This is a genomic window from Rhodococcus cerastii, assembly GCF_033042195.1.
Classification (GTDB): Bacteria; Actinomycetota; Actinomycetes; order Mycobacteriales; family Mycobacteriaceae; genus Rhodococcoides.
Window position 1 is genome coordinate 111628 of sequence record NZ_JAWLKF010000008.1, and the last position, 85920, is coordinate 197547.

Here is an 85920-nt window from a genome sequence, read left to right on the forward strand (position 1 = left end):
CGACGGGCTTGCGGGCTTGTACGAACGAGCGGACGAACTCCACGGCGTCCGCGTCGACGCGAAGTTGATCGGGATTGGTGGTTCCGCCGGGCAGGATCAATGCGTCGAAGTCGTCGGCCGAGACGTCGGCGACGACGCTGTCGACGGTGAAGGTGTCTGCGGCATTGACGTCACCCTCCATGGCTTGGATGTTGCCGTGGTCGAGCGAGACCAATGTGACTGAGGCCCCGGCCTTTTCGACTGCTTCGCGGGGCTGCACCAGCTCGACCTGCTCGACGCCGTCGGTGGCGAGAATCGCGATGCGGCGTCCGGTCAATGTTTCGGTAGTCATACCTTCTCGGATGTCCGACCGGGCCTGATCTCAAACTGACGAGCGATGGTACGAATGGAGACATGAGCGACTCACCCATCGAAACCCCGACCGAGGATCGCGTCGAACAGAATCTGCCGATCGCGGACGAGCCCGACGAGCCGAACGCAGATGATCTGCCCATCGAGGCCGACGCCCGCGACGTGCTGGATCAACGAGCAGAAGTGCCCGTGGACGACGACGGGTACGACGAGCGCTAAGGCGTGTTCGGCTCCTCGTCGACCAACGGATGCGGCTGTGACTTGAATTTTGCGGGGGAGCCGTCGGCCATCGCGACCCCGTGGATTCCGCCCCACATCATCATGCAGAGGTAATCGATCAGATCGTCCGCGGACATCGACTTGTTGGAGATCCACCAGTGCGTGGCCAACTGGACCGCGCCGACGATGGCGAAGGCCCACGGCACCGAACCACCGGAATCCATTTCGCGTTGCCGTAGGCGTTCGCCCAGCACCGTGGAGAGCAACTCGGCGATCATCCGCTCGGACTCGGCGACGACATCGCGGTTGTTGCCGGCGTTGTTCGCCATGACGTAGAGGTAGACCTCCGGATCGGTGGCCACCGTCTCGACGTAGGCGGTCACGACGATGCGGGTGAGCTCGTACTCGTCGAGTTCGTGTGCGATCGCCGAGTAGATGCGCGGGGCAAGCGTGGTCTCGACGTACCGAGACATGGTGGCGCTCGTCAGATCGTTCTTGTCGGTGAAGTAGCGGTAGAGCACCGTCTTGGAGATACCGATCTCCGACGCGATCTCGTCCATTCCGATCTCGCGGCCGCGCAACCGGATCGCGGCCAACGTGCCGTCGACGAGCTCTTCGCGGCGGGCGATCTTGTGCTCACGCCAACGACGTTTTCGGCCGTCCGGCTTCTCGACCTTCGGCTTGTCCTCGCTCGGCTCGGACTCGTCCAGCTTTGCCTCCGTCGTATTTCTCGCCACAACCCCACCCTATGCGCCTTGTCCGACACCATTGCAGGCTGCGTCCGGTTGGTCTGCCGAGATTCTGGGCACAATGTCGGTTGTGCAGCTCATGAACTTCGACGACGAGACCAAACGTCGCGACCTCCGCAAGATGAAAACAGTGGCGACGGGCTTTCTCGTCTTCGCATCGATCGTCTACCTCTTCTGCCGGTGGCAGGAGTCGACGGGTGCCGGTGCATGGGTCGGATACGTGCGTGCGGCGTCGGAGGCGGGCATGGTCGGCGCGCTCGCGGACTGGTTCGCGGTGACGGCGTTGTTCAAGCATCCGCTCGGTATTCCGATCCCGCACACGGCTCTGATCAAGAAGAAGAAAGATCAGCTCGGTGCCAGCCTGAGCTCGTTCGTCGGCAGCAACTTCCTCGCGCCCGAGGTGGTGTCCGAGAAGGTCGCGTCGGCGCAGGTTCCGTTGCGGCTGGGTACCTGGCTCGCTCAGCCCGACAACGCCGAACGCGTCGCGGCCGAGGCGGCGACCGTGTTGCACGGCGTCGTCGACGTGCTCAACGACGAGGACATCACCGCCGTCATCGACAGCACCATCGTGCGGCGTCTCGCCGATCCTCAGTGGGGCCCGCCCATCGGCCGGATCCTCGACGAGTTGCTCCGCGAGAACCGTCAGCTGCCGTTGATCGACATGCTCGCCGAGCGCGCCCACCAATGGGCTCTCGGCAGCCAGGAGATGATCGATCGCGTCGTGGCGCGAGATTCCCCGAACTGGTCGCCGAAGTTCGTCGACACTCTGCTGGGGGAGAAGGTCTACAAGGAACTCGTCGAGTTCACCTGGAAGATCAGGTCCAACCCCGAGCACGACGTGCGTCTGGCCGCCAACAAATTCTTGGTCGACTACGCCAACGATCTGCAGCACGACCCGACGACCATCGAGAAGGCGGAGAAGCTCAAGGCGCAGATCATGGGGCGCGAGGAGATCACCGGGCTCGCGGCAGCGACGTGGAAGGTGGCCAAGCGGCTGATCACCGAGTCGGTCGACGATCCGACGAGCACGCTGCGCACCAAGATCAAGGAGAACACCGTCAACCTCGGCGTGCGGCTCCGCGACGACGAGGAACTGCGCGGAAAAGTGGACGGTTGGCTGCTCGGTGGGGCGAGCTACATCGCCGCGAACTACGCCGACGAGATCACCACGATCATCGGTGACACCGTCGCTCGGTGGGACGCCGAGGAAGCGAGCAAGAAGATCGAACTGCAGGTCGGACGCGATCTTCAGTTCATTCGAATCAACGGAACCGTCGTCGGTTCCATCGCCGGACTGGCCATCTACACGATCTCGGATCTGATCTTCGGGCACTAGTGCTAGCAGAGTGCTTGCAATAGTTAGCACCCTTCGGTACCGTCCAGTAGGACACCGAAAACAGGAGGCCGAGATGGCCGATGACGAGGGGGATCTGGTCGCCAAGGCGACCGAGGCGACGCAGGTCGTCGCCGAGGCGGGGGATCTTGTCGCCGCAGTCGTGACGACTGCAGCTCAGGACATCGGAAGCTACATCCGGTCGCAACGGGAAGCCGCGCAGGTATCGATGCGGCAACTCGCCAGCCGAGCCGGAGTGAGCAACCCCTACCTGAGCCAGATCGAACGCGGACTGCGCAACCCGTCCGCAGAAGTGCTAGCGCAGATAGCCAAGGGTCTGCGCGTCTCCTCGGAGGTGCTGTACGTCCGGGCCGGGATCTTGGAAGCGCGTCCCCACGGTCCGGTGCGCGAAGCTCTGCTCGGCGATGAGCACATCACCGAACGGCAGAAGCAAGTGCTGATCGAGATCTACGACTCGTTCTGTCGTGAGAACGAGTCGACGCAGGAGCCCGAACCCGACGAACAGGAGACACCCGATGTCTGATTCCAAGAACTTCGAGAACGTCAAGACCCCCATCTTCGCCGCCGTCGGCGCAGGCGACGCCGTCGTCCAGGCAGTAGCGGACGTCGTCGCTCAGGTGCGTTCGCGCGCCGAGAGCCGCACCAGCGAGGTCAACGCCCGCATCGCCGACCTCTCCGAGGACGTCACCGAAGGCGTCGAGAGCCTGCGCGAGCGGCTCGCGAACCTGCCCGCAGAGCTTCCCGACGAGATCGCCGAACTGCGCGAGCGCTTCACCCCCGAAGAGCTCCGCAAGGTTGCCGAGGCATACCTCAAGGTCGCCTCCGACCTCTACACCTCGCTCGCCGAGCGCGGCGAAGAGACCGTCGAGCGCATCCGCCGCACCCCGGCCGTCGAAGAGGGCCTCGAGCGCGCCAACACCGCAGCCAACGACGTCGTCGACCTCACCGAGCAGGCCCTCGGAACCGTCGCCTCGCAGACCCGCGCAGTCGGCGAGCGCGCCGCTGCTCTGGCCGGCATTGCGTCGGACAAGGTTCGTGAAGGTGCCGAGGAGATCTCCGAGGCCGCCGACGAGCTCGCCGAGAACATCGACGAAGCAGGCGACGAGGCCAAGGACAAGGCCGTCGAGGCTTCCGACAAGGTGAGCGGCGTGGCAGGCAAGGTCGAGGCCAAGACCCGCAGCAGCGCGAACTCGCCGATCAAGAAGACCCCGGCTCCGGCCAAGAAGACGGCTCCGGCACCGGCTGCCAAGAAGACCGCCCCGGCTCCGGCCAAGAAGGCTCCGGCGAAGAAGACCACTCGCTAAAGCATTCGTAAAGAAAACGACCCCTGCGCCGCGCGGCGCAGGGGTCGTTTCTCGTACACTGGCGCACGTGAGCATCGCCGGCAGCTTCAGCTACTACATCCTGACCTTTCTCCAGATCCTCGGAGTGGTGGGCGCAGGATTCGCGATCTTCCATGCACTGCGCCAGCGCCCCGACGCCTTTCCGGCAGTGGACAAGCTGACGAAGACCAAATGGCTGGCCATTCTGTTCATCGGTCTACTGCTCATTCTCGTCTCGGGTGTGATCGGCTTCCTGGGTATCATCGGCGTCGTCGCCGTGTGCGTGTACCTCGTCGACGTCCGTCCCAAGGTCGACAGCATCCAGCGCGGACCCCGCTGGTAGGTAAGTCGCATCGACGCCAACTCCTGTGTGGGCGTACCCTCTACCGCACCCGCTCGGGGGGATACAGGTAGAGGGGAATGTCAGTGGTTTCACGCAAGGTAATCGAACGCGCGCTGCTCGGAGTGGGCAGCGCGGCCGCGGCGGCCTCTGTCGGTGCATTCGTCGTCCGGCGGCGTCGCCTGCACTCGTTCACCAAGACGACCGACGTGCAGCCCGACGAGTTGCTCGAGCGCCCCACGTTCGAACCGCACATCACCGAGGTGGTCACCGACGACGGTGCGCACCTGCACGTCCGTAGCTACGGGGACGCCGATGCCGAACCGATCGTCTTCAGCCACGGGTGGACCTGCTCGGCCGACTACTGGTACCCACAGATCAATGCACTTGCCGGCCGCTACCGCGTCGTCACCTACGACCAGCGCGGCCACGGTCGAAGCGACGTCGGGACGCGACCGCTGAGCCCCGACGTGCTGGCCGACGACCTCTCCGCGATCCTTTCCGCCACGGTGGCCGAGGACAACAAGGCCGTCATGGTGGGTCACAGCATGGGCGGCATGTCGATCATGGCCTGGGCCGGCAACTATCCCGAACAGGTCGACCGACTCGTCAGCGCTGTGCTCCTCGCCAGCACCGCGACCGACTCCCTGATTCGCGAAACCACCGTCATCCCGCTGCCGCAACGCTTTCCACGGGTCCCTACCCCGGTAGGGCGCGCAGTACTCGGCTCGGCACTTCCGTTGCGGCCGTCACCGGTGGTGCGCCAAGCCATCAAGTACATCTCGATGGCACCCGGAGCGACACCCGCCGAGGTGGCGTTCTGCGAGAAGATCGTCCTCGAATGCGCCCCGCGCACCCGCGGTATCTGGGGTGCAGCGCTCACCGACCTCGACATCCGCGAGGCCCTGGCGAACATGTCCGTCCCCACCAGCGTGCTCGTCGGATCTGCCGACCGCTTGACCCCACCGGTGCACGCCCGCAAACTCGCCCGCGCCCTGGACGATCACGATCACCTGAGCAGACTGATCGTCATCCCCGGCATCGGACACATGAGCTCCGTCGAGGCGATCGACGAATTCAACACCGAAGTGGTTCGGCTCCGGAATCTCTAGATTTCAGCTGAACACCACGGTCTTGCGGCCGTGCACCAGGACACGATCCTCCAGGTGCCACCGCAGACCGCGGGAAAGCACAAGCTTCTCGATGTCGCGACCCTGACGCACCATGTCGACCACCTCGTCGGAATGATCGACGCGGATGACGTCCTGCTCGATGATCGGACCCGCGTCGAGCTCGGCCGTCACGTAGTGGCACGTCGCACCGATCAGTTTCACACCCCGCGCGAATGCCTGGTGGTACGGACGAGCGCCGACGAACGACGGCAGGAAGCTGTGATGGATGTTAATGGCGCGGCCAGCCCAGTGCGCGCACAGTGACTCGGGGAGAACCTGCATGAACCGTGCCAGCACCACCGCGTGCGGGTCGTAGGAATCGACCAGCGACCGCACCTCTTCGAAGGCAGGACCGCGCTCGGCCGGATCCTTCGCGAACTCGACGTGATGGAACGGTGTGCCGTGTGCGGCGGCGATCGGCTCGAGTGACTTGTGGTTGCCGATCACCGCGGAGATCTGAGCGGGCAGCTCGCCGCCCGCGGCGCGGCCGAGGAGGTCGTGCAAGCAGTGTGCTTCCTTGCTGACGAGCAGGACCACGCGCTTGGGCTCGCCCGAATCATGAAGTGTCCATTCGGTTTCCGGGCCGAGTTCGGCGGCCACCGCGGCGAAACGTGTGCGCAGCTCCTCGATGCTCATGTCCACTGACGACGCGCGTACGGCCTGCCGGGTGAAGAACCACCCGGTGTCGGGATCGGCGTGATAGGCGGCCTCGACGATCCATCCACCGACCTCGGCGAGGAAGGTCGAGATGCGGGCGACGATGCCCGTCTTGTCGGGGCAACCGAGCGACAGAACGTAACGGCGATCCTCGGATACGGAAGAACTCATAGCGCCGATTGTCTCAGGGCGTCCGCACCCCGGTTGCCACCAGTGTCCCGAGATCGATCGAGTCGATTCCACGCTCGGTCAGCAGCGCGGAGAACTCGGCACGGATCCGCGTCCGGGTCGCCTCGTCGAACGGTGTCAGCGCGCCCCGCATCGCGCTGCCCAGCACGAGATCCCACACGAACGACTCCGTCGCGGGAACGTGGTTGGACAGCTCCACGACCTCGACATCGGTGGTGCCTGCCGCGGTGAGCCATGCGGACAGAAGCTCTGCCGTCTCCATCCGCCGGATCGGGTGCTTGTCGTAACCGTCCTGCGGGAGCGGCCCGTCGTGCTCGCTCGGCGGCGAATGCCCGCCGATCACCTCGAAGTACGTGCCCGCGAACGCCTCGATCGCACCCTTGCGCCACACCGTCACCCCGACGCGACCGCCCGGACGAACCAGAGACACCAGACGAGCGAAATCCCCCTCGGGATCGGGCAGAAAGAAGATGCCGTACGAACAGGCCAACGCGTCGTAGCCGGCATCGGGAACAGTCGACGGCGGCTCCCACTCGGTGGCGTCGGCGAGGACGAAGTCGATGTTGCGCAGTGCACGGTCGGTGGCTTTCACCCGGCCCACCTCCAACAGGTCGTCGGCCAGATCGATGGCATGCACGAGACCGTCGGGGCCCACGGCCGCCGCCGCGGGAATCGCCGACGCCCCGGTGCCGGAACAGACGTCGAGAACCGCGTCCCCGGTGGCCAATTCGAGCGCGAAGGCGAGCGACTGCCCGGCCGGGCCCCACACCTGCGGCGTCAGGCCGTCGAACTCCCTGCTGGTGGCGTTGAAGGTGGCGGCGAGCGACGCTGCGGTCATGACCGAAAATCGTAGACCGACAGGGTTACGAATGGCAGAGCTGTGAAAAGCTGGACCGCATGACACTCACCCGCGCCGCCCTCGCCGGAATGGTCGACCACACGCTGCTCAAGCCCGAAGCCACCCAGGCCGACGTGGCCGCCCTCATCGAGGAAGGCCGCGAACTCGGAGTGCTCGCGGTGTGCGTATCGCCCTCGATGCTGCCGATTCGCGCCGAAGGAATGCTCACCGCCGTCGTCGCGGGATTCCCGTCGGGCAAGCATCACTCGTTGATCAAGGGATCCGAGGCCAGGCTCGCGGTGCAGCAAGGTGCCGACGAGGTCGACATGGTGATCGACGTCGGCGCGGCCATCGCGGGGGACTACAACGCGGTGCTGGCCGACATCGTCACCGTCCGTGAAGGGATCGCCGGAAACGCTGTCCTGAAGGTGATCATCGAATCGGCAGCACTGTCCGACGAGGCGATCGTCGAGGTGTGCCGCGCCGCCGAGAAAGCCGGTGCCGACTTCGTCAAGACGTCCACCGGATTCCACCCGGCCGGCGGCGCGAGCGTCGAGGCCGTGCGACTGATGGCAGAGACCGTCGGCGGACGACTGGGCGTCAAGGCCAGCGGCGGCATCCGCACCACGGACGCCGCCCTGGCCATGATCGACGCGGGCGCAACACGATTGGGACTGTCGGGAACACGCGCGGTACTGGACGGTCTGGGCTAGAGCGACTGCGTCGCATGTGCACGGAAACTCGTAGCAGGCTACGAGGTTCCGCGCACATGGGTTATGCGACGAGCGAGCAACCCTCGGGAGTCGGCTGGCTCTGATCCTGCTGGGTCACCGGAATCGTGTACTGCCCGCCCTCGAGGGTGAGCTCGATGCCGCTGTCGGTGACGGTCAGCGACGTCGGAGCCATGTCCAACGGGTAGGCCTGCAGGCTGTCGGTCAGCACGCCGACGACCGAGTCGACCAGATCGGTGGGGATGCCGAGACCCAGGATCGACGCGTCGACGGTCTGGAAGTCGACCCTGCCGTCCACGACCTCCGGCTTGACGGTCAGATTCGCCAGAGCGCCGACGGCGAAGTCGAGGGTGCCCGCCGATGCGTCCGAGGTGACGCCGGAGACGATCGCGCCGATGCCCTGGCTCTGCAGGGTGCGGGTGATGCCGTCGGTGGACCACGAGATGTCCGCACTCGAGCTGCCGATGGTGCCGCCGGAGTCGGCGGTCTGCGTCAGATTCAGGTCACGTGCCTCGGCCTGGACGACCATGCCCTCGGCGGGTCCGAAGCGCGCGTCGTTGCTGTCGACGGTCACCGAGGAGACCTTCTTGTCCACCAGTGAGAGCAGGACCGGCTTCAAGCCGAGACCGACCTCGACCTGGCTGCCGAGCTCGGATTCGAGCTGACCGGCGAGGCAGGATTTGATCTGCTGACGCACGAACAACTCGCCACCGATGACGGCGACGAGGAGGACGACAACGACGGAGACTGCGATCAGCGGTGCTGTGCTGCGCCTGGCTGTGGATGACATTCCTGGCAGTCTTCCCGATGATTCTGAGCAAGCTCTGTGAAACTCGCCGAACCTGTGTAGCCGGTACCAAAGTTTGTGACCTGTAACACATTGTGACGTACTCTTGCGTTATGAGTACGACAGGACCGAGCGTGCACGAGCTGCACTCGTTGGCCACTCGTCAGGACGGCTATTTCACTGCCGAGCAGGCCGCTGAGCTCGGCTTCGATCCTGCGATGGTGCGCGTCAATCTGGCCACGAACACGTGGACTCGCGTCGAGCGCAACCTGTTCCGACTCGGCCAGTGGCCCCACAGCGAACTCGAGGTGTTCGCCATGTGGTGCGCCTGGTTCGGCGGCGAGGCCGTGATCTCGCACCAGAGCGCGGCCGAGCTACACGGATTCGGGCACCTCCACCCGCAATTCGTGCACGTCTGCGCATTCGGCGACCTACGACTGACCGACACCAGGCTGGCGGTTCATCGTCTGCGGCTCGAGCCGCGGGACGTCGAATCGGCAGGCACGTTCAACCTCACCACCCCGGTGCGCACGGTGCTCGACCTCGCCGCAGGTGGCATCTCGCAGATCACCCTCGACGAGGTGGTGTGCGACGCCGTCGCGATCGGTCGCGTCGACCCGCACACGCTGTACACCGAGGCCGGAAACAGCACCGATCGAGTGGCCGAACGCGTCGAACTGGCGCTGTCCGCCTGCACTTAGCCGCGAAATCGGGTGCAACCGACCGCGCTCAGCGCGGTCAGCTGCACCCGATTCACGGTGCAGGTGCGACCGAGGACCACGGGACCGTGAGCACGTTGTCTCGCATTCGTCGGCGGGGGAGTGTGATCGGAAGGCCTTGGTCGGCAAGCACTTTCATGGCCGCGCGCCATCGAATTCGAGGCCCGAACGGTGCCAGCGGTGCCGACACCGACCACGCTCTGTCGGCCCGTCGAAGCAGATCGTGCACGAGCTCACCCTCGATGTTGCGATGAATCAACACCTTCGGTAGCCGCTCCGCGATGTCCGACGGCATCTCGACGTCGAACGGATCCCATGCCAGCGTCAGTGAACGTGGCCCATCGGCGTCGAGCAACACCCAGGCGCAACGTCGACCGAGCTCGTCGCAGGTGCCGTCCATCAGCAGGCCGCCCGGTGCCAGGCCCGACAGAATGCGTTGCCAGGCAGCAGGTACCGCGTCCTCGGGATACTGCCGCAGTACGTTGAACGCCCGGACCAGGTTGGGGCGCAATCCCGCCAGCTCGAAACCGCCGCGGGCGAACTCGACGCCGTCACTCCCCGGAACGACGCGTGCGGGGTCGATCTCCAGACCGGTGACTCGAAGATCGGGCCGGACGGTGCGCAGCCGCCCGGCCAGCTCGAGGGTCGTGTTCGGCATCGCCCCGTACCCGAGGTCGACGACGAGGGGATCGGGCGAGCCCTGCAGAACGCGTCGAACATCGGGACTGTGCATCAGCCACCGGTCGCTACGACGCAGCCGATTGATGCCGGTGGTGCCGCGGGTGATGGCGCCTTCGGGGGCAGGAGTGGAGCCTGCGGAACGACCCAGATGGGGAGTGGAGCCTGCGGAACGACCCCTGTTCGGCTTGCTCAGGGCTAGGCGTTCTTTTCGAGCCAGTCGGCGGTTACTTCGCCTTCACCGCGCCACAGGTCGATGAGGTTGACGAGCATGAGCTGCTCGAGCTTGCCACCGATGAACGGTAGGAAGACCTTGGCCTCGGAGGAGGTGCGCAGCGTCGAACCGCCGTTGGTGGGGAAGAGCGAGGTGGTGCCCTTCAGCGAGCCGGGTCCGGCCGGAATCGACGCGTCGTAGTGGCCCGCGGTGACTTCCTCGTAGGCGTCGAAGTGCACGTTGCGGGTGATGACCATGTCTTTCTTCATCACCGTCTGCGCGATGTCGGGCAATTCGGTGCGCGGGATGACGTGGTGCATCACGATGTCGATTCCGGCGTCGGACACCTCGAAGCTCTTCAGCTCGTTCTCCGAGTACTTACGCATCTCCTCGATGCGCGCATCCCAGTGATCGCGACTGGAGAGCGCTGCATAGACCTGCTGCGTCGAGTGGGTGAACCGGGCGGAGTAGTTCATTCGGCGAGCCATAGTGCGCCAGGCTAGCCGTTGCCCTGCGCGGCGATCCAGTTACCGGTGAAGTCCTGCTCGTTGTCGATGAGCGAGAGCACCTGCTCGCTGATCATCGCTTCGATCTTGCCGCCGAAGATCGGGACCTTGACCTCGGTGGTGCCGGCCAGCGCGATGGTCGTCGCCTCGCCGGTGGCGTCGAGCGTGGTGGTGCCGGTGATGCGGGCCGGTGCGCCTTCGACGGTCGCTCCGAAGGTGCCGGCGGCGTGGGTACCGTCGAACGGTCCCCAGCTCTCGGTGCGTTCGATGATGAGGTCGCCCTTCTTGAACGCAGTCACCGCGGCCGGCAACTCCTCTTCGGGGACGGCCTGGGTCATGACGACGTCGATGGTGCCGTCGCCGACGGTGATGCTCTTCACGCTGGCGCTGGGGCCGCCGATCTGCTCGATGCGGTCCTTCCAGTACTGCTCGGACGTCAGTGCGGCGTGGACCTTGTCGGCGGAGGCGGGCACAGTCGAGCTGTGCTCAATGGGGCGAGGCATCCCCGCAGGTTACCGGGTGGGTCCGACGCTTGTGCGCGACCGGTAGCGTGAGAGTCCGTGCCTACTGCAATTTCGGAGCTCACCACCATTCGGGTGGGCGGCCCGGCCCGTGAATTCTGCGTCGCGACGACCGGCGACGAGTTGGTCTCCCTCGTGCGCGACGCGGATCGCGCGGGGACCGATGTGCTGGTCGTCGGCGGTGGATCCAATCTGGTCGTCGGCGACGAGGGGTTCGATGGCCGGGTGATTCGGGTGACCGGTTCGCGGCTGGAGATCGACGGCGAGATCGTCACGGTCGACGCGGGCGTCGAGTGGGATGCCGTCGTGCAGGCGACGATCGATGCGGGACTGTCCGGCATGGAGGCGCTGTCGGGCATTCCAGGAACCACCGGTGCGACGCCCATCCAGAACGTGGGCGCGTACGGCGCGTCGACGTCGGAGTTGCTGCACGCTCTCACCGTCTACGACCGACAGACCCAGGAGACTTCGGTGTGGACGCCGGAGCAGTGCGGATTCGGAACGCATCGATCGTCGGTGTTCAAGCGGTCCTCGCGGTACGTGATCTTGGATGTGACGTTCGCGCTGAAGAAGACGACCGAGTCGCTTCCGGTGCGCTACGCGGCGTTGTCGGAGCGACTCGACGTGCAGATCGGTGACGTCGTACCGGTGCCGGACGTGCGCGCGGCCGTGCTGGCTCTGCGCGGCGAGCGGGGGATGGTGCTCGACGCGAGCGATCACGACACGTGGAGCGTCGGATCGTTCTTCCTCAACCCGGTACTGCCCGAGGTGCCCGAGGCCGCAGCGCACGCGCCCAGCTTCCCCGACCCCGCGGGAACCAAGATTCCGGCCGCATGGCTGATCCAGAACGCGGGCTTTCCGCGCGGTTACGGCACCGAATTCGGGCGCGGCACTGCGGCGTTGTCGTCCAAGCACGTGCTGGCCGTCACCAACAGGGGTGGGGCCACCGCGTCGGACATCATGGCGCTGGCTGCGCACGTGCGAGACGGCGTGCAGGAGAAGTTCGGCGTCACGCTCACGCCCGAGTGTGACCTCGTCAACTGCGCGCTCGGTTAGGGCAGGTCGAAACGGCGCATACGATGGAGCTTTGCAAGTGAAAGCTCGTAGGAGGTAAATCAGTGCAGGTCACCAGCGTGGGACATGCGGGATTCCATATTCGGACCGACGCCGGAAGCATCCTGTGCGACCCGTGGGTGAACCCGTCGTTCTATGCGTCGTGGTTCCCGTTTCCCGACAACTCGGGCCTGGACTGGGACGCTCTGGGTGATTGCGATTACCTCTACGTCTCGCACCTGCACAAGGACCATTTCGACCCGAAGAACCTGGCCGAACACGTCAACAAGGATGCGACGGTTCTGCTGCCGGACTATCCGGTGCTCGATCTCAAGCACGAGCTCGAGAAGCTCGGGTTCCACAAGTTCTACGAGACGACGGACTCGGTCAAGCACACGATCTCCGGGCCCAAGGGCGATCTCGACATCATGATCATCGCGCTGCGTGCGCCCGCCGACGGTCCCATCGGTGACTCGGGTCTGGTCGTCTCGGACGGCAAGACCGTCGCGTTCAACATGAACGACGCGAGGCCGGTGGACCTGGACGTGATGACCGAGAACTTCGGTCCCGTGGACGTGCACATGCTGCAGTACTCGGGCGCGATCTGGTACCCGATGGTCTACGACATGGTCTCGCGCGCGAAGAAGAACTTCGGCATCCAGAAGCGTCAGCGTCAGATGGATCGGGCGCGCCAGTACATCGAGCAGGTCGGCTCGACGTGGGTGATTCCGTCCGCAGGCCCGCCGTGTTTCCTCGACGACGAGCTGCGTTCGCTCAACGACGTCTACGGCGACCCGGCCAACGTGTTCCCGGACCAGATGGTGTTCCTCGAGCAGATGCGTCTGCACGGGCACGACAAGGGCCTGCTGATGATGCCCGGAACGACGGCGACGTTCGAGGGCTCGGACCTGAAGTCGCACGAGCACCCGATCCCGACGGCCGAGGCCGAGGCCATCTTCACCACCGGCAAGGCCGACTACATCGAGGCCTACGCCCAGCGTCAGGCGTCGGTCATCGCTGCCGAGAAGGCAGCCTGGGCTCCGGCCGAGGGCGAGCCCCTGCTCGAGCCGATGCGAGGCCTGTTCGAGCCGATCATGGCCCAGACCGATCTGATCTGCGACGGCATCGGCTACCCCGTCGGAATCACGATGGGTGACGAAACCGTCGTACTCGACTTTCCGAAACGAATTGTGCGCGAACCGATTTCGGATGAGAAGTTCCGCTACAGCTTCACCATCCCGCCGGAGCTGGTACGCACCGCCATACGCGACCAGGAGCCGGACTGGGTCAACTCGATCTTCCTGTCCACCCGCTTCCGGGCCCGACGCGTCGGCGGCTACAACGAATTTCTCTACACGTTCTTCAAGTGCCTCACCGACGAACGCATCGCCTACGCAGACGGTTGGTTCTCCGAGGCGCACGACGACACCGCCACGATCACGATGGGCGGCTACGAGATCCAACGCCGCTGCCCACACCTGAAGGCGGACCTGACGAAGTTCGGCATCGTCGAGGGAAAGAAGCTCACCTGCAATCTGCACGGATGGGATTGGAACCTCGAGACCGGCCGCTGCCTCACCTCGAAAGGCCACGAACTGCGCACGCGCAAACTCTGAGTTCATTCCGCAGGCTCCACTCCTGCACCTGTGATCCTGCCCCCGAAAATCAGGGTAGTTCGCAGACGCAGGTACGTTGGACAACGTGCATGAGCAGGTAGAACAGACAAAACGGACGCGCACGGTGTGGTTGATCGCCGTGCTCGTCGCCTTGGTGGCACTCGTGGCAGGCTGCACCGTCGGATCGGGCGATGGCAACTCGGGTGCCGCGGCCCCGACCACCGAGACAGCTCCCGTCGCCCAGGTCACCGAGAACCCGGTCGCAGGTGCCGTCGACGTCAGTCCCGTCGCCCCGATCTCGGTCTCGGTCGCCGACGGAACGCTCACCCAGGTGGCGTTGACCAACCCCGACGGCAAGGTCGTCCAGGGCGCGCTCTCACCCGACAAGACCTCGTATGCCGTCACCGAGCCCCTCGGCTACGGCGTGCAGTACACGTGGTCCGGCACCGCACTGGGCAGCGACAACAAGACCGTCGACATCACCGGGGCCTTCACCACCGTCGAACCCGACAGCCGTACGTCGGTGAGTACCAACATCGGCGACGGCCAAGAAGTCGGCATCGCCGCGCCGATCATCCTGCAGTTCGACTCGGCGATCGCGGACAAGGCGGCCGTCGAGAAGGCGTTGACGGTGACCACCAACCCGCCGACCCCCGGCGCGTGGGCCTGGTTCCCCGACGACAACGGCTCGCGCATCCACTGGCGTCCCACCGACTACTGGGTTCCTGGCACGACGGTCTCGGTGGACGCCAAGCTCTACGGCGTGAACTACGGCGACGGCGCGTACGGAGCCGACGACGTCACCCTGAACTTCAGCATCGGACGCAGCCAGGTGGTCATCGCCGACGCGACCAGCCACCGCATGCAGGTGGTCCGTGACGGCCAGACGATCATGGACATCCCCGTCAGCTACGGCGAGGGCAACGAGGATCGCAACGTCACCCGCAGCGGCATCCACGTCGTCACCGAGAAGCACGAGGACTTCCTGATGTCCAACCCGCCGTTCTACGAGAACGTTCGCGAACGCTGGGCGGTGCGCATCTCCAACAACGGTGAATTCATCCACGCCAATCCGCTGACCACCGGAGTGCAGGGCGCGTCGAACGTCACCAACGGGTGCATCAACCTCTCCGACGCCGACGCGCAGGAGTACTTCCAGACGGCGATGTACGGCGACCCCGTCGAGGTCACCGGAACTCGCATCGACCTCTCGGCCGCGGACGGCGACCTGTACGACTGGGCCATCGACTGGCCGACGTGGGAGTCGATGGGAGCGGCGTAGCCGCAGGTGAGCGAAAACTCGTAGCAGGGGTCGAGTTTCCGCTCACGTGCGGCGAAGCCGCTACGTGCGGGAGAAGCGCCCCGGACCGGCCTGGTCACGTGGCTTGATGATGATCTGGTCCAGGTTGACGTGCGAGGGGCGCGAGGCCACGAAGCCGATGACCTCGGCGATATCGCTCGCCACCAGCGGTGTGATGCCCTGGTAGACGGCATCGGCCTTGGCCGCGTCGCCGTCGAACCGGACGAGGGAGAACTCGGTTTCCACGGCACCCGGCGCAACCTCGGTCAAGCGAACCGGCTTGCCCAGCAACTCTCCGCGCAGCGTCCGATGCAGCACTGCCTGAGCGTGTTTGGCCGAGGTGTAGCCCGAACCGTTGTCGTAGGCCTCGAACGCGGCAACGGATGTGATGGTGACGATCAGGCCGTCACCGGAGTCGATCAGCTTGGGCAGCAACGACTTCGTCACCCGCAATGTACCGAGCACGTTGGTCTCCCACATCCAGCGCCAATCGTCGAGGTCGGCGTCGATCACCGGGGCCAAGCCCTTGGCGCCGCCGGCATTGTTGATCAGCACGTCGACGCGGGGAATGACCGCGGTGAACGCCGCGACCGAATCCTCCTCCGTCACATCGAGTTCGAGGGCAGTACCACCGATCTCCGACGCCAACTCCTCCAGCCGGTCGAGGCGGCGGGCTCCGATCACGACGTGGAATCCGTCGGCGGCGAGTTGGCGGGCGGTGGCCGCGCCGATGCCGGAGCTCGCTCCGGTGACGACGGCGATTCGGGCATCGGGGGAAATGTGTTCGGACGAGGTCATGGCGAAATTCTATGCCCGGCGTACCCCGTTCTTTCCGATGCCCGATTGGACACCGGACGCGAGGGTGCTAATTTTGGACCCATGTCCGCCAGTGAGACCACCGCGATGCGGGTCACCTATGTGACCGCGTCCCTCGGTTCTCGCTTGCCGCTTCCTCGGGAACTGTGTTGTCCCGGCCAAGGAATCTGTCTCTAGCCTTTCCGCTACGGGCAGTCGATTCGCGTGCCGTGGTCCCTTCGTGGCCGCCGCATTCACCCTTGACCTGCATCACTTCGCTCTTCCGTCGTTGTCCGTTCACGGCGGAGGTCTGCCACTGCCGAGGATCACAACGAATGTCCGTATCAACGCTGCACCACCGCTCCGGCCCAACCTCCGTGCGGTCTCTGCCGAGGCCTCGATCGCGCGTCCAACTCGTCGCACCCGATCTGCGGATCGCCGACAGTCCCGCCGCGTCGGTGCTTCGAGTCGCCTGCGTCGAAGGGCCCATCTCGCGCGAGCGTGCCGCTCGCGCAACCGGTTCGAGTATCGCCACGGTCAACCGTCAGGTGTCGGCCCTGCTCGCCGTCGGACTGCTCCGTGAGCGCGCAGACCTGACGGCACCCGGCGCGATCGGACGCCCACGGGTGCCGTTCGAGGTCAACCACGAACCGTTCTCGACCATCGGCATCCACATCGGAGCCGTCGTCACCGGCATCACCGTCAGCGATCTGCGGGGGCGCATCCTCGGTGCCGTCGAAATACCCACGCCCGCCGGCTCTTCCGAGACAGCTCTTGCCTCCGTCACCCGTAGCGCACATGCCTTCGCCGGACGCTGGCATCGCCGCACCCCGCTGTGGGTCGGGGTGGCGATCGGTGGACGCGTCGACACCACGAGCGGCACCGTCGACCACCCGCGGTTGGGATGGGAGAACGGCCGAGTCGCCGGCATCATCGGCGGTGGCCTGGGGCTGCCGATCTCGGTCTCCGGCCACGTCGAGGCCATGGCGGCGTCGGAGCTGCTCCTTGCACCGCGGCTGTCGGACAGCGATGTGGCGCAGAGCACCAGCGGAACCTCGCTGTACTTCTACGCCCGTGAGACCGCGGGCATGGCGCTGACCATCGACGGCCGCGTGCACACCCCCACGAGCGGACCGGGCTCCATCGCGCATCTACCCGCCGGATCATCGGCGCTGTGCGACTGCGGAAATCGCGGATGCCTCGAGGCGTCCGTCAGTGATCGAGCGGTGGTCGCCGCAGCCGTGGACCGCAAAATTGTTGCGCCGCAACCTCGTCCGAGTATCACTGCGGTGTATCAGGCAGCGCAGAGCGGCTCGGAGGCGGCGCGGGAGCTGCTCGTCGAGCGGGCGCAGATTCTGGGCCGGACGGTGGCGCTGCTGCGCGACATGTTCAATCCGGACCGCGTCGTACTCGGAGGCCAGGCGTTCACCGCGTACCCGGCCGGAATTCCGCACGTGGGAAAGGCCTTCGCTGCCCATTCGACGTTGGAGCGCAGGGACATTCGGGTGACCGGTTTCGGTAACAAGGTGCAGGAGTATGCCGCGACCGTGGTCTCCCTCAGCGCCCTGTACTCCGATCCGCTCGCCTCGATGCGCAGGGCCGCCGCGTAGGTTCAGCCACTATGAGCAAGCCCGATACAAGCATCCCTGCAGCAGGACCGGTTCGTCAGGCCACCGGCGTCGACGGAGTCAACATCGTCTACCGCGTCAGCGGTGACCCTGCGGCGCGGCCACTGATCCTGCTGCACGGGTGGGCCCAGAGTTCGGCCTGCTGGGGCGAGGGACTGCTGGCCGACCTGGCCGAGCGCTATCGCGTTCTCGCGGTGGATCTACGCGGACACGGCTACTCCGACGCCCCGTCGGCCGGTTACGAAAACCCGAAGAACTGGGCGGGAGACGTGGCTGCCGTGCTGGCCGCCGAGAACATCACCGCCGACGCGGTGCTGCTGGGGTGGTCGTACGGAGGACTGGTGATCTGCGACTATCTCGCCGAACACGGCACGGGCGCGGTGGCGGGAATCGTGCTCGTCGGCGCGATCACCAGCATCGGCAGGGGAGAGGCAGGCGGCCGCGTCGGGACGGCGATGCGAGCGGCGATCCCCGGAGCGATGGCCGAGGAGCCTCGGGTCGCGATCAAGGCGCTCGGGAGTTTCGGGCACGCGCTGACCGGGCCAACGGACGGTAAGGGCACGCAAGCGCAGGCATTGTTCGGGCTGACGCTGTCGACGAGGCCACGGGTTCGCGCCGCCCTGTTCGATCGAGCGGTCGGCCACGACGACCTGCTGCGCGGCCTCGACATCCCGGCGTTCGTGCTGCACGGAACCGAGGACACCGTCGTCGACGTCTCTGCCGGACGGCACGCTGCGGAGCTGATTCCCACGGCGGTGGCGTCGTACTGGGAGGGCGTCGACCACGGCCCGTTCGTAGCCGATCCGCAGCGATTCCTCACCGAGGTGAGCGAGTTCGTCGACGGTCTCGGTGTGAGGCAGGGCCAGCCGTGAGAAGGGGTAGTTATCGAGACGTAATGTGGAGGCGTGCACACTGAAGAAGTGACTGGACGCCAGCTGAACAGGGTCGCTGTGTTGTCCTTGCATACCTCCCCGCTGGCGCAGCCCGGAACGGGCGATGCGGGCGGCATGAACGTCTACGTGCTGCAGAGCGCTAAAGAGCTGGCCAAACGAGGTGTGGAGGTCGAGATCTTCACCCGCGCGACGGCGTCGACCGATGCTCCCGTCGTCGAGGCAGCTCCCGGTGTGCTGGTGCGCAACATCGTCGCGGGTCCGTTCGAGGGCCTGGACAAGCACGACCTGCCCACACAGCTGTGCGCGTTCGCAGCCGGGGTGCTGCGCGAGGAAGCGCGCCACGAACCCGGCTACTACGACCTGGTTCATTCGCACTACTGGCTCTCGGGGCAGGTCGGCTGGCTGGCGCGCGATCGCTGGGGAGTGCCCCTGGTCCACACCGCGCACACTCTCGCCGCGGTCAAGAACGCGTCTCTGGCGCAGGGCGACTCGCCCGAGCCCGCCGCGCGTCAGATCGGTGAGCAGCAAGTGGTGGCCGAGGCGGACCGGCTCATCGCCAACACCACCGAGGAAGCGAAGTCCCTCGTCGAGATCTACGGGGCGCAGCAGGGTTCGATCGACGTGGTTGCTCCGGGAGCCGATCTGGCGCAATACAATCCGGGGGACAAGCTGGCGGCGCGCGCCGAACTCGGGTTGAATCCCGACGAGTCGATCGTCGCATTCGTCGGACGCATCCAGCCGCTCAAGGCCCCCGACGTGCTGATCGCCGCGGCTGCCGAAGTGCTGCAGCGCAATCCGAGAACACCACTGCGCGTCCTCATCGTCGGCGGCCCGTCCGGCAGCGGACTGGATCGACCCGACAGCCTCATCGATCTGGCCGAGAACCTGGGGATAGCTGCCCGGGTGACGTTCATGCCGCCGCAACCGTCGGCGCGACTGGCCCAGATCTACCGCGCCGCGGACATCGTCGCCGTGCCGAGCTACAACGAATCGTTCGGCCTGGTCGCGATCGAAGCCCAGGCCTGCGGAACTCCTGTCCTGGCCGCCGACGTCGGCGGACTCGGCGTGGCGGTGCGGTCGGGCGAGACCGGACGCCTGGTGCAAGGCCACCGCACCGACGATTGGGCCGATGCGCTGTCGTCGATGCTGTCGGACCCAGTTGCGTTGGCCGACATGGCGACCGCAGCACCGCTGCACGCCCGCAACTTCTCGTGGGAGCACACCGCCGACGGACTCATCGAGAGCTACCGGCAGGCCAAGTTCCACTTCGACCGCGGCGAGGGGCCGAGCGAGTTCTCGCCGCGACGCGTCAGAGGATTGTCGAAACTACGCAGATCAGGAGCTGTGACTGCATGAGCGAGACTGCCGAACTGATCGACCGGGCACTGAAGGACCGCGAGCTGGACTACACCCGGCGCGGGGACGTGTTCACCGTCGAGCTGCCGGGGGAACGCAAGCTCAAGACAACGACGATGCTGACCGTCGGGCATCACGGGGTGCGCATCGAGGCGTTCGTCTGCCGCAAACCCGACGAGAACTTCGAGGGCGTCTTCAGGTACCTGCTGCGACGCAACCGCCGCCTGTACGGGGTCCATTACACGATCGACAAGGTCGGCGACATCTACCTCGTCGGCCGAATCTCGTTGCACGCCGTCACCGGTGACGAACTCGATCGCATTCTCGGACAGACCCTCGAAGCCGCGGACGGCGACTTCAACGTGCTGCTCGAACTGGGATTCGCCGAGTCCATCAAACGCGAATGGGCGTGGCGCGTCTCGCGCGGCGAATCGTTGGCGAACCTCAAGGCATTCGAGCACCTGGTGGACGAGCGGGAAGCGTAACTCGCCGGAAATGGGACGGCGTTGCTGCCGGTAACGTCCGGTTCCTAGCCTAGGGCCATGACCAGGCCAGAGGACGCTCGCCCACCGGTGCTGCAGATGTTCGGCTACGGCCTGCAACACATTCTCTCGATGTTCGGCGGCGTCATCGCCGTTCCGATCATCGTCGGTGGAGCGGCCGGACTGTCGGGGACCGATCAGGCACTGTTGATCTCCTGCGCACTGTTCGTCAGTGGCGTGGCAACTGTGCTGCAAACGATCGGCATCCCGTTCTTCGGCTCGCAACTGCCGCTCGTGCAGGGCATTTCGTTCGCGTCGGTCTCGACGGTTCTGACGATCATCGGCAGCGCGGAGGACGGGCGAACCGGACTGCGCACGGTGCTCGGAGCCGTTCTGGTGGCCGCGCTGATCGGATTGGCCATCGCTCCGTTCTTCTCCAAGATCGTTCGCTTCTTCCCGCCGTTGGTGACCGGAAGCATCATCACCGTCATCGGACTGTCCCTGATGCCGGTGGCCGCGCGCTGGATCACCGGCCAGGAGATGGTGGGCGGAGCGCCGAACCCGAACTACCTGGACCCCGGCAACATCGGGCTGGCGATGTTCACCCTCCTCGCCGTGCTGGTGATGACCAAGATCCCCGGACTGTCGCGGCTGTCGATCCTGCTCGGACTCGTCGTCGGCACCATCGCGGCACTGATCGTCGGCAGGACCGACTTCGACGGCGTCGCCGACGCGTCCGTGGTGGCCGTCCCGACACCCTTCGCCTTCGGCTCGCCGATCTTCGCAATCGGCGCGATCGTGTCGATGACCATCGTCATCCTGGTGATCATGGTCGAGACCACCGCCGACATCCTCGCCGTCGGCGAAGTGGTCGGAACCGACGTCGACTCCAAGCGCGTCGGCGACGGCCTGCGCGCCGACATGGTCTCCTCTGCCGTCGCCCCGATCTTCAACACCTTCCCGGCCACGGCCTTCGCACAGAACGTCGGCCTGGTCGCGATGACCGGCATCAAGAGCCGCTTCGTCGTCGCGATGGGCGGTGGCGTGCTTGCGCTGCTGGGCCTTTCGCCGATTCTCGCGGCCGTCGTCGGGGTCGTCCCGTTGCCCGTGCTCGGCGGTGCCGGCATAGCGCTGTTCGGAACCGTCGCCGCCAGCGGTATCCGCACCCTCGGCAAGGTGAACTACGACAACAACTCCAACGTGGTCATCGTGGCGGTGACCTTGGCGTTCGGTCTCATACCTGTTGTCGCGAGCGACTTCTGGGACGAGTTCCCGGACTGGTTCGTCACGATCTTCCACTCCGGAATCAGTGCCGCCAGCATCGTCGCGGTGGTACTCAACGTATTCTTCAACGTGTTCAAGCCCGGTACTCCGCCGAACCCCTCGGTGGTGGCAGCGGGGCCGGCAGTGATGGTGCGTGAGGACGAAGCACGAATACTCCGTGAAGGCGGCAGCTTGCCCGACGATCTCTCTTCCGAGAAGGCCGTGCCCGACAAGACACCTGAGTGAAATCCTGCGCACCCTCGCCCGCGCGAGTAGCGTCCCGACCCAGACGAAGTACACCTAAATTGGAGGACATCTTGTCATTCGTTACCCGCACGAGTACGCGGAAGGCAGCACTCGGCGGCGTTGCGTCGCTCGGTGCCATCGCCCTGATCGCAGGCTGTGGATCTGCCCCCGAAGACGAAGGATCGGGCGGAAGCGCATCGAGTGACTTCCTGCCCTGCATGGTCTCCGACAGTGGCGGATTCGACGACAAGTCGTTCAACCAGCTCGGGTTCGAGGGCCTGACCGAAGCCTCCGAGGAGCTCGGCGTCGAGCCGCGCACCGTCGAGTCCGCGTCGCCCACCGACTACGGCCCCAACATCAACAACCTCGTCGATCAGGGCTGCAACCTCATCGTCACCGTCGGATTCGATCTGGCCGACGCCACCAAGGTCGCCGCCGAGGCCAACTCCGACATCGACTTCGCGATCATCGACGACTCCACCATCGATCTGCCGAACGTCAAGCCGCTGACCTACGACGCGTCGCAGTCCGCATTCCTCGCCGGCTACGCGGCCGCCAGCTACAGCACAACCGGAGTGGTCGGTACGTTCGGTGGCTCCCAGCTGCCGACCGTCACCATCTTCATGGACGGTTTCGCCGACGGCGTGAACTACTTCAACGAGCAGAAGGGCGAGGCAGTCCGCGTCATCGGCTGGGACGTGCCCTCGCAGAACGGCTCGTTCACCGGCGGATTCACCGCCAACGAGGTCGCCAAGAACACCGCCCAGGGTCTGATCGACCAGAACGCCGACGTCATCTTCCCGGTCGGTGGACCCATCTATCAGAGTGCGGCACAGGCCATTCGGGACTCCTCGCGTCCGGTCGCCCTCATCGGCGCCGACGCCGACGTCTTCGAATCCGACCCGTCGGTCGGCGACCTGCTGCTCACCTCGGTGACCAAGGGCCTCAAGACCAGCGTCGACGAGGTCGTCGCCAACTCCGGTGCCGATGCATTCGACAACACCCCGTACGTGGGCACGCTCGAGAACGACGGAGTCGGTATCGCACCGTTCCACGATTTCGAGTCCGAGGTCGACCCCGCACTGCAGGGCGAGCTGGACACGATCAAGGCCGGCATCATCGACGGATCCATCACCGTCGAGTCTCCCTCGGCACCCAAGTAGTTCATGAAGCTCGAACTTCGCGGTATCACCAAACGATTCGGCTCGTTGATCGCCAACGACCACATCGATCTGAGTGTCGAATCCGGCGAGATCCACTGCCTGCTCGGCGAGAACGGTGCGGGCAAGTCCACGTTGATGAACGTGCTCAGCGGCCTGTATCGCGCCGAGGAGGGCCAGATCCTGCTCGACGACGTCGAGCAGAACTTCGCCGGACCGGGCGAGGCCATGACTGCCGGGATCGGCATGGTGCATCAGCACTTCATGCTGATTCCGGTGTTCACCGTTGCCGAGAACATCGTGCTCGGCAACGAAACCACCTCGCTCGGTGGACGACTCGACCTCGTGGCAGCGCGGAAGCTGGTGCGGGAGATATCCGCGAGGTTCGGCTTCGACCTCGACCCCGATGCTCTCGTCGACGACCTCCCCGTCGGCGTGCAGCAGCGGGTCGAGATCGTCAAGGCACTCTCTCGTGAGGCCAAGGTGCTCGTGTTCGACGAGCCGACGGCCGTCCTGACGCCGCAGGAGACCGACGATCTGATGCGGATCATGCGGGAACTCGCGGCGTCGGGCACCACGATCGTCTTCATCACCCACAAGCTGCGCGAAGTACGCGAAGTAGCCGACAAGATCACCGTCATCCGGCTCGGCAAGGTCGTCGGAGAAGCAAAGCCCACCGCCAGCAACACCGAGCTCGCTGCACTGATGGTGGGACGCGATGTGCAGCTGACCGTCTCGAAGGATCCGGCCACGCCGGGGGACGCGGCACTGGTCATCGAGAACCTGTCGGTGTTCGACGCCCAGGGCAACAAGACCGTCGACGACGTCAGCCTCGAAGTCGCGGCGGGGGAGATCCTGGCCATCGCCGGCGTGCAGGGCAACGGCCAGACCGAATTCGTCGAAGCCCTACTCGGGTTGCAGGACAACGTATCCGGCAAGATCAGCCTCGACGGCAAATCGCTCGTCGGGTCGACGGTGCAGGACGTGCTCGACGCAGGCGTCGGCTTCGTGCCGGAGGATCGGACCGTCGACGGGTTGGTGGGTGAATTCTCCATCGCGGAGAACCTGATGCTCGATCGCTCCAACAGCATGCCGTTCGTGCGGCGCGGCGCGGTGCAGCGCGAGTACCTCGAGACGTTCGCGTCGGAGAAGCTCAGCGAATTCGACGTGCGCGCACCGGGAATCGGCACCGCCGTCGGACGCCTGTCCGGTGGCAATCAGCAGAAGGTGGTGCTCGCGCGAGAGCTGAGCCGAGACCTGCGTCTGTTCGTCGCAGCGCAGCCCACTCGCGGAATCGACGTGGGATCCATCGAATTCGTACACAAGCGCATCGTCGCCACCCGGGATTCGGGGATCCCGGTCATCGTGGTGTCGAGCGAACTGGACGAGGTCGCCGCACTGGCCGACCGCATCGCCGTCATGTATCGAGGAGCAATCGTGGGAATCGTCCCCGGGGATACGTCCCGCGAAACACTCGGCTTGATGATGGGCGGTGAACGTGGTGAGTGAGGCCGAACAGCCCCCCAAATCCCAGGAACCGTCGAAGTCGCATGTGGTGCTTCGGCAGATCTTCACCGGCAGTGCGATCATCTCGGTTCTCGCGGTACTCCTGGCGCTGATCGTGGGTGCGGTGCTCATCGCCGCCACCAACTCCGGCGTCCAGGAATCGGCCGGGTACTTCTTCTCCCGTCCCTCGGACATGCTGACGGCGATCTGGGATTCTGTCTCCGGGGCGTACTCGTCGCTGTTCCAGGGTTCGGTCTACAACTTCCGTCGACCCGGATTCGAGAACGGCATCCGGCCACTGATGGAGACGCTGACCTTCGCCACCCCGCTGATCGTCGCCGGACTCGGTGTGGCCCTTGCCTTCCGCGTCGGCATGTTCAACATCGGTGGTCGAGGCCAGATGCTCATCGCCGCGGCGTGCGCCGGCTGGGTCGGGTTCGGCGTGAACCTGCCTGCCGGGTTGCACCTGTTGGTCGCCGTTCTCGCCGGTGTTCTCGGCGGCGCGGTGTGGGGCGGCATCGCCGGATTCCTCAAGGCGCGCACCGGCGCTCACGAGGTGATCGTCACCATCATGCTCAACTACATCGCGTTCTACCTCGTCGCGTACCTCCTGCGCACCCCCGGCGCTCTGCAGGCCCCGGGATCGAACAACCCCAAGACCGCGCCCATCGCGTCGACGGCGGTGTTCCCGAAGCTCTTCGGCGACCGATACAGCCTGCACCTCGGTTTCGTGCTGGTGATCTTCGTGACGATCGCGGTGTGGTGGCTGCTCGAGCGATCGAGCCTCGGATTCCGTTTTCGCGCTGTCGGCGAGAACCCGCACGCGTCCCGCGTTGCCGGTATGAACGTCAACCGGATCTACCTGTACGCCATGATCATGTCCGGTGCGCTCGTCGGTCTGGCCGGAGTGTCGCAGGTACTGGGCACCGTCACCACCGGCTTCAGCGCCGACATCGACGCAGGCATCGGATTCGACGCCATCACCGTCGCACTGCTCGGCCGATCGAAACCGTGGGGCGTGTTCGTCGCGGGAATCCTGTTCGGCGCGTTCAAGGCCGGCGGATTCGCGATGCAGGCAGGAGAGGGCATCCCCATCGACATCGTGCTCGTCGTGCAGTCCGTGATCGTGCTGTTCATCGCCGCACCGCCGCTCGTGCGAGCGGTGTTCCGATTGCCGAAACCAGGAGAAGAGAAACTCGCGAAAGCCGAGACCGCGAAGGTGGGTGCACTGTGACCACCTCGACCGACACCGCCGCTGAAGCGGTACTCGGCCGGAGCTGGAAGGTCCCGTCGATCCTCGGACTCGTGACGCTGCTGGCCCTGCTGCTGTTCGTGGTCCGAAAGGGCTCGGGAACAAGCACATTCGCACTGGCGTCGGAGGACGACTTCTTCGCACTGCCGGCAGTGGGCGTGCCGTCGTACGGCACCGGTCTCGTCGTGGTCGTGCTGCTCGCTGTCATCACCGCGTACGCGGCGTTCCTCGCCTCGCAGTACCGCTCGACGCCACTGTGGCTGCTGGCAGTGTTCGCGGTGCTGTTCGTCTTCGGTTTCCTCGCCTGGGCAGCGGATGGCGAGACCATCCCGGTGCCCGGATTGCTCATCGGCGCAGTCGCTTTGAGCACGCCACTGATCTTCGGTGCCATGGGCGGCGTCATCTCCGAGCGAGTCGGCGTCATCAACATCGCCATCGAAGGTCAGCTTCTCGCAGGTGCTTTCGTCAGCGCCGTCGTCGCGTCGATCACCGGTTCGACCTATGTCGCACTGCTCGCCGCTCTGCTCGCCGGAGCGCTGACCGCGTCGTTGCTGGCGGTGTTCTCCATCCGCTACTTCGTCAACCAGGTCATCGTGGGTGTGGTGCTCAACGTGCTGGTCGTCGGGTTGACCAGCTTCCTGTACTCGGTGGTGCTGACCAAGAACGCCGAGACGCTCAACTCGCCACCACGGTTCGGGCGCATCGACATTCCGGTGCTCTCGCAGATTCCGATTCTCGGACCGGTGCTGTTTCGGCAGACACTCATCGTGTACCTGATGTACATCGCCGTCGCGCTCGTGTTCTTCGGCCTGTTCCACACCAAGTGGGGACTGCGACTGCGCGCCGTCGGCGAGCATCCCCAAGCCGCCGACACCGTCGGAATCAACGTCGCACGCACCCGGTTCTGGAACGTCTGCCTCGCCGGTGCCATCGCCGGACTCGGTGGTGCGTACTTCACTCTCGGCTCCGTCGGCGCTTTCGGCAAGGAGATGACAGCCGGCGCCGGCTACATCGCTCTCGCCGCCGTGATCTTCGGCCGCTGGGATCCGGTACGCGCGACGCTGGCCGCACTGCTCTTCGGATTCGCGTCCAACCTGCAGAACGTACTGGGCATCATCGGCTCGCCCGTGCCCAGCGAATTCATGCTGATGCTGCCCTACGTGGTGACCATCTTCGCCGTCGCAGGCCTGGTGGGCCATGTTCGCGGGCCGGCCGCGGCAGGCAAACCGTATGCGTCGCGAAGTTAGCGCCCGCACTACCTGACTCGGCGGTAGGGTCGCTGTCCGTTGTGACCGCTTTCACTGTAGGGTTCGGTCATTGTTGCCGCAGTTTTTCGAAGGAGAGCCATGAGCTTCCGCAGTCCCTTTCCCGATGTCGAGATTCCCGACCTCAGCGTCTACGACTTCCTGTTCGGATCGATCGCCGAGTCCGACCTCGACAAGCCTGCACTGATCGACGGAACCTCGGGTGACGTCACCACGTACAAGTCGCTGATCGGTCAGATCGACGCCATCGCGGGTGCTCTGGCCGCACGTGGACTCGAAGTCGGCGACGTCGTCGGACTCCACTCGCCGAACGTGCCCGCGTTCGCGTCGGTGCTGCACGGCATCCTGCGCGCAGGCGGAACCGCAACGACCATCAACGCGCTGTACACGGCCGAGGACATCGCCAAGCAGCTCACGGGCTCCGGCGCGAAATTCCTGTTCACCGTGTCCCCGCTGTACCCGCAGGCCAAGGCTGCCGCGGAGAAGGTCGGCCTCGACGCCGATCACGTCATCGTGCTCGACGGCGCAGAGGGCCACCCGAACCTGCGCGACCTGCTCACCCAGGGCGCACCTGCCCCCGAGGTCTCGTTCGATCCAGCGACACACGTCGCGGTGCTGCCGTACTCATCCGGTACGACGGGTGTGCCGAAGGGCGTCATCCTCACCCACCGCAACCTCGTCGCGAACGTGGCGCAGATGGAACCGCGCGTGGGTATCGACAGCAACGACGCGATCCTGGCGCTGCTGCCGTTCTTCCACATCTACGGCCTGACGGTGCTGCTCAACATCGCCCTCAAGCTGCGTGCACACCTGGTGACGATGCCGAAGTTCGACCTCGTCGAATTCCTCCGGATCATCCAGGATCAGAAGCTGACGTACCTGTTCATCGCACCGCCGGTGGCCGTCGCGCTCGCCAAGCACCCGATGATCGATCAGTACGACCTCTCCAGCGTGCACACCATCTTCTCCGGTGCGGCACCGCTGGACGAGGAGCTCGGCAAGGCCGTCGCGAAGCGTCTGAACACGCGGGTGCGTCAGGGCTACGGCATGAGCGAGCTCAGCCCCGTCAGCCACGCCATCCCGTTCGATCGCGACGACATGCCGCTCAGCTCGGTGGGTCAGCCGCTGGCGAACACCGAGAACAAGCTCGTCGACCCGGGCACGCTCGAGGAGATCGAGCTGCCGGCAGAGGGATTGAGCAAGCCCGGTGAGCTGTGGGTCAAGGGACCGAACGTGATGGTCGGGTACCTCAACAACCCCACCGCCACCGCAGAAACCCTCGACTCCGACGGTTACCTGCACACCGGCGACATCGCCGTCGTCGATCCCGAGGGCGTCGTCTACATCGTCGACCGCCTCAAGGAACTGATCAAGTACAAGGGCTACCAGGTGCCCCCGGCCGAGCTCGAGGCTCTGCTGCTGACACACGAGGAGATCGCCGACGCCGCCGTCATCGGTGTGCTCGACGACGAGGGCGAAGAAATCCCCAAGGCATTCGTCGTCCGCCAGCAGGGTGCCACCATCGACGAGGAAGGCATCATCGCCTTCGTCGCCGAGCGCGTGTCGCCGCACAAGAAGGTACGACGCGTCGAGTTCATCGACATCGTCCCGAAGTCCGCGGCCGGCAAGATTCTGCGCAAGGACCTGCGCGCCGCGGAGGCCGGAAAGTAAGACTCCGATTCACATCGACACCCCGTCCCACACTCAGTGGGGCGGGGTGTTGTTCGTGTGCGGTCGATGGGGGACCTCACACCCTTTTTGTGGACCGCGCGGCCCTTCTCCGAGGCGAGTAGGGGCGCGCGGTTGGCAGTAGGGGTGTGAAGTTGTGGTGGAACCAGGTGGGTGTTCGCTGCGTCCAAGGGGTGGGTGGGTTCGACGAAGGGGAGCGGTGTGAGCGTGACGCGGTGGTGGGTGGCAGGTCTGGTGGGGGTTTTGGCGTCGGTCGCTGGATGTGGCGGGGCGACGGAGGGTGCGCCGATTGCAGAGTCGTCGACGAGCTCGGTGGTTGCGACACCGGTGGCGGACGAGCCGTGGGATCCCTGCACCATTCCGGACAGTGCAGTGAAGGCAGCGGGATTGGATGTGGGGAGCAAGAGTACGAACCTGTTCGGAGACGCGCCACTGTCCACCGAATGGAAGACCTGCATCTGGACGGATCCCGATCCCGGGTCATGGTATTTCCTGGGAGTGTTTTCCTCGCACAACAACCTCGACTATCTGAAGACGAACGACCAATTCGGCAACTTCACAGACGCCGATAGTGCCGGCGCTGTGCAGTTTCGGCGAACTGCGAATTATCAGGAGGTCAGCTGCGGTGTTGCGTACGAGGTGATCGGAGGGGTTGTGTACTTCATTCTCGACGGCAGGGCCGGGCGCGAGCCCAAGGGCGAACCGTGTTCGGAAATCGGTCGAGTTACGGAATCTTTGCGGACCAATTTACCCGCGCGGGCACGGTAGACCGAAAGGTAGAGGTTCGATGACATCTGGAAACGGCGATCTATTCGAGTCGATGCAGTATTGGCAGAACCTATCGGAACGTGCCGAGGCAGGGTCGATGGTCATTCCGGAGGGCGTTGCTGCCCAGTGCGATCAGGTCTGCGCGGAATACATCGACCATCTTGCGGGAATGCTGGGGAAGACCAAGTTTCTCGTCGATCTCGACGCATTCGGCACGCTTCCTTCAGCTCAACAGCTGGGTCGCAAGTTCAAGAGACTCGCGGACGGTGAAGAGCGGTCGGCGGCTGTCGCGATCAGGCAACACATCGAGGTCGTTCAATTGATGCGGTCGGTGTTTCGTCGCTATTTCGTCGCGACCGAAGAAGTCGATCGGAGTGTGGGAGCTCGGATCGGCGACATCGGGGCGGGTCTGGGCGGATAGCCCGCAACCTCACACCCTTTCTGCGCACCTCACACCCCTGGCATGACGTGAACCCCGGCGCGCGGTCGGCAAAAGGGGTGTGAGGTCCCGCAATCCCCGCGGCCAAGCGTCGAACATTGTCTGAAATGTCCGTAATATCAACCCTCGCAACACAATCGAGACAACATTCGCGAATCGGATGACTTAGTCTGCGATCGTGAATCTCTCCGCTGCCCGTCTTGTGCCGATGCGACCGCGCGATCCGAAGGAACCGCATCGCTCCGCGAGCCCGCTCGAGTTGTTCTTCGACCTGGTGTTCGTGGTGGCCGTCAGCATTGCAGCGGTTCAACTCCATCACGATCTCACCGAGAATCACATCGCCGACGGCGTGCTCGGCTATGCACTCGTGTTCTTCGCGATCTGGTGGGCGTGGATGAACTTCACCTGGTTCGCCACGTCCTTCGACACCGACGACTGGCTGTATCGCGTGCTCACCGTCGTGCAGATGGCGGGCGTTCTGACACTGGCCGCCGGGATCGAGCCATCGGTCGTCGACGAGAATTTCACGATCGTGGTGATCGGGTACGTGGTGATGCGCGTGGCGATGGTGACCCAATGGTTGCGGGCATCGCGAAACCCCGAACATCGACAGACCGCGCTGGTCTACGCGATAGGTATTGCGGGAGTTCAGGTTCTGTGGATTGCCTGGGTGCTGCTGCTCGACGGTACCGCCGCAATCATCGGCTTCGTCGTGCTCGCAGGCGTCGAGATGTCGGTACCGATCATCGCCGAGCGCAAGGGCGCAACACCCTGGCACCCTCATCACATCACCGAGCGCTACGGACTGTTCACGCTGATCCTGCTCGGCGAATCTCTGCTCGCGTCGGCCAACGCCATCATCGAAGCGCTGCACGACGAAACCGCGCTGGCACCGCTGATCTCGATCTCCATTCTCACCGTCGTCGTCACCGCGAGCCTGTGGTGGATCTACTTCTGGCCCCCGCATCACCGTGCGATCGGCAGACTCGGCAACTCGCTGTTCTACGGCTACGCCCACTACTTCATCTTCGCGGCCGCGGGCGCGTTCTCGGCCGGCATCGAGGTCGAGATCGATGTACTGACCGAACACAGCAAGCTCGGCGACGTCGCCGCGTCGTTCACCGTCACGATCCCGATCGCGGTGTTCGTACTCGGTGTCTGGCTGATCGCGATCCGCGCCAATGCCGACCGGCTGGTCAACATCGTGGTGCCCGCTGGTGCCGTGCTCGTGTTGTTCGACCCCGTCATCCCCATCCCGATCACCCTCACCGCCGTCGTGATGATCGTCGTCGTCGCGGTCCTGGTCGCACGAGGGCCAAGAGACGTGGAGCATGAGAAACTGACCGCATGAGTATCGGAACCTTGATTCTGCTTCGTCACGGCGAGAGCGAATGGAATGCGTCCAACCAGTTCACCGGCTGGGTCGACGTGCGACTGACCGAGAAGGGTGAGGCCGAGGGCAAGCGTGCCGGCCAACTCCTCGCCGAGGCAGGCATCCTGCCCGACCTGCTGTACACCTCGTTGCTGCGCCGCGCGATCAGCACCGCCAACCTCGCACTCGACGCCGCCGATCGGCACTGGATTCCCGTCGTCCGCGACTGGCGTCTCAACGAACGGCACTACGGCGCGCTGCAGGGACTGAACAAGGCCGAGACCAAGGACAAGTACGGCAACGAGCAGTTCATGCTGTGGCGTCGTAGCTACGACACCCCGCCGCCGCCCATCGAGATCGGCAGCGAGCACAGCCAGGACGCCGATCCGCGCTACGCAGATCTGGACAGTGTTCCACTGACCGAATGCCTCGCAGACGTCGTCGAGCGTCTGATCCCGTACTTCGAGGGGACGATCGTCGCCGATCTGAAGGCCGGCAAGAACGTGCTCGTCGCCGCGCACGGCAACTCGCTGCGCGCTCTCGTGAAGTACCTCGACGAGATCTCCGACGCGGATATCGCCGAACTCAACATCCCTACCGGTATTCCGCTGAAGTACGACCTCACCGAGGTCGACGGCAAGCTGAAGCCCACCAACCCGGGCGGCACCTACCTCGACCCCGAAGCAGCGGCCGCAGGTGCAGCTGCCGTGGCAAACCAGGGCGGCAAGTAACTCCACCGCGCTCGAACCGACGTTTTGTCGTAACTGCAGGTGAACGATCGAAGAACACTGCCGACGGGGACTATGACGACCAGGGAAATGCCTGCACCCTGCGTATGTGAGCTGTCCATCGAACGTACGATTCCGGTGTGAGTGTTGCATCGGCCGTACTACTGGCGATCGCCGCGGCCTTCGTGGGATACCTCGTCGGCGGTGTTCTGATCCCGTACCTCAACACTCGACACTCGGAGCGCCGCCGAGCTACGTCCGGCCTGACGATGTCGCAGGTACTGGACCTGATCGTTCTCGCATCGGAGAGCGGCATCGCCGTCGTCGATCAGTTTCACGACGTCGTCCTGTCGAATCCGCGAGCCGAGGAGCTCGGGCTGGTGCGTAACCGTCTGATCGACGACCGGGCGTGGGATGCCGCGCTCAAGGTCCTCGCCGACGGCAACCCCGTCGAAGTGGACCTCAGCTCGAAGAACCCGAGAACCGGCCGCGACAAGATCGCCGTCCGCTGCGTAGCCCGGTTGCTCAGCAAGGAAGACAAACGCTTCGTCGTGCTGTTCGCCGACGACGATTCCGAGCAGGTCCGGATGGAGGCGACGCGTCGGGACTTCGTGGCCAACGTCAGCCACGAACTCAAGACTCCCGTCGGCGCGATGAGCCTGCTGGCCGAGGCGCTGCTCGAATCCGCAGACGACCCGGACTCGGTGAGGCACTTCGGCGGCAAGGTCGTCGCCGAATCCAAACGGCTCGGCAACATGGTGACCGAACTGATCGCACTGTCCCGCCTGCAGGGTGCCGAGAAGCTACCCGACCTCGAGGTCGTCGATGTCGACACCGTCGTCAACGAGGCGATGGATCGATCCAAGCTCGCCGCCGAGAACGCCGGAATCTCCGTCACCACCGACCATCCGAGCGGCCTCGAAGTTCTCGGCGACCAAGCGCTGCTGGTGACGGCCCTGGCCAACCTCATCCAGAACGCCATCGCCTACTCCTCCGACGGTGCACCGGTGTCGGTGAGCCGAGCCCTGCGCGGAGACAACGTGGCGTTCGCCGTCACCGACCGCGGCATCGGCATCGCCAAGGAAGACCAGGAACGCGTCTTCGAGAGATTCTTCCGCGTCGACAAAGCTCGGTCGCGGGCAACCGGCGGCACAGGTCTGGGCCTGGCCATCGCCAAACACGTCGCAGCCAACCACAACGGCAGCATCTCGCTGTGGAGCAAGCTGGGCACCGGATCCACCTTCACCCTCCAGATCCCTGCGTACTTCGAAGAAGAAGACGACGCTTCGGTTACAGAAAGAGAGAATCAGTGACCAACGTTCTGATCGTGGAAGACGAAGAGTCGTTGGCCGATCCATTGGCCTTCCTGCTCCGCAAGGAAGGCTTCGAGGCCACGGTCGTCGGAGACGGACCGTCGGCACTCGCGGAATTCGATCGCGCAGGAGCAGACATCGTGTTGCTCGACCTCATGCTCCCCGGCATGAGCGGAACCGACGTGTGCAAGCAACTGCGTTCGCGCTCAGGCGTTCCCGTGATCATGGTGACCGCACGTGACAGTGAGATCGACAAGGTCGTCGGACTCGAACTCGGTGCCGACGACTACGTCACCAAGCCGTACTCGGCACGCGAACTCATCGCCCGCATCCGTGCAGTTCTGCGGCGCGGCTCCGACGCCGAGGTCGACGGTGGAGTCGATACCGGAGTGCTCGAAGCCGGACCGGTGCGCATGGACGTCGAACGCCACGTGGTGATGGTCGGATCCGAGCAGATCACGTTGCCGCTCAAGGAATTCGATCTGCTCGAGTACCTGCTGCGCAACTCCGGTCGAGTGCTGACCCGCGGACAGTTGATCGACCGCGTGTGGGGAGCCGACTACGTGGGCGACACCAAGACCCTCGACGTGCACGTCAAGCGACTGCGCTCGAAGATCGAAGCGGACCCGGCCAAGCCGGAACACCTCGTCACCGTGCGCGGACTGGGCTACAAACTCGAGGGGTAGTGCGCTGCGCGCAGTGGCGCGGTTAAGTGCCCTCTGCGGCACTCAACCACGCCACTGCCGGAGGCACTTATCGGCGCTGCGCCTCACGAGTGGCGGGATGCACCGCGATCAGACCCAGACCGCGGCGACGCTTGCACAGCGATGCCAGTTCGTCGTACGCCGCCTTGCCGAGTAGCTCGGTCAATTCCGGCTTGTACGACTCGAACACCTGCTTCGAGCCGACGTGCGCATCGGGCGAGCCCGAGCAATACCAGTGCAGATCGAGACCGCCTTCGCCCCAGCCGCGTCGGTCGTACTCACCGATCGTGGTCTTGAGAATCTCCGAGCCGTCCGGCCGCGTCACCCAGTCCTGGGTACGTCGGATCGGCAGCTGCCAGCACACGTCGGGCTTGACCTCGAGCGGCTCGATGCCCTTGCGGAGCGCCATCGAGTGCAGGGCGCACCCGATTCCGCCCTCGAACCCGGGACGGTTCTGGAAGATGCAGGCACCCTTGTAGCGCCGCGTCCGCAGCGACTGCTCGTCGTCGAGATCGTCGTATTCGACGTATCCCTTCTTGCCCAGACCCTTGTCCATGAGCTGCCAGTCCTGCGGAGTGAGCAACTTCACGGACTCGTCGAGCTTGCGTTTGTCGTCCTCGTCGGACAGGAACGCGCCGTGGGAGCAACAACCGTCGTCGGGGCGGCCCTCGACGGTTCCCTGACAGGCCGGAGTTCCGAACACGCAGGTCCAGTTGGACAACAACCACGTCAGATCCGCAGCGATGAGGTGTTCCGAATTGTCGGGGTCGGGAAACTCGACCCATTCTCGCGGGAAATCCATCTCGACCTCTGCAGCGAACGACTGCTGCTCACGACCTGCTGTCACAAACGTCGACGGTAGACCCAGTACCGTGGGCATGTGCGAATAGGGGTGCTCGACGCCGTAACGGACGCGGCTCGAGGCGACTCGTAGCGTTCGTAACGCGGATCGTTGTGGCCGACCGTGCAGAATTGGAAGGTGTCAGCGCCGACAGGTCGCCACCACTGGTGGCCGGGGCTCTGGTAGCGGAGGCGAGCATGCGGGCATCGACAGCGGAGTCACCCGAGATATGCCCGTGGGCGCTGAAGGAAGGTTTGATGTTGAGGAAGCTGGACCCCGAAACCGACGGCGATCCGGTGGTGAGCTCGAGATGAGCGACACCAACCCGGAGGACACCGGACAGATCTCGGTTGCCGAGCTGCTGGCTCGAAACGGTCAGAAGACGAACCTGAGCGCAGGCGGTCGCCGTCGCCGCGGCGTCAAGGGCGGCATCTCCGTCGCCGAGCTGACCGGTGAGATCCCCGTCGTACGCGACGAGCCCGGTAACCGCAGCGCCCCGGTGGTCGAGTCCCCGGCTCCCGACGCGTCCGGGCCCGAGACGCCCGAGACGCCCGAGGTCGCCCCGGCAGCGCCGCAGAGCAGCGATGCGGCCGAGGACGATGCACCCGCCGCCGTCTCTTCCCGGCCGCAACCGGCCAAGCCGCAGACCACTCGCCCCACCCCGTTCCAACCGGCAGGCAAGCGCGAGAAGCAGCAGCCCGAGCCGGAACTGCTGTCCGGCTCCACCACGGTTGCCGGTGACCTGCTCAACCGCTCGCACGACGACACCGAACGGTCCAAGCGCCCGGCTGCGCCCACGGCACCGGCGTCGGATCGGCTTCCGTACGGATCCACCGCGGCCGAGCAGGGCCGGGCCCGCAAGCCTGTGGGATTCCGAGCCTCGCGGCAGGTCGAGGTGGTCGAGCCGAACACCGACGTCGCTCCGCGTGCTGCGGTCATCGACGTCGACGACCTGGCCAAGACCGCGGTGTCTCCGCGCATTGCGCGCGCCGACGACACGACGGCCGAGTCGGCCGACGAGTCGGCGAAGGTCGATACGTCCGCCGCCACCGAGGTCGTCGATCTCGTGAAGCCGGAGATCGACGACGAACCGAAGACCGCGACCGACGTCGAGGCCGACACCGACACCGAAGACGCACCGGACGCGGAGGCCGACAGCGCTACTGCGGCCTCGCGGACCGACCGCCGGGCAGCGGCCGTCAAGGGCAAGGGCGGTGCCGTCCGGCAATGGCTGGTGCTGATCGGTCAGGCCGTGGTGTCGATCGCCGTCGGCGCGCTGCTGTTCAAGGGCTTCGAGCAACTGTGGGACGTGTTGCCGTGGGTCGCTCTGGTGCTGTCGGTGCTGGTCATCGTCGGGCTCGTCGCGGTGGTGCGGATTCTGCGACGCACCGACGATCTGATCTCGATCGTGATCGCGATCGCGGTCGGTGTCTTCGTCACGCTCGGTCCGCTCGCCTTCCAACTCAGTACCGGCTGAGTCGGCACACCGATGGGCGCGAAGCGAATTCAGGTAGGACTGTCCACGGCCTCGGTCTACCCGCAGAACACCGAGGCGGCGTTCCGATACGCGGCAGAGCTCGGGTACGACGGCATCGAATTGATGGTGTGGGCCGAGTCCGTCAGCCAGGACGTCGACGCGGTGGCCGCGCTCTCGCGGGAGTACTCGATGCCGGTGCAGGCCATCCACGCGCCGTGTCTGCTGATCTCGCAGCGAGTGTGGGGATCCGATCCGGTCACCAAACTCGCACGCTCGGTCGAGGCGGCCGAGAAGCTGGACTCGGCGACGGTCGTGGTGCACCCACCGTTCCGGTGGCAACGCAAGTACAGCGACGGCTTCGCCGATCAGGTCGCCGAACTCGAATCGAACTCGCACGTGGTGGTCGCCGTCGAGAACATGTTCCCCATGCGTGCCGACCGCTTCTTCGGGCGCAAGGAGAAATCCGCGCAGCGACTCGAACGACGCGGTGGTCCGGGCGCGGCACTGTCGGCGTTCTCGCCGTCCTACGACCCGACCGACGTCGGCCACGGGCACTACACCCTCGACCTCTCGCACACGGCCACCGCAGGCTCCGACGCGCTCGAGATGCTCGACCGGATGGGCGAGGGCATCGCGCACCTGCATCTGGCCGACGGCCGGGGCGCATCGGTGGACGAGCACCTGATTCCCGGCCACGGCAGCCAACCGTGCGTGGAGGTGTGCACCGAACTGGTGCGCCGCGGCTTCGAAGGGCAGGCGGTCATCGAGATCAACACACAGAACGCGCGGACGGTCCCCGAGCGTTCCTCGATGCTCGGGCAAGCACTGCAGTTCGCCCGCGCACACCTGTCCTGAGACCGCCGGTAAGTTGTCGGAAATGAGTTCCGCCAGCCCCTTCACCGCCGCCACCACCCTGACCGCGCTCGAGGTCGCCGCCGACACCGCGTCGTTCGCGGGCGCGATCGACTCCACCTGGACCATCGGTCCGAAGGTGCACGGCGGCGTGATGCTCGCCGTCTGCGCGGCAGCAGCGCGCAAGCACATCGTCACGACCGACCCGGACCAGGCCGAGATCCAGCCGCTCGCGGTGAGCGTCAGCTACCTGGCCGCTCCCGATCCCGGCGACGTCGCGCTGACGACGGTGGTACGCAAGCGCGGCCGTCAGGTCTCGCACGTCGACGTCGAACTCACCCAGGCCGGACGCGTTGCCGTGCGGGCGGTGGTGACCCTCGGTCGTCCCGATTCCGAGGAACCCCACCACGAGACGCCCACGTCTCTGGCGTCGATGGCAGCCGAGCCGCCGGCCGAGACCCTCGCGGTGGCGGGCGATCATCCGATGGCGTCGATCGTGCACGTCGCCAAGGGCTGCGAGATGCGGATCGACGCGGCGTCGGCGTCGTTCCTGACCGGCCAGCAGGGCGAGGCGGAGATTCGACTGTGGGTGCGTCCCTTCGCGGGCGACGAGGCCGACCTCGACACCGCAGTGCTGTTCGCACTGATGACCGGAGACATCTCGGCTCCGGTGACCATGAACCGCGGAATGTTCGGTTGGGCTCCGACCGTGCAGTTGACGACCTACCTGCGACGCCGTCCGGCACCGGGGTGGCTGCGGGTGGCGGCGACCAGCACCGTCATCGGCAGCACCTGGTTCGAGGAGGACCACGTGGTGCTGGATTCGACCGGTGCCGTCGTGGTGCAGAGCAGACAGTTGGCGATGGTGCCGCGCTCGAACTGACATGGCAGGCTTGGTCGTATGACGAGAATTGCAGTGATCGGCGGCGGACGGATCGGTGAGGCGTTGATTGCGGGACTCCTCGAGTCCGGCCACGCAGTGCGCGATCTGGTGGTCGCCGAGAAGTCCGAGGCCCGCGCCAAGGAGATCGCCAAGGAATTCGGAGTACTGACCACCACCGTCGGCGACGCATCCGAGGGAGCCGATGTGATCGTGCTGGCGGTCAAGCCGGCCGACGTCGAAGCGGCACTGACCGAGATCACGAAGATCGAACTCGACGGCGATCGCGAACAACTCATCGTCTCGCTGGCCGCAGGCGTTCCCACCGCCAAGTTCGAGCCCAAGCTCCCCGCCGGCTTCCCGGTCGTTCGAGTCATGCCCAACACCCCGATGCTGGTGGGGGAGGGCGTCAGCGTGTTGGCACCGGGCAAGTACGCCCGCGCCGAGCACCTCGAACTCGTGCGGTCGATCCTCTCGGCCGTCGGCAAGGTGGTCGTGGTCAAGGAGAACCAACTCGACGCCGTGACCGCCGTGTCCGGCTCCGGGCCGGCCTACTTCTTCCTCGTGGCCGAGGCCATGATCGACGCCGGAGTGGGCCTGGGATTGAGCCGCGACGTGGCGTCGGCGCTCGTGGTTCAGACGATGGTGGGGTCCGGAGCGATGCTCGATCGCTCCGACGAGAGCGCGAGCGAGCTCCGGTACGCCGTGACTTCTCCCGGCGGAACGACAGCCGCAGCAGTGCGTGAATTGGAGAGAAAGGGCGTCCGAGCAGCGTTTTTCGATGCCCTCGGTGCCGCGAATGCCCGATCCATTGAGATGGGCATCACAGCAGAATAAAAAATCTTTTCCCCACACCCGTCGCAGTAACCCCATCTGTCCCTATAGGCTCGGGGGCAGCACGTGCGTGTCTGTTCGGCAGGAGGGGAAGCCTGCCGCATGAGACGTGCCGGAGGTATGTGGATTGATGGCGTCTATAAACAAGCCGTCCAAGGGTTCGTCCCCGGATGGTCAACCGGCCCTGGCCGGAACGCAGTTCCTCACGGTCGCCGAAGTGGCGACGCTGATGAGGGTTTCGAAAATGACCGTGTACCGGCTGGTGCACGGCGGAGAATTGCCCGCTGTACGAGTGGGTCGATCTTTTCGTGTGCACGCCAAGGCGGTCCACGACTATCTCGAGACCTCGTACTTCGACGCAGGCTAGTAGTGCACGTGGGGCCGGTTTCGTAAGTCCTGGTTCACACCGGTAGGATTGGCGCTCGTCGTGCCAGCCAGCCGGTGTGCAGCCGTGGGCGAGTACGTGGCCCCAGCGCCAGCTCGGTGACCAAGGCTTTTGGCTCGAAGCCCTCAGGGCTTGGTTGTCAGGTAGGCGTACGCAAACGGCGTGCGCGAAAACGCTAGAGAAGAACGTGAGGACACCCGCATGGGTTCAGTGATCAAGAAGCGTCGCAAGCGCATGTCGAAGAAGAAGCACCGCAAGTTGCTTCGTCGTACCCGCGTGCAGCGCAGGAAACTCGGCAAATAAGCCTGCCGTCATCTGCTTCATGGGGAAGCCCGTCACCATCGGTGGCGGGCTTCTTCCGTTCGAAGAACGGGCTTTGCTTCTCACCCGCGCCGAGCCCGGTCGATCCAGTAGGCTTTGCAGCGGAACCGACGTTGGGGGTGCGCAGTGAGTCCGAGCGATCGTGGATCGTCTGCGCCCCGAGTGGTCCTCGTGACCGGAGCGAGCCGATTCCTCGGCGGCTACCTCGTCACCAGACTGGCCCAGAATCCCAACATCGAGCGCGTCATCGCCGTCGATGCAGTCTCGCCAAGCAAGGATCTGTTGCGCCGCATGGGACGCGCGGAATTCGTCCGCGCCGACATTCGTAATCCGCTGATCGGCAAAGTGATTCGCAATGCCGGCGTCGACACCGTCGTGCACGCCGCCACCGTCGCCAAGCCCCCGAAATCCGGCGGCCGCGCGACGATGAAAGACCTCAACGTCATCGGCGCGATGCAGCTGTTCGCGGTCTGCCAGAAGTCACCGACCGTCGAGAGGGTGGTACTGCGTTCGTCGTCCGCGGTGTACGGCTGCAGCGCGAAGGATCCGGTGAAATTCACCGAGGAGATGAGTGCTCGACGCCCCCCGAGCGGTGGGTACGCGCGGGACTCGATCGACATCGAGGGATACGTGCGCGGTCTCGGGCGTCGACGACCGGACATCGCGGTGTCGATCCTGCGCATGGCACCGCTGATCGGTCCACGACTGAACGGCACCATCTCGCGCTACATGACCTCGCCGCTGATTCCCAGCATCGTAGGTCGCGACGCACGCATGCAGTTGCTGCACGAGGAAGACGCTCTGGCTGCGCTCGAGCGCGCGACTCTCGGTGGGTCGGCCGGCACGTTCAACATCGGAGCCGACGGCACGATCATGCTGTCCCAGGCAATTCGTCGAGCCGGCCGCGTTCAGGTGCCGGTACCGTTTCCGCTGTTCAAGAGCGTCGGCCGCGCACTGATGGGCGGCATGATGCGCGAGTTCACCACCGAGCAACTCGACTACTTCCACTTCGGCTGCGGACTGGACACCACCCGTATGCGGTCCGTCCTTGGCTTCGAGCCGCGGTGGACTACGGTTCAGGCATTCGACGACTTCGTCCGAGGCGCAGCGCTGCGGCCGGTCATCAGAACCGAATGGGTGGACAGCGTCGAAGATCGACTGGTCTCGGCCGTCGAGACAGGCGCGTCCACGGCGCGGGCGCTGGCGGCACTGCGTAGTTCGGGAGCGGTGCGTAATTCGGGAGGGGACAGGTGAGCGAAGTGGCCAAAGTGATTCCATTGCACGGCGGCACGTCCGGCCGCTCGGCGCGAGCGGCTGCGGGCTCGCGTGAACGGCACCCCTCCGCCTACGCCGATCCGCGCGAGCCGACGCCGTTGCCGGCCCCGGCTCCTGCCGACGCGTCGGCAGTGACGCCCTCGCTCCCGACTCCGTTGCTGTCGATGATCGACGACACCAAGTCGACGATCGTCGACCAGATCTCCTCGGTCGCCGAGTTCGTTCGCAGGCGGCTGGCCGGTGACTACAGTGTCGACGAGTTCGGCTACGACCCGCACTTCGCCGACGCGGTCTGGCTTCCGTTGCTGCGGCCGTTGTTCGACAAGTGGTTCCGCGTCGAGGTCAAGGGCATCGAGAACATTCCGTCCGACGGCGGCGCGCTCGTCGTCGCCAACCATGCGGGCGTCGTGCCCGTCGATGCGCTGATGGCGTCGGTCGCCGTGCGAGATCACCACCCGGCGCACCGCCCACTGCGAATGTTGGCCGCCGACATGGCATTCGAGATGCCAGGCGTCGGCACGATCGCGCGCAAGGCCGGGCACACGCTGGCGTGCAACCCCGACGCCGAGCGTCTGCTGCGTACCGGCGAGGTCGCCGCCGTGTTCCCGGAGGGGTTCAAGGGCATCGGTAAACCGTTCAGCGAGCGCTACAAGTTGCAGCGATTCGGTCGCGGCGGATTCGTCTCGGCTGCTCTGCGGACGGGTGTGCCGATCATCCCGTGCTCCATCGTGGGCTCGGAAGAGATCTACCCCAAGATCGGCGACATCGCACCACTGGCCCGGTTGATGGGCGTGCCGTACTTTCCGGTGACGCCGTTCTTTCCGCACCTCGGCCCGCTGGGTCTGATCCCGTTGCCGTCCAAGTGGTACATCGAGTTCGGCAAGCCGATCCCCACCGACGGGTACGACTCCACCGCATTCGAGGATCCGATGGTGCTGTTCGAGTTGACCGACCACGTGCGCGAAACAATTCAGCACACGTTGTATCGACTGCTTGCCAAGAGGCGCAACGTCTTCCTGGGTTAGACGCTCGGGTTATCGTGTGGCCGTGCAAATTCGCGACACTTCCGCTGCCGATCTACCCGAGATTCTCGACATCCACAACGATGCGGTCGCCAACACCACCGCCATCTGGGACGAAGAACAGGTCGACCTCGCCGATCGCACGGCCTGGTTCGAGGGGCGGATCGCCGCGGGATACCCGGTACTCACCGCAGAGGTCGACGGCCGGGTGGCCGGATACGCGTCGTACGGGCAGTGGCGGGTCAAGAGCGGCTACCGACACTCGGTGGAACATTCGGTGTACATCCACCGAGACTTCTACCGTCGCGGGCTGGCCAGTGCGCTACTGAGCGAGTTGATCGAGCGAGCGAAAGCGAGCGACATTCACGTGTTGGTGGGATTCATCGAGTCCGAGAACACCACGTCGATCGCTCTGCACGAGAAGTTAGGGTTCGCCACCGTCGGACAGATGCCACAGGTGGGCGTCAAGTTCGGTCGGTGGTTGGACCTGACGCTGATGCAGCTCACTCTCTGATCGCCCGCGGTCGGACGGATCAGGCCTTGCGACGGCCGATCACCGCAGCGAGCCCGCCGCCCACCGCGCCCAACGCCAACGCCGTGGGCACACCGATCTTGGCGGCCTTGCGTCCGGTGCGGTAGTCGCGGATCTCCCAACCCCGGTTCTTGGCCAGCTCACGCAGATCGGTATCGGGGTTGATCGCCACGGCGGTGCCGACCAGCGAGAGCATCGGCACGTCGTTGTGGCTGTCCGAGTACGCGGTGCAGCGCTTGAGATTGAGACCTTCACGCACCGCCAGCGAGCGCACCGCGTGCGCCTTGCCGATGCCGTGCAGGATGTCGCCGACGAGACGGCCGGTGAACACTCCGTCCTTGCTTTCGGCGACGGTTCCGAGCGCGCCGGTCAGGCCGAGACGCTTGGCGATGATCTGGGCCAGTTCGAGGGGAGTGGCCGTCACCAGCCAGACCTGCTGACCGGCGTCGAGGTGCATCTGCGCCAGAGCCCGGGTGCCGGCCCAGATCTTGTCAGCGATCATCTCGTCGTAGATCTCCTCGCCGAGCCGGGTCAGCTCCGAGGTGGGACGGCCGGTGATGAACGAGAGCGCCTTCTCGCGTCCGCTGGCGACATCCTCGCTGTTCTCCTTGCCGCTGACCCTGAATTTGACCTGCTGCCAAGCGAATTGGGCCAGATCACCGCTGGTGAAGTACTTGCGGGCGGCCAACCCTCGAGCGAAGTGAATGATCGACGCGCCCTGCACCATCGTGTTGTCCACGTCGAAGAAGGCGGCAGCAGTCAGATCCCGCGGAACGGCCCCCTCGGACTCGATCTGCAACGCCAGAGCGGCATCGGCACTGGCCTGGCCTGCAACGTTGGCGCGAACCTCGGCGTCGCTCGGACCGAACGGATTGCGGATTCTGCGGATGCGGCGCTTGAACTGCTTGTCCTCGCGCGGATCGTTCGTATCGACCATGTCGATATCGGGCGTGTTCTCGATCGGCAGGTCTGTTCCCCCGTCACTCACTTCTGTCCACCTCCCAGTCGAGTCGCTCGCCGCAAGCCTAGTCGGGGTTGTCCGGACGACAGGCGAAGGGCAGCACTCGACCCCTGTCGTTCGGCCCCACGTGGGACCGGGGACTGTGACCTTCGTCTCCGTTACGGCCGTGTCACAGTGGAGGCATGCAGACGACCCCCACCGGCGTGGCTCTTCTCACCCGTGCAGGCTGCCATTCCTGCACTCACGCGCTCGAGGTCCTGAACGAGGTGTGCCGCGAATTCGACGTGGCAGTGACCGTCGTCGACGTCGACGAGGCGGCAGCGGAATCGCCTGACCTGCGTGCGGAGTACGGGGATCGAGTGCCCGTGGTGCTGCTCGACGGCATCGAACACAGTTACTGGGAGGTAGACGTGCCGCGGTTGCGGGCCGATCTGACCCGGGCAGGGCACCCTAAGAACGTGTGATTGCTCTCGCGTGTGCAGGTGAGGGCCGGTGTGCGCAACTTTGTTCATTCGTTCACAAGCAGTTACCGTGGTGTGAACAGCGTCCGTGAAATAGACACGAACGCAGGATCAGCGTGAAGATCGGCCGTCGTTGCCGTTCGGACGAGGAGCCCCAGACGTGACCGAAGAGCGCCCGTCGCCCAGCGGCGTAGAGCGGGTCATCCCTCAGGCTACGGTCACCCGTCTGGCGACGTACCTGCGGGTCCTCTCGATCCTCGCAGACGAGGGCGTTCTCATCGTCTCCAGTGAAGAACTGGCCACCGCAGCAGGCGTCGGATCGGCGAAACTGCGCAAGGACCTCTCTTTCCTCGGCCCCAACGGCGTCCGCGGAGTCGGCTACGACGTGGCTCGCCTGCGCGCCAAGATCGACAGCGCACTCGGACTCGACCGCGGCCACCGCGTCGTCCTGGCCGGAGTCGGCAACCTCGGGCAGGCGCTGGCCGGCTACGGCGGATTCGCTCGACGCGGCTTCACGATGGTCGGCCTCTTCGACAGCGACCCGGCGCGAGTGGGCACCGACGTCGACGGCCTCACCGTCCGGCACGTCGACGAACTCGTCGTCGCCTGCCGCGAACTCGAAGCGACCATCGGCGTCATCGCCACCCCCGACGAGGCCGTGCACAGCGTCGCCGAGAAGCTCGTCTCCGGTGGCGTCGAATGCATCCTGAGCTTCTCGCCCATGGTTCTCGACGTCCCCGAACACGTCGAGGTGCGGCGCGTCGACCTGGCCGTGGAGATGCAGGTGCTCTCCTTCAACAGCTCCCGCAACGTCTCCGGACCTGCCGATATCGCCGGTCCGGCCATCGTCACCGCGCCCCGACCGCAGCCGGTCTCGCCGCCCCCGCTCACGTCCACGGCACGTCTCGGCCGCAGTCACGGCCCGCGCATCGCCGGCAACCCAAGCCCAGTCAACAGTTCGACAAGAAACGGATCGGTGATTGCACCGTGAGTGTCCTTCTCGTCGGGATTTCGCACCGTAGCGCTCCCGTCGCAGTCCTCGAGCGTGTCGCCATCACGGACACCGATCGCCCGAAACTGACCGACAAGCTGATGGCCAGCGGAAGCATTTCCGAGGTCATGGTGGTATCCACATGCAATCGCGTCGAGATCTACGCCGTCGTGGACGCGTTCCACGGCGCGCTGACCGCCGTCGGCGAAGTTCTCGGTGAGCACTCCGGGCTCGAGGTCGCGGACCTGACCAAGCACGCCTACGTCCGCTACAGCGAGGCCGCCGTCGAGCATCTCTTCGCCGTGGCCAGTGGCCTCGACTCGATGGTCATCGGCGAGCAGCAGATCCTCGGCCAGATCCGCTCGGCGTACGCCGCCTCGGACGGGCAGCAGGCATCGGGCCGGGTGATGCACGAACTGGCTCAGCAGGCCTTGCGCGTGGGAAAGCGCGTGCACAGCGAAACCGGAATCGACGCCGCCGGAGCCTCGGTGGTCTCGGTCGCCCTCGACCGCGCCGCGGACCTGTTCGGCGGTTCCCTCGCGGGCCGCAAGGCCGTCGTCCTCGGGGCCGGTGCGATGGGCGGACTCGCCGTCGCTCACCTGGGCCGCGCCGGCATCGGCAGCCTGACCGTCGTCAACCGCACTCGCGAGCGAGCCGACCACCTGGCCGAGAACGCCGTCTCCAACGGCATCACGGCAACCTCGGTCGCGCTCGAGAACCTGGCCGACGCAGTCGCCGAGGCCGACATCCTCCTCACCTGTACCGGAGCGGTGGGGGCCGTGGTCTCCATCGCCGACGCCCACCTCGCTCTCGCCCGCCGCGGCTCCGATCGACCGTTGGTGATCTGCGACCTCGGTCTGCCGCGCGACGTCGACGCCGCGGTGTCGGGTCTGCCGGGCATCACCGTCTTCGACATGGAGTCCCTGCAGCGTGATCCTGCTGCCGGTGCCGCGGCGAACGACGCGTCGGCGGCTCGCGAGATCGTCTCCAGCGAACTCTCGGGATACCTTGCCGGACAACGACTTGCCGAGGTCACCCCCACTGTCACGGCACTGCGTCAGCGTGCTGCCGAGGTGGTCGAGGGAGAGCTGCTGCGGCTGGAATCGCGGCTGCCCGGGCTCGACTCGCCGCAGCGCGACGAGGTGGCCCGCACCGTGCGCCGCGTCGTCGACAAGCTGCTGCATTCGCCCACCGTGCGGGTCAAGCAGCTCGCCAGTACGCCGGGCGGGGATTCCTACGCCGCTGCGCTGCGTGAGTTGTTCGAGCTGAGCCCCGGCTCGGTCGACGCGGTTGCCATGCCGATGGAGATCGGCTCGCTGGAGCTGGTGGACGATTTCACCGCCAGTCGTACCGATCTGCGCTCGGACTCTTACCCCGGCGAGACCACCGGTCAGGAGCGTGCCGAATGACCGACATCGTCAAGATCGGCACTCGCGGAAGCCTTCTCGCGACCACCCAGGCCGACACCGTTCGGGTGGCCCTCGCGGCAGCCGGAGTCGAGGCGGAACTGGTGATCGTCAAGACCGCGGGCGACCTCTCTGCTGCGCCCGTGCAGACCATCGGCGTCGGTGTCTTCACCGCGGCGCTGCGTGAGGCGCTGGCCGACGGCACCGTCGACATCGCCGTGCACTCGTACAAGGATCTGCCGACTGCGGCCGACGACCGGTTCACCATCGCCGCCATCCCCGCTCGCGAGGACCCGCGCGACGCCCTGGTCGCCCGGGACGGACTGGTACTCGGTGAACTGCCCGCCGACGCGAAGGTCGGCACGTCCGCACCCCGCCGGATCGCTCAATTACGTGCTCTCGGACAGGGATTGAACGTTCTGCCGTTGCGCGGCAACCTCGACACCAGGATCGGCAAGGTCGCGTCGGGTGAGCTCGACGCCGTCATCGTCGCCCGCGCCGGTCTGTCCCGTATCGGCAGGTTGGATGTCGTCACCGAAGCGCTCGACCCGGTGCAGTTGCTTCCGGCACCCGCCCAGGGCGCGCTGGCAGTCGAATGTCGCGTCGAGGACACCGATCTCGTGACCGCGATCGCCACCCTCGACGACGCACACTCACGCGCCGCGGTGGCGGCCGAACGTGGACTGCTCGCCGAACTCGAAGCCGGCTGCACCGCTCCGGTCGGCGCGATCGCAGAGGTCGTCGAATCCATCGACGAGGACGGCCGCATCTTCGACGAACTGTCGTTGCGGGGCTGCGTCGCCGCCATCGACGGCAGCGACACCATCCGCGCGTCGATCGTCGGATCACCCGACCGAGCCGAGGAGCTGGGCCGCGAACTGGCCCGCGAACTGCTCGATCTCGGTGCGCGCGAACTCGTTTCAGTCACCGAACCAGCACAGGCCGGTTCTCAGGTACAGGGTGGATCTCATGTCTAGGGCCATAACGGCACCCGTCCGCGGACGCGCCAAACGCAAGGCGACTCGTCCGGTGGTGCGAAGAGAGTCGATCGCCACCGCTCGACTGATTCCGAAACGGGGCACCGCAACCCCGATAGAACTGCAGTACCCACACAAGACAGCACTGGAGAACAACCGATGAGCCCAGTCCGCAAGAACACCAACGGACGGATCCTGTTCGTGGGATCCGGGCCGGGTGACCCGGCTCTGCTCACGGTCCGGGCACGGGAAGTGCTCGGAGCGGCCGAGCTCGCGTTCACCGATCCCGACGTCGACAAGGGTGTCACCGCCCTCGTCGGTGCCGACGTTCCGCGTGACCCAGAGACGGGTGAGAACGGTGTCGAGGTTCGTCCGGCACTCGGCGAACCGGCCGAGGTCGCCAAAACCCTTCTCGCCGAGGCCAAGAACGGCCACGACGTGGTTCGCCTGGTCTCCGGTGATCCGCTCACGACCGACTCGGTGATCGCCGAGGTCAGCGCCGTCGCTCGCACGCACGTGCCGTTCGAGGTGCTCCCCGGCCTGCCGTCGGGATCAGCCGTCCCCAGCTACGCAGGCATGGCACTCGGCTCGGGTCACACCGAGGCCGACGTCCGCGGCGAGGTCGACTGGGCAGCACTCGCAGCTGCTCCTGGCCCGCTCGTACTGCACGCCACGTCGGGCCACCTGGCCGAAACCGCCAGTGCCCTGGTCGAACACGGCCTCGCGCCGCAGACGCCCGCGGCCATCACCGTCCGCGGCACCACCCGTCAGCAGCGCACCGTCGAGGCCACCCTCGCCACCCTCAACGATGCTGGATCCGAGCTCGTCGGATCACTCGTCGTCACCGTGGGCAAGGTCGTCTCGGGCCGAAACAAGATGTCCTGGTGGGAATCTCGCGCACTGTACGGCTGGACCGTGCTGGTGCCCCGCACCAAGGATCAGGCCGGGGAAATGAGCGATCGCCTCGTCACCCACGGAGCCATCCCCATCGAGGTCCCGACCATCGCCGTCGAGCCCCCGCGCAGCCCGGCCCAGATGGAACGCTCCGTCAAGGGCCTGGTCGACGGCCGCTACCAGTGGGTCGTGTTCACCTCCACCAACGCCGTGCGCGCCGTGTGGGAGAAGTTCGAGGAGTTCGGTCTGGACGCTCGCGCGTTCTCCGGCGTCAAGATCGCGTGTGTCGGTGAGGCAACCGCGGCGAAGGTGCGCTCGTTCGGCATCAACCCCGAACTGGTGCCCTCGGGTGAGCAGAGCTCGCTCGGACTGCTCGAGGACTTCCCGCCGTACGACGAGGTCTTCGACCCGGTCAACCGAGTTCTGTTGCCCCGCGCCGACATCGCCACCGAAACTCTCGCCGAGGGCCTGCGCGAACGGGGCTGGGAGATCGACGACGTCACCGCCTACCGCACCGTCCGGGCAGCACCGCCCCCCGCCGAGACCCGCGAGATGATCAAGACCGGCGGCTTCGACGCAGTGTGCTTCACGTCGAGTTCCACCGTCCGGAACCTGGTCGGCATCGCCGGAAAGCCACACGCCCGCACGCTCGTTGCATGCATCGGACCCAAGACCGCCGAGACGGCCGTCGAATTCGGTCTGCGCGTGGACGTGCAGCCCGAGTCGGCTCAGGTCGGACCGTTGGTCGAGGCACTCGCCGAGCACGCGGCTCGCCTGCGCGCCGAGGGTGCGCTGCCCCCGCCGCGGAAGAAGTCACGTCGGCGCTAGGTCCCACCAGAAGAGCCGAGTAGCACCCGGTCCGTAAGGAGTTCGCTTGTTCCCCACCGACCGTCCCCGACGCCTGCGCCGTACCCCGGCACTGCGTCGACTCGTGGCCGAGACCTCGCTCGAGCCACGGCATCTGGTGCTGCCGATGTTCGTGGCCGACGGCATCGGCGAGCCTCGGGCGATCAGCTCGATGCCGGGGGTGTATCAGCACACGCTGGATTCGCTGAGCGCTGCAGCCGAAGAGGCCGTCGCGGCCGGCGTCGGCGGCGTCATGCTGTTCGGGGTACCGAGGACCGAGGACAAGGACGAGACCGGCTCGGGTGCAACCGACCCGGACGGAATTCTCAATCGGGGTCTGGCGCGGCTGAAGACCGACCTCGGGGATTCGACCGTCATCATGGCCGACACCTGCCTGGACGAGTTCACCTCCCACGGGCACTGCGGAGTCCTGGGGGAGAACGGATCCATCGACAACGACGCCACCCTGCTGCGGTACGTCGACATGGCCGTCGCGCAGGCGGAGTCCGGTGCGCACCTGCTCGGACCCAGCGGAATGATGGACGGGCAGGTCGGTGCCATCCGCGCCGGACTGGACGCAGCCGGACACGTCGAGGTCGGTCAGCTGGCGTACTCGGCGAAGTACGCCTCGGCGTTCTACGGTCCTTTCCGCGAAGCCGTCGGCTCGTCGCTGCAGGGCGATCGCCGGACGTACCAGCAGGACGCAGCCAACCGTCGTGAGGCCACCCACGAAGTAGAGCTCGATCTCGCCGAGGGTGCCGACATGGTGATGGTCAAGCCGGCCATGTCGTATCTCGATATTCTTCGCGACGTCGCCGAGATGTCACCGGTTCCGGTTGCGGCGTACCAGATCTCCGGGGAATATGCCATGATCACCGCCGCCGCTCAGAACGGGTGGATCGACCGCGACGCAGCGGTACTGGAATCGCTCGTCGGCATCCGGCGCGCCGGTGCCGATGTCGTACTGACCTATTGGGCTACCGAAGTGGCGGGCTGGTTGTGAACGAATATCCTCCGAACAACAACCCCGACAGCAACACCCCGGGTAACCAACCGCCGCAGCCGGATTGGCAGCGCTGGGAGATGGAGCACGGGTTCCCGCAGCCAGGACCGGAGCTGGAGCCGACCCCGCGTCCGGCCCCCGTCGACGTCGAGACCGCTCGCCACCTGTGGTGGGGAGTGGCGCTGATCGGAGCGCTCTCGGCACTGTTCTCGGTGTGGACGCTGTTCGGGGCGCGCGAGGAATTTGCGCAGTCCTTGCTCGACGACCTCGCAGCGCAGGACGCGGCCGCCGACATGACGGTGGAGTCCACGCAGTCGATGGTGACGGTGATGCTCGTCGTCACGGTGTTCGTCGTACTCGGTTTCGGGGCGTTGTTCCTGTTCTGGGTCAAGCGGATGCGTGCGGGCAAGATGTGGGCGCGCATGCTGCTCACCGTCATCGGATCGTTCACCGTGTTCACCACGGTCCTGGAACTGTTCTCGATCGCGTCGAGCGCGGGCGCGATGAACATCGTGATGAGTGTGCTCGGCATCGGTCAGGGAGTGCTGGCCGCCGGGGCGATCTACCTGATGCACCGTCGGGAATCCAACGAATACTTCGTCGCTTCGGGAGAGCGATAGTTTCGGGCGTGTTCTCGGCGGCGGTACCGACTGTGTGACTAGCATCACTCTCGATATCTTCTCGAGTGATCGGAACCGACATGGCAGACAACATCCCTGCAGCAGCGAGCATGGCGCAGCCGACCGCAGTACCGGCCGTCGACCGCGAGCCCTGTCCCGCCGAGAGCGGTCGCCCCGGCTGGGCCCTACTGGGGCTGCTGCTCGCCGTCTCGGCCGCCATCGCGATCATGGCGCTGGGAATCTCTGCAGGCTGAGCGCGTCGCGTCGGCGCAGAATTTCTGCCGGCCGGACTCACAGCTCGCCGACGGTGGCAGGATGTCTGGCGTGAGCGCAGACACCGACGCACCGACCGCCCGGCCCCGAGTGGTATCCGCCGCCTACTGGCTGTGGTTGTCCTCGGCGGTGCTGCTGATCGTCCTGTGCATGATCGCCCTGACGCTGCCGGCCGATCAGATCCGCGCATCGTTCACCACCGGCGGTGCGACCGACGAACAGATCGACTCCTTCCTGACGGTGTTCCGCGGACTCGGCGTCATCTTCGGAGTGGTCGGCTTGGCCGTCGGTCTGATGTCGGGCCCCGTCCGCGCCGGAGACCGCAGGTTCCGACGCGCCCTGGTGGCACTGTCCGGAGCCGTGGCGCTGCTGCTGACGTTCGCCGCGCTGGTGTTTCCGTTCGTGCTGCTGGTGATCACCGTTGCGCTGGTGGTCGCAGCCGTTCTGGTCTACCGGCCGTCGGCGCGGGAGTGGTTCGTCCGTGAGCAGTGAGATGAACAGTGACATGAACAGCGAGACTCCCATCGACGAGCCCGTGCTCTTCCACGAGCCCGGTGGTCGGTGGCGCATGCTGGCGTGGGGGCCGGTGTTCTGCCTGGTGGTACTCGCAGTCGAACTCGCATCGGGACCGGTGATCCACTGGTTCGCACTCGCACTGTTCTCGTTGATCCTCCTCGGTCTCACGTACGTCCAGCTGCGCGCCGCGCGGATGCACGTGAGCGTCGAACTCACCACGCGTCGGCTGCGGCAGGGGACCGAGACCGTCGATCTGGACGAGATCGACGACATACTGCCGCCGGCGGAGTACGCCGACGGCGACTACGAGCCGAAGAGGTGGGAGACCGCGCGGGTACTCGGGGAGCTGTCGGGTGTGCCGCGCAAGCGTCACGGCATCGGGCTGCGGCTGGTGGGCGGTGGGCTGGTGCAGGCCTGGGCGAAGGACGACGACGGTCTGCGTGCGGCTCTGGAGACGGCGAAGCGGGAGTACCTGTGAGGAAGTCCCTCGGGTGGGCGGAGCTGGGGCTGGCTCTGCTCGCGGTGATCGGAGCTGTGGCGTGCTGGAATGCGGGCGTGCGCACCACCGAGTTTCCCGCGGTTGCCGACGTGTCCCCGGCATATTCGGGGACGTTCTACTCGGGGTCCTGGATCGCGCTGGCCGCTCTGGTCGTCACGGCGGCCGCACTGTTGATGGTCGACGGCGTCCGTCGGGTCCTCTCGGGACGTGCACCCCATACCGGGTAGGGGTATGGTGGGCGTTATGAGCAGCTACAGCGCCGAGCAGGACGATCTGCTGAAGCGATTGCGCCGAATCGAGGGCCAAGTGGCCGGCATTTCGCGAATGGTCGCAGACGACCGCTATTGCATCGATGTCCTCACCCAGGTGTCTGCGGTGACCAAGGCGCTGCAGTCGGTCTCGTTGAAGCTGCTCGACGCCCACCTCGCAGGATGCGTCGTGGAAGCCGCGAAACACGGCGGACCCGAGGCGGACGCGAAAGTGAAAGAGGCCTCCGAGGCCATCGCGCGCCTGGTTCGTTCCTGACGGAAGAGGGGAAATTCAGATGCAGACGACGTATTCGGTCGAGGGCATGACGTGCGGGCATTGCGCCGCGTCGGTGAAAGAAGAAGTCTCGGAGATCGCAGGAGTCACCGGCGTTGACGTCGATGTGGATTCCGGGGCAGTCGTGGTGAGCAGCGATTCGGCGCTCGATGACGCGACGGTGGACGCCGCGGTCGTCGAAGCCGGGTATCGACTGGTGTCCTGAGCACGATTGCGATCCGTCGGTGGTTCGGAAGTCGCGAAAACGGTGATACCGGAGGAATGGGACTTACCGAACATCGTCAGGAGAGCTCGTGAAGAAACCGGTCACCGGCGCAGCGGTCATCGCCATGAGCGTGGCCTTGGTAGCGGCCTGCTCGACGGACACCACCGAACAGGGCAGCAGTGCAGAGCCGACCGAGTCGTCCGCGACCTCGTCGTCGCAGGGCTCCGATTCCGACGCTGCTCCCTCCCCGGCCGCGCCTACCGGACCGCTGCCGAACCTGTCGGTCACCACCGTGCTCGACGGCCTCGACAAGCCCTGGGACGTGGTGGTTGCTCCCGATGGCACGGTGCTGACCGGAGAGCGCTCCGGTCGGTTCGTCATCCGCGACTCCGCAGGAGTCCAGCGTGAACTGAACGCGGACCTCGGTGATCTCTACGCCGCCGGTGAGACCGGGCTCATGGGTATCGCACTGGCGGTGGATTTCGAGTCCTCTCGAACCGTGTTCACCTGCCAGGGGCGCCAGGGTAGCGGCGAGAACAGCATTGCCGTCGTGTCGTGGACCGTCGATCCGGGGTGGACTGCCCTGACGAGAACCGGCACTGTCGTCGACGACATTCCGGTCGCCGACGGCGGACGGCACGGAGGCTGCCGAATCTTGGCCCACCCTGACGGCACTCTGTACATCGGCACCGGCGACAACGCGAACCCGACATTTCCTCAGGATCGGAACTCACTGGGCGGCAAGGTGTTACACGTCAACGCCGATGGCACCGCCGCAGCCGACGCGCCGGATCGCATCTTCACTCTCGGTCACCGCAATGTGCAGGGACTGGCGATCCGTCCCGGCACCGATCAGATCTTCGAGGTCGAGCAGGGGACGAGCCGGGACGACGAGCTGAACCTGTTGGTGCCAGGCGGAAACTACGGCTACAGCCCCGATCGACGCCCGTCGGTCTACGACGAATCGGTCCCCATGACCGATCCCGATCGGGTTCCCGGTGCCCTGCCTGCAGTGTGGAGTTCGGGTGATCCGACCATCGCCACCCCCGACGTCACGTTCACCGACGGTGAGCAGTGGGGCTCCTGGAACGGTGCCGCGGTGATCTCGAGTCAGCAGGGGCAGAAGCTCGTCTTCCTGGCCTTGTCGGAGGACGGAACCGAGTACGTCGCCGAGGCGGAGGCACTGGACGGCACCTACGGCAGGTTGCGTTCGCTCACCCCCTTCGGAACCGACGGCGGCTTCCTGCTCACCACCGACAACGGATCCGACGATCAGGTGCTGCTCGTCACGCCCGAGGTCGGCTGACCGCCGACCAGCGAATTGCGTCGTGAGTCGGCGAGCATCCCCTCGACTGTGTTTAAAATCATGTGATATCGGTCATATCGGACCGGTCGCGGATCGTCGTCAGGAGTGTGGATGAACAAGCTGGTGTCCAGTTCCGGAGTACTCGCCGCCAGCGTCTTCCTGACGCTCGCGGCTACGACCACCGCGACGGCACAGGCCGATCCGCTACCCGGCCTGACGGTCACCACCGTGCTCGACGGACTCGCGAAACCGTGGGACGCGGTGGTCGCGCCCGACGGAACGGTGCTGACCGGGGAGCGTTCCGGCCGGTTCGTGATCCGCGCCGTCGACGGGACCGTCCGCGACCTCGCCGCCGATCTCGACGACCTCTACGCGTCCGGCGAGACGGGCCTCATGGGCATCGCCCTCGCGACGGATTTTGCAGCATCCAGAACCATCTACACCTGCCAGGGCGTACAGGGCTCCGCAGGCGGAACCGGTAGCGCCGGAACAGGAAGTGCCGGCGGCCGCAGCGACAACCACATCGCCGTGCTCTCGTGGACCGTCGATCCGGAGTGGACCGCACTGACGCGCACCGGCACCCTCGTCGATGACATTCCCGTCGCCGACGGCGGTCGCCACGGCGGCTGCAGAATTCTGGCCCACCCCGACGGCACCCTGTACGTCGGCACCGGAGACACGGCGTCGCCGACGGTTCCGCAGGATCGGAACTCGTTGGGCGGCAAGGTTCTACATATCAATGCCGACGGTTCTCCGGCCGCGGGATCACCGGATCGCATCTTCACTCTGGGGCATCGAAACGTGCAGGGCTTGGCGATTCGTCCCGGCACCGATCAGATCTACGAGGTGGAGCAGGGCACCTCCCGAGACGACGAGCTGAACCTGCTGGTGCCCGGCGGCAACTACGGATACCGCCCCGATCGACTTCCGTTCATCTACGACGAGTCGGTACCGATGACCGATCCCACCCGCGTGCCCGGAGCACTCGCCGCGGTGTGGAGCTCGGGTAGCCCCGCCATCGCCACGCCCGGTCTGACCTTCGCGGACGGCGCTAGTTGGGGTTCCTGGAACGGGGCCGCAGTGATATCGAGTCAGCAGGAAGAGAAGCTCGTGTTTCTCAAGCTGTCCGAGGACGGCACAGAATTCGTCGACGAGGCCGACGCCCTGGTGGGTACCTACGGACGACTGCGCTCACTCACCAGCTTCGGCGGCGCCGGCGCATTCCTGCTGACCACCGACAACGGATCGGACGACAAAGTTCTGCTCGTCACCCCCGCTGCCGACTGATGTGCGGCCCAGAGGTCGTCGAGACAGTTAACCGCAGAATCGGACGTAGGGCACTGTTCGGGTCGTTGGGGGCCGCCGCGTTGACCGTTGCGACGGCCGGAGCGGTGCGCGCCGAACCCGTTGTGGCGTCGGCGATTCCAGCGGGCCGACTCGTGGACCTGACCCACACCCTGAGCTCGACCTTCCCGGTGTGGCCGGGGAGCGAACCGTTCTCGATGCGGCCGGTCGCCGCCTACGAGTTGGGCGGCTTCCTGGTGAACAAGCTCTCGTACTGGGAGCACACGGGCACGCACATCGACGCCCCGGCACACCGCGTTCGCGGCGGCGCGACGGCCGACATCCTGCCCCTCGAAGATCTGATCGCTCCGCTGGTCGTACTGGACATCTCGGCCAGGGCAGCATCGGATCCAGAAGCTGTGGTGACGACCGAGGACATCGCGCAGTGGGAGCGCGAGCACGGTCGAATACCTGATCGCGCATTGGTGGCGATGCACAGCCGATGGCAGAACAGGCTTGCCGAGCGTGCTGCCCCCGGCTTCGGCGCAGACGCGGCACAGATGCTGGTGCGCGAGCGCAACGTCGTCGGGATCGGCGTCGACACTCTGAGCCTCGACCGCATGAACGACCGCGAATACCCGGCTCACACAGCAGTTCTCGGGGCAGGCCGATACGGAGTCGAGGCACTGGCGAATCTGGACGCGGTGCCCCCGGCAGGGGCGACGGTCGTCGTCGGCGCACCGAAGCACGCGGGCGCGACCGGCGGACCCTGCCGGGTCTTCGCGATAGTTCCCGGCTGACCCGGGTTTCCGGCTGAACCCCGGCTACGCGTCAGTGCGCGTGGCTGGGGTTCGCGGCCGGCTCTTCCTCGGTTCCCGCCCCTGGCTCTCCGAGCATCGCGGCACCGACCAACGCGTCGGGTACTCCGAAGCCGTCGACGAGCAGTTCGGCGTGCGGACGCAGCGTGCGGCACCGCTCGTTGATGGCACGGGTGACGGCCTTGGATCGCTCGGTGGACAGGTAGCGGTGCTCGATGAACCAGGCCTTGTCCGCCTCGATCACCGACAGCGCGTACAGGTCGCAGACCTCGTCGAGCAGTTCCTTGGTGGTGGCGTCCTCGCAGGATTCGATGCCGGCGATGAACGCCTCGAAGATGATCCGATCGATGTGCGCACTCGCTGCATGCAGCACGTGATCCTGCACCGCGTTGAACGCCTCGAAAGGAGTGGTGTCCTTGGACTTCGACTGCAACCGGCGCGCGACGGTGGAGAGCAGGTACTCCTCACGATCTTCGAACATCTTGACCTGGGTGCCGCGGTTGAACAGCGAGCCCTCCTCCTCGTTGTCCTGACGGCGGTCGAGGATGGTCTGCATGATCGCCTGAGCCGCAGTGCGTTTGACGACGCGGTCGCCCACCATGTCGGCGGCGAACTTGACCCATTCGACCGGGCTCATGGACTTGACGTCGTCGGCGTACGCGGTGAGCAGTTCCTTGGCCACCAGCTGCGTCAGCACATGGTTGTCGCCCTCGAACGTGGTGAACACATCGGTGTCGGCCTTGAGGGAGATCAACCGGTTCTCGGCGAGATAGCCTGCGCCGCCGCAGGCTTCGCGGGCTTCCTGGATCGCGGCGGTCGCATGCCAGGTGTTCGCGGCCTTGAGACCTGCCGCCCTTGACTCGAGCTCGCGCTGCTCCTCGGCGTCGGGGTTGTCCGCGGTCTGCAGCTCGTGCATCTTCGACACGAGCTCGTTCTGCGCGAACTGCAGGGCGTAGGACTTGGCGATGAGCGGGAACAGTCGACGCTGATGCACCAGGTAGTCCATGATCAGGACCTCCTGATCGGAATCCGGTGCGGCGAACTGCCTGCGCTGCAACGCATATCGCGTCGCGATGTCGAGGGCGACGCGGGCCGCTGCAGCGGCGCTGCCGCCGACCGTGACGCGACCGCGGATCAACGTTCCGAGCATCGTGAAGAACCGTCGAGACTTGTTCTCGATGGGGGAGGAGTACGTACCGTCGTCGGACACATCGGCGTACTTGTTGAGCAGGTTGTCTCGCGGGATGCGGACGTGATCGAACATCAGGCGGCCGTTGTCGACGCCGGGGAGACCGCCCTTGTACTGACAGTCCGAGGTGGTGACACCGGGCAGGTCGTCACCGTTCTCGTCGCGGAGCGGAACGAAGAAGCAGTGCACACCGTGGCTCTCGGGCTCCTCGCCCGGGCCTGCAGTGATGAGCTGAGCGAACACCGCTGCGACGGTCGCGGTCTCGGCGGCACCGCCGATGTAGTCCTTGCGCGAGGACGGCGTCGGCGAGTTGATGACGAACTCGTCCGTCTTCGGGTCGTACGTGGCCGTGGTCTCGAGGGACTGCACGTCGCTGCCGTGTCCGGTCTCCGTCATGGCGAAGCAGCCGAGCAGATCGAGACTGATGATCTTGGGGACGTAGGCCTCGTGGTGGCGTTCGGTGCCGAGATTCTCTATGGCACCGCCGAACAGCCCCCACTGGACGCCGGCCTTGACCATCAGGGAGAGGTCGCTCATCGCGAGCATTTCGATCATCGTCACGGCGGCGCCGACGTCTCCGGTGCCGCCGTGCTCCTTCTTGAAGCCGTTGTCGGCTGCACCGGCAGCGGCGAGCAACTTGAGCTGCTCCATTGCCTTGGTGCGGGCGATGACGGTGTTCGGCGTGTAGTGCGGACGGAACTCGTCGCGTGCAAGTTGCTGACGCGCCTGGTTCTTCACATCTCGCCAGCGGCCGTCCAGAGTGTTCCGAAGGTGATCCGTTGTGGTTGCCATACTCGACGGTAACCTTTTGCGGCCGCCTGTGAAGGCCGGAAAGTCAGACCGGCCAGACGAATTCTCGGAACACGGCCCGGCAGCTGCGCCAGAAGCCCTTTTTCGCGTACGGACCGTCGCGGAACAACGACGCGCAGTTGTCCTCCATGGCCCTGTTCACCAGGGGACTGAAGTCGGTTAACTCACCGACCAGGAACTCCTTGAAACCCTCCGGCCACGCGTGCTGGGCTGGTTCGTGTTGTGCCTCCACGACCGCGAGTGTAATGCAGCGGTAACACCGATGTTACAAATCCCAATCATTTCAGCAGCGCGAACGCCTGCTGCGCGACGAGGAACGCGTAGCTGGACGGAATCAGATCGATCGCGCCGTCGGCCCGGAACTGCTCGGTCACGATCCAGTCCTGGCCGGCCGCGTCCGTGGCGAGGAATGCGCCGGCCAGATCACCGGGAGCGCTGCCGCCCTTGAAGCCCGAGTACGGCCACAGCGCCGCGTCGAGCTGCACGCCCGGGGTGATCGCGAGAATGCGGCGGTTCTCCTCCGCTCCCGGGCCGTTGGCCAGATAACCCATGGCAGCGCAGACGTCCTGCGCATTGGCGAACCATTCGACACCGTCCGCCGACGCCGGATTGTCGAGGAAGTTCGCGAAGTCGATCTCGAGCGGCCTCGCGTCCGCCCGTTCGAGCAGCTCTGCCCGAGTGGCGGGGTCGGCTCCGGACCACTCTTCTCGCATGTCGGGATCGCCGAATCCGATGACGAAGAACTGCCGGGTATCCATCATCGGCGTCATGACGGACGGGTCGTGATGACCCATGACGCCGAGTTGGCGTTCGACCCGGTCGCGGCCGAGGCGTTGCATCAGCAGGTCGGTTGCGGTGTTGTCGGACAACGAGATCATCTTCTCGGCCGCCTCCCGAACCGACACCTTCGTGCCGTCGGGCAGATTCTGCAGTTCACCCGACGGCGCGCTCTTGGTGGCATCACGAACGGTGAGCTGGTCTTCCCAGCGGATGTTGCCTGCGTCGATCTCGTCGGTGAGCGCGCCGAGAACGTACAGCTTGAACACCGATCCGAGGGGAAGCACCGAGTCCGCGTTGACGGAGTAGATCGATTCGCAGTCGCCGCCGTTGAGCCGAGACGCGCTGTAGGAATAGTTCGGGGCGACCTTCGACAGTGCCGCATCGAGATCGTCGAACGACGAGATCGTGGGGGTGTCCGGCCGGGCCAGGAAGCCGTCGAGCTTGCCGTCGGTGCCGATCGACGTCGTGATCGTGGCCGGGATGCCCGCGGTGGTGAAGTGCAGGACGCCGGAGTTCGGACCGGCCTCGAAGCTCGTGGCCACGTTCGGTGCGCCTGCCCGCAACTGTTCGAGTGGGGCGGCGAGCCCACCCAGCGGTGCGACGGCCTCGGCCAGCTCGGGGCCGGTGACTGCCTCGACCTCGGCGGGGTCGGGTGTGTTCTCGGCGTTGATCCACCGCAGGATGCGTTCGTTGACTGCGCCCACGGGAGTGGAGGTATCGACGGCGAAGTCCGGAGCGGTCGTGGTGGGCACGGGCGCAGCGGACGTGCCCCCGCAGGCGGAGAGCGCCAGAGTGGCGGCAACGACCACTCCCACGATTCTCGTCACGGTGCGCGTCGTCATGCTGCGATGCTAATGGATTCGGACATTTCGCCACCCGTCCAGTCTCGGTACGGCCGGACGGGCGCTGTGGCAATGTGCTCTGGCGTGCTGACTTCCGAAGACGTCCGTCGAATCGACTCCGACCATCTCTGGCACCCCTACAGCCGGTTCCCGGCGGATGCGACGCCGCTGCTGGTCGACAGCGCGTCGGGAGTGCGACTGACGTTGGCCGACGGCAGGCAACTCGTCGACGGCATGAGCTCGTGGTGGGCGGCGGTGCACGGCTACCGGCATCCGGTGCTCGACGCCGCCGCGCACGATCAGCTGGGTCGAATGAGCCACGTCATGTTCGGCGGACTGACACATGCTCCGGCGGCCAGGTTGGCCGAACTGCTGGTCGACATCACCCCCGCAGGGCTCGAGAAGGTGTTCCTCGCCGATTCCGGATCGGTCTCGGTGGAGGTCGCGGTGAAGATGGCGCTGCAGTACTGGCGCGGACGCGGCGAGAACGGTCGCACTCGGCTGTTGACCTGGCGCGGCGGATACCACGGAGACACGTTCGCGCCGATGAGCGTCTGCGACCCGGACGGCGGCATGCACACGCTGTGGACCGATGTGCTCGCGAAGCAGGTGTTCGCTCCTGCTCCGCCCGCGGAGTTCGACGCCGGCTACGTCGCCGAATTCGAGTGGGTACTCGCCGAGCACGCGCACGAACTGGCGGCGATCATCGTCGAGCCGATCGTGCAGGGCGCAGGCGGAATGCGGTTCCACGACGCGCGCTATCTGCTGGAACTGCGCCGATTGGCCGACGAGTACGGGGTATTGCTGATCTTCGACGAGATCGCAACCGGATTCGGTCGGACCGGGGAGCTCTTCGCCGCCGATCACGCAGGTGTCGCGCCCGACATCATGTGCATCGGCAAGGCATTGACCGGCGGATATCTGACCTTGGCGGCGACGCTGTGCACCACCGAGGTGGCCGAAACCGTATCGGGCGGCGAGGCCGGGGGTCTGATGCACGGGCCGACGTTCATGGGTAATCCACTGGCGTGTGCGATCGCGGTGGCGTCGGTGGAACTGCTGCTCTCGCGTAATTGGCGCGCCGAGGTCGCACGTCTGGCGTCGGGGTTGGCCGACGGCCTCGCGCCCGCCAGTTCCCTGCCGGGAGTCGCCGATGTTCGCGTTCTCGGCGGCATCGGCGTCGTCGAGATGCGCAGTCCGGTGGACATGGTTCGAGCCACGGCAGCGGCCGTCGACGCGGGTGTGTGGCTGCGGCCGTTCGGCTGTTTGGTCTACGCGATGCCGCCGTACATCTGCACCGAGGAGGACGTGGCGGCCATTGCAGGCGCGATGCTGGCGGTGGCCCGAAGCCATAATTGAACAGCGTTCAAGTATGGTGCTGCCATGACCGCTCTGGAGTGGCTCGACGCCACCGCGCACGCCCGACGCGAGGCCGGCCTCGAGCGCGTCGTGATCCCCCGCACAGCCGAGGAGGCGATCCTCGACCTGGCTTCGAACGACTACCTCGGCCTGTCCAGGCATCCGGCCGTCATCGACGGAGCCTGCGCTGCCGTGCGCCGGTGGGGCGGCGGATCCACCGGATCGCGGCTGGTCACCGGTACCACGACGGCACACGAGCGACTCGAGGAGAACCTCGCCGACTTCGTCGGAGCAGAGGCGGGACTGGTGTTCTCCTCCGGCTACACCGCCAACCTCGGGATCGTGACGGCACTGGCGGGCCGAGACGCGCTGGTGATCTCCGACGCCGCGTCGCACGCCTCGCTCATCGATGCCTGTCGCCTGTCTCGGGCCCGAGTGGCCGTCTCTCGGCACTGCGATACCGGCCATGTCGACGAGCTGTTGCGGGAGCGTCCCGAACAGCGGGCCCTGGTGGTGACCGACTCGGTGTTCAGCGCCGACGGCGATCTCGCGCCACTGGCCGAGCTGTACGCGGTGTGTCGGAGGCGGAATGCGGTGCTCGTCGTCGACGAAGCGCACGGGTTGGGCGTACGCGGGGATGGTGGCCGGGGAGCCGTTCACGAAGCAGGACTCGCCGGCGCACCCGATCTGGTGATCACCGCAACGCTGTCCAAGGCCCTCGGATCGCAGGGCGGAGTGGTTCTCGGGCCGGCCGCGGTGCGCACTCAGGTGCTGCACGGTGCGCGCACCTTCGTGTTCGACACCGGCCTCGCGCCTGCCTCCGTGGGCGCGGCAGCGGCCGCGTTGACCGTCCTGCGCGGCGAACCCGAACGGGTGCACTCGATCGGTGTGCGAGCAACGCAACTGGCCGCCGCAGCGGGCGTCGAAGCGACCGAATCGGCGGTGGTCCCGGTGGTTCTGGGCGACGCGCAGCGTGCGGTGCAGGCGGCCGCGGACTGCCTCGAGCTCGGCGTCCGCGTCGGATGCTTCCGGCCACCGTCGGTTCCGGCCGACGGGTCTCGACTCCGACTGACCGCGCGCGCCGATCTCACCGACGCCGATGTCGACCGTGCCGCGTCGGTCCTCGCGGCTGTGTTGAATGCGGCTGTCTTGAATGCGGCTGTGTCGAATGCGGCGGTGCTGTGGTGACGGTTCTGCTCGTGACCGGAACGTCGACCGGCGTCGGCAAGACCGTGGTGACCGCAGGTATCGCGGCGGCCGCGCGCGCAGGCGGATGGACGGTTGCGGTGTGCAAACCGGCGCAGACCGGCGTCGGAGGTGACTACCCGGACGAAGCCGATATCGATGTGGTGCACCGGCTTTCGGGTGTTCGGGGAGTCGAGCTGGCGCGATACCCCGAGCCGCTGGCTCCGGACGTTGCGGCGCGCCGATCGGGTCGGCCGATGCTCGAACTCGCCGCTGTGGTCGACACTGTGCGCACGCTCGACGCGGCCCACGACCTCGTGCTTGTCGAAGGTGCGGGTGGAGTGGCGGTGCGTCTGGGCACAGGAGGGTTCACCGTGCTCGACATCGCCGGGGCCGTGTCTGCGCCGATCGTCGTCGTGGCCGGTGCAGAGCTGGGAACGCTCAACCACAGCGCGCTGACCACTGGCGCGGCGCGGGCGGTCGGGGTCGACTGCGCAGGGCTGGTGATCGGATCGTGGCCCGCCGAGCCGAGCCTTGCCGCGCGGGTCAACCGCGACGAGCTTCCCCTCGTGACGGGGGTCGGGCTGATCGCGCGCATCCCGGAAGGAGCCGGCCGACTCACAGCGCAGGCCTTCGAAGCCCTGGCCGTGGGTGCCTTCGGCGAGTTTACCGAGTCGTTACTCGGGTACCCGCCGTAGAGAATCTGCCGTCTCGGCATTCGAAAACAGACGGGAAATAGACACCATGAACACCACAATATGGATCATCGTTGCAGTAGTAGTCGTTCTGTTGGTCATTGCCATCGCCGTGGTCGTTGCCCGCAAGGGCAAGGAACGTAAGAGAGTGGAAGCGAACGAGATTCGCGAAAAGGCTGCCGATCAATCCTCCGTCGTCGAGGAGCGTGAACTGATGGCGCGCGAAAGCGAAGCCAAGGCACGCCGCGCGCAGGCAGAGGCCGACGTCAAAGCAGCCGAGGCGGAGAAGCTCGCACAGCAGGCGCAGTCTCACCAAGGAGTTGCGGCGTCGTCACGCGACGAGATGGAATCGCAGTTCGAGCGTGCAAATCGGATCGACCCGGACGTGAAGAACGGCAAGAACATGACAGGCGATCGGAACGTCACAGGTGACAGGAACGTCGCCGGTGACCGGAATGTGGCGGATGACCGCACTGTGGCAGATCACCGCACTGTGGCAGATCACCGCACTGTGGCAGATCACCGCACTGTGGCAGATGACCGCACTGTTGCACATGACCGGACCGTGGCAGACGACCGGAACATTGTCGGTGACAGGAACGTCGTCGGTGACCCGAATGTGGCGGATGACCGGAACGTCGCCGGCGGTCGAAACGTGATGGGCGATCCGGACGTGCCCCCGACGGCACCCCGGCACGAGCGGAACTAGTCGGTCGAGTTGTGCGGTAGTTCGAGCTCGACGACATCGTGCTCGCCCAGGTTCGGGCGCTCGTTGGTGATCTTCGCCTTGGCGTAGGCCAGCAGGTTCGACACCTTCGAGCCGGGCGTGGACCAGTACTCGGCTCCCTCGGCGGCCACATGGATCAGAGCGACCTCGCGCGAATCGGGGTTCTTCTCGAACCATGCGGCCGCCCGGGTGTTCCACAGCTCCTCGGCCTTGGTGGTGTTCTCGACCACCGCGGCCGTACCGGACAGCGACACCCAGCCCTCACCGGACTGGAACGAGACGTTGACCGTCGGGTTAGCCGCGATATCGGCCACCTTGCGGGAGTCGTGGGCGGCGAAGAACCACAGGTCGCCGTCGAACTCGGCTTCCTGCAGCGCCATCGGGCGCGAAATCAGGTGGCCGTCTCGGCCGACGGTGGTGAACATGCACAGTCCGGCTTCGGACATCAATTCGGCGACTTTGGATACGCCATCAGCGCCGTTGTCTGTATTTCTCATCCAAACCGACTACCCGGTGTTCTCTCTGCCCAACCTATAAACTGGCAGAACGGACTTCGTGGTGAGGAGCCTGCGGATGGCGAAAAATCTCGACAGGAACGATCGACCGGATCTCCGCGTGAGCAACGGCGAGCGTGAGGATGCCGCAACCACGCTCGGCGTAGCCATGAGCGAAGGGCGCTTGACCCTGGTCGAGTACGAGCAGCGGCTGGACGCGGTGTGGGCGTCGACCACCCGCGGCGATCTGGCCGAAGTGATGCACGACCTGCCGGGCGTCGAACTGCCGGGAACGAAGGACGTCGACCGTTCCCGGAGCGAGTGGCGCGAGTACCTCGACGAATGGCGCTGGTGGCTCGGTGGCGCAATCGTCATGAACGGCATCTGGGCCGTGCAATGGATCTCCGACGGAGAGCCGAACAATTACTGGCCGCTGTGGCCACTGGGCATCTGGGGTGTCATTCTCATCGCGATGGCATTCATGCCCGAGGACAAGCACGACGACTGACGCAACGCGTAGCCGATGGATTATTACGCCCTGTAGTTGGCGATTTCGCCGAACCTGGGACACTGGAAGTCGTGACTGTTTCTCCCGGCGACGACGCCCCCGTATCTGCCCAACTGTTCGCCCGCGCGAGCGCGGTGATTCCCGGTGGCGTCAACTCGCCGGTGCGGGCATTCGCATCGGTCGGCGGCACGCCTCGCTTCATCACGCAGGCCAGCGGATACACGATGACCGACGCCGACGGGAAGTCCTACGTGGACCTCATCTCGTCCTGGGGTCCGATGATCCACGGACACGCCCACCCGGCCATCGTCGAGGCCGTCCAGAAGGCAGCCGCAACAGGCCTGTCTTTCGGTGCACCCACCGAGCGCGAAATCGAACTCGCCGAGGAAATCGTGCGTCGCGTCGGCCCCGTCGACCAGGTTCGCCTTGTGAATTCGGGCACAGAGGCCACCATGAGCGCCGTGCGCCTGGCCCGTGGATTCACCGGCCGAACCAAGATCCTGAAATTCTCCGGCTGCTACCACGGCCACGTCGACGCCCTCCTGGCCGACGCCGGCTCGGGACTGGCCACCTTCGGCCTCCCGACCTCCCCGGGAGTCACCGGCGCACAGGCGTCGGACACGATCGTCGTTCCCTACAACGACCTCGCCGCCGTCACCGCGGCCTTCGAGGCCAACCCCGGCCAGATCGCATGCATCATCACCGAGGCAGCCGCAGGCAACATGGGAGCAATCCCGCCGGTCACCGGCTTCAACGAGGGACTGCGCCACCTCGCGACCGAGCACGGCGCGCTGCTGATCATGGACGAGGTGATGACGGGATTCCGCGTCAGTGCCTCCGGTTGGTACGGCATCGACGGTGTTGCCGGTGACCTCTACACCTTCGGCAAAGTCATGTCGGGCGGATTGCCTGCCGCCGCATTCGGCGGTCGAGCAGACGTGATGGCCTACCTCGCGCCCGCCGGACCGGTGTACCAGGCAGGGACGCTCAGCGGTAACCCCGTCGCCGTCGCGGCCGGTCTGACAAGTCTGCAACTGGCAGACTCGGCCGTCTACGAGAAGCTGCAGAACAACTCGCAGCGACTCGGAACACTGCTCGGCGACGCCCTCACCGCCGAAGGCGTCACCCATCACGTCCAGTTCGCGGGCACTATGGTGAGTGTGTTCTTCGCCGATGGACCCGTCACCGATTACGCGCAGGCCAAGGCCGCGCAGACGTGGCGATACCCGGCGTTCTTCCACGCCTTCCTCTCTCGCGGCGTGTACCCGCCGCCGAGCGCCTTCGAGGCCTGGTTCGTCTCGGCTGCTCTCGACGATCGAGCCTTCGAGATCATCGCCGACGCAGCCCCCGCCGCTGCGAAAGCAGCGGCCGCCGCCACCGCTCCTCAGTGACGTCTGCACCGAACTGATTGCCCACCCGACTAGCGAGAAACAGGACCCCGACGTGACCGAGGCCCCCGCAACACATCCGCACTCGACGACGCGCACCATCGTGCACGTCCTCCGGCACGGAGAGGTGCACAACCCCAAGGGCATCCTCTACGGGCGGTTGCCGGGCTTCAAGCTGTCGGTGACGGGCCAGGCTCAGGCCAGGTCGGTCGCGGACGCGCTCGCCGGCCACGACATCACCCACGTCGTGGCATCGCCGTTGCTGCGCGCACAGGAAACCGCCGGACCCATCGCCGCAGCGCACGGCCTGACCATCGCCGAGGACGAGAACCTCATCGAAGCAGGCAACGAGTTCGAGGGACTGCGCGTGGCCGTGGGCGACGGTGCACTGCGTAGGCCCCGGCACTGGTGGAAGCTGCGCGACCCGTTCACCCCGTCCTGGGGCGAGCCGTACCTGCAGATCGCACACCGCATGCTCGCCGCAGTCAACGCGGCCCGCGTCGAAGCCGTCGGGCACGAAGCCGTATGCGTCAGCCACCAACTCCCGGTGTGGACACTGCGCCGCTTCCTGCAGGGCGACCGGCTCTGGCACGACCCGCGAAACCGTCAGTGCGGTCTCGCGTCGCTCACCTCGTTGGTCTACGAGGGGGACCAGCTGGTCGACCTCGTCTATTCCGAGCCCGCGGGAGCGTCCGATCCGAGGATTTCCGGTGCGTAGGTTTCTGCTGGGTGTGGCCGCAGCGGCCCTCGTCGCGGGATGCTCCACCGGCACCGACGCGGTGGCGCAGGGCGGAACCTTCCAGTTCGTCTCACCGGGCGGACAGACCGACATCTTCTACGAGCCCGACGAGCGCGGCACCATCGGCGAGCTGTCCGGGCCCGACCTGATGACCGAGGGCAAGACGACCTCCCTGTCGGACTACGACGGTGACGTCGTCGTCCTCAACGTCTGGGGCCAGTGGTGCGGACCGTGCCGCGGTGAAGCCGACGACCTCGAAGACGTCTACGAGGCCACCAAGTCCTTGGGCGTCGAATTCCTCGGGATCAACGTGCGCGACGAGTCGCAGACCGCCGCGCAGGACTTCGTCGTCAGCAACAACGTCAGCTACTCCTCGATCTACGACCCGCCCATGCGCACCCTGACCGCGCTCGGCGGCGTCCCCACCTCCGTCATCCCGACGACCGTCGTGCTCGACCGGCAGCATCGCGTCGCGGCAGTGTTCCTGCGCGAACTGCTCGCCGATGACCTACGGCCCGTCGTCGAACGCGTCGCAGCCGAGGAGCCAGTGCAGCCGTGACCGAGACGATGTACCTCGCCGGGATAGGCGCGAGTTTCCAGGAAGCTGCGGCCTCCGGGCCGCTCGTCCTGGCCCTCGGAGCCTGCGTCCTGGCCGGGCTCGTCTCGTTCGCGTCGCCGTGCGTGGTACCCCTGGTGCCCGGATACCTCTCGTACCTTGCCGGAGTCGTCGGGGCCGACGCCCCTGCCGTCAGCGCCGACGAGGCAGCCGTGAAGACGAAGGTGCGCAGCGGGCGGTTGCGCGTGGCCGGAGCGGCGGGTCTGTTCGTCCTCGGATTCACGGTGGTGTTCGTTCTCGCCACCGCATCGGTGTTCGGAGCGATCTCCGTCCTGGCGATCAACCGCGAACTGCTCATGAGGATCGGCGGCGTCGTCACGATCGCCATGGGCCTTGTGTTCGTGGGATTGATTCCCGCGCTGCAGCGCGACGTGCGCTTCGAGCCGAAGCAGATCGGCTCACTGGCCGGAGCGCCACTGCTCGGGGGCGTGTTCGCGCTCGGATGGACCCCGTGCCTGGGGCCGACACTCGCGGGCGTCATCTCACTCGCCGCAGGGACCGACGGCACGACGGCAGCGCGGGGCGTCGTTCTGATCGTGGCGTACTGCCTCGGTCTCGGCTTACCGTTCGTGATCCTCGCGTTCGGTTCGGTCAGCGCGCTGCGTGGCGTCGGCTGGCTACGTACACATGCACGACAGATACAGGTGTTCGGCGGAATCATGTTGATAGCGGTAGGAATTGCACTGGTCACCGGTGCCTGGGATCAATTCGTCGGCTGGGTGCGCGACGCCTTCGTCTCCGATGTGGTGTTGCCGATATGACCACCGACGTCGAAGAGCGCACCGAGGCATCGCCGCCGCGCAAGCAATCCGTGCTGGGCAGGGGAGCGGCGCTGGTCCGTAACACCTGGCGCGGCCTGACCAGTATGCGAACCGCGCTGGTGCTGCTGTTCCTGCTGGCCTTCGCCGCGGTACCCGGTGCCCTGGTGCCGCAGCGCAGCCTCAACGCCGGCAAAGTCGACGAGTACATCGCCGACCGCCCGACGCTCGGCCCGATCATGGACAAGCTCGAACTGTTCGACGTGTTCGGCAGCTTCTGGTTCACCGCGATCTACGCGCTGCTGTTCATCTCGCTGATCGGCTGCATCCTGCCGCGCTGCATCGAGCACGCGAAGCAATTGCGCACCAAACCCGTTCGTGCGCCCCGCAACCTCTCCCGACTGCCGCACCACAGCCGCTACGACGTCGACGGAACACCGGAAGAGATCGCCGCACAGGTACGCACCCAGTTGCGCGGTTGGCGCGTCGCCCAACGAACCGAGGACGGCGGAGCAGTGACTCTGTCGGCGGAGAAGGGCTACGTCCGCGAACTCGGTAACCTCGTCTTCCACTTGTCTCTCGTTGGACTGCTCGCCGCGATCGCCATGGGCAAGCTGCTCGGGTACGAGGGCAACCGCATCGTCATCGCCGACGACGGCCCAGGCTTCTGCACCTCGACCCCGGCCAACTACGACTCGTTCCGCGCAGGCAACCTCGTCGACGGCACCGACCTCGAACCACTGTGCGTGCGCGTCAAGGACTTCAGAGCCGACTACCTCGACACCGGCCAGGCCGAGATGTTCACCTCCAACATCGAATACCAGGCAGGCCAGGACCTGACGAACAACGTCTGGCGCGACGACCAACTGCAGGTCAACCACCCGTTGCGCGTCGCAGGAGACCGCGTCTATCTCCAGGGCCACGGCTACGCACCCACCTTCACCGTGACGTTCCCGAACGGCGAAACCCGCACCGACACGATCCAGTGGCAGCCGACGGACGCGACGACCTTCCTCTCCAGCGGAGTGCTCCGCGTCGACCCGCCCGGCGGCTTGTACACCGACCCCCTGGACCGGCGAAAGAACCAGATCGCCATCGAAGGATTGTTCGCGCCGACGGCGTCGTTCCACGGCAGCCTGCTGTCGTCGAGCTTCCCCGCCATGAACGACCCCGCCGTCGCCATCGACATCTACAAGGGCGACACCGGCCTCGACACCGGACTGCCGCAGTCGATCTTCTCGCTCGATCAGGAAATGATCGCCCAGGGCAGGCTCGTGAAGCAGGACCGCGTCAACCTGATGCCAGGAGAATCGGCGACGCTGAGCGACGGAACGGTCGTCACCTTCGACGGAGCGAAAGAATTCGTCAACCTTCAGGTCTCACACGACCCGGCCCAGACCTGGGTGCTCGTCTTCGCACTCACGATGATGGGCGGACTGCTCGTCTCACTGGTGATCAAGCGTCGCAGAATCTGGGTCCGACTCACCGCCGACGCCCAAGCACGACGTACTGTAGTAGACCTCGGCGGACTTGCACGCACCGATCAGGCGGGGTGGGGCGAAGAGTTCGACCGCCTGTGCACCCGCCTGCTCGGCGACACCTCGAAACAGGAGAACTGACCGATGCCGATCAACGAGACCCTCTCGCAGTACAGCGACTGGTCCTTCGAATCAGCGTTCACCATCTACGTGCTCGCATTCGTACTGCTCATCGCCCAGTACGCCTCCGCCAAGGCCACGGCCGCTCAGGCGAAAGAACTCGTCGGTGCCGGCGCGCCGGTGGCCCAGTCGCGACCGGGACTGGTTGTCGAAGCCCCGAAACGACCGCTGTCCGAGCGACTCGCAGGCATGGGCTTCGCCCTGCTCGCCCCGGCTCTCGCGCTGCACATCGCCTCGGTGGTGCTCCGCGGGTTCGCCACCCACCGCTTCCCGCTCGGCAACATGTACGAGTTCGTCACCATGGCCACCGCAGCCGCCGCCCTCACCTCCGTGATCGTGCTGCGCAAGAAGTCCATGCGCCCGATGCTCGTGTTCGTCCTCGCACCGATCATCGTGCTGATGTTCTTCGCCGCCACCAAGCTCTACGCCGACGCCGCACCCGTCGTCCCCGCGCTGCGCTCCTACTGGCTGCCCATCCACGTCACCATCGTCAGCGTCGGCAGCGGCATCCTCCTGGTCTCCGGCGTCGCCTCCCTGCTGTTCCTGCTGCGCATCAAGCAGCCCATCGGCGAGGAAAGCGTTGGGTTCTGGGGCAAGTTCGCATCCAAGCTGCCCGACGCCCAGGCTCTCGACCGACTCGCCTACAAGACGACCATCGTCGCTTTCCCGCTCTTCGGAGCCGGCGTCATCCTCGGTGCAATCTGGGCCGAAGCCGCATGGGGCCGCTTCTGGGGCTGGGACCCCAAAGAGACGATGTCGTTCATCACCTGGATCATCTACGCCGCGTACCTGCACGCCCGCGCCACCTCCGGATGGCGCAACACCCGCGCCGCCTGGATCAACATCGCCGGATTCACCGCCATGCTCTTCAACCTCTTCATCATCAACATGGTGGTCTCGGGACTGCACAGCTACGCAGGACTGAACTAGTTCTCGCCCGCTGGCAGCCTCCACGCGGGACTGTCAGCTGGTAGCGTCCGATCCGGCTCGATGGGGGACACATCCGAGCTCGGATCTTCGATGTGGGACGCGAACTGGGGGGAATCGGTCATGGCCGATCGGCACGAGAACAACTGGCAACCCGTCCGGCCATTGGACGACGACGTGCCCGAAGAAGACGTAGCTCGCCCCACGGAATCCGAGCCGGTCGTTGGCGTAGGGGCGGCGGAGGCCACACCCGCACCGCCGCGGGAGCCCTTCAGATCGACCCCCATCACGATGCCGCCCGAAAGCATCGACAATCAGCCCGTGCCGCAGCCCGAGGCCGCCCGCACATCGCCGCCGCTTCCAGCGCCTCGGGACGGTGAAGCGCACGGTGGCGGAGGTGGTGAGGCGGCGTCCGTCGCGGTGCCACCTGCCGGGGTCGACAAGACCGTCGTCGCACCACCGAGGCCCGTGGAACCGCCGACGACGGCTGTGGCACCGACTGTGAAACCGACTCCTACACATGCGCCGCCCGTCGCATCAGGGCCGCCACCGTCCCAGAATCCGGTGCCGCAGAATCCGGTGCTGCAGAATCCGATGCCGCAGAACCAAGGTGGGCCACAGAACTATTGGGCCCCGCAGAATCAAGCCGGGCCGCAGAACTATTGGGCACCGCAGAACCAGGGCGGTCCGCATGGGCAATGGCCGTCGGAGGGTCACTGGAATCCCCAGAATCAGTGGAACGGTCAGAATCAATGGGGGCCTCAGCCCGGCCAGTGGCCTGGGCCGCAGCATCAGAATCAGCTGTATCGGAATCAGCCTCAGCAGGTTCGGCAAGGCCCGGGTGACGCGTTGATCGCCACCCATGGAGCGGTACCGACCGTCGGTCCGAGTCGGTCGGATGAGCAGCCGGTGCCCTCGCTCGATCTCGGTAGTTCGTTGCTCGTCCGATCGGGGAATGCGCCGCCGGTGGCAGGGTGGCGTCGGGCGTTGTATCTGATGTCGCGTGGTCGTCTGAATGTGGGCAACAGTGCCGCTCAGCAGCGACGCCTGGTTCTGACCGCGGAGGTGGATCGGCCTCTCGTCGGGTGCCATCGCGTCGCGGTGCTGTCACTGAAAGGGGGCGTGGGCAAGACCACGACGACGGCCACACTCGGCTCGACGTTCGCCGAGATCAGGGGTGATCGGGTGATCGCCATCGACGCCAACCCCGATCGGGGAACGCTGGGGCAGAAGGTGCCGGCCGAGACGACCGCCACCGTCCGTAATCTGTTGCGCGACATCGAGTCTCTGGACCGTTACAGCGACGTCAGGGCTTACACGTCGCAGAACGTGCATCGACTGGAGGTGTTGGCGTCCGATTCGGATCCGGCGGCTTCGGAGGCATTCAGCGGTGAGGATTACGATCGCGCCGTGTCGTTGTTGGAGAAGTTCTACAGCATCGTCATCACGGACTGCGGCACCGGTCTGATGCACTCGGCGATGGAGAGCATTCTCGAGGGAGCCGACACGCTGGTGGTGGTCAGTTCGGGCTCGGTGGACGGCGTGCGGAGCGCGTCGGCGACGTTGGATTGGCTCGATGCGCACGGCTACCGCGAGTTGGTCGCCACGTCGGTCGCCGTGGTCAACGGCGTTCGGCCGAGAGCTGGAAAAGTGGACCTGCACAAAGTTGTCGAGCATTTCGAGCAGCGGTGCGCGCGAGTGCGAACTATTCCGTTCGACCCACATCTCGAGGAGGGGGCGGAAATCGAACTGGACCGTCTTCGTGGGCGCACGCGGAAGGCACTGTTGGAAGTCGCGGCGGCGGTAGCGGCAGGTTTCCCCGACGCGCCCACCGCTGCCCACCGCAACTGAGAGCTACCGAACCCTATTCGCTGGGTTCGGTGCCCGCCTCGGTCCCGTCTTTCCCTCCGCGGCGAGCTTCACGGTTGATTCGCCACAGAAAATCGGGATCGTCATCGGGTCCGGCAGTGCGGGTGGGTGGAGCCTGTGTGCTGGGTCCGAATGCCTTCCAGAACAGCACGATGACTGCCACCAAGCCGATCAACGCCAATAGATAGATCACGACGCACCTCCTACTACGAGGGTAGCCGCGATGCAACACCCTCCGCACCCGTCGAGCGTCGAAGATTCCTGAGAATGTTCGATGAGTTCGAGCGGGTGCGGAGATCGAGGGTATTTCGTACGTCAGGACGTCCGAATCAGTGGTGTGCGCCGGCTTCCGTGGTCAGAGAGGTCAGTAATTGCATGACCTCGGTCTCGCGGAATCGACGGTGCCCGCCCGGAGTGCGGAGGGATCCGAGGCGACCGGCGTGTGCCCAGCGTGTCACTGTCTTGGGATCGACGTGAAAAAGCGCGGCTACCTGACCCGGCGTGAGAAGTGAGTCCTGAGCCTTGTGAAATGTGGGTGCGCTCATCTGTCGTGTCCTCCTACGATTCGGTTCGGTGCATATGCGTCGAACCGGAGATATCGGTCTGCTGCGTTCGAACCCCATGGTTGCACTCGAACCCCTAGGTACTCGACTGATACAAGGTTGGTAAAGGGGAGGTAATGGACAAATCGGTCACGCCGGGGGTGGGTCGGAGTGCTTGCCGAGCCCGGTAACCTGGGACCCGTGAGTGACGCGACGAACGCCGACAGCAGCGAACCTACCAGCGGAAACGGCGCGAAAGGTAGGTCGGCGAAGAAGTCTCTCGCCGTGAACCTGGGTGTCTACACCTTCGCGCGCCTGGCGCTCGTCATCGTGATCGGCGCACTCATCGTCGGCATCGGTTTACTCTTCGGCGTCGAGGTTCCGGTACTCGTCGCCGCGATCTTCGCCGTGCTGATCTCGCTACCCCTGTCGCTGCTCCTGTTCAAGAACATGCGCATCCGCGTCAACGAGTCCATCGCAGCAGTCGACGAGGACAGGCGCACCGCGCGTGCGGATCTGCAGTCGAAGCTGCGCGGTGAAGACGGCAAGAAATGACCAGGACGGTCGATCACTCGGGGTCACGGGCGTGGGTCGACAATGCGGTCCGGTTGATCGAGGCCGATTCCCAGCGCAGCGCCGACACACACCTGCTGCGATACCCCCTTCCCGCGGCCTGGGGAATCTCGCTGTACCTCAAGGACGAATCGACGCACATCACCGGCAGCCTGAAGCATCGACTGGCTCGGTCGCTCTTTCTGTACGCAATCTGCAACGGATGGGTCACCGAACGCACCACGGTGATCGAAGCCTCGTCGGGCTCCACTGCCGTCAGTGAGGCCTACTTCGCCGGACTGCTCGGACTGCAATTCGTCGCCGTGATGCCTCGGAGCACCAGCCCGGCCAAGATCGCACTCATCGAGTCCCACGGCGGGAGATGTCATTTCGTCGATCAGCCCGGCGAGATGTACACCGAAGCGCATCGTCTCGCGGCCGAGCCGGACAGCCACTACATGGACCAGTTCACGCACGCCGAACGAGCCACCGACTGGCGCGGAAACAACAACATCGCCGAGTCGATCTTCGACCAACTTCGGCTGGAGGAATGCCCCATTCCAGACTGGGTGGTCGTCGGTGCGGGGACCGGGGGGACCAGCGCCACCATTGGCCGCTACATCAGATATCGCAGGCATGCAACGCAATTGGCGGTGGTGGACCCCGAGAATTCGGCGTTCATCGGCGGCTACGAGTCCGGAGACGCGGGCTACGAGACAGGGCTGCCCTCCCGCATCGAGGGCATCGGCAGACCGCGCGTCGAGCCCTCGTTCGTCGGCCAGGTGATCGATCGAATGATCGCAGTGCCCGACGCCGCCTCCGTGGCCGCCGCACGGTTCACCTCGGACGCACTCGGCAAACGAGTGGGCGGATCGACAGGCACCAACATCTGGGGTGCCTTCGGACTGATCGCGGAAATGATCGCAGCAGGCCGCAGCGGGAGCGTGGTGACACTGCTGTGCGACGGCGGAGACAGGTACACGCAGACCTACTTCGACGACGCCTGGGTTTCGAGCCAGGGTATGGATCTCGACGAACCGACCACGGCCCTCGAAAAGTTCGTTCGTACCGGGGTGTTCTGAGGAGATCTACTTGCTCACCGCCATCGACGCCGCGGCAGTTGCAGCGGCGACGGTGACGACCGCCGGCCATGCACCGATCTTCTTGGCCAGCGGGTGCGAGGCACCGAACGCGACGAGATAGGTCCCGAGCAGCGCACCGGCGCGGGTCGAGCCCGAGGACTTCTGCCACCGGGTCGTGCACGCCACACCCGCAGCGGCCAGTACGGCTCCGCCGAGTTGACGGTTGTGCGACTGCCGGGCGACGGCGAAGCCGCCGAGCAATCCACCGGCAGCGAGTGCGGACGTGGCGATCGAGCGTCGAGTGTCGTTGGTGGCCATGATCATCACCCTAGCCGCGCCTGCACCCGCAGGCTCCTCGCCAGATGGTCTCGTTGCTCGATCACCAAGCGCCGCAGGGCGGCCGGTGCCCACTCGTGCTCGGCCAGCCAGCTGTCCGCGGCTACCGTCGACGATTGCTGCGGGAACAGTCGGACGACGATGCGCCGTGCGATTTCGATGCTGCGCGAGGTCCACAACGACGCGATGGATTCGAAGTACCGGTCGTGATAACCCTGCGTCAGGTCCGGCCGGTGCCCGGCCCCGAAGCCGGTGATGAAGGCGTCGAGAACATCGTTGGACGCATCGTCGCGCTCGGTGATGGCAGCCCACGCCCTTGCCTTGACCTCTGCGTCGGGGAGCGCCGTCGACGCCGCCGTGTGTGAGGTGCGTCCGGACGACGTGTTGTCGGAGGCCAGCTCTGCATCGAGCTCGGCCGAGGTCGCGTTTCCGGTCGCGGCCAGGGCCAGCCAGAACGACCAGCGCTGGTCGGGATCCAGGCGCAGACCTGGCACGGTCGCCGTGCCGTCGAGAAGTGCGCGTAGGTCGGCTGCGCGGGAGCCGTCGAGTTGGGCCGCGGCCGCGGTGGCTCGCGCCCACACCAACTGGGTATCGCTCCCTGGCTCACTCGTATGCAGCTGCGTCCACGACGCCTCCAGCCACTGCCGAGTGGGTTCGCGCCGTCTGTCCTCGGGGAGGTAATGCTCGAGGGCGTACGCCACATTGGCCGTGACTGCGGACAACAGACCGATCTTGGGCTCATTCGGTGCGAATCTGGTTGCGATGTCGATGTATTCGAGTGCAGACAGCTCGGCGTCGCGGGTGGAGTTCCACAACGCCGACCACACCAGGCCCCGGGCGAGAGGGTCGACGATGCGATCGAGGTGGTCTCGCACAGTGGTAGTGGAGCGCTCGTCGAATCGGATCTTGGCGTATGTCAGGTCGTCGTCGTTGAGCAGCACCAGCGCGGCCTCGGGAAGGTCGACCGGCGTTCGTGCCTCGGCGATGTCGAGTTCTCGTCGGTGGGTTCTCGTCAGATGTCCGGCCTCGTCGAGGTCGTAGAGCCCGACGGCAATTCGGTGGGGCCGCGGGTTCGTCTGTTCGACGGCATCGCCGGTGTAGCTGAGCGTGGAGACGCCGGTGGTCTGCAGCCATGCTGCAGCCCAGGTGTCGAGGTCGCGTCCGCTGGCGGTCGACATCTCGCTCAGCAGGTCCGTCAGCGTCGTGTTTCCGAAGGCGTGCGTGCGAAAGTAGTTGCGGGAGGCGGCGAAGAAGGCATCTGCGCCCACGAACGCCCCGAGCTGCTTGAGGACGCTCGCCCCCTTGGCGTAGGTGATGCCGTCGAAGTTGAGCTTCGCGGCCTCGAGGTCGGTGATGTCGGCGACGATCGGGTGGGTGGTCGGAAGTTGGTCCTGCAGGTACGCCCACGCTTTTCGTCGGTTGGCGAAGCTGACCCAGGCGTCGGTGAATCGGGTCGCTTCGGCCGATGCGTATGCACCCATGAAGTCGGCAAAGGATTCCTTGAGCCACAGGTCGTCCCACCACTGCATCGTCACGAGGTCGCCGAACCACATATGCGCCATCTCGTGCAGGATCGTGTTCGCGCGGGCCTCGTACTGGGCTTCGGTTGCCGCAGAACGGAATACGTACGACTCGGTGAACGTGACGAGGCCGGGATTCTCCATCGCGCCGAGGTTGTACTCGGGGACGAAGATCTGGTCGTACTTTCCGAAGGGATACGGGTAGTCGAACTTGTCGTGAAAGAAGTCCAGGCCTCGTTTCGTGATGTCGAAGATGTCCTCGGCATCGAAGTACTCGGCGAGAGACGCCCGGCAATAGGCACCGAGGGGGACGGTGAGTTCGCCTCGCGTCCAGGATGATCGGACGCGGTGATACGGACCGGCCGCAACTGCGGTGATGTAGGTCGAGATCGGCAGGGTCGGCGCGAAGGTGGTGACCGTGTCTGTCGTGACACCCTCGCGGTTCGACAGTACGGTCCACGTCGGCGGAGCCGTGACAGTCAGAGTGAAAGGGGCTTTGAGGTCCGGTTGCTCGAAGTTCGCGAACACTCGGCGTGCATCGGCCGGTTCGTACTGCGTGTAGAGATAGACGTTGTCGTCGACGGGATCGACGAACCGATGCAGTCCTTCACCCGACCGGCTGTATCGTCCGCGCGCGCAAATCCGCACGATGTTGTGCTCGGTGAGCCCGACCAGTTGAATCCGCGAGCCGTCGTAGTCGACCGGCGTGTCGATACCGTTGACGTTCACTTGGTCTACTGCCGCACCGATGAAGTCCACCCAGGTCGCAGCCGTGGTCGCGTCGAATTCGATGGTCGTCACGGTCTCGAAGGTGTCGAGGTCCGCGTCCTCTGCGCGCAGGAGATCGAGGTGAACGCGATACTTCACCCCGTCGATGTGGCGCGATCGCCTGCGAGTTTCGGTCCGGGTCAGATTCGCGGTGCTCACCGAACCAACCCTAGGCGATCGGTTTTCACAGGGTCGGCGCGGTGAAGTAGTGGTTTCCGAGAGGGTCCACGATATGCAGGACTCCTTCCGGGAGTAATTCGGTGCGCCAGAGCTTTCGCGTTTTGAGGTTGTGGTGGAGCCGGCAGCGCGGGCCGATGTTCGTCCGGATCGTCCATCCTCCTCGCTCCGGATTCTGTCGATCGAACTCGACGATGTGGTCGAGGTCGCACCGTTCCGAAGGCACGTTGCAGCCAGGATGCAGGCAGTACGGATGTTCGGCGCGAACCTGCGCGGAAAGAGCTCTGCTCGGCGCATAGGTCAGTGCCCCCGGCGGCGGAATCGTCATGCCTCCGTGGCCGTCGGGGTGTAGGGCGTGGACGCCGCGAGGGTTGTTCTCGACGATGGCACGCCAGCGTTCGATCAACGTCCCTCCGCCCGGTCTCGATCGAGTCGCTGTATCGGGCGGCGGAGCGTCGGGTACTGGTGAGACGGGCGGCGGTGCGTCGGGTGGCAGCGGGCCCGTCAGTGCCCTGCCCAGTGGCTCCCTCGTCGGGTGCTCGGACCCCGGCCGTGCGGAACCCGAACCCTCGGTGGCTGTTTCACCGGTGGCGTCGGCATTCGCATCCGAACGGTCGGGCATTGCTGCCACCGGCTCACCGTGTTCGGGAGTTTCGGCATCCGCGACGTCACCCCGAGAGGTCAGGCACGTCGAGCACCCGCACAGCAGTGTCTCGCCGCGCATCAGCGCGGTCTGTGCGTCGCCCCGTCGTTGATCGTCCGAACGTGGATCCTCGGGGTGCAAACGGGAGACTTCGGCGTCGATACGCGAAAGCTGTTCGTCGGCTTCGCCATCGGTCATCACCGTGGTGAGGCTCGACAGCCCTCGTGCTCGTCGACGAACCCGGACGCGCTTCTCGGTTCGCGCGGCACGTGTGCGTACCGCGCGGTCCCACTCGGCATCGGCCTCGACGAGCAGTCGGTCGATCTCGCGACCCAGGGGGCCCGGTGCCATCTCTCCGGCAGCTTTGAGAACCTCGGCTTCGATGGCGACGACTGTCTCCGGACGCGCATGAAGCAGATGGTCGTGGATCGTTTTGACTCGCTCCTTGTCGATCGATCCGTTGATGAAACTGTTCCGTACGAGGGGACGCAGCTGGCGCCACATCTGAAGCTTGTTGTGAATGGCGGCGAAGGTGGACGACAGTGCCGCAGCCAGTTCGCAGATCGCCGAGCTGTACAGATCCTTCTCGGTCACTCCTGTGTCCCACGGCGAGGCGTATGCCGTTCGGCCGCGAACGTAGTCGTCCATGAGCGCCAATTCCGATGCAGTAGCGGCGTTTATCGTCCGGCGCGCACCGAGGACGTCGGCGAGCGCAGAATGATCGTCCGCCATCCACGTCGACTCACGTAGCCCCATGTCACCCCCCAGCGACGAAGGGCCGAACACGTATTCGACCCGTTGCCGAGAAGTGTAGAACCGGGCACCGACAAGTTTTGGTGCCGATGCAGGACGGTGTGTCTTCGCAGTGACGAACCCGTCGAGCAGCTACGCCGCTACGCTCGTCATCACGTGCAGGGCAAGCCCGGAGGCGGCGCAATGAATACCTTTCAGAAGTCGGCAGCAGCGTTCAACAAGGTTTTTGTGGTCGTCATGAAGGCACCGGTGCTCGACAGGGTTCTCGGACGGTCGATGGGGATTCTGACCTATACCGGCCGCAAGTCCGGCAAGGAGTTCTCACTGCCGGTGGCCTACAAGCGAACAGGCAATCACGTGAAAGTTGCCGTGGCCGTGCCGGACAGGAAGAACTGGTGGCGGAATTTCGAGAACGACGGCGGACGGGTCGATGTCGACCTCGGCGGCGTCCATCATTCCGGCCTTGCCGTGGCGACTCGTGACGATCGTGGGCGAGTAACTGTCGACATCGACCTGGAGCGCTGAACGCGCTGTAGACAATTGCGTCAACCTAAGTTGACAGCCCCAAGCTTGTCAACTTATATTGACATCATGACCGAAGCCACCGCACTTGCTGCCGCAGCCGCCAGTTCCGATCCGGGGGAGGGGCTGCGTGCGGTAGCCGCTCTCCGTCGATTGCTGGAGCGGCTCGAGGCCGTTCAGGTTCGCAATGCCAGAAATCAGGGCTGGGCCTGGCAGGCAATAGCGGATTCGCTTGGAGTCAGCAGGCAGGCCGTCCACAAGAAGCACGGCGGAAAGGGAAGGTAGACAATCATGTTCGAGCGTTTCACCAAGTCGGCCAGAGCTGTCGTCGTCGGCGCCCAGGGCCACGCGCGGGCGTTGCATTCGCACCGGATCGAGCCCGTCCACTTGTTTCTCGGTGCCCTCGATCATGCCGACGAGCATTTGAAGAAGGCCCTGGGGGCAGCAGGATTCACCGTCGACGGGGTCCTTGCGGATGTCCGATCACAAGACGAGCGTGCACTGAAGTCACTCGGAATCGATCTGGACACCATCGTGTCGACGATCGACTCCACGCTCGGCGCGGGCGCACTGGAGGGCGCGCAGACCTCGCTGCCGCATCACCTCCCGTTCGCCGCATCGGCCAAGGAAGTGCTGAAGCTGTCGCTGAAGGAAGCCGTCGAACGACGGGACCGCGAGATAGGCATCGAGCATGTCCTTCTCGGTCTCGTCCGCTGTGCCGAACCGATGTTCACCGAACTGGTGCAGCAGCATTGTTCGCTTCAGGAGTTGCGATCGATGGTCTCCCTCGTTCGGACGTCGTAGCCGCCGGGCATTGACGAACCCTACGATGGCGCCATGAACTTTTTGATTCGGCTCGTGATCAATGCCGTTGCAATCTGGGTTGCCAAGGAATTCGTGGATGGCATCACTGTCACCAGCTCGGGGCGCGGCGATGGGTGGGACATCGTGGGCCTGCTCGGTATCGCGGCCGTGTTGACGGTCGTCAATGCGTTCATCAAACCGCTGGTGCAGCTCATGTCGCTGCCGCTGCTGATTCTGACGCTCGGGTTGTTCACTCTTGTGATCAACGCGTTGATGCTGTTGTTGACGGGTTGGTTGTCGTCGCAGACCGGCTACGGCCTCGAGATCGTCGGGTTCGCCGCGGCGTTCTGGGGCGCGATCATCATCTCGATCGTGAACTTTCTGCTGGGCGCGTTCGTTCCCGACAAGCGCTAGGCGAAGGCCAACGCCACGCCGGTGCTCGCTCCCCAGACGAGCATCGCCAGGCCCGAATCGCGCAGTGCCGGAATCAGTTCGAATCCGTGAGCGCCCTTGCGTACCGGGGAGTTGGCACGTGCGGCGAAAGGCAGCGCGAGCAGGCCGACCAGTGCCCATGGAGTGCGGGCGATCAGTGCCACCGTCATCGCGAACGGCACCACCAGTAGCGCGAGATGCAAATAGCGAGTGCGCATGTCACCCAATCGCACTGCCAGCGTGAGCTTTCCGGATTCGGTGTCGGTGGGGATGTCGCGAAGGTTGTTGGCGACGAGTACTGCGCTGGAGAACGAGCCGACGGCCACTGCAGCCAACACACCTGCCCAATCGATCTGCTCGGCCTGTACGAACTGGGTGCCCAGTACCGCAACGAGGCCGAAGAACACGAACACGGCTATCTCGCCGAAACCGCTGTATCCGTACGGCTTCGAGCCGCCGGTGTAGTACCAGGCACCGGCGATGCAGACGAGTCCGACGATGACCAGCCACCAGGCGCTGGTCGCTGCCAGAACCAATCCGGCCACGGCACCCACTGTGAAGCAACCGATGGCGGCCTTCTTGACGGCACCGGCGGACGCGGCCTTCGAGCCGACCAGTCTCAGTGGCCCGACTCGGTCGTCGTCGGTGCCCCGAATTCCGTCGGAGTAATCGTTGGCGAAGTTCACGCCCACGATCAGCGCCAACGAGACGACCAACGCCAGCAGCGCCTTCCACCACACTCCTCCGTCCAGCGACAGGGCCGCGCCGGTGCCGACGAGGACGGGGGCGATCGCATTCGGGAGTGTGCGCGGTCGCGCACCTTCGATCCATTGCGCTGTGGTGGCCATGAGCGACGATCTTTCCGTATCTGTCCGACGGGTGAGAACGCGGCCGGTCAGAACGGCAGGCGTGGCAATACCGGCAACGGGATGACAGGCATCTGGACACCGGGAATCTGTGGCAGGGGCACCGTGGGTGCGGGCGGAGGTGCCGGCGGGTAGTAGTGCGGCTGCTGGTACTGCACGGAGGGCGCGGAATTTGCGGCGGCCGGCGCCGGTGCGGTGGTTGTCGGTGGGGGAGGAGGGATGTCGGGAAGCGGTGCCGGCGTGGTCGTCGTCGTGCTGGTGCTCGACGGCCTGGTGGTTTGCGACACTGATTCACCGACGCTCGACGGGGTGCTCAGCGGTTGACCCTCGTCGCTGGATCCGAGAGCAGTGAACAGTCCGATGGCGGCAATGACGCCGGCGATCGGTAGTGCGATCATGCCGAGTCGCGCCAGGGCTGGACGGTGCGAGACGAGGGGCGGAACGTGGGTGGCGTCGACGTGGGCGGCGTGTACCGCGGCACCGCCGGCGACGACGAGCTCGGGCCGGTCCGGGACGATGACCGGTAGCTGCAGGAAGCGTTCGAGGGTGGCGCGGACCAGCGGAATGTTGGACGTTCCGCCGATCGCGACGATGGCGTCGGGGTAGAACTCGGCCTCGCGGCCGAGTCGGCGCACTGTCTCGGCGGCCTGCTCGGTGGAGCGCGCGATGGACAACTCGAAGATGTGCCGCTCGAGGAGGATGTGCTCGCCGTCGGGGGTGCTGGTGGTCAGGTGCGAGGACAGCGCTTCCTTTATCCCGCGGCAGAAGGCCGTCAGCGCACTGTCCTCGTCCGGAGATTGGGGCGGACGCACTATGCCGAGTCCGAGTATGTGTTCTCGGACCACCGCGTCGAAGGAGGCACCGCTCATGGCGGTGGTCCGCGCGGAACCGTAGGAGCGGCCGGATTCGACGTCCACGATGTCGACGTCGACACCGGTCTCGCCCGCGTCGAACAGCGCGATGGTCCGGTGGTGGGAGGGGAGCCCTGGGCGCAGGTACTCCATGGCCGCGCCGGTCTTGTCGATGAGGTGGACGTCGGAGACGTACTCCTCGGCCAGTGCGTCGGCGATCTGGGTGCGTTCCTCGGAGGTGCGATAGGCGACGCCGAGAGATTGGGGCGCGTCCGGACTGTCGACGATGCCGCGGACGACGCGCGCGACGTCGGATGCCGTGGGGGAGAACTGCCAGTCGTCGAACGGGGTGCCGTCGGTCCATGCACCGTCTTCGGTGGTCCGCGCCGTGCGAATGCCGCACGTGCCCAGGGACACACCCACTGACGAACGCATCGCTTCTCCGGCCTCTCCATTTCGATGACGGTGTTCTGGTCTGAAGAACTCGCCCTCATGACAGGCGACGTGGACACTGTACCGTCTCGCGGTTTGGTTAGAGGCTCGAAACAATCCGATGGTCAGCTCTATGGAGTTGCATCATCGATCTACGATCTGGTGGCCGTCGCGCTTGCGTCCGCCGTTCGGCCAGTTCAGAGCGGGAGTGAGGTCTCCGTGAGGCCGACGCCGCCCGTGCCGCGCAGCTTTCGGAACCATTCGGTACCGAAGGTGGAGGCGAGGTCCTCGACGGACATCTGCAGAAACGGTCCGAAGTCACCGACCTGTGTTTCGTGGGCCTCCATTGCACCCCGCTTCGCGTCCATGACGCTGGAGACGTCGACCACCGTCGTGATCTCGGTTTCCGGCAGACCGAACGTGTCCATGTCCGGCGGTGGTGCCTCCTCGCCCCAGTGCGGATTGGCCTCCATCAGTCGGCGCATGTGGTCGCGGTTGGTGGTGGTTTCGTAGACGAATCGAGTGTCGGCGATCTCGGTGGCGCGCTTGCCGACGACGTGAACCTGGATGTGGTCGGGGTGCCCGTAACCACCGTTCGGGTCGTAGATCGTCACGACGTCCGCCTGCTCTTCGAGCAGTACCTCGGCCAATCGCTGTGCTGCGGTGTCGACGTCGACGTTGCAGAAGGCGTCCGGGTTCGCATTCTCCGGAGTACCGGCCATTCCGGAGTCGGCGTAGTGCAGCCGCACGACGCGGGAGACTCCGAGAACGGCTGCCGAACGATCCAGCTCGACGCGTCTGCGCTCGGCCAGTGTCTCACCGGCGGTGAGGATGCCGTCTGGAAACTCACCGAGGGCACCGTCGGTCGCGGTGACCAGGACGACGCGGTGGCCGGCATCGGCGGCGAGCCGCATGACTCCGCCGGTGCCGAATACTTCGTCGTCGGGATGTGCGTGGAAGCAGACCAGAACACTCATGCGGTGAATGCTTGCATGTCGAAGAGGGTGCAGCCCAGTCGGCGCGCAAATACGATCTGCGGATGACCACACAGCGGTCGGCCGCGATTCGTTCGTATTGGCAGGACTCACGAGCGGATCGGTACTGCCGCGCACTGCATCCCGTCGGGATCCTCTTCGCTCTGGTGTTCTTCGCGCTGTCCATGACTCCGTCGCTGCTGCCCAGGGTCTGGTATCTGCAGGCGGTCGCCACCGGAATCAGCGTCGCGATCGGATACGGCGTGGGTTGCCTGATCGCGTGGGTGGTGCGGATCTGTGGAGTGTCACCCGACTGGTCGGAGCAGTGGCGTCGACGCGGGTGGTGGGCGCTGGCCGTGGCCGCGGTGGTGGTGATTCCACTGTTCCTGATCCTGGGATCGTGGTGGCAGCAGATCGTCCGCAAGCTCGTCGGTGTGGAGGATCCCGGGAGGCCGCTGTACATCGCGGTGCTGGTGGTCTCGCTGGTGGTTGCCGTGGGAGTGCTCGCCTTGGGTCGTCTGCTACGGCGAGCCACCCGTGCGTTGACGCGATGGGGCAAGCAGTACGTGCCGAGGCCGGTCGCGAGGATCGCGAGCGTGATCGTCGTAGCCCTGCTGGTGGTGTTCGCCGTCAACGGCGCGCTGATTCGCGGCATCGTGGCGGTCGCGGAGAGATCGGCCTCCACTGCGGACCGCGGCAACCACGAGGGCGTCGAGAAGCCCACCGCGGCCGAACTGTCGGGTTCGGACGCCTCGAACGAGGAGTGGGATTCCCTGGGGCAGGAGGGTCGACGCTTCGTCGTGTCCGGGGTATCGCCGGACGAGATCAGTGAGTTCACCGGAAGGCCTGCGGTGCAACCGATCCGTGCCTACGCGGGCGTGGAGTCCGCGGACACCGTCGAAGGCGTCGCCCAGCGGGTGGTGGCAGAGCTCGAACGTACCGGCGCATTTTCTCGCGCTGTGCTCGGTGTCGCGACGACCACCGGGCGCGGGTGGGTGAACGAGAACGTCGCTCGCCCTCTGGAATACCTGTACGACGGTAACTCGGCGATCGCGTCGATGCAGTACTCGTTCCTGCCGAGCCCGATGGCATTTCTCGCCGATCGCCAGACTCCCCAGGATGCCGGACGGGCCCTCTTCGAGGCGGTGTACGAGGTGTGGAGCGAACTCCCCGAGGATTCGCGACCGAAGCTGGTGTTGTTCGGCGAGAGCCTCGGTGCCTACGGCGGACAGGATGCGTTCAGCGGCGCGCAGGACATGATCGCGCGCATCGACGGTGCCCTGTGGGTCGGCAACCCGAACTTCACCCCGCAGTGGGCCCGCATCACCGGTGGGCGCGACGCCGAATCCCGCGAGATCCTGCCTGTCATCGACGGCGGCGAGCACGTTCGTTTCGCCAGCTCGTCCGGTGACCTCGACATCGGCGGGCAATGGGAAGAGCCCCGAATCGTTTACTGGCAGCACGCATCCGACCCCATCGTGTGGTGGTCGCCGGATCTGATCCTGAACCGGCCCGACTGGCTACGCGAACCCCGCGGCGCCGACGTCGACCCAGGAGTGCAGTGGTTCCCGTTCGTGACCTTCTGGCAGTTGACGTTCGATCAGGTCTTCTCCACGAACGTCGACGACGGCCACGGCCACAGCTACGGAGCCGACGCGGTGAACATGTGGGCTGACATCCTCGAGCCTGCCAACTGGTCCGACGCGGACGTCGAGCGGTTGTACGAGAAATTGGCGGGCTGAGGCGTCGGCTGCTCAGTCGTTCGCCCACCCACCACCGGCGCAAATGCGCGCGCGTTTGCCGAACGCGCGCAGGTTCGCTACCTGCTGGCCGACGACTTCGCGTGCACCCTCTTTGCCAAGCTTCTGGTGAGTCATTCGAGAAGCTATGGAGGGTTACTGCATGTTGAGTGCTGAGTTCACAGG

95 protein-coding genes and 1 pseudogene (1 of these 96 only partly in view) are annotated in these 85920 nt (G+C 65.6%); 73 read left to right on the forward strand and 23 right to left on the reverse strand.

Annotated elements, in window-relative coordinates; translation table 11 throughout:
- Positions 1–331, reverse strand: partial view of a type 1 glutamine amidotransferase domain-containing protein gene (locus tag R3P93_RS15665; protein WP_317533397.1) — the 5' portion only. 215 nt of this gene lie to the left of the window's left edge; 331 of the gene's 546 nt are visible here — the first part of the coding sequence; its start codon is at positions 329–331; its stop codon lies off the left edge, out of view.
- Between the two features lie 62 nt (positions 332–393).
- Between R3P93_RS15665 and R3P93_RS15670 the strand changes: the two genes are divergently transcribed.
- Positions 394–570, forward strand: coding sequence for a hypothetical protein (locus R3P93_RS15670; protein ID WP_156516042.1), 177 nt, complete (start codon positions 394–396; stop codon positions 568–570).
- Here R3P93_RS15670 and R3P93_RS15675 read toward each other — a convergent pair.
- Complete coding sequence (locus R3P93_RS15675; protein ID WP_068046163.1) at positions 567–1307, reverse strand: TetR/AcrR family transcriptional regulator; 741 nt, start codon at positions 1305–1307, stop codon at positions 567–569. The genes R3P93_RS15670 and R3P93_RS15675 overlap by 4 nt on opposite strands.
- A 73-nt stretch (positions 1308–1380) precedes the next feature.
- Between R3P93_RS15675 and R3P93_RS15680 the strand changes: the two genes are divergently transcribed.
- The 5 genes from R3P93_RS15680 (at position 1381) to R3P93_RS15700 (ending at position 5447) form a co-directional block, all read left to right on the forward strand.
- Complete coding sequence (locus tag R3P93_RS15680; protein ID WP_188078706.1) at positions 1381–2655, forward strand: DUF445 domain-containing protein; 1275 nt, start codon at positions 1381–1383, stop codon at positions 2653–2655.
- A gap of 73 nt (positions 2656–2728) precedes the next feature.
- Positions 2729–3196, forward strand: a complete 468-nt coding sequence (locus R3P93_RS15685) for a helix-turn-helix domain-containing protein (RefSeq protein ID WP_052047273.1) — start codon at positions 2729–2731, stop codon at positions 3194–3196.
- A complete protein-coding gene (locus tag R3P93_RS15690; RefSeq protein ID WP_149406630.1) occupies positions 3189–3977 on the forward strand; it encodes a heparin-binding hemagglutinin in 789 nt (262 codons plus the stop codon). The genes R3P93_RS15685 and R3P93_RS15690 overlap by 8 nt, the downstream gene beginning before the upstream one ends.
- A 67-nt stretch (positions 3978–4044) precedes the next feature.
- Positions 4045–4338 carry a DUF2516 family protein gene (locus tag R3P93_RS15695; RefSeq protein WP_068046153.1) on the forward strand — a complete coding sequence of 98 codons (294 nt, stop codon included), beginning with the start codon at positions 4045–4047 and terminating at the stop codon, positions 4336–4338.
- A 77-nt stretch (positions 4339–4415) separates the two neighbouring features.
- Positions 4416–5447 (forward strand): alpha/beta fold hydrolase, encoded by a 1032-nt coding sequence (locus R3P93_RS15700; protein WP_188078707.1) that lies wholly within the window; start codon positions 4416–4418, stop codon positions 5445–5447.
- 3 nt (positions 5448–5450) lie between these two features.
- On the opposite strand, the gene purU is transcribed toward R3P93_RS15700, so the two are convergent.
- Together purU and R3P93_RS15710 are read right to left on the reverse strand one after the other, a co-directional pair.
- Positions 5451–6335, reverse strand: a complete 885-nt coding sequence (gene purU, locus R3P93_RS15705) for a formyltetrahydrofolate deformylase (protein ID WP_094641049.1) — start codon at positions 6333–6335, stop codon at positions 5451–5453.
- 13 nt (positions 6336–6348) lie between these two features.
- Positions 6349–7191: a class I SAM-dependent methyltransferase gene (locus R3P93_RS15710; RefSeq protein ID WP_317533398.1), complete on the reverse strand. Its 843-nt coding sequence runs from the start codon at positions 7189–7191 to the stop codon at positions 6349–6351.
- Between the two features lie 59 nt (positions 7192–7250).
- Between R3P93_RS15710 and deoC the strand changes: the two genes are divergently transcribed.
- Positions 7251–7904: a deoxyribose-phosphate aldolase gene (deoC, locus tag R3P93_RS15715; protein WP_394855311.1), complete on the forward strand. Its 654-nt coding sequence runs from the start codon at positions 7251–7253 to the stop codon at positions 7902–7904.
- A 61-nt stretch (positions 7905–7965) separates the two neighbouring features.
- On the opposite strand, the gene R3P93_RS15720 is transcribed toward deoC, so the two are convergent.
- Positions 7966–8712 carry an LmeA family phospholipid-binding protein gene (locus R3P93_RS15720; RefSeq protein ID WP_317533399.1) on the reverse strand — a complete coding sequence of 249 codons (747 nt, stop codon included), beginning with the start codon at positions 8710–8712 and terminating at the stop codon, positions 7966–7968.
- A 110-nt stretch (positions 8713–8822) separates the two neighbouring features.
- On the opposite strand from R3P93_RS15720, the gene R3P93_RS15725 reads away from it, so the two are divergent.
- Positions 8823–9410, forward strand: a complete 588-nt coding sequence (locus R3P93_RS15725; protein WP_317533400.1) for a type IV toxin-antitoxin system AbiEi family antitoxin domain-containing protein — start codon at positions 8823–8825, stop codon at positions 9408–9410.
- Between the two features lie 52 nt (positions 9411–9462).
- Here R3P93_RS15725 and R3P93_RS15730 read toward each other — a convergent pair whose 3' ends face one another.
- The 3 genes from R3P93_RS15730 to R3P93_RS15740 form a co-directional block, all read right to left on the reverse strand.
- Complete coding sequence (locus R3P93_RS15730) at positions 9463–10161, reverse strand: class I SAM-dependent methyltransferase (protein ID WP_317533401.1); 699 nt, start codon at positions 10159–10161, stop codon at positions 9463–9465.
- Between the two features lie 143 nt (positions 10162–10304).
- The gene (locus R3P93_RS15735; RefSeq protein ID WP_032380350.1) at positions 10305–10808 is read right to left on the reverse strand and encodes a DUF2505 domain-containing protein; all 504 of its coding nucleotides are present in this window, start codon (positions 10806–10808) and stop codon (positions 10305–10307) included.
- 11 nt (positions 10809–10819) lie between these two features.
- On the reverse strand, positions 10820–11329 hold the full coding sequence (locus R3P93_RS15740) for a DUF2505 domain-containing protein (protein ID WP_317533402.1): 510 nt from the start codon (positions 11327–11329) through the stop codon (positions 10820–10822).
- 57 nt (positions 11330–11386) lie between these two features.
- Here R3P93_RS15740 and R3P93_RS15745 point away from each other — a divergent pair, with 57 nt between their 5' ends.
- The 3 genes from R3P93_RS15745 to R3P93_RS15755 all read left to right on the forward strand — a co-directional run bounded on the left by R3P93_RS15745 (position 11387) and on the right by R3P93_RS15755 (position 15298).
- Positions 11387–12403, forward strand: coding sequence for a UDP-N-acetylmuramate dehydrogenase (locus R3P93_RS15745; protein WP_317533403.1), 1017 nt, complete (start codon positions 11387–11389; stop codon positions 12401–12403).
- A 62-nt stretch (positions 12404–12465) separates the two neighbouring features.
- Positions 12466–14016, forward strand: a complete 1551-nt coding sequence (locus tag R3P93_RS15750; RefSeq protein ID WP_317533404.1) for an MBL fold metallo-hydrolase — start codon at positions 12466–12468, stop codon at positions 14014–14016.
- A gap of 85 nt (positions 14017–14101) precedes the next feature.
- Positions 14102–15298: a L,D-transpeptidase gene (locus tag R3P93_RS15755; protein WP_317533405.1), complete on the forward strand. Its 1197-nt coding sequence runs from the start codon at positions 14102–14104 to the stop codon at positions 15296–15298.
- A gap of 60 nt (positions 15299–15358) precedes the next feature.
- Here the strand turns inward: R3P93_RS15755 and R3P93_RS15760 are convergent, their stop codons facing one another.
- Positions 15359–16114 carry an SDR family NAD(P)-dependent oxidoreductase gene (locus R3P93_RS15760; RefSeq protein ID WP_094687909.1) on the reverse strand — a complete coding sequence of 252 codons (756 nt, stop codon included), beginning with the start codon at positions 16112–16114 and terminating at the stop codon, positions 15359–15361.
- Positions 16115–16446: 332 nt separating this feature from the next.
- On the opposite strand from R3P93_RS15760, the gene R3P93_RS15765 reads away from it, so the two are divergent.
- The 16 genes from R3P93_RS15765 to R3P93_RS15840 all read left to right on the forward strand — a co-directional run bounded on the left by R3P93_RS15765 (position 16447) and on the right by R3P93_RS15840 (position 34157).
- Positions 16447–17721 carry an ROK family protein gene (locus R3P93_RS15765; protein ID WP_317533406.1) on the forward strand — a complete coding sequence of 425 codons (1275 nt, stop codon included), beginning with the start codon at positions 16447–16449 and terminating at the stop codon, positions 17719–17721.
- Positions 17722–17732: 11 nt separating this feature from the next.
- Positions 17733–18611, forward strand: a complete 879-nt coding sequence (locus R3P93_RS15770; RefSeq protein WP_317533407.1) for an alpha/beta fold hydrolase — start codon at positions 17733–17735, stop codon at positions 18609–18611.
- Positions 18612–18659: 48 nt separating this feature from the next.
- A complete protein-coding gene (gene mshA, locus R3P93_RS15775) occupies positions 18660–19988 on the forward strand; it encodes a D-inositol-3-phosphate glycosyltransferase (protein ID WP_176460405.1) in 1329 nt (442 codons plus the stop codon).
- On the forward strand, positions 19985–20473 hold the full coding sequence (locus tag R3P93_RS15780) for a type III secretion system chaperone family protein (protein WP_317533408.1): 489 nt from the start codon (positions 19985–19987) through the stop codon (positions 20471–20473). The genes mshA and R3P93_RS15780 overlap by 4 nt, the downstream gene beginning before the upstream one ends.
- 57 nt (positions 20474–20530) lie before the next feature.
- The gene (locus tag R3P93_RS15785) at positions 20531–21979 is read left to right on the forward strand and encodes a nucleobase:cation symporter-2 family protein (RefSeq protein ID WP_269595718.1); all 1449 of its coding nucleotides are present in this window, start codon (positions 20531–20533) and stop codon (positions 21977–21979) included.
- A 71-nt stretch (positions 21980–22050) separates the two neighbouring features.
- A complete protein-coding gene (locus R3P93_RS15790) occupies positions 22051–23142 on the forward strand; it encodes a BMP family lipoprotein (protein WP_231893693.1) in 1092 nt (363 codons plus the stop codon).
- A gap of 3 nt (positions 23143–23145) precedes the next feature.
- Positions 23146–24648, forward strand: a complete 1503-nt coding sequence (locus R3P93_RS15795) for an ABC transporter ATP-binding protein (protein ID WP_094669970.1) — start codon at positions 23146–23148, stop codon at positions 24646–24648.
- Positions 24641–25879, forward strand: a complete 1239-nt coding sequence (locus tag R3P93_RS15800; RefSeq protein ID WP_256991605.1) for an ABC transporter permease — start codon at positions 24641–24643, stop codon at positions 25877–25879. Before R3P93_RS15795 ends, R3P93_RS15800 begins: the two co-directional genes overlap by 8 nt.
- A complete protein-coding gene (locus R3P93_RS15805; RefSeq protein ID WP_094669971.1) occupies positions 25876–27144 on the forward strand; it encodes an ABC transporter permease in 1269 nt (422 codons plus the stop codon). The genes R3P93_RS15800 and R3P93_RS15805 overlap by 4 nt, the downstream gene beginning before the upstream one ends.
- Before the next feature lie 99 nt (positions 27145–27243).
- Positions 27244–28833 carry an AMP-binding protein gene (locus R3P93_RS15810; RefSeq protein ID WP_068046514.1) on the forward strand — a complete coding sequence of 530 codons (1590 nt, stop codon included), beginning with the start codon at positions 27244–27246 and terminating at the stop codon, positions 28831–28833.
- A 219-nt stretch (positions 28834–29052) separates the two neighbouring features.
- Positions 29053–29619 carry a DUF3558 domain-containing protein gene (locus R3P93_RS15815; protein WP_317533409.1) on the forward strand — a complete coding sequence of 189 codons (567 nt, stop codon included), beginning with the start codon at positions 29053–29055 and terminating at the stop codon, positions 29617–29619.
- Between the two features lie 19 nt (positions 29620–29638).
- Entirely contained in the window at positions 29639–30040 is a 402-nt protein-coding gene (locus R3P93_RS15820; protein WP_317533410.1) for a hypothetical protein, read from the forward strand.
- Positions 30041–30266: 226 nt separating this feature from the next.
- Positions 30267–31409 carry a low temperature requirement protein A gene (locus tag R3P93_RS15825; RefSeq protein ID WP_068046504.1) on the forward strand — a complete coding sequence of 381 codons (1143 nt, stop codon included), beginning with the start codon at positions 30267–30269 and terminating at the stop codon, positions 31407–31409.
- A complete protein-coding gene (locus R3P93_RS15830; protein WP_317533411.1) occupies positions 31406–32161 on the forward strand; it encodes a phosphoglyceromutase in 756 nt (251 codons plus the stop codon). The genes R3P93_RS15825 and R3P93_RS15830 overlap by 4 nt, the downstream gene beginning before the upstream one ends.
- A 137-nt stretch (positions 32162–32298) precedes the next feature.
- Positions 32299–33471 (forward strand): sensor histidine kinase, encoded by a 1173-nt coding sequence (locus tag R3P93_RS15835; protein WP_317533412.1) that lies wholly within the window; start codon positions 32299–32301, stop codon positions 33469–33471.
- The gene (locus R3P93_RS15840) at positions 33468–34157 is read left to right on the forward strand and encodes a response regulator transcription factor (RefSeq protein ID WP_032380369.1); all 690 of its coding nucleotides are present in this window, start codon (positions 33468–33470) and stop codon (positions 34155–34157) included. The genes R3P93_RS15835 and R3P93_RS15840 overlap by 4 nt, the downstream gene beginning before the upstream one ends.
- A gap of 67 nt (positions 34158–34224) precedes the next feature.
- Here R3P93_RS15840 and R3P93_RS15845 read toward each other — a convergent pair whose 3' ends face one another.
- Positions 34225–34977 carry a hypothetical protein gene (locus R3P93_RS15845; protein WP_179276371.1) on the reverse strand — a complete coding sequence of 251 codons (753 nt, stop codon included), beginning with the start codon at positions 34975–34977 and terminating at the stop codon, positions 34225–34227.
- Between the two features lie 113 nt (positions 34978–35090).
- Here R3P93_RS15845 and R3P93_RS15850 point away from each other — a divergent pair.
- The 10 genes and pseudogenes from R3P93_RS15850 to R3P93_RS15895 form a co-directional block, all read left to right on the forward strand.
- Positions 35091–35330 (forward strand): annotated as a pseudogene (locus R3P93_RS15850) (Ppx/GppA phosphatase family protein); the annotation flags it as partial.
- Positions 35327–36493, forward strand: coding sequence for a hypothetical protein (locus tag R3P93_RS15855; RefSeq protein ID WP_317533413.1), 1167 nt, complete (start codon positions 35327–35329; stop codon positions 36491–36493). The pseudogene R3P93_RS15850 and the gene R3P93_RS15855, both read left to right, overlap by 4 nt.
- A 12-nt stretch (positions 36494–36505) precedes the next feature.
- On the forward strand, positions 36506–37348 hold the full coding sequence (locus R3P93_RS15860; RefSeq protein ID WP_283347893.1) for a sugar phosphate isomerase/epimerase family protein: 843 nt from the start codon (positions 36506–36508) through the stop codon (positions 37346–37348).
- Between the two features lie 22 nt (positions 37349–37370).
- Positions 37371–38228 (forward strand): thioesterase family protein, encoded by an 858-nt coding sequence (locus R3P93_RS15865; RefSeq protein WP_317533414.1) that lies wholly within the window; start codon positions 37371–37373, stop codon positions 38226–38228.
- A gap of 18 nt (positions 38229–38246) precedes the next feature.
- Positions 38247–39062 carry a pyrroline-5-carboxylate reductase gene (gene proC / locus R3P93_RS15870; RefSeq protein WP_068282380.1) on the forward strand — a complete coding sequence of 272 codons (816 nt, stop codon included), beginning with the start codon at positions 38247–38249 and terminating at the stop codon, positions 39060–39062.
- A gap of 127 nt (positions 39063–39189) precedes the next feature.
- Entirely contained in the window at positions 39190–39426 is a 237-nt protein-coding gene (locus R3P93_RS15875; RefSeq protein ID WP_008713658.1) for a helix-turn-helix domain-containing protein, read from the forward strand.
- Positions 39427–39645: 219 nt separating this feature from the next.
- Positions 39646–39747, forward strand: coding sequence for a 30S ribosomal protein bS22 (locus R3P93_RS15880; protein WP_003402602.1), 102 nt, complete (start codon positions 39646–39648; stop codon positions 39745–39747).
- Between the two features lie 144 nt (positions 39748–39891).
- Positions 39892–41019 (forward strand): NAD-dependent epimerase/dehydratase family protein, encoded by a 1128-nt coding sequence (locus tag R3P93_RS15885; RefSeq protein ID WP_317533415.1) that lies wholly within the window; start codon positions 39892–39894, stop codon positions 41017–41019.
- A complete protein-coding gene (locus R3P93_RS15890) occupies positions 41016–42065 on the forward strand; it encodes a lysophospholipid acyltransferase family protein (RefSeq protein ID WP_317533416.1) in 1050 nt (349 codons plus the stop codon). The genes R3P93_RS15885 and R3P93_RS15890 overlap by 4 nt, the downstream gene beginning before the upstream one ends.
- Before the next feature lie 22 nt (positions 42066–42087).
- A complete protein-coding gene (locus R3P93_RS15895) occupies positions 42088–42576 on the forward strand; it encodes a GNAT family N-acetyltransferase (protein ID WP_317533417.1) in 489 nt (162 codons plus the stop codon).
- Between the two features lie 19 nt (positions 42577–42595).
- On the opposite strand, the gene R3P93_RS15900 is transcribed toward R3P93_RS15895, so the two are convergent.
- A complete protein-coding gene (locus tag R3P93_RS15900; RefSeq protein ID WP_068046474.1) occupies positions 42596–43531 on the reverse strand; it encodes an HAD family hydrolase in 936 nt (311 codons plus the stop codon).
- A gap of 206 nt (positions 43532–43737) precedes the next feature.
- Between R3P93_RS15900 and R3P93_RS15905 the strand changes: the two genes are divergently transcribed.
- The 17 genes from R3P93_RS15905 (at position 43738) to R3P93_RS15985 (ending at position 56179) form a co-directional block, all read left to right on the forward strand.
- Complete coding sequence (locus tag R3P93_RS15905; protein WP_068046471.1) at positions 43738–44019, forward strand: glutaredoxin family protein; 282 nt, start codon at positions 43738–43740, stop codon at positions 44017–44019.
- Between the two features lie 157 nt (positions 44020–44176).
- Complete coding sequence (locus R3P93_RS15910) at positions 44177–45007, forward strand: redox-sensing transcriptional repressor Rex (RefSeq protein ID WP_317533418.1); 831 nt, start codon at positions 44177–44179, stop codon at positions 45005–45007.
- Entirely contained in the window at positions 45004–46416 is a 1413-nt protein-coding gene (locus R3P93_RS15915; RefSeq protein WP_317533419.1) for a glutamyl-tRNA reductase, read from the forward strand. The genes R3P93_RS15910 and R3P93_RS15915 overlap by 4 nt, the downstream gene beginning before the upstream one ends.
- The gene (hemC, locus tag R3P93_RS15920; RefSeq protein WP_300517569.1) at positions 46413–47390 is read left to right on the forward strand and encodes a hydroxymethylbilane synthase; all 978 of its coding nucleotides are present in this window, start codon (positions 46413–46415) and stop codon (positions 47388–47390) included. Before R3P93_RS15915 ends, hemC begins: the two co-directional genes overlap by 4 nt.
- Positions 47383–47553 (forward strand): hypothetical protein, encoded by a 171-nt coding sequence (locus R3P93_RS15925; protein WP_156516050.1) that lies wholly within the window; start codon positions 47383–47385, stop codon positions 47551–47553. Before hemC ends, R3P93_RS15925 begins: the two co-directional genes overlap by 8 nt.
- Positions 47550–49112, forward strand: a complete 1563-nt coding sequence (locus R3P93_RS15930) for a bifunctional uroporphyrinogen-III C-methyltransferase/uroporphyrinogen-III synthase (protein ID WP_068046447.1) — start codon at positions 47550–47552, stop codon at positions 49110–49112. The genes R3P93_RS15925 and R3P93_RS15930 overlap by 4 nt, the downstream gene beginning before the upstream one ends.
- Before the next feature lie 46 nt (positions 49113–49158).
- Entirely contained in the window at positions 49159–50133 is a 975-nt protein-coding gene (hemB, locus tag R3P93_RS15935) for a porphobilinogen synthase (RefSeq protein WP_317533420.1), read from the forward strand.
- Positions 50130–50753: a hypothetical protein gene (locus R3P93_RS15940; protein WP_317533421.1), complete on the forward strand. Its 624-nt coding sequence runs from the start codon at positions 50130–50132 to the stop codon at positions 50751–50753. Before hemB ends, R3P93_RS15940 begins: the two co-directional genes overlap by 4 nt.
- Before the next feature lie 80 nt (positions 50754–50833).
- Positions 50834–51007 carry a hypothetical protein gene (locus tag R3P93_RS15945; RefSeq protein ID WP_317533422.1) on the forward strand — a complete coding sequence of 58 codons (174 nt, stop codon included), beginning with the start codon at positions 50834–50836 and terminating at the stop codon, positions 51005–51007.
- Between the two features lie 70 nt (positions 51008–51077).
- On the forward strand, positions 51078–51518 hold the full coding sequence (locus R3P93_RS15950; RefSeq protein WP_317533423.1) for a hypothetical protein: 441 nt from the start codon (positions 51078–51080) through the stop codon (positions 51516–51518).
- A gap of 13 nt (positions 51519–51531) precedes the next feature.
- Positions 51532–52020: a hypothetical protein gene (locus R3P93_RS15955; protein WP_317533424.1), complete on the forward strand. Its 489-nt coding sequence runs from the start codon at positions 51532–51534 to the stop codon at positions 52018–52020.
- Positions 52017–52268: a hypothetical protein gene (locus R3P93_RS15960; RefSeq protein WP_317533425.1), complete on the forward strand. Its 252-nt coding sequence runs from the start codon at positions 52017–52019 to the stop codon at positions 52266–52268. The genes R3P93_RS15955 and R3P93_RS15960 overlap by 4 nt, the downstream gene beginning before the upstream one ends.
- Before the next feature lie 16 nt (positions 52269–52284).
- Complete coding sequence (locus tag R3P93_RS15965; protein ID WP_032393890.1) at positions 52285–52566, forward strand: metal-sensitive transcriptional regulator; 282 nt, start codon at positions 52285–52287, stop codon at positions 52564–52566.
- 19 nt (positions 52567–52585) lie between these two features.
- The gene (locus tag R3P93_RS15970; protein ID WP_269595737.1) at positions 52586–52789 is read left to right on the forward strand and encodes a heavy-metal-associated domain-containing protein; all 204 of its coding nucleotides are present in this window, start codon (positions 52586–52588) and stop codon (positions 52787–52789) included.
- A gap of 88 nt (positions 52790–52877) precedes the next feature.
- Positions 52878–54095 (forward strand): PQQ-dependent sugar dehydrogenase, encoded by a 1218-nt coding sequence (locus R3P93_RS15975; RefSeq protein ID WP_317533426.1) that lies wholly within the window; start codon positions 52878–52880, stop codon positions 54093–54095.
- A gap of 111 nt (positions 54096–54206) precedes the next feature.
- A complete protein-coding gene (locus R3P93_RS15980) occupies positions 54207–55382 on the forward strand; it encodes a PQQ-dependent sugar dehydrogenase (protein WP_317533427.1) in 1176 nt (391 codons plus the stop codon).
- Positions 55382–56179, forward strand: coding sequence for a cyclase family protein (locus tag R3P93_RS15985; protein WP_317533428.1), 798 nt, complete (start codon positions 55382–55384; stop codon positions 56177–56179). Before R3P93_RS15980 ends, R3P93_RS15985 begins: the two co-directional genes overlap by 1 nt.
- A 31-nt stretch (positions 56180–56210) precedes the next feature.
- Here the strand turns inward: R3P93_RS15985 and R3P93_RS15990 are convergent, their stop codons facing one another.
- From R3P93_RS15990 to R3P93_RS16000, 3 genes are read right to left on the reverse strand one after another with little or no spacing between them, the layout of a single operon-like run.
- Positions 56211–58178: an acyl-CoA dehydrogenase family protein gene (locus R3P93_RS15990; protein WP_317533429.1), complete on the reverse strand. Its 1968-nt coding sequence runs from the start codon at positions 58176–58178 to the stop codon at positions 56211–56213.
- A gap of 43 nt (positions 58179–58221) precedes the next feature.
- Positions 58222–58428, reverse strand: coding sequence for an inositol 2-dehydrogenase (locus tag R3P93_RS15995; protein ID WP_317533430.1), 207 nt, complete (start codon positions 58426–58428; stop codon positions 58222–58224).
- A gap of 46 nt (positions 58429–58474) precedes the next feature.
- Positions 58475–59818: a serine hydrolase gene (locus R3P93_RS16000; protein WP_317533431.1), complete on the reverse strand. Its 1344-nt coding sequence runs from the start codon at positions 59816–59818 to the stop codon at positions 58475–58477.
- Between the two features lie 72 nt (positions 59819–59890).
- Here R3P93_RS16000 and R3P93_RS16005 point away from each other — a divergent pair, with 72 nt between their 5' ends.
- The 4 genes from R3P93_RS16005 to R3P93_RS16020 are packed head-to-tail and all read left to right on the forward strand — an operon-like array spanning position 59891 to position 63766.
- A complete protein-coding gene (locus R3P93_RS16005) occupies positions 59891–61177 on the forward strand; it encodes an adenosylmethionine--8-amino-7-oxononanoate transaminase (protein WP_317533450.1) in 1287 nt (428 codons plus the stop codon).
- A 24-nt stretch (positions 61178–61201) separates the two neighbouring features.
- Positions 61202–62365: an 8-amino-7-oxononanoate synthase gene (locus tag R3P93_RS16010; RefSeq protein ID WP_317533432.1), complete on the forward strand. Its 1164-nt coding sequence runs from the start codon at positions 61202–61204 to the stop codon at positions 62363–62365.
- Complete coding sequence (gene bioD, locus R3P93_RS16015; RefSeq protein ID WP_317533433.1) at positions 62362–63060, forward strand: dethiobiotin synthase; 699 nt, start codon at positions 62362–62364, stop codon at positions 63058–63060. Before R3P93_RS16010 ends, bioD begins: the two co-directional genes overlap by 4 nt.
- 46 nt (positions 63061–63106) lie before the next feature.
- Entirely contained in the window at positions 63107–63766 is a 660-nt protein-coding gene (locus tag R3P93_RS16020; protein ID WP_317533434.1) for a hypothetical protein, read from the forward strand.
- Here the strand turns inward: R3P93_RS16020 and R3P93_RS16025 are convergent.
- A complete protein-coding gene (locus R3P93_RS16025; RefSeq protein WP_300517512.1) occupies positions 63763–64281 on the reverse strand; it encodes a pyridoxamine 5'-phosphate oxidase family protein in 519 nt (172 codons plus the stop codon). The genes R3P93_RS16020 and R3P93_RS16025 overlap by 4 nt on opposite strands.
- Positions 64282–64357: 76 nt before the next feature.
- Between R3P93_RS16025 and R3P93_RS16030 the strand changes: the two genes are divergently transcribed.
- From R3P93_RS16030 to R3P93_RS16065, 8 genes are all read left to right on the forward strand, one after another.
- Positions 64358–64786, forward strand: a complete 429-nt coding sequence (locus R3P93_RS16030) for a DUF1707 SHOCT-like domain-containing protein (RefSeq protein ID WP_300517509.1) — start codon at positions 64358–64360, stop codon at positions 64784–64786.
- A 71-nt stretch (positions 64787–64857) separates the two neighbouring features.
- Entirely contained in the window at positions 64858–66177 is a 1320-nt protein-coding gene (hemL, locus tag R3P93_RS16035) for a glutamate-1-semialdehyde 2,1-aminomutase (RefSeq protein WP_317533435.1), read from the forward strand.
- 52 nt (positions 66178–66229) lie between these two features.
- Entirely contained in the window at positions 66230–66892 is a 663-nt protein-coding gene (locus R3P93_RS16040) for a histidine phosphatase family protein (protein WP_068046369.1), read from the forward strand.
- On the forward strand, positions 66885–67472 hold the full coding sequence (locus R3P93_RS16045) for a TlpA family protein disulfide reductase (RefSeq protein WP_317533436.1): 588 nt from the start codon (positions 66885–66887) through the stop codon (positions 67470–67472). The genes R3P93_RS16040 and R3P93_RS16045 overlap by 8 nt, the downstream gene beginning before the upstream one ends.
- 8 nt (positions 67473–67480) lie before the next feature.
- Positions 67481–68290, forward strand: coding sequence for a cytochrome c biogenesis CcdA family protein (locus R3P93_RS16050; protein WP_068046420.1), 810 nt, complete (start codon positions 67481–67483; stop codon positions 68288–68290).
- Positions 68287–69906 carry a cytochrome c biogenesis protein ResB gene (resB, locus tag R3P93_RS16055; RefSeq protein ID WP_317533437.1) on the forward strand — a complete coding sequence of 540 codons (1620 nt, stop codon included), beginning with the start codon at positions 68287–68289 and terminating at the stop codon, positions 69904–69906. Before R3P93_RS16050 ends, resB begins: the two co-directional genes overlap by 4 nt.
- Positions 69907–69909: 3 nt before the next feature.
- Positions 69910–70875, forward strand: coding sequence for a c-type cytochrome biogenesis protein CcsB (gene ccsB, locus R3P93_RS16060; RefSeq protein ID WP_317533438.1), 966 nt, complete (start codon positions 69910–69912; stop codon positions 70873–70875).
- A gap of 591 nt (positions 70876–71466) precedes the next feature.
- A complete protein-coding gene (locus tag R3P93_RS16065; RefSeq protein ID WP_394855313.1) occupies positions 71467–72723 on the forward strand; it encodes a MinD/ParA family ATP-binding protein in 1257 nt (418 codons plus the stop codon).
- Positions 72724–72736: 13 nt separating this feature from the next.
- Here R3P93_RS16065 and R3P93_RS16070 read toward each other — a convergent pair whose 3' ends face one another.
- Both R3P93_RS16070 and R3P93_RS16075 read right to left on the reverse strand, forming a co-directional pair.
- The gene (locus tag R3P93_RS16070; RefSeq protein WP_317533439.1) at positions 72737–72934 is read right to left on the reverse strand and encodes a hypothetical protein; all 198 of its coding nucleotides are present in this window, start codon (positions 72932–72934) and stop codon (positions 72737–72739) included.
- A 136-nt stretch (positions 72935–73070) separates the two neighbouring features.
- Positions 73071–73286 carry a BldC family transcriptional regulator gene (locus R3P93_RS16075; RefSeq protein WP_037187021.1) on the reverse strand — a complete coding sequence of 72 codons (216 nt, stop codon included), beginning with the start codon at positions 73284–73286 and terminating at the stop codon, positions 73071–73073.
- A gap of 198 nt (positions 73287–73484) precedes the next feature.
- On the opposite strand from R3P93_RS16075, the gene R3P93_RS16080 reads away from it, so the two are divergent.
- Both R3P93_RS16080 and R3P93_RS16085 read left to right on the forward strand, forming a co-directional pair.
- A complete protein-coding gene (locus R3P93_RS16080; RefSeq protein WP_082899469.1) occupies positions 73485–73838 on the forward strand; it encodes a DUF4229 domain-containing protein in 354 nt (117 codons plus the stop codon).
- Entirely contained in the window at positions 73835–74917 is a 1083-nt protein-coding gene (locus R3P93_RS16085) for an L-cysteine desulfhydrase Cds1 (RefSeq protein WP_317533440.1), read from the forward strand. Before R3P93_RS16080 ends, R3P93_RS16085 begins: the two co-directional genes overlap by 4 nt.
- A gap of 6 nt (positions 74918–74923) precedes the next feature.
- Here R3P93_RS16085 and R3P93_RS16090 read toward each other — a convergent pair whose 3' ends face one another.
- From R3P93_RS16090 to R3P93_RS16100, 3 genes are read right to left on the reverse strand one after another with little or no spacing between them, the layout of a single operon-like run.
- Positions 74924–75235 (reverse strand): hypothetical protein, encoded by a 312-nt coding sequence (locus tag R3P93_RS16090; protein WP_094641482.1) that lies wholly within the window; start codon positions 75233–75235, stop codon positions 74924–74926.
- 5 nt (positions 75236–75240) lie between these two features.
- On the reverse strand, positions 75241–77700 hold the full coding sequence (gene pepN / locus R3P93_RS16095) for an aminopeptidase N (RefSeq protein ID WP_317533441.1): 2460 nt from the start codon (positions 77698–77700) through the stop codon (positions 75241–75243).
- A gap of 25 nt (positions 77701–77725) precedes the next feature.
- On the reverse strand, positions 77726–79117 hold the full coding sequence (locus R3P93_RS16100) for an HNH endonuclease signature motif containing protein (RefSeq protein ID WP_317533442.1): 1392 nt from the start codon (positions 79115–79117) through the stop codon (positions 77726–77728).
- 180 nt (positions 79118–79297) lie between these two features.
- Between R3P93_RS16100 and R3P93_RS16105 the strand changes: the two genes are divergently transcribed.
- The 4 genes from R3P93_RS16105 to R3P93_RS16120 all read left to right on the forward strand — a co-directional run bounded on the left by R3P93_RS16105 (position 79298) and on the right by R3P93_RS16120 (position 80854).
- The gene (locus R3P93_RS16105; RefSeq protein ID WP_317533443.1) at positions 79298–79639 is read left to right on the forward strand and encodes a nitroreductase/quinone reductase family protein; all 342 of its coding nucleotides are present in this window, start codon (positions 79298–79300) and stop codon (positions 79637–79639) included.
- Between the two features lie 66 nt (positions 79640–79705).
- Positions 79706–79921, forward strand: a complete 216-nt coding sequence (locus tag R3P93_RS16110) for a hypothetical protein (protein ID WP_032365231.1) — start codon at positions 79706–79708, stop codon at positions 79919–79921.
- A gap of 6 nt (positions 79922–79927) precedes the next feature.
- Complete coding sequence (locus tag R3P93_RS16115; protein WP_317533444.1) at positions 79928–80440, forward strand: Clp protease N-terminal domain-containing protein; 513 nt, start codon at positions 79928–79930, stop codon at positions 80438–80440.
- A 33-nt stretch (positions 80441–80473) separates the two neighbouring features.
- Entirely contained in the window at positions 80474–80854 is a 381-nt protein-coding gene (locus tag R3P93_RS16120; RefSeq protein ID WP_317533445.1) for a phage holin family protein, read from the forward strand.
- Here the strand turns inward: R3P93_RS16120 and R3P93_RS16125 are convergent.
- The 3 genes from R3P93_RS16125 to R3P93_RS16135 all read right to left on the reverse strand — a co-directional run bounded on the left by R3P93_RS16125 (position 80851) and on the right by R3P93_RS16135 (position 83998).
- A complete protein-coding gene (locus tag R3P93_RS16125) occupies positions 80851–81720 on the reverse strand; it encodes a 1,4-dihydroxy-2-naphthoate polyprenyltransferase (protein WP_269595756.1) in 870 nt (289 codons plus the stop codon). The two genes, R3P93_RS16120 and R3P93_RS16125, sit on opposite strands and share 4 nt — an antisense overlap.
- Before the next feature lie 47 nt (positions 81721–81767).
- Positions 81768–83024 (reverse strand): Hsp70 family protein, encoded by a 1257-nt coding sequence (locus tag R3P93_RS16130; RefSeq protein WP_317533446.1) that lies wholly within the window; start codon positions 83022–83024, stop codon positions 81768–81770.
- Positions 83025–83218: 194 nt separating this feature from the next.
- The gene (locus tag R3P93_RS16135) at positions 83219–83998 is read right to left on the reverse strand and encodes a PIG-L family deacetylase (protein WP_317533447.1); all 780 of its coding nucleotides are present in this window, start codon (positions 83996–83998) and stop codon (positions 83219–83221) included.
- Positions 83999–84060: 62 nt separating this feature from the next.
- Between R3P93_RS16135 and R3P93_RS16140 the strand changes: the two genes are divergently transcribed.
- Positions 84061–85737 carry an alpha/beta hydrolase gene (locus R3P93_RS16140; protein WP_317533448.1) on the forward strand — a complete coding sequence of 559 codons (1677 nt, stop codon included), beginning with the start codon at positions 84061–84063 and terminating at the stop codon, positions 85735–85737.
- Positions 85738–85920: the final 183 nt, after the last annotated feature.

Bases quoted from the DNA above. Each gene is read 5' to 3' on its own strand.
- R3P93_RS15760 (WP_094687909.1), bottom strand. From the start codon at position 16,114: ATGACCTCGTCCGAACACATTTCCCCCGATGCCCGAATCGCCGTCGTC.
- resB (WP_317533437.1), top strand. From the start codon at position 68,287: ATGACCACCGACGTCGAAGAGCGCACCGAGGCATCGCCGCCGCGCAAG.
- R3P93_RS15880 (WP_003402602.1), top strand. From the start codon at position 39,646: ATGGGTTCAGTGATCAAGAAGCGTCGCAAGCGCATGTCGAAGAAGAAG.
- R3P93_RS15785 (WP_269595718.1), top strand. From the start codon at position 20,531: ATGACCAGGCCAGAGGACGCTCGCCCACCGGTGCTGCAGATGTTCGGC.
- R3P93_RS16010 (WP_317533432.1), top strand. From the start codon at position 61,202: ATGACCGCTCTGGAGTGGCTCGACGCCACCGCGCACGCCCGACGCGAG.
- hemC (WP_300517569.1), top strand. From the start codon at position 46,413: ATGACCGACATCGTCAAGATCGGCACTCGCGGAAGCCTTCTCGCGACC.
- R3P93_RS15925 (WP_156516050.1), top strand. From the start codon at position 47,383: ATGTCTAGGGCCATAACGGCACCCGTCCGCGGACGCGCCAAACGCAAG.
- R3P93_RS16085 (WP_317533440.1), top strand. From the start codon at position 73,835: ATGACCAGGACGGTCGATCACTCGGGGTCACGGGCGTGGGTCGACAAT.
- R3P93_RS16110 (WP_032365231.1), top strand. From the start codon at position 79,706: ATGACCGAAGCCACCGCACTTGCTGCCGCAGCCGCCAGTTCCGATCCG.
- R3P93_RS15770 (WP_317533407.1), top strand. From the start codon at position 17,733: ATGAGCAAGCCCGATACAAGCATCCCTGCAGCAGGACCGGTTCGTCAG.
- R3P93_RS15810 (WP_068046514.1), top strand. From the start codon at position 27,244: ATGAGCTTCCGCAGTCCCTTTCCCGATGTCGAGATTCCCGACCTCAGC.
- R3P93_RS15970 (WP_269595737.1), top strand. From the start codon at position 52,586: ATGCAGACGACGTATTCGGTCGAGGGCATGACGTGCGGGCATTGCGCC.
- R3P93_RS15990 (WP_317533429.1), bottom strand. From the start codon at position 58,178: ATGGCAACCACAACGGATCACCTTCGGAACACTCTGGACGGCCGCTGG.
- R3P93_RS15820 (WP_317533410.1), top strand. From the start codon at position 29,639: ATGACATCTGGAAACGGCGATCTATTCGAGTCGATGCAGTATTGGCAG.
- R3P93_RS15845 (WP_179276371.1), bottom strand. From the start codon at position 34,977: ATGGATTTCCCGCGAGAATGGGTCGAGTTTCCCGACCCCGACAATTCG.
- R3P93_RS15680 (WP_188078706.1), top strand. From the start codon at position 1,381: ATGTCGGTTGTGCAGCTCATGAACTTCGACGACGAGACCAAACGTCGC.
- R3P93_RS16125 (WP_269595756.1), bottom strand. From the start codon at position 81,720: ATGGCCACCACAGCGCAATGGATCGAAGGTGCGCGACCGCGCACACTC.
- R3P93_RS16065 (WP_394855313.1), top strand. From the start codon at position 71,467: ATGCCGCAGAACCAAGGTGGGCCACAGAACTATTGGGCCCCGCAGAAT.
- R3P93_RS16130 (WP_317533446.1), bottom strand. From the start codon at position 83,024: ATGCGTTCGTCAGTGGGTGTGTCCCTGGGCACGTGCGGCATTCGCACG.
- R3P93_RS16140 (WP_317533448.1), top strand. From the start codon at position 84,061: ATGACCACACAGCGGTCGGCCGCGATTCGTTCGTATTGGCAGGACTCA.
- R3P93_RS15930 (WP_068046447.1), top strand. From the start codon at position 47,550: ATGAGCCCAGTCCGCAAGAACACCAACGGACGGATCCTGTTCGTGGGA.
- R3P93_RS15865 (WP_317533414.1), top strand. From the start codon at position 37,371: ATGAGTTCCGCCAGCCCCTTCACCGCCGCCACCACCCTGACCGCGCTC.
- R3P93_RS15905 (WP_068046471.1), top strand. From the start codon at position 43,738: ATGCAGACGACCCCCACCGGCGTGGCTCTTCTCACCCGTGCAGGCTGC.
- R3P93_RS16105 (WP_317533443.1), top strand. From the start codon at position 79,298: ATGAATACCTTTCAGAAGTCGGCAGCAGCGTTCAACAAGGTTTTTGTG.
- R3P93_RS16020 (WP_317533434.1), top strand. From the start codon at position 63,107: ATGAACACCACAATATGGATCATCGTTGCAGTAGTAGTCGTTCTGTTG.
- R3P93_RS15875 (WP_008713658.1), top strand. From the start codon at position 39,190: ATGGCGTCTATAAACAAGCCGTCCAAGGGTTCGTCCCCGGATGGTCAA.
- R3P93_RS15735 (WP_032380350.1), bottom strand. From the start codon at position 10,808: ATGGCTCGCCGAATGAACTACTCCGCCCGGTTCACCCACTCGACGCAG.
- R3P93_RS15700 (WP_188078707.1), top strand. From the start codon at position 4,416: ATGTCAGTGGTTTCACGCAAGGTAATCGAACGCGCGCTGCTCGGAGTG.
- R3P93_RS15860 (WP_283347893.1), top strand. From the start codon at position 36,506: ATGGGCGCGAAGCGAATTCAGGTAGGACTGTCCACGGCCTCGGTCTAC.
- R3P93_RS16100 (WP_317533442.1), bottom strand. From the start codon at position 79,117: ATGGGGCTACGTGAGTCGACGTGGATGGCGGACGATCATTCTGCGCTC.
- R3P93_RS15710 (WP_317533398.1), bottom strand. From the start codon at position 7,191: ATGACCGCAGCGTCGCTCGCCGCCACCTTCAACGCCACCAGCAGGGAG.
- R3P93_RS15985 (WP_317533428.1), top strand. From the start codon at position 55,382: ATGTGCGGCCCAGAGGTCGTCGAGACAGTTAACCGCAGAATCGGACGT.
- R3P93_RS15740 (WP_317533402.1), bottom strand. From the start codon at position 11,329: ATGCCTCGCCCCATTGAGCACAGCTCGACTGTGCCCGCCTCCGCCGAC.
- R3P93_RS16030 (WP_300517509.1), top strand. From the start codon at position 64,358: ATGGCGAAAAATCTCGACAGGAACGATCGACCGGATCTCCGCGTGAGC.
- R3P93_RS15795 (WP_094669970.1), top strand. From the start codon at position 23,146: ATGAAGCTCGAACTTCGCGGTATCACCAAACGATTCGGCTCGTTGATC.
- R3P93_RS15685 (WP_052047273.1), top strand. From the start codon at position 2,729: ATGGCCGATGACGAGGGGGATCTGGTCGCCAAGGCGACCGAGGCGACG.
- R3P93_RS16075 (WP_037187021.1), bottom strand. From the start codon at position 73,286: ATGAGCGCACCCACATTTCACAAGGCTCAGGACTCACTTCTCACGCCG.
- R3P93_RS15690 (WP_149406630.1), top strand. From the start codon at position 3,189: ATGTCTGATTCCAAGAACTTCGAGAACGTCAAGACCCCCATCTTCGCC.
- R3P93_RS16000 (WP_317533431.1), bottom strand. From the start codon at position 59,818: ATGACGACGCGCACCGTGACGAGAATCGTGGGAGTGGTCGTTGCCGCC.
- R3P93_RS16115 (WP_317533444.1), top strand. From the start codon at position 79,928: ATGTTCGAGCGTTTCACCAAGTCGGCCAGAGCTGTCGTCGTCGGCGCC.
- R3P93_RS16005 (WP_317533450.1), top strand. From the start codon at position 59,891: ATGTGCTCTGGCGTGCTGACTTCCGAAGACGTCCGTCGAATCGACTCC.
- R3P93_RS15855 (WP_317533413.1), top strand. From the start codon at position 35,327: ATGAGCGACACCAACCCGGAGGACACCGGACAGATCTCGGTTGCCGAG.
- R3P93_RS15965 (WP_032393890.1), top strand. From the start codon at position 52,285: ATGAGCAGCTACAGCGCCGAGCAGGACGATCTGCTGAAGCGATTGCGC.
- R3P93_RS15730 (WP_317533401.1), bottom strand. From the start codon at position 10,161: ATGCACAGTCCCGATGTTCGACGCGTTCTGCAGGGCTCGCCCGATCCC.
- R3P93_RS15980 (WP_317533427.1), top strand. From the start codon at position 54,207: ATGAACAAGCTGGTGTCCAGTTCCGGAGTACTCGCCGCCAGCGTCTTC.
- R3P93_RS16050 (WP_068046420.1), top strand. From the start codon at position 67,481: ATGTACCTCGCCGGGATAGGCGCGAGTTTCCAGGAAGCTGCGGCCTCC.
- R3P93_RS15765 (WP_317533406.1), top strand. From the start codon at position 16,447: ATGTCCGTATCAACGCTGCACCACCGCTCCGGCCCAACCTCCGTGCGG.
- ccsB (WP_317533438.1), top strand. From the start codon at position 69,910: ATGCCGATCAACGAGACCCTCTCGCAGTACAGCGACTGGTCCTTCGAA.
- R3P93_RS15900 (WP_068046474.1), bottom strand. From the start codon at position 43,531: ATGGTCGATACGAACGATCCGCGCGAGGACAAGCAGTTCAAGCGCCGC.
- R3P93_RS16120 (WP_317533445.1), top strand. From the start codon at position 80,474: ATGAACTTTTTGATTCGGCTCGTGATCAATGCCGTTGCAATCTGGGTT.
- R3P93_RS15720 (WP_317533399.1), bottom strand. From the start codon at position 8,712: ATGTCATCCACAGCCAGGCGCAGCACAGCACCGCTGATCGCAGTCTCC.
- deoC (WP_394855311.1), top strand. From the start codon at position 7,251: ATGACACTCACCCGCGCCGCCCTCGCCGGAATGGTCGACCACACGCTG.
- R3P93_RS15830 (WP_317533411.1), top strand. From the start codon at position 31,406: ATGAGTATCGGAACCTTGATTCTGCTTCGTCACGGCGAGAGCGAATGG.
- R3P93_RS15670 (WP_156516042.1), top strand. From the start codon at position 394: ATGAGCGACTCACCCATCGAAACCCCGACCGAGGATCGCGTCGAACAG.
- R3P93_RS15825 (WP_068046504.1), top strand. From the start codon at position 30,267: ATGCGACCGCGCGATCCGAAGGAACCGCATCGCTCCGCGAGCCCGCTC.
- R3P93_RS15955 (WP_317533424.1), top strand. From the start codon at position 51,532: ATGAACAGCGAGACTCCCATCGACGAGCCCGTGCTCTTCCACGAGCCC.
- R3P93_RS15780 (WP_317533408.1), top strand. From the start codon at position 19,985: ATGAGCGAGACTGCCGAACTGATCGACCGGGCACTGAAGGACCGCGAG.
- R3P93_RS16090 (WP_094641482.1), bottom strand. From the start codon at position 75,235: ATGGCCACCAACGACACTCGACGCTCGATCGCCACGTCCGCACTCGCT.
- R3P93_RS16025 (WP_300517512.1), bottom strand. From the start codon at position 64,281: ATGAGAAATACAGACAACGGCGCTGATGGCGTATCCAAAGTCGCCGAA.
- R3P93_RS15945 (WP_317533422.1), top strand. From the start codon at position 50,834: ATGGCAGACAACATCCCTGCAGCAGCGAGCATGGCGCAGCCGACCGCA.
- proC (WP_068282380.1), top strand. From the start codon at position 38,247: ATGACGAGAATTGCAGTGATCGGCGGCGGACGGATCGGTGAGGCGTTG.
- R3P93_RS16135 (WP_317533447.1), bottom strand. From the start codon at position 83,998: ATGAGTGTTCTGGTCTGCTTCCACGCACATCCCGACGACGAAGTATTC.
- R3P93_RS15725 (WP_317533400.1), top strand. From the start codon at position 8,823: ATGAGTACGACAGGACCGAGCGTGCACGAGCTGCACTCGTTGGCCACT.
- purU (WP_094641049.1), bottom strand. From the start codon at position 6,335: ATGAGTTCTTCCGTATCCGAGGATCGCCGTTACGTTCTGTCGCTCGGT.